This is a genomic window from Actinoplanes sp. NPDC051405, assembly GCF_055586185.1.
The window spans coordinates 56691-172033 of the sequence record NZ_JBVJIR010000023.1 but is presented as its reverse complement, the minus strand read 5'-3'; the positions used below and the strand labels follow the sequence as shown (position 1 = coordinate 172033).

Annotated in this window: 98 protein-coding genes and 1 pseudogene (2 of these 99 cut by a window edge); 41 read left to right on the top strand and 58 right to left on the bottom strand. The window is 71.2% G+C overall.

The genetic code is table 11. The features are described 5' to 3' along the window. The 7 genes and pseudogenes from ACZ6S4_RS38495 to eno all read right to left on the bottom strand — a co-directional run. Nucleotides 1-714, bottom strand: partial view of an HAAS signaling domain-containing protein gene (locus tag ACZ6S4_RS38495; RefSeq protein ID WP_465479618.1) — the 5' portion only. Its footprint begins 315 nt before the window's first position; 714 of the gene's 1029 nt are visible here — the first part of the coding sequence; it begins with the start codon at nt 712-714; the stop codon falls past the left edge of the window. Then, nucleotides 711-1040 carry a PadR family transcriptional regulator gene (locus ACZ6S4_RS38490; protein WP_212986653.1) on the bottom strand — a complete coding sequence of 110 codons (330 nt, stop codon included), beginning with the start codon at nt 1038-1040 and terminating at the stop codon, nt 711-713. The genes ACZ6S4_RS38495 and ACZ6S4_RS38490 overlap by 4 nt, the downstream gene beginning before the upstream one ends. A 243-nt stretch (nt 1041-1283) precedes the next feature. Continuing rightward, nucleotides 1284-2180, bottom strand: a pseudogene (locus ACZ6S4_RS38485) (Ppx/GppA phosphatase family protein); the annotation flags it as partial. Nucleotides 2181-2189: 9 nt separating this feature from the next. Beyond that, on the bottom strand, nt 2190-2693 hold the full coding sequence (locus tag ACZ6S4_RS38480) for an amino-acid N-acetyltransferase (RefSeq protein WP_465479617.1): 504 nt from the start codon (nt 2691-2693) through the stop codon (nt 2190-2192). Between the two features lie 10 nt (nt 2694-2703). Then, entirely contained in the window at nt 2704-3204 is a 501-nt protein-coding gene (locus ACZ6S4_RS38475; protein WP_465479616.1) for a DUF501 domain-containing protein, read from the bottom strand. Then, nucleotides 3205-3828 carry an FtsB family cell division protein gene (locus ACZ6S4_RS38470; protein ID WP_465479615.1) on the bottom strand — a complete coding sequence of 208 codons (624 nt, stop codon included), beginning with the start codon at nt 3826-3828 and terminating at the stop codon, nt 3205-3207. A gap of 110 nt (nt 3829-3938) precedes the next feature. Then, nucleotides 3939-5222, bottom strand: coding sequence for a phosphopyruvate hydratase (eno, locus tag ACZ6S4_RS38465; protein ID WP_465479614.1), 1284 nt, complete (start codon nt 5220-5222; stop codon nt 3939-3941). A gap of 169 nt (nt 5223-5391) precedes the next feature. Between eno and ACZ6S4_RS38460 the strand changes: the two genes are divergently transcribed. Both ACZ6S4_RS38460 and ACZ6S4_RS38455 read left to right on the top strand, forming a co-directional pair. Beyond that, the gene (locus tag ACZ6S4_RS38460; RefSeq protein WP_465479613.1) at nt 5392-6009 is read left to right on the top strand and encodes a hypothetical protein; all 618 of its coding nucleotides are present in this window, start codon (nt 5392-5394) and stop codon (nt 6007-6009) included. Between the two features lie 45 nt (nt 6010-6054). Continuing rightward, on the top strand, nt 6055-6744 hold the full coding sequence (locus ACZ6S4_RS38455; RefSeq protein ID WP_465479612.1) for a hypothetical protein: 690 nt from the start codon (nt 6055-6057) through the stop codon (nt 6742-6744). Between the two features lie 1104 nt (nt 6745-7848). On the opposite strand, the gene ACZ6S4_RS38450 is transcribed toward ACZ6S4_RS38455, so the two are convergent. The 4 genes from ACZ6S4_RS38450 to mfd all read right to left on the bottom strand — a co-directional run bounded on the left by ACZ6S4_RS38450 (nt 7849) and on the right by mfd (nt 15021). After that, nucleotides 7849-9465: a DUF885 domain-containing protein gene (locus ACZ6S4_RS38450; RefSeq protein ID WP_465479611.1), complete on the bottom strand. Its 1617-nt coding sequence runs from the start codon at nt 9463-9465 to the stop codon at nt 7849-7851. 155 nt (nt 9466-9620) lie between these two features. Beyond that, on the bottom strand, nt 9621-10571 hold the full coding sequence (locus tag ACZ6S4_RS38445; protein ID WP_465479610.1) for a nucleoside triphosphate pyrophosphohydrolase: 951 nt from the start codon (nt 10569-10571) through the stop codon (nt 9621-9623). Further along, the gene (locus tag ACZ6S4_RS38440; RefSeq protein WP_465479609.1) at nt 10571-11341 is read right to left on the bottom strand and encodes a hypothetical protein; all 771 of its coding nucleotides are present in this window, start codon (nt 11339-11341) and stop codon (nt 10571-10573) included. Before ACZ6S4_RS38440 ends, ACZ6S4_RS38445 begins: the two co-directional genes overlap by 1 nt. 56 nt (nt 11342-11397) lie before the next feature. Further along, entirely contained in the window at nt 11398-15021 is a 3624-nt protein-coding gene (gene mfd, locus ACZ6S4_RS38435) for a transcription-repair coupling factor (protein WP_465479608.1), read from the bottom strand. Nucleotides 15022-15246: 225 nt separating this feature from the next. Between mfd and ACZ6S4_RS38430 the strand changes: the two genes are divergently transcribed. The 4 genes from ACZ6S4_RS38430 to ACZ6S4_RS38415 all read left to right on the top strand — a co-directional run bounded on the left by ACZ6S4_RS38430 (nt 15247) and on the right by ACZ6S4_RS38415 (nt 21971). Further along, nucleotides 15247-17040: a hydrogenase maturation protein gene (locus tag ACZ6S4_RS38430; protein WP_465479607.1), complete on the top strand. Its 1794-nt coding sequence runs from the start codon at nt 15247-15249 to the stop codon at nt 17038-17040. 84 nt (nt 17041-17124) lie between these two features. Beyond that, complete coding sequence (locus ACZ6S4_RS38425; protein WP_465479606.1) at nt 17125-18954, top strand: glycosyltransferase family 2 protein; 1830 nt, start codon at nt 17125-17127, stop codon at nt 18952-18954. After that, nucleotides 18951-20900, top strand: coding sequence for a radical copper oxidase GlxA (gene glxA, locus ACZ6S4_RS38420; protein WP_465479605.1), 1950 nt, complete (start codon nt 18951-18953; stop codon nt 20898-20900). Before ACZ6S4_RS38425 ends, glxA begins: the two co-directional genes overlap by 4 nt. A gap of 3 nt (nt 20901-20903) precedes the next feature. Next, entirely contained in the window at nt 20904-21971 is a 1068-nt protein-coding gene (locus ACZ6S4_RS38415; protein ID WP_465479604.1) for a glycoside hydrolase family 6 protein, read from the top strand. Nucleotides 21972-22048: 77 nt separating this feature from the next. On the opposite strand, the gene ACZ6S4_RS38410 is transcribed toward ACZ6S4_RS38415, so the two are convergent. Together ACZ6S4_RS38410 and ACZ6S4_RS38405 are read right to left on the bottom strand one after the other, a co-directional pair. Next, on the bottom strand, nt 22049-23623 hold the full coding sequence (locus ACZ6S4_RS38410; protein ID WP_465479603.1) for a lysyl oxidase family protein: 1575 nt from the start codon (nt 23621-23623) through the stop codon (nt 22049-22051). A 159-nt stretch (nt 23624-23782) separates the two neighbouring features. Next, a complete protein-coding gene (locus ACZ6S4_RS38405; RefSeq protein ID WP_465479602.1) occupies nt 23783-25360 on the bottom strand; it encodes a lysyl oxidase family protein in 1578 nt (525 codons plus the stop codon). A 212-nt stretch (nt 25361-25572) separates the two neighbouring features. Between ACZ6S4_RS38405 and ppc the strand changes: the two genes are divergently transcribed. After that, complete coding sequence (ppc, locus tag ACZ6S4_RS38400) at nt 25573-28368, top strand: phosphoenolpyruvate carboxylase (protein ID WP_465479601.1); 2796 nt, start codon at nt 25573-25575, stop codon at nt 28366-28368. A 58-nt stretch (nt 28369-28426) separates the two neighbouring features. On the opposite strand, the gene ACZ6S4_RS38395 is transcribed toward ppc, so the two are convergent. Continuing rightward, a complete protein-coding gene (locus tag ACZ6S4_RS38395; protein WP_465479600.1) occupies nt 28427-29119 on the bottom strand; it encodes an SDR family oxidoreductase in 693 nt (230 codons plus the stop codon). Nucleotides 29120-29195: 76 nt separating this feature from the next. Here ACZ6S4_RS38395 and ACZ6S4_RS38390 point away from each other — a divergent pair, with 76 nt between their 5' ends. Genes ACZ6S4_RS38390 through ACZ6S4_RS38380 form a run of 3 tightly spaced genes read left to right on the top strand, consistent with a single transcriptional unit; the run spans nt 29196 to nt 30651 of the window. After that, a complete protein-coding gene (locus ACZ6S4_RS38390) occupies nt 29196-29567 on the top strand; it encodes a MerR family transcriptional regulator (protein ID WP_465479599.1) in 372 nt (123 codons plus the stop codon). Between the two features lie 5 nt (nt 29568-29572). Beyond that, a complete protein-coding gene (locus tag ACZ6S4_RS38385; protein ID WP_465479598.1) occupies nt 29573-30016 on the top strand; it encodes a MarR family winged helix-turn-helix transcriptional regulator in 444 nt (147 codons plus the stop codon). Next, the gene (locus tag ACZ6S4_RS38380; RefSeq protein WP_465479597.1) at nt 30013-30651 is read left to right on the top strand and encodes a maleylpyruvate isomerase family mycothiol-dependent enzyme; all 639 of its coding nucleotides are present in this window, start codon (nt 30013-30015) and stop codon (nt 30649-30651) included. The genes ACZ6S4_RS38385 and ACZ6S4_RS38380 overlap by 4 nt, the downstream gene beginning before the upstream one ends. Here ACZ6S4_RS38380 and ACZ6S4_RS38375 read toward each other — a convergent pair. The 4 genes from ACZ6S4_RS38375 to ACZ6S4_RS38360 all read right to left on the bottom strand — a co-directional run bounded on the left by ACZ6S4_RS38375 (nt 30648) and on the right by ACZ6S4_RS38360 (nt 32030). Then, nucleotides 30648-30836, bottom strand: coding sequence for a hypothetical protein (locus tag ACZ6S4_RS38375; protein WP_465479596.1), 189 nt, complete (start codon nt 30834-30836; stop codon nt 30648-30650). The genes ACZ6S4_RS38380 and ACZ6S4_RS38375 overlap by 4 nt on opposite strands. A gap of 25 nt (nt 30837-30861) precedes the next feature. Further along, a complete protein-coding gene (locus ACZ6S4_RS38370; protein WP_465479595.1) occupies nt 30862-31389 on the bottom strand; it encodes a peptidase inhibitor family I36 protein in 528 nt (175 codons plus the stop codon). Between the two features lie 112 nt (nt 31390-31501). After that, nucleotides 31502-31675, bottom strand: a complete 174-nt coding sequence (locus tag ACZ6S4_RS38365) for a hypothetical protein (protein WP_465479594.1) — start codon at nt 31673-31675, stop codon at nt 31502-31504. Between the two features lie 25 nt (nt 31676-31700). After that, nucleotides 31701-32030, bottom strand: coding sequence for a TetR-like C-terminal domain-containing protein (locus ACZ6S4_RS38360; RefSeq protein ID WP_465479636.1), 330 nt, complete (start codon nt 32028-32030; stop codon nt 31701-31703). A 194-nt stretch (nt 32031-32224) separates the two neighbouring features. On the opposite strand from ACZ6S4_RS38360, the gene ACZ6S4_RS38355 reads away from it, so the two are divergent. The 3 genes from ACZ6S4_RS38355 to ACZ6S4_RS38345 are packed head-to-tail and all read left to right on the top strand — an operon-like array spanning nt 32225 to nt 34406. Further along, the gene (locus ACZ6S4_RS38355; RefSeq protein ID WP_465479593.1) at nt 32225-33034 is read left to right on the top strand and encodes a hypothetical protein; all 810 of its coding nucleotides are present in this window, start codon (nt 32225-32227) and stop codon (nt 33032-33034) included. A gap of 31 nt (nt 33035-33065) precedes the next feature. Then, on the top strand, nt 33066-33971 hold the full coding sequence (locus ACZ6S4_RS38350; protein WP_465479592.1) for an endonuclease/exonuclease/phosphatase family protein: 906 nt from the start codon (nt 33066-33068) through the stop codon (nt 33969-33971). Nucleotides 33972-33983: 12 nt separating this feature from the next. Further along, on the top strand, nt 33984-34406 hold the full coding sequence (locus ACZ6S4_RS38345) for a hypothetical protein (protein WP_465479591.1): 423 nt from the start codon (nt 33984-33986) through the stop codon (nt 34404-34406). Here the strand turns inward: ACZ6S4_RS38345 and ACZ6S4_RS38340 are convergent. Genes ACZ6S4_RS38340 through ACZ6S4_RS38320 form a run of 5 tightly spaced genes read right to left on the bottom strand, consistent with a single transcriptional unit; the run spans nt 34399 to nt 38541 of the window. Beyond that, a complete protein-coding gene (locus ACZ6S4_RS38340; protein ID WP_465479590.1) occupies nt 34399-35130 on the bottom strand; it encodes a class I SAM-dependent methyltransferase in 732 nt (243 codons plus the stop codon). The two genes, ACZ6S4_RS38345 and ACZ6S4_RS38340, sit on opposite strands and share 8 nt — an antisense overlap. Nucleotides 35131-35150: 20 nt before the next feature. Then, nucleotides 35151-35861 carry an ABC transporter permease gene (locus ACZ6S4_RS38335; protein ID WP_465479589.1) on the bottom strand — a complete coding sequence of 237 codons (711 nt, stop codon included), beginning with the start codon at nt 35859-35861 and terminating at the stop codon, nt 35151-35153. Between the two features lies 1 nt (nt 35862). Beyond that, complete coding sequence (locus ACZ6S4_RS38330) at nt 35863-36774, bottom strand: ABC transporter ATP-binding protein (RefSeq protein WP_433725063.1); 912 nt, start codon at nt 36772-36774, stop codon at nt 35863-35865. Next, entirely contained in the window at nt 36771-37634 is an 864-nt protein-coding gene (locus ACZ6S4_RS38325) for an ABC transporter permease (RefSeq protein WP_465479588.1), read from the bottom strand. The genes ACZ6S4_RS38330 and ACZ6S4_RS38325 overlap by 4 nt, the downstream gene beginning before the upstream one ends. Then, complete coding sequence (locus ACZ6S4_RS38320; RefSeq protein ID WP_433725059.1) at nt 37627-38541, bottom strand: ABC transporter ATP-binding protein; 915 nt, start codon at nt 38539-38541, stop codon at nt 37627-37629. Before ACZ6S4_RS38320 ends, ACZ6S4_RS38325 begins: the two co-directional genes overlap by 8 nt. Nucleotides 38542-38687: 146 nt before the next feature. Here ACZ6S4_RS38320 and ACZ6S4_RS38315 point away from each other — a divergent pair, with 146 nt between their 5' ends. Further along, the gene (locus tag ACZ6S4_RS38315) at nt 38688-42698 is read left to right on the top strand and encodes a hypothetical protein (RefSeq protein WP_465479587.1); all 4011 of its coding nucleotides are present in this window, start codon (nt 38688-38690) and stop codon (nt 42696-42698) included. A gap of 16 nt (nt 42699-42714) precedes the next feature. Here the strand turns inward: ACZ6S4_RS38315 and ACZ6S4_RS38310 are convergent, their stop codons facing one another. Continuing rightward, nucleotides 42715-44034 (bottom strand): glycosyl hydrolase, encoded by a 1320-nt coding sequence (locus ACZ6S4_RS38310; protein ID WP_465479586.1) that lies wholly within the window; start codon nt 44032-44034, stop codon nt 42715-42717. A 156-nt stretch (nt 44035-44190) separates the two neighbouring features. Between ACZ6S4_RS38310 and cysC the strand changes: the two genes are divergently transcribed. The 8 genes from cysC (at nt 44191) to ACZ6S4_RS38270 (ending at nt 54475) form a co-directional block, all read left to right on the top strand. Further along, the gene (gene cysC, locus ACZ6S4_RS38305; protein WP_465479585.1) at nt 44191-45714 is read left to right on the top strand and encodes an adenylyl-sulfate kinase; all 1524 of its coding nucleotides are present in this window, start codon (nt 44191-44193) and stop codon (nt 45712-45714) included. A gap of 129 nt (nt 45715-45843) precedes the next feature. Further along, complete coding sequence (locus tag ACZ6S4_RS38300) at nt 45844-47643, top strand: Wzz/FepE/Etk N-terminal domain-containing protein (protein WP_465479584.1); 1800 nt, start codon at nt 45844-45846, stop codon at nt 47641-47643. Next, complete coding sequence (locus tag ACZ6S4_RS38295; protein WP_465479583.1) at nt 47640-49055, top strand: O-antigen ligase family protein; 1416 nt, start codon at nt 47640-47642, stop codon at nt 49053-49055. The genes ACZ6S4_RS38300 and ACZ6S4_RS38295 overlap by 4 nt, the downstream gene beginning before the upstream one ends. After that, nucleotides 49042-50271 carry a hypothetical protein gene (locus ACZ6S4_RS38290; RefSeq protein WP_465479582.1) on the top strand — a complete coding sequence of 410 codons (1230 nt, stop codon included), beginning with the start codon at nt 49042-49044 and terminating at the stop codon, nt 50269-50271. The genes ACZ6S4_RS38295 and ACZ6S4_RS38290 overlap by 14 nt, the downstream gene beginning before the upstream one ends. 34 nt (nt 50272-50305) lie before the next feature. Continuing rightward, nucleotides 50306-51184, top strand: a complete 879-nt coding sequence (locus tag ACZ6S4_RS38285; RefSeq protein WP_465479581.1) for a sulfotransferase family protein — start codon at nt 50306-50308, stop codon at nt 51182-51184. After that, nucleotides 51181-52743, top strand: coding sequence for a lipopolysaccharide biosynthesis protein (locus ACZ6S4_RS38280; RefSeq protein WP_465479580.1), 1563 nt, complete (start codon nt 51181-51183; stop codon nt 52741-52743). The genes ACZ6S4_RS38285 and ACZ6S4_RS38280 overlap by 4 nt, the downstream gene beginning before the upstream one ends. Continuing rightward, entirely contained in the window at nt 52740-53468 is a 729-nt protein-coding gene (locus ACZ6S4_RS38275) for a methyltransferase domain-containing protein (RefSeq protein WP_465479579.1), read from the top strand. The genes ACZ6S4_RS38280 and ACZ6S4_RS38275 overlap by 4 nt, the downstream gene beginning before the upstream one ends. 8 nt (nt 53469-53476) lie before the next feature. Continuing rightward, on the top strand, nt 53477-54475 hold the full coding sequence (locus ACZ6S4_RS38270; RefSeq protein ID WP_465479578.1) for a glycosyl hydrolase: 999 nt from the start codon (nt 53477-53479) through the stop codon (nt 54473-54475). 54 nt (nt 54476-54529) lie between these two features. Here the strand turns inward: ACZ6S4_RS38270 and ACZ6S4_RS38265 are convergent, their stop codons facing one another. Next, on the bottom strand, nt 54530-55312 hold the full coding sequence (locus ACZ6S4_RS38265) for a WecB/TagA/CpsF family glycosyltransferase (RefSeq protein ID WP_465479577.1): 783 nt from the start codon (nt 55310-55312) through the stop codon (nt 54530-54532). Nucleotides 55313-55374: 62 nt separating this feature from the next. On the opposite strand from ACZ6S4_RS38265, the gene ACZ6S4_RS38260 reads away from it, so the two are divergent. From ACZ6S4_RS38260 to galT, 4 genes are all read left to right on the top strand, one after another. Further along, nucleotides 55375-56325 (top strand): sulfotransferase, encoded by a 951-nt coding sequence (locus tag ACZ6S4_RS38260; protein WP_465479576.1) that lies wholly within the window; start codon nt 55375-55377, stop codon nt 56323-56325. Further along, nucleotides 56325-57239 (top strand): glycosyltransferase family 2 protein, encoded by a 915-nt coding sequence (locus ACZ6S4_RS38255; RefSeq protein ID WP_433725035.1) that lies wholly within the window; start codon nt 56325-56327, stop codon nt 57237-57239. Before ACZ6S4_RS38260 ends, ACZ6S4_RS38255 begins: the two co-directional genes overlap by 1 nt. A 92-nt stretch (nt 57240-57331) precedes the next feature. Next, entirely contained in the window at nt 57332-58108 is a 777-nt protein-coding gene (locus ACZ6S4_RS38250; protein ID WP_465479575.1) for a DeoR/GlpR family DNA-binding transcription regulator, read from the top strand. Continuing rightward, nucleotides 58105-59196, top strand: a complete 1092-nt coding sequence (gene galT / locus ACZ6S4_RS38245; RefSeq protein WP_465479574.1) for a galactose-1-phosphate uridylyltransferase — start codon at nt 58105-58107, stop codon at nt 59194-59196. Before ACZ6S4_RS38250 ends, galT begins: the two co-directional genes overlap by 4 nt. A gap of 3 nt (nt 59197-59199) precedes the next feature. On the opposite strand, the gene ACZ6S4_RS38240 is transcribed toward galT, so the two are convergent. Beyond that, nucleotides 59200-59709, bottom strand: coding sequence for a MarR family winged helix-turn-helix transcriptional regulator (locus ACZ6S4_RS38240; RefSeq protein ID WP_465479573.1), 510 nt, complete (start codon nt 59707-59709; stop codon nt 59200-59202). Nucleotides 59710-59833: 124 nt separating this feature from the next. Here ACZ6S4_RS38240 and ACZ6S4_RS38235 point away from each other — a divergent pair, with 124 nt between their 5' ends. Beyond that, a complete protein-coding gene (locus ACZ6S4_RS38235; protein ID WP_465479572.1) occupies nt 59834-60472 on the top strand; it encodes an FMN-dependent NADH-azoreductase in 639 nt (212 codons plus the stop codon). A 557-nt stretch (nt 60473-61029) separates the two neighbouring features. Here the strand turns inward: ACZ6S4_RS38235 and ACZ6S4_RS38230 are convergent. After that, nucleotides 61030-62244 (bottom strand): NADP-dependent isocitrate dehydrogenase, encoded by a 1215-nt coding sequence (locus ACZ6S4_RS38230; protein WP_360817900.1) that lies wholly within the window; start codon nt 62242-62244, stop codon nt 61030-61032. A gap of 128 nt (nt 62245-62372) precedes the next feature. Between ACZ6S4_RS38230 and ACZ6S4_RS38225 the strand changes: the two genes are divergently transcribed. Further along, nucleotides 62373-63170 (top strand): MBL fold metallo-hydrolase, encoded by a 798-nt coding sequence (locus ACZ6S4_RS38225; RefSeq protein ID WP_465479571.1) that lies wholly within the window; start codon nt 62373-62375, stop codon nt 63168-63170. A 68-nt stretch (nt 63171-63238) separates the two neighbouring features. Beyond that, entirely contained in the window at nt 63239-63808 is a 570-nt protein-coding gene (locus ACZ6S4_RS38220) for a Uma2 family endonuclease (protein WP_465479570.1), read from the top strand. Nucleotides 63809-63854: 46 nt separating this feature from the next. Here the strand turns inward: ACZ6S4_RS38220 and mdh are convergent, their stop codons facing one another. The 4 genes from mdh to purN all read right to left on the bottom strand — a co-directional run bounded on the left by mdh (nt 63855) and on the right by purN (nt 67672). Further along, nucleotides 63855-64805 (bottom strand): malate dehydrogenase, encoded by a 951-nt coding sequence (gene mdh / locus ACZ6S4_RS38215; RefSeq protein ID WP_360817909.1) that lies wholly within the window; start codon nt 64803-64805, stop codon nt 63855-63857. A 100-nt stretch (nt 64806-64905) separates the two neighbouring features. Continuing rightward, entirely contained in the window at nt 64906-65499 is a 594-nt protein-coding gene (locus tag ACZ6S4_RS38210; protein ID WP_433725019.1) for a pentapeptide repeat-containing protein, read from the bottom strand. After that, complete coding sequence (purH, locus tag ACZ6S4_RS38205) at nt 65499-67058, bottom strand: bifunctional phosphoribosylaminoimidazolecarboxamide formyltransferase/IMP cyclohydrolase (protein WP_465479569.1); 1560 nt, start codon at nt 67056-67058, stop codon at nt 65499-65501. The genes ACZ6S4_RS38210 and purH overlap by 1 nt, the downstream gene beginning before the upstream one ends. Further along, a complete protein-coding gene (gene purN / locus ACZ6S4_RS38200) occupies nt 67055-67672 on the bottom strand; it encodes a phosphoribosylglycinamide formyltransferase (protein ID WP_465479568.1) in 618 nt (205 codons plus the stop codon). Before purN ends, purH begins: the two co-directional genes overlap by 4 nt. Before the next feature lie 164 nt (nt 67673-67836). Between purN and ACZ6S4_RS38195 the strand changes: the two genes are divergently transcribed. Then, nucleotides 67837-68109, top strand: coding sequence for a DUF4190 domain-containing protein (locus ACZ6S4_RS38195; protein WP_433725015.1), 273 nt, complete (start codon nt 67837-67839; stop codon nt 68107-68109). Between the two features lie 318 nt (nt 68110-68427). On the opposite strand, the gene ACZ6S4_RS38190 is transcribed toward ACZ6S4_RS38195, so the two are convergent. From ACZ6S4_RS38190 to ACZ6S4_RS38170, 5 genes are all read right to left on the bottom strand, one after another. Beyond that, nucleotides 68428-69867: a cell division protein PerM gene (locus ACZ6S4_RS38190; RefSeq protein ID WP_465479567.1), complete on the bottom strand. Its 1440-nt coding sequence runs from the start codon at nt 69865-69867 to the stop codon at nt 68428-68430. A gap of 311 nt (nt 69868-70178) precedes the next feature. Beyond that, nucleotides 70179-71060 (bottom strand): succinate--CoA ligase subunit alpha, encoded by an 882-nt coding sequence (sucD, locus tag ACZ6S4_RS38185; protein ID WP_360556004.1) that lies wholly within the window; start codon nt 71058-71060, stop codon nt 70179-70181. A gap of 4 nt (nt 71061-71064) precedes the next feature. Further along, nucleotides 71065-72243: an ADP-forming succinate--CoA ligase subunit beta gene (gene sucC / locus ACZ6S4_RS38180; protein WP_465479566.1), complete on the bottom strand. Its 1179-nt coding sequence runs from the start codon at nt 72241-72243 to the stop codon at nt 71065-71067. A 196-nt stretch (nt 72244-72439) separates the two neighbouring features. Then, nucleotides 72440-73003 (bottom strand): hypothetical protein, encoded by a 564-nt coding sequence (locus ACZ6S4_RS38175; protein ID WP_465479565.1) that lies wholly within the window; start codon nt 73001-73003, stop codon nt 72440-72442. A gap of 226 nt (nt 73004-73229) precedes the next feature. Beyond that, on the bottom strand, nt 73230-73634 hold the full coding sequence (locus tag ACZ6S4_RS38170; RefSeq protein ID WP_451914831.1) for a cobalamin B12-binding domain-containing protein: 405 nt from the start codon (nt 73632-73634) through the stop codon (nt 73230-73232). Nucleotides 73635-74071: 437 nt separating this feature from the next. Here ACZ6S4_RS38170 and ACZ6S4_RS38165 point away from each other — a divergent pair, with 437 nt between their 5' ends. Beyond that, on the top strand, nt 74072-74803 hold the full coding sequence (locus tag ACZ6S4_RS38165; protein WP_465479564.1) for a M23 family metallopeptidase: 732 nt from the start codon (nt 74072-74074) through the stop codon (nt 74801-74803). 161 nt (nt 74804-74964) lie between these two features. Beyond that, a complete protein-coding gene (locus tag ACZ6S4_RS38160; protein ID WP_465479563.1) occupies nt 74965-75768 on the top strand; it encodes a M23 family metallopeptidase in 804 nt (267 codons plus the stop codon). On the opposite strand, the gene pcrA is transcribed toward ACZ6S4_RS38160, so the two are convergent. After that, a complete protein-coding gene (gene pcrA, locus ACZ6S4_RS38155; RefSeq protein ID WP_465479562.1) occupies nt 75765-78161 on the bottom strand; it encodes a DNA helicase PcrA in 2397 nt (798 codons plus the stop codon). The two genes, ACZ6S4_RS38160 and pcrA, sit on opposite strands and share 4 nt — an antisense overlap. Before the next feature lie 201 nt (nt 78162-78362). On the opposite strand from pcrA, the gene ACZ6S4_RS38150 reads away from it, so the two are divergent. Then, the gene (locus tag ACZ6S4_RS38150) at nt 78363-80225 is read left to right on the top strand and encodes a bifunctional metallophosphatase/5'-nucleotidase (protein WP_465479561.1); all 1863 of its coding nucleotides are present in this window, start codon (nt 78363-78365) and stop codon (nt 80223-80225) included. Nucleotides 80226-80453: 228 nt separating this feature from the next. Next, nucleotides 80454-80744, top strand: a complete 291-nt coding sequence (locus ACZ6S4_RS38145; protein WP_203773738.1) for a chorismate mutase — start codon at nt 80454-80456, stop codon at nt 80742-80744. A gap of 99 nt (nt 80745-80843) precedes the next feature. Here the strand turns inward: ACZ6S4_RS38145 and ACZ6S4_RS38140 are convergent, their stop codons facing one another. The 8 genes from ACZ6S4_RS38140 to ACZ6S4_RS38105 form a co-directional block, all read right to left on the bottom strand. Next, nucleotides 80844-81866 (bottom strand): ABC transporter ATP-binding protein, encoded by a 1023-nt coding sequence (locus tag ACZ6S4_RS38140; RefSeq protein WP_465479560.1) that lies wholly within the window; start codon nt 81864-81866, stop codon nt 80844-80846. Further along, the gene (locus ACZ6S4_RS38135) at nt 81859-82893 is read right to left on the bottom strand and encodes an ABC transporter ATP-binding protein (RefSeq protein WP_465479559.1); all 1035 of its coding nucleotides are present in this window, start codon (nt 82891-82893) and stop codon (nt 81859-81861) included. Before ACZ6S4_RS38135 ends, ACZ6S4_RS38140 begins: the two co-directional genes overlap by 8 nt. Nucleotides 82894-82901: 8 nt before the next feature. After that, nucleotides 82902-83870 carry an ABC transporter permease gene (locus ACZ6S4_RS38130; protein WP_465479635.1) on the bottom strand — a complete coding sequence of 323 codons (969 nt, stop codon included), beginning with the start codon at nt 83868-83870 and terminating at the stop codon, nt 82902-82904. Nucleotides 83871-83877: 7 nt separating this feature from the next. Beyond that, on the bottom strand, nt 83878-84804 hold the full coding sequence (locus ACZ6S4_RS38125; protein ID WP_465479558.1) for an ABC transporter permease: 927 nt from the start codon (nt 84802-84804) through the stop codon (nt 83878-83880). A 155-nt stretch (nt 84805-84959) separates the two neighbouring features. Next, on the bottom strand, nt 84960-86573 hold the full coding sequence (locus ACZ6S4_RS38120; RefSeq protein WP_465479557.1) for a peptide ABC transporter substrate-binding protein: 1614 nt from the start codon (nt 86571-86573) through the stop codon (nt 84960-84962). A 446-nt stretch (nt 86574-87019) separates the two neighbouring features. Further along, nucleotides 87020-88654: a peptide ABC transporter substrate-binding protein gene (locus ACZ6S4_RS38115; protein WP_465479556.1), complete on the bottom strand. Its 1635-nt coding sequence runs from the start codon at nt 88652-88654 to the stop codon at nt 87020-87022. A gap of 14 nt (nt 88655-88668) precedes the next feature. Continuing rightward, nucleotides 88669-89334, bottom strand: coding sequence for a response regulator (locus ACZ6S4_RS38110; protein WP_465479555.1), 666 nt, complete (start codon nt 89332-89334; stop codon nt 88669-88671). Further along, the gene (locus ACZ6S4_RS38105; protein ID WP_465479634.1) at nt 89331-90560 is read right to left on the bottom strand and encodes an ATP-binding protein; all 1230 of its coding nucleotides are present in this window, start codon (nt 90558-90560) and stop codon (nt 89331-89333) included. Before ACZ6S4_RS38105 ends, ACZ6S4_RS38110 begins: the two co-directional genes overlap by 4 nt. Before the next feature lie 522 nt (nt 90561-91082). Between ACZ6S4_RS38105 and ACZ6S4_RS38100 the strand changes: the two genes are divergently transcribed. The 3 genes from ACZ6S4_RS38100 to ACZ6S4_RS38090 all read left to right on the top strand — a co-directional run bounded on the left by ACZ6S4_RS38100 (nt 91083) and on the right by ACZ6S4_RS38090 (nt 94555). Beyond that, nucleotides 91083-92519 (top strand): PspC domain-containing protein, encoded by a 1437-nt coding sequence (locus ACZ6S4_RS38100; RefSeq protein WP_465479554.1) that lies wholly within the window; start codon nt 91083-91085, stop codon nt 92517-92519. Further along, nucleotides 92516-93205, top strand: a complete 690-nt coding sequence (locus ACZ6S4_RS38095) for a hypothetical protein (RefSeq protein WP_465479553.1) — start codon at nt 92516-92518, stop codon at nt 93203-93205. Before ACZ6S4_RS38100 ends, ACZ6S4_RS38095 begins: the two co-directional genes overlap by 4 nt. A 105-nt stretch (nt 93206-93310) precedes the next feature. Beyond that, nucleotides 93311-94555: a phosphatidylserine decarboxylase gene (locus ACZ6S4_RS38090; protein ID WP_465479552.1), complete on the top strand. Its 1245-nt coding sequence runs from the start codon at nt 93311-93313 to the stop codon at nt 94553-94555. A 57-nt stretch (nt 94556-94612) separates the two neighbouring features. Here ACZ6S4_RS38090 and ACZ6S4_RS38085 read toward each other — a convergent pair whose 3' ends face one another. The 3 genes from ACZ6S4_RS38085 to ACZ6S4_RS38075 all read right to left on the bottom strand — a co-directional run bounded on the left by ACZ6S4_RS38085 (nt 94613) and on the right by ACZ6S4_RS38075 (nt 97709). Further along, the gene (locus ACZ6S4_RS38085; RefSeq protein ID WP_465479551.1) at nt 94613-95593 is read right to left on the bottom strand and encodes a CDP-alcohol phosphatidyltransferase family protein; all 981 of its coding nucleotides are present in this window, start codon (nt 95591-95593) and stop codon (nt 94613-94615) included. A 257-nt stretch (nt 95594-95850) separates the two neighbouring features. Beyond that, a complete protein-coding gene (locus tag ACZ6S4_RS38080) occupies nt 95851-96756 on the bottom strand; it encodes an NUDIX domain-containing protein (RefSeq protein WP_465479550.1) in 906 nt (301 codons plus the stop codon). Between the two features lie 5 nt (nt 96757-96761). Continuing rightward, nucleotides 96762-97709: an NUDIX hydrolase gene (locus ACZ6S4_RS38075; RefSeq protein WP_465479549.1), complete on the bottom strand. Its 948-nt coding sequence runs from the start codon at nt 97707-97709 to the stop codon at nt 96762-96764. A gap of 228 nt (nt 97710-97937) precedes the next feature. On the opposite strand from ACZ6S4_RS38075, the gene ACZ6S4_RS38070 reads away from it, so the two are divergent. Continuing rightward, nucleotides 97938-98213 (top strand): PspC domain-containing protein, encoded by a 276-nt coding sequence (locus ACZ6S4_RS38070; protein ID WP_360820781.1) that lies wholly within the window; start codon nt 97938-97940, stop codon nt 98211-98213. Between the two features lies 1 nt (nt 98214). Here ACZ6S4_RS38070 and guaA read toward each other — a convergent pair whose 3' ends face one another. The 3 genes from guaA to ACZ6S4_RS38055 all read right to left on the bottom strand — a co-directional run bounded on the left by guaA (nt 98215) and on the right by ACZ6S4_RS38055 (nt 103370). Further along, complete coding sequence (gene guaA, locus ACZ6S4_RS38065) at nt 98215-99768, bottom strand: glutamine-hydrolyzing GMP synthase (protein WP_465479548.1); 1554 nt, start codon at nt 99766-99768, stop codon at nt 98215-98217. A gap of 20 nt (nt 99769-99788) precedes the next feature. After that, a complete protein-coding gene (locus tag ACZ6S4_RS38060) occupies nt 99789-101492 on the bottom strand; it encodes a S8 family serine peptidase (RefSeq protein WP_465479547.1) in 1704 nt (567 codons plus the stop codon). A gap of 111 nt (nt 101493-101603) precedes the next feature. Beyond that, complete coding sequence (locus tag ACZ6S4_RS38055) at nt 101604-103370, bottom strand: S8 family serine peptidase (RefSeq protein ID WP_465479546.1); 1767 nt, start codon at nt 103368-103370, stop codon at nt 101604-101606. A gap of 147 nt (nt 103371-103517) precedes the next feature. Here ACZ6S4_RS38055 and ACZ6S4_RS38050 point away from each other — a divergent pair, with 147 nt between their 5' ends. Further along, nucleotides 103518-104609: an LCP family protein gene (locus tag ACZ6S4_RS38050; protein ID WP_465479545.1), complete on the top strand. Its 1092-nt coding sequence runs from the start codon at nt 103518-103520 to the stop codon at nt 104607-104609. Here ACZ6S4_RS38050 and ACZ6S4_RS38045 read toward each other — a convergent pair whose 3' ends face one another. The 3 genes from ACZ6S4_RS38045 to guaB all read right to left on the bottom strand — a co-directional run bounded on the left by ACZ6S4_RS38045 (nt 104610) and on the right by guaB (nt 108748). Beyond that, nucleotides 104610-106046 (bottom strand): M1 family metallopeptidase, encoded by a 1437-nt coding sequence (locus ACZ6S4_RS38045; RefSeq protein ID WP_465479633.1) that lies wholly within the window; start codon nt 106044-106046, stop codon nt 104610-104612. 68 nt (nt 106047-106114) lie between these two features. Continuing rightward, nucleotides 106115-107233, bottom strand: a complete 1119-nt coding sequence (locus tag ACZ6S4_RS38040; protein WP_451915956.1) for a GuaB3 family IMP dehydrogenase-related protein — start codon at nt 107231-107233, stop codon at nt 106115-106117. 27 nt (nt 107234-107260) lie between these two features. After that, nucleotides 107261-108748, bottom strand: a complete 1488-nt coding sequence (guaB, locus tag ACZ6S4_RS38035) for an IMP dehydrogenase (RefSeq protein WP_465479544.1) — start codon at nt 108746-108748, stop codon at nt 107261-107263. 119 nt (nt 108749-108867) lie between these two features. On the opposite strand from guaB, the gene ACZ6S4_RS38030 reads away from it, so the two are divergent. Then, on the top strand, nt 108868-109269 hold the full coding sequence (locus ACZ6S4_RS38030) for a DUF5319 domain-containing protein (protein ID WP_360820516.1): 402 nt from the start codon (nt 108868-108870) through the stop codon (nt 109267-109269). Nucleotides 109270-109948: 679 nt separating this feature from the next. On the opposite strand, the gene ACZ6S4_RS38025 is transcribed toward ACZ6S4_RS38030, so the two are convergent. Further along, complete coding sequence (locus tag ACZ6S4_RS38025; protein ID WP_360556044.1) at nt 109949-110791, bottom strand: response regulator transcription factor; 843 nt, start codon at nt 110789-110791, stop codon at nt 109949-109951. A 230-nt stretch (nt 110792-111021) separates the two neighbouring features. On the opposite strand from ACZ6S4_RS38025, the gene ACZ6S4_RS38020 reads away from it, so the two are divergent. After that, complete coding sequence (locus ACZ6S4_RS38020; RefSeq protein ID WP_203773793.1) at nt 111022-111411, top strand: WhiB family transcriptional regulator; 390 nt, start codon at nt 111022-111024, stop codon at nt 111409-111411. Between the two features lie 169 nt (nt 111412-111580). Here ACZ6S4_RS38020 and ACZ6S4_RS38015 read toward each other — a convergent pair whose 3' ends face one another. The 3 genes from ACZ6S4_RS38015 to groL form a co-directional block, all read right to left on the bottom strand. Next, on the bottom strand, nt 111581-113182 hold the full coding sequence (locus tag ACZ6S4_RS38015) for a molybdopterin-dependent oxidoreductase (RefSeq protein ID WP_465479632.1): 1602 nt from the start codon (nt 113180-113182) through the stop codon (nt 111581-111583). 160 nt (nt 113183-113342) lie between these two features. Next, nucleotides 113343-113966, bottom strand: a complete 624-nt coding sequence (locus tag ACZ6S4_RS38010; RefSeq protein ID WP_465479543.1) for a hypothetical protein — start codon at nt 113964-113966, stop codon at nt 113343-113345. A gap of 95 nt (nt 113967-114061) precedes the next feature. After that, a protein-coding gene (gene groL / locus ACZ6S4_RS38005; protein WP_465479542.1) for a chaperonin GroEL crosses the window boundary here: on the bottom strand, nt 114062-115343 show its 3' portion. The gene runs 371 nt beyond the window's last position; 1282 of the gene's 1653 nt are visible here — the last part of the coding sequence; its start codon lies beyond the right edge, outside the window; its stop codon occupies nt 114062-114064.

The window sequence follows — 115343 nt, the reverse complement described above, 5'->3', positions numbered from 1 at the left end:
GCCCTGCTCGTCGTACACGAAGAGGTCCTCGATGTTGCCGTACGGGTTCGAGTTTTCGTAGTTGACGTCCGCGTAGGGGGCGCCGCGGCTGCTGCTGTCGGCGCTGAGGAAGCCGCCCAGCGCGACGAGCACCAGCACCACCGAGCCCGCGTAGAGCGCCAGCTGCGGCCAGTGGGTCAGGCGCACCGAGCGGCGGCCGAGCCAGATCGAGCCGAGGATGCCGGCCGCGAGCAGCAGCAGGGCTACGGCCTCGCTGCCACCGATGCGCGGCAGCAGACCGATCGGCTGGCCGCTGTCGTCGAGCATCCAGGCGAGCACCATGGCCGCCAGGTAGCCGCGCAGCACCCACCACGCCGGGCGCAACTGCACGAGGAAGTCGCTGGCCCGCTCGGCGCCGAACAGCGGGCCGAGCCGCACGTCGGCGACGCGCAGCCGGGCCAGGGCCACGTCGCGCATCTCCTTGAACTGGTCGGTGCGCCCGGGTGGATCGGGGAAGCCGCCGACGAAGCCGGCGCTCATCCGCAGATCCGCGGCGTACGCCTCGGGGCTGCCCAGGCGGTCGGTCAGCGAACCCTCGCCGTCGGCCGCCACCTCGGCGAGGTGCTCGGGCAGATCCTCGAGCAGTTCGTCACGCAGCGACTCGGGCAGGTCACCGAGGGCCGCGCGGACCGCGAACACGTACAGATTGATCTCGTCCTGAGCTGTGGTGATCACGCCGTCTCCCGCTCGCGAAGCAGATCGTCCATCGTGGATGCGAAACCGTGCCAGACCTTGCCGGAGCGCTGCAACTCGGCCCGGCCGGCGGGGTTGAGCGCGTAGTACTTGCGGTGCGGACCCTCGTCGCTGGGCACGACGTAGGTGGTGAGCAGGCCGGCGTTGAAGAGCCGGCGCAGGGTGCCGTAGACGGAGGCGTCGCCGACCTCGGTCAGCCCGGCCGTCCGGAGACGGCGCAGGATGTCGTAGCCGTAGCCGTCCTCGTCGCGCAGGGCGGCTAGGCAGGCCAGGTCCAGCACGCCCTTGAGGAGCTGGGTGGTATCCACGCGGTGCACACTACTTCGCGATGCGAAGTAGTGTCAAAGGCACGGTACCGCCGCCGACGGATCGATCGCCGTTACCGGCCTGCCGGACCACTTTCGCACCGCCGGTCAAGGCGGCCGGGCGGCTCAGTCGCGGTGCGTCGCGGCCCGCAGGGTGGAGAAGAACTTCTTGAGGGTGGGGTGGTCGACCTTGCGCGCGGGATGGGCGGCGGGCACCGCGTCCTCCTCGGCGGCCGGATCCACCTGGGAGAAGGCGATGCCGTCGAGGATGTCGTGCTCGCTGGCGATCACCGAGGTCTTGCCGGCGCGTTCCATGATGATGCGCAGGATCAGGGCCCCGGCGCCGATCACGTCCGCGCGCCCCGGATGCATCACCGGCAGGTCCCGGCGGTCGGCCACCGTCGAGCCGAGCAGGTCCTGGGTCACCTTCGCCACGTCGTCGTACGGGACCCGCGCGTGGTGGATCCGCTCCGCGTCGTACCGGGGCAGGTGCAGAGCCAGGGCGGCCACCGTGGTGACCGAACCGGCCAGCCCGACCAGCGTCGCCGTGCCGTGGCCGGACACCGTCCGCAGGGCGGTGTCGACGGCCTTGGTGATGTCCTGCTCCGCCGCCGCGACCTCCGCCGCAGTCGGCGGGTCGCTGCGCAGGTGCCGCTCGGTCATCCGGACACAGCCGATGTCCATCGAGATCGCGTGCTTGACCTCGTCGCCGCCCACCACGAACTCGGTGGAACCACCGCCGATGTCGACCACCAGGTACGGCTGCTCGGCCGTCAGCCCGGTGACCGCCCCGGCGAAGGACAGCCGGGCCTCCTCGTCGCCGCTGATCACCTCGGGGTCCACGCCCAGGGTGGCGCGGACCATCGCGGTGAAGTCGGCGGCGTTCGCCGCGTCCCGCGACGCCGAGGTCGCGCACATCCGGACCCGGCTCACCCCCAGCTCGGCGATCTCGGTCGCGTACCCGAGCAGGGCCTTGCGGGTGCGCTCGATCGCCTCCGGCGCGAGCCGGCCGGTGCGGTCGACGCCCTCCCCGAGCCGGACGATCTCCATCCGCCGGGCCACGTCGGTGAGGCGGCCGCCGGCGATGTCCGCGATGAGCAGCCGGATGGAGTTGGTCCCGCAGTCGATCGCCGCGACTCTCACGCTGTTCTCCTAGAGATGGAGGAGCATCCTCGTGTTACCGAGGGTATTCGGCTTCACCCGTTCCAGGTCGAGGAACTCGGCGACACCTTCGTCGTACGAGCGCAGCAGCTGCTCGTAGACGCTGTGCGGGACGGGCGCGCCGTCGATCTCGGTGAAGCCGAACGAGCCGAAGAACCGGGTCTCGAAGGTCAGGCAGAACACCCGCGCGACGCCCAGCTGCCGGGCGACGTCGAGCAGCTCCGCGACCAGCCGGTGGCCGATCTTGAGACCGCGGTACGCCGGATCCACCGCGACCGTGCGGATCTCGGCCAGGTCCTCCCACATCACGTGCAGCGCGCCGCAGCCCACGACCTGGTCGGTGGCCGCGTCCACGGCCACCCAGAACTCCTGGACGGCCTCGTAGAGCGTGACGGTGGCCTTGCTCAACAGCCGGCGGTCCGACGTGTACGTGTCCACCAGGTTCCGGATGGCCCGGACGTCGGACGTGCGCGCGCGGCGGATCTCGACCTGCATGCGGCCGAGTTTATTCAGCCGGCGGCGGCACGCACGGACTGCCTGTCCACCACGGCTCGACCGCCGCGCGGACCTCGTCACCGAACGGGTTTACGCCGGGCCCCGCCGCCAGGGCGTGCCCGAGGTGCACGTGCAGGCACTTGACCCGGTCGGGCATGCCGCCGGCGGAGACGTTCTCGATCTCCTCGACGTGCTCGACGGCCTCCCGGCGCTGCAGATAGTCCTCGTGCGCCTTCTCGTACTGCGCGGCGAGCGCCGGGTCGGTGGCGAGCCGGTCCTGCATCTCCCGCATGACGCCGGCGGACTCCAGCCGGCTGCACGCGGCCGTGGCCCGTGGGCAGGTCAGGTAGAACAGCGTCGGGAACGGGGTGCCGTCGTCGAGGCGCGGGGAGGTCTCCACCACGTCCGGGTTACCGCAGGGGCACCGGTGCGCGATCGCCCGGGTGCCGCGGGGGCGGCGGCCGAGCTGCTGGGTGACTGCCTGCAGATCCGTCTCGGAGGGTGTCGTCATCTACTTCCGGGTTTCTGAGTTGGCAGCGGCGACGCTGCCCCAGAGGGTGTCGTACCAGCGGTTCTGAGTCTGCGCCGCAGCGCTCTTACCGGCGTCCCGGGCGGCACCGGCCGGGTCGTTCAGCACCAGCAGCGGCACTTCACCGGGGCGCACGTAGAAGAGGCGGTCGCGGGCCTGGCTGCGGACGTACTCGGGGTCCTTCCACTTCTCCACCTCCTCGGTCAGCCCCTTGATCTTGGCCTGCTGCAACGCCTGGTCGGCCTGCATCTGGGCGATCTGGGACTCCTGCGCGAGATAGACGCGGACCGGATAGGTGTAGGCCAGCGCGAGGGCCACCAGCACGACGATCAGCACGGTGGCCCGGCCGGTGAAAGCTTTGGGGCGGGTGGCGACGGTGCGCTTGGTCGCCCCGGTCGCGGGCGCGCGGCGCGCGGCCGCCGGCCGGCTGCCGGACCGGATGCCGCTGGTGGTGCGGGGGGCCGGCGTCCGGCGGGGCTCGATCCGGGTGGCGGCGGTGTCGCGGCTACGGGCCGGACGAGCGGCCGTACGGCTGCCCGGGCGTCCCGCATGACCGGTGGGACGACGGGCCGGGCCCTGACCACTCGGTGTGCGGCGCTGCGTCATCCCTGCCCCTCCCCCGGAGCTCGCCCAAGACCATGGAGTTGCGGCACCTGCCACTGGACACTATGCCCAGGCGACGCGGAGCCACAACTCCATGATCTGTCGACGCAGCGTTACGCGGTGCGGTAACGCGGGAACGCGCCCGCACCGGCGTACCGGGCGGCGCTGCCGAGCTCTTCCTCGATGCGCAGCAGCTGGTTGTACTTGGCGACGCGGTCCGAACGGGCCGGCGCACCGGTCTTGATCTGGCCGCTACCCACAGCCACGGCCAGGTCCGAGATGGTGGTGTCCTCGGTCTCGCCGGAGCGGTGGCTCATCATCGTCTTGAAGCCGGCCCGGTGCGCCATGTCCACGGCGTCCAGGGTCTCGGTCAGCGAGCCGATCTGGTTGACCTTGACGAGGACCGCGTTGGCGGCGCCCTCGGCGATGCCCCGGCCGATGCGGGTCGGGTTGGTGACGAACAGGTCGTCGCCGACGATCTGGACCTTGCCGCCGATCTGGGCGGTGAGCGCGGTCCAGCCGGCCCAGTCCTCCTCGTCGAGCGGGTCCTCGATGGAGACGATCGGGTACGTCTCGGCGAGCTTGGCGTAGTAGTTGATCATCTCGTCGGTCGACTTCGGCGAGCCCTCGAAGACGTACGCGCCGTCCTTGTGGAACTCGGTCGCCGCGACGTCCATGGCCAGCACGATGTCGGTGCCCAGGCTGAAGCCGGCGGCCTGCACGGCCTCGGCGATCAGGTCCAGCGCGGCCGCGTTGGTCGGCAGGCTCGGCGCGAAGCCGCCCTCGTCGCCCAGCCCGGTCGACAGGCCCTTCTTCTTCAGCACCGACTTGAGCGCGTGGTAGACCTCCGCGCCGGTGCGCAGCGCCTCGCGGAACGACGGCGCGCCGATCGGGGCGATCATGAATTCCTGCACGTCGACGTTCGAGTCGGCGTGCGCGCCACCGTTGAGGATGTTCATCATCGGCACGGGCAGCACGTGCGCGTTCGGTCCGCCGACGTAGCGGAACAGCGGCAGCTCGGCGGAGAGCGCGGCGGCCTTGGCGACGGCGAGCGACACGCCGAGGATGGCGTTGGCGCCCAGCTCGGACTTGTCGGCGGTGCCGTCGATGTCGAGCATCTTCTCGTCGATCAGGCGCTGCTCGCTGGCCTCGTAGCCGAGCAGCTCGTCGGCGATCTTGTCCTCGACGTTGCTGACCGCCTTCTCGACGCCCTTGCCGAGGTAGCGGCCCTTGTCACCGTCCCGCAGCTCGATCGCCTCGAAGGCGCCCGTGGAGGCGCCGGACGGCACCGCGGCGCGTCCGACCGTGCCGTCGTCCAGGCCCACCTCGACCTCGACGGTGGGGTTGCCCCGCGAGTCGAGAATCTCCCGGGCGACGATCGCTTCAATGGTGGCCATCTGTCGTGTCGCTCCTCATGCTCGTATGGATAGATTCCAGACCGCGACCCTGCGGCCCACCACGGGCTAGAGCGTATCGACCCGGGGTGTCGCCCGTGGCGGCGGCCGGTGAACTTACGCCGCCACATGCCTCAGGCGGGGCCGGAAAATGCCGATCTCGGGTATCGCCATGACTACTACCGTGCTCCTTCCCGATGCCGGCTCGTACGTCGAGATGACCGCCTCCGACGAGCAGGCCTCCCGTGTCCGTGTCGTGCACGCGGAGGGCAAAGGTCTGACACTGTCGGCCCCGCTGGTCGCCGTCCCCGTCGTGGGCGCGGACGTGACCCTGCGCTGGTCGGCGGCCCCCCGCGGCCGGTACGCGCTGACCTGCGCGGTGCTGGAGGTGGCCGAGAACCGGCTGCAGGTGGAGGCCCGCGGTGAACCGCTGGTCGAACAGCAGCGCCACTTCGTCCGCGGCGGTGGCGGCGAGCAGGTGATCATGTACCGGGCCGGCTTCCCGGACGCGAACGGCTGGATCCGCGACATCAGCGAACACAGCATGCGGGCCCACTTCGAGGACACGAACGTCCGCGACGGTGAGGACCTGCAGCTGCGGATCGAACTGGGCAGCGAGATCATCGACGTGGGCGCGACGGCGTCGAAGGTCGAACGACTGGCCCAGCAGGTGCCGCCGGGGCCGATGTCGGTGGAGCTGGTGGCCATCTTCGACGTGACGGAGGCGCAGGCCCGGGTGATCCGCCGGTACGTCATGCGCCAGCAGCTACTGAGCCGCACCCGGGCCTGATAACCGGTTTGCGCGCGGTTGCACGCATCGGCCAAGGTGGGTCACGTGCCCGTTCTCAGACGACGCCTCGCCACGGCCGTACTCATGCTGTGCGTCGCGACGGCGGGCTGCTCGGAGCTGGACGAGTCGGGCCAGGGCCTGACCCGCAACGACCTCGTGGCGGACCTGGCGGCGCAGATGACGTCGGCGGCCGACCTGACGTACGAGGCGAACTACCAGCTGCCGGGCGGAGAGAAGGCGACGGTCGCGCAGACCCGGAAACCGGCCCGGACGGCGTACGTGTACCCCGGCGGCAAGGTGACGGTGACGGCGGACGCGACCACGGAATGCCGTACGGAAAAAACAACGACCTGCACCCTGACGGCGCCGGCGACGGCAGCGACCCCGGCCCCGGCAACGGTCTTCGAAGGCGCGGGCGAAAGCGGCCTGGTCCCCCCGGCGACGGTGCTGGCCCTGCTGAACGCGGCAGTGCTGGACAACGACGTGGAAGTCGACCAGCACGACACGACAATCGCGGGCCGGCACGCGACCTGCGTCCAGCTCCGCGGCGTCGACGACGCGGCGGCCCGCGACTTCACCACGTGCATCACCAACGAGGGCGTGCTGGGCAGCTTCGACGGCATCCTGAACTCTGCCCGGGTGGAAGTAGCGATGACCCACTACTCGGAGGAGGTCGAGGAAGCGATGTTCGACCTGCCCAAGTCGGCCAAACTGGTGGACCGGCGAGGCCGGTAGCTACGGCTCGGGGTTGCTGCTGAGCCGGCGGCTCAGCTGGATCGGCCCGGGGCGGGATTGGCCAGCTCACCGTGGCGCCGGCCTGACCCGCGGTGGCCTCACCGCCGACGACTGCTGGACAGACCGCCTGTGGCGTCGCCCAACGCGGCCTGGCGCTGCCCAACACGAGGCTGTTACGGGCTGCACCGCCATGTCCGGAGCGGGGCAGCTTGATGGGCCGGCGGCGTGGCAGATCTTGGTGGCCGATGGCCCCTATGGCGGCCAATAATTACCAAGATCTAAATGCGAACCAGCCCCAGCTCCGCCCGACACAGCTGCGACGCAGCCCGGCGCGGCCGGGCGTGGTGCGACGCAGCCCGGCACGGCCAGGCGCGGGCAGCCCGGCGCGGCTGGGCGCGGCAGCCCGGCGCGGCTGGGCGCGAACGCGACGCAGCCCGGCGCGGCCAGGCGCGGCAGCCCGGCGCGGCTGGGCGCGAACGCGACGCAGCCCGGCGCGGCCAGGCGCGGCAGCCCGGTGCGGCTGGGCGCGGCAGCCCGGTGCGGCTGGGCGCGGCAGCCCGGCGCGGCTGGGCGCGGCAGCACGGCGCGGCTGGGCGCGGCAGCCCGGTGCGGCTGGGCGCGGCAGCCCGGTGCGGCTGGGCGCGGCAGCCCGGCGCGGCCAGGCGGCAGCCCGGCGCGGCCAGGCGGCAGCCCGGCGCTGCCAGGCGCGATTGCGACGCAGCCCCGCGCGGCCAGGCGCAAATGCGACAGCCCGGCCCGGCCAGGCGCGAATGCGACGCAGCCCGGCACGGCTGGGCCATATGTCGCAAAGCGCGACAACTCCCGATCGCCCAGGCCGGCACGGCCAGGCAAGGCATGGCCGGACGCACCGCGACGGCGCCCGACGCAGTCTGCCTGTCCCAGCCCGGCCGAAACCAGGCCGAGACAGCATCACCTGGCGCGCCGCAGCAGCCTCCAGGCCACAGCCCAGCCCGACACCACCACGCCCACCCGGCCCCCGGCCCCCGGCCCCCGGCCCCCGGCCCCCGGCCCCCGGCCCCCGGCCCCCGGCCCCCGGCCCCCGGCCCCCGGCCGATGATGGCCGCGCCAAGCCGCGGAGGAGCCTCAAACCCCCAGCAACGTGCGCAAGTGCCGAGGCGGCGGCGACCCGTGCGCCAGCATCGCGTCGTGCCAGGCCTTGGGGGTGGCGCCGAACGGGCGGGCCGCTGCGATTGCTGACATTTCTGTGTAGCCCACGAAGTACGTTGAGAGCTGGGTCGAGGTCAGCAGCGCCCGCTTCCACTTGCCGGCGGCTTCGCCTTCTTCCTGGAAGCCTCGGCCGGTCATCATGGCCATCGCTTCCTGCTCGGTCAGGTCCTCGCAGTGCACCAGCTGGTCCAGGACCGCGTTGAGGCTCATGCGGAGCTGCATCTTGAGCTGTTGCAGGCGGACCGGCAGGCCGCCGAAGCCCAGCCCGGCCATCAGCTCCTCCGCGTAGACCGCCCAGCCCTCCACGAACGGGCCCGAGAAGCCCAGCGCGCGGACCCGGGTGTCGGCGCGGAACCGGCGGGAGTGCGCCAGCTGCAGGAAGTGGCCGGGCATCGCCTCGTGGACCGTCAGGTTGCGCAGCATGTGGTCGTTGTACTCACGGTAGAACGACTCCACGCGGTCCTTGGGCCAGTCCGACGGCGCCGGGGCGATGCAGTAGAACGTCGGGACGTCCGCGGTTTCCAGCGGGCCGGGCGGGTCGCAGTAGGCCACCGCCACGCCGCGGGCGAACTCCGGCATCTCCTCGATCACGCACGGGTCCTCGATCAGGGTCATCAGGGCGTGCTCGCGGACGAACTCCGTCGCCTCGCCCATTGTCACCTTGGCCAGGTCGACGATGGTGCTGTCGTCGGGGTGCTGCGCGGCCAGGGTGTCCAGGGCGCGGCGGACGGTTTCGTCGGTGGGCGGGCCGCCGGTGAGCTCGGCGGCGGCTGCGCGGAGTTGCTCGCCGACCTCGGTCAGGTTGCGTTCGGCACGGGACAGGATGTCCGCGGCCGGCAGTTCGGTGTCGAGGGTGTGCCACAGCCGGGCCTCCCACAGCGGGCGGCCCAGGCGGGGGTCGCGGCCGGGCTCGCCGCTCTCCAGCCGGGCCTTGAGCCAGCCGTCGAACTCGGCCAGGGCGGCCAGGGCGGTGGCCGCGGCCGGCTCGATCACGGAACGCAGGCCCGGCGCCTCGGCGAGCAGGCCGGGCACCTGGTCGCGGATCAGGGTCGCCGCGCCGGCGAACTGGCCGACTGCGACCTCGGTGTGCAGCCGGGGCACGTCGCGCAGGACCGCGCGGGCGGTGGCGAGGGCGTCGGGGACGGCCGCCAGCCGGCCGCCGAGGCTGGTGAGGCGTTCCTCCGCGGGGGCGAACGGGCGGGCCAGCAGGGTGTGCAGCATCGGGCCGGGGTTGTGGACGAGGGGATTCCACTCGTGCTCACGGACGTCGCTGAGCTCGAACATGCCGCGCTCGACGATGGCGGACAGGATCGCGTGGTCGACCTTTTCCTGGTCGTCGAAGTCGTCCGGGTCCGTGCCGGACAGGGCGTCGGCGGCGTCCCGCAGCATGGTCACCCGGTCGGCCACCGCACCGGGCGACAGATCGGGCAGGCGATCGTCGAAGCGGTGGTCACCGGCGTACGACGCCAGGGCGGGGTCGGTCTCCAGGATGGCGTCGACGATGCTCTCCGCGAGCGGCACGAACTCCGGCATGGAGCGAAATCTACTCGTCGGGTACGACATTCACGCGCCGGCGAGACCGAAGCGGCAGGCAGATCAGAACGGCCGGCGCGATCGGTACGGCAGGCGGATCAGAACGGCAGGCGGAATCGGTGCGGCAGGAGGATCAGAGGGAGTGGGACGGGACGTCACCCCTCGGCCTTGCGGATCTCGGCCGCCAGGTCCAGGGCCGCCTGCCGCAACGCCGCTTCCGCATCGAGCCCCTGCGACCGCGCATCCGCGACCAGCCGCAGCAACGTCGGACCCAGGCCCGCCCCGGACGGCAGCGGCACGCCCACCCCGGCCCGCTCGGCGCGCTGGAGGATCTTCGCTGCCAGGGACAGGGCCGGCTGGCTCAGCGCGATTCCTTCCAGCACCGAGTCGCGGGCCTTTTCCGCCTTCTTGATGCGTTCCCAGTTGTCGATGATGTCCTCGACGCCGCCGACCTCCTCGCCCGCGAAGACGTGCGGGTTGCGGCGGACCATTTTCTCCACCAGGCCGCCGGCCACGTCGTCGATGCTCCAGCGTTCGTCCTCCGGGAGGTTCTCCGCGAGCCGGGAGTGCAGGACCACCTGGAGCAGCACGTCGCCGAGCTCCTCGCGCAGCGCGTCGAGGTCGGACGCCGCGATCGCGTCGTACGCCTCGTAGCTCTCCTCCAGCAGGTACGGCGCCAGGCTCTCGTGGGTCTGCTGCAGTTTCCACGGGTCCCCGCCCGGCGAGGCGAGCCGGTCCATCACCGCCACCGCGTCCAGCAGCCGGGCGCCCGGCGGGTCCCACGAGCCGTAGCAGAGCTCCAGCTCGGCCAGGGCGGGCTCGCGGGCCAGGCGCAGGCCGAGGCGCCGGGCGAAGTCCTCGTCGCCGGCCGCCCCGGCCAGCCAGATCACCGTCGGGTGGGTGGGCAGCGCCGCGATCAGGGTCTCCGGGTCGGGCTCGATCACCGTCACCGTCACCCCGGAGGAGCGCAGCGCGTCCACCTGGTCGCTCTCGCCCGGGGTGTAGACCGGGTGGGCGCGGAGCAGGTCCCAGGCCTCGGCCGTGAGCAGACCGGCCGGCAGCCGCGGGGACGTGACCAGCAGGACGATGCGTCCGGCTGGGGCCATCAGGAGACGTCGGTGACGAACGGGGCCTCGGAGGCGTCGGCGCCCGCGAGCGACAGCTCGACCAGGGCCACGTCCGCGTTGCCCGCCTGCGCCGACAGCAGGACGAGCTGCTGGTTGCCGTAGCGGGGGTTCAGCTTGACGTCGCCGTCGGCCACGATCTTGGCGAGCTCGTTGCGCAGGCCGATGCTCTGCTGCAGGGCCTGCTTGTTCTCCGCCGAGAGCTGGGTCTTGAACTGCTCGAACGGCGTCGCGCCGGCCTCGCTGCCGGACAGCAGCTTGTCGTAGACCGGGCGCAGGTCGGCGTCGGTCAGCGGCGCCGGGGCCACCTTGGGCAGCAGGGCCGCCCGCAGCTGGAAGGTACGCGTGTAGAGCTTTGTGTACTCCCAGTTGGCGGAGTAGTTCGAGCCCTGCGCGACCTGCTCGACCGTGGGCTCAGCGGCGGCCTGCACGCCGTGCGCGCTCGCCGCCTGCTCCAGCAGCTGGATGGTGAGCAGGGCGTTCAGCACGTCCTTCTGCTTGAACGGGACCTGCACCGGCGGGACGGGCTGGGCCGAGGCGCCGGCGTTGCCCTGCTGCTGCTGGACCTGCTCGCGGGCCTTGGTGAGCTCGTCGCGGGCCTCGTCGTAGACACCCTCGACCCGGGCCTCGGTGATCGTCCTGCCGTCACCCAGGTACGCGGCCACGTCGGGCTCCGCGCGGCAGGCGGACAGGCCGCTCACCGCGAGGGCGGCGACGACGGCGGTGGATGCGAGTCGGCGGGCACGCTGCATGGTTAGCACTCTCTCACGGCTGATGTGACGTACACCGCCCACCCCCTGATATCGGATCATGCCGACACCGGGGCCGGAACCTCGCCGAGCACGTCCTTGAGCAGCTGCGCGCACCACTGCAGCAGGGCCTGGTCGCGCAGCGGTTCGCCGCCCACCCGCCGGGTCGTCGGCCGGGGCACGCTGACCTGGTCGTTGGTGGTCTTGTAGACGGCGTCCGGGTGGTAGCGCTTGAGCCGCATCTGCTTGGAGTCGGGCAGCGGCAGCGGCGAGAACCGCAGGTGCTTGCCCTGCACCGAGACGTCGGTGAGGCCGTACGCCCGGGCGAGGAGCCGGAACCGGGCCACCGCGATCAGGTTCTTCACCTGCTCGGGCGGCTCGCCGTAGCGGTCGGTCATCTCGGCCACGACCTCGTCCAGGCGGGCGTTGTCGCGGGCCTCGGCGAGCTTGCGGTACATCTCCAGGCGCAACCGCTCCACCGCGATGTAGTCGGTCGGCAGGTGCGCGTCGATCGGCAGGTCCACCTTGACCTCGGGCTCCTCCTCGGGCCGTTCGCCCTTGAAGGCGCTGACCGCCTCGCCGACCATCCGCACGTACAGGTCGAAGCCGACGCCTTCGATGTGGCCGGACTGCTCGCCGCCGAGCAGGTTGCCGGCGCCGCGGATCTCGAGGTCCTTCATGGCCACGTACATGCCCGCGCCGAGCTCGGTGTGCTGCGCGATGGTGGCGAGCCGCTCGTGGGCGGTCTCGGTGAGCGGCTTCTCCCGCGGGTAGAGGAAGTACGCGTACGCGCGCTCGCGGCCGCGGCCGACCCGGCCGCGGATCTGGTGCAGCTGGGACAGGCCGAGCAGGTCGGCGCGCTCGACGATCAGCGTGTTGGCGTTCGGGATGTCGATGCCGGACTCGACGATGGTCGTGCAGACCAGCACGTCGAAGTCCTTCTCCCAGAAGCCGACCATCACCTTCTCCAGGGCTTCCTCGCCCATCTGGCCGTGCGCGACGGCGACCCGCGCCTCGGGCACCAGCTCGCGCAGCCGGCGGGCCGCCTTGTCGATCGACTCGACCCGGTTGTGCAGGTAGAAGACCTGGCCGTCGCGCAGCAGCTCGCGGTGGATCGCCGCGGCCACCTGCTTGTCGTCGTGCGCGCCGACGAAGGTCAGCACCGGGTGCCGTTCCTCGGGCGGGGTGGCGATGGTCGACATCTCCCGGATGCCGGTGATCGCCATCTCCAGGGTGCGCGGGATCGGCGTGGCCGACATGGTGAGCACGTCCACCGAGGCGCGCAGGGTCTTGAGCTGCTCCTTGTGCTCGACGCCGAAGCGCTGCTCCTCGTCGACGATGACCATGCCCAGGTTTTTGAAGCGGGTCGCCGCGGCCAGCAGCCGGTGGGTGCCGATGACGATGTCGGCGGTGCCGTTGGCCGCCTCCTCCAGCGTCTGGGTGGCCTCCTTGGGCGTCTGGAACCGGGAGAGCTGCTTGATCGTCACCGGGAACTGGCTCATCCGCTCGGCGAACGTGTTGTAGTGCTGCTGGGCGAGCAGCGTGGTGGGCACCAGGATGGCGACCTGCTTGCCGTCCTGAACCGCCTTGAACGCCGCCCGGACCGCGATCTCGGTCTTGCCGTAGCCGACGTCGCCGCAGATCAGCCGGTCCATCGGGACGGCCAGCTCCATGTCCTGCTTGACCTCGATGATCGCCGCCATCTGGTCGGGGGTCTCCGTGTACGGGAAGGCGTCCTCGAGCTCACGCTGCCACGGGGTGTCCGGGCCGAACGCGTGGCCCTTGGACGCCTGCCGGGCCGCGTACAACTGGATCAGCTGGGCCGCGATCTCCCGGACCGCCTTGCGGGCCCGGGCCTTGCTCTTCTGCCACTCGGAGCCGCCCATCTTGTGCAGGGTGGGGGACTCGCCGCCGACGTAGCGGGAGAGCTGGTCGAGCTGGTCGGTGGGGACGAACAGCCGGTCGCCGGGCTGGCCGCGCTTGCTGGCCGCGTACTCGATGACCATGTACTCGCGCTCGGCGCCGTTGACCGTTCGCTGCACCAGCTCGACGTACTTGCCGATGCCGTGCTGCTCGTGCACGACGTGGTCGCCGGGCTTGAGCTCGAGCGGGTCGATGGTGTTGCGCCGCCGGCTGGGCATCTTGCGCATGTCCTTGGTGGACGCGCCGCGGCCGCCGGTGATGTCGTTGCCGGTGATGACCGCGAGCCGGGAGCTCTCGTCGACGAAGCCGTGGTTGAGCCCGCCGCAGGTGACCAGGAGCTGGCCCGGCTCGATCGCGGTGGGGATGGCATCGACCGGGGTGACCCCGAGGCCGGCGTCACGCAGCAGCTCGGTGGCGCGCTGGGCGGTGCCGTGGCCCTCGAAGACCAGCGCGATCGCCCACTGCTCGCCGGCCCACTGCCGCAGGTCGGCGGCGAGCTTGGCGGTGTCGCCGTGGTAGAGCGGCACGGGCTGGGCGTGCAGGCTGATCGCGTCGCCGAGGTCGGGTGAGACCTCGACGGCGGGCGTCTCCAGCCACGGGGTGTCGGTGGCGGCGGGCTCCTGTGTCGGGTCCAGGCCGAACGGCGAGATGGTCCACCACGGCTGGTGCAGGACCGCGGCGTGGGCGCGTACGTCCGCGAGGGTCTTGAACGCGGCGGCGCCGACGTCGATCGGGGCCTGGCCGCCGACGGCGCCCGCGGCCCAGCTGGCCTCCAGGAACTCGTCGGAGGTACGGGTCAGGTCGTGCGCCCGGGTGCGGATCCTCTCGGGGTCGCAGAGCAGCACGTGCGTGCCCCGCGGCATGCAGTCGATCAGCAGCTCCATGGAGTCGGTGCCGTCCATGAGCGCGGGGGCGAGCGACTCCATGCCCTCGACCGGGATGCCGTCGGCCAGCTTGTCCAGGATCTCGCCGATCTCGGGGTGCTGCTCGGCCAGCTCGGCGGCGCGGGCGCGCACCTGCGGGGTGAGCAGCAGCTCGCGGCAGGGTGGCGCCCAGAGTCGCTGGACCTCGGAGATCGTGCGCTGGTCGGCGACGGCGAAGGTGCGGATCTCCTCCACCTCGTCGCCCCAGAACTCGACCCGGGACGGGTGCTCGTCGGTGGGCGGGAAGACGTCGAGGATGCCGCCGCGGACCGCGTACTCCCCGCGCTTGGTGACCAGGTCGACGCGGGCGTACGCCATGTCGGTGAGCCGGCGGGCGACGGTCTCCAGCTCGGCGGTGCCCCCGGTGGCCAGCTCCACCGGCTCGAGGTCGCCGAGGCCCTTGAGCTGAGGCTGGAGGAGGCTGCGGACCGGCGCGACGACGACCTGAACCGGCTCGCCGCCGGTGGCGCCGGGGTGGGCCAGGCGGCGCAGCACGGCCAGCCGGCGCCCGACAGTGTCGGAGCGGGGCGAGAGGCGCTCGTGCGGCAAGGTCTCCCAGGACGGGAAGACGGCGACCCGGTCGGGCGAGATGAGGCAGCCCAGCGCGTCGGCCAGGTCGTCGGCCTCGCGGCTGGTCGCGGTCACGGCCAGCACCGGGCGGCCGGCGCCACCGTGCTCGGCCGGACCGGCGACGGCGGCCACGACGAAGGGTCGCAGCGCGGCGGGTGCGGTCAGGTCGAGCGCGTCGGAGTCGGCGCCGCCCTTGCGGGCCAGGTCACGGGCCCGGGCCAGCCCGCGGTCCCGCAGGGCGGCCGGGATCAGGCCACTCAGCTGCATGGGAGGAACTTCCGCGAAGATCCATCAGGTCGCATGGAAAAGACTCCCGTAAGGCACATCGAAAAACCCCGACGCCAGTTGGACGGGGGGTATGCCCCAAAGCTTAGTCCGCCGCCCGGCACCATCGGGACCGTGGACCGCTATCGGACAGCATGTCCGACATAACGACAAAGAGGTGGCAAAGACTGCCCGCGGGTCGTTGGGGGAATTGTCTGGGGAGGCAATGTGCGGGTTCTGCTGCTCGTGTCGGCGTTCAACGGTCTGAGTCAGCGGGCCTGGTGCACGCTGCGGGAGGCGGGCCACGACGTCGGGGTGCTGCTCGCCACGGGCGCGCAGGACATCATCGACGGCGTCGCCGCGGCCGAGCCCGAGCTGATCCTGTGCCCGTACCTCAAGGACCGGGTCCCCGCCCAGGTCTGGCGCAAGTACCGCACGGTGATCATCCATCCCGGGCCGGTCGGCGACCGGGGGCCGTCGTCGCTGGACTGGGCGATCACCGAGGGCGTGACCACCTGGGGGGTCACCGCACTGCAGGCCGTGCAGGAGATGGACTCGGGGCCGATCTGGGCCACCCGTACGTTCCCGATGCCCCTCGGCGCCCCCCGCAAGTCTTCGCTCTACCAGGGACCGGTGGCCGACGCGGCGATGGAGTGCCTCTCCGAGGTCCTGGCCAAGGCGGCCGATCCGGCGTTCCGCCCGGTGCCGGCCACGGAGATGACCATCGAGGTCCCGGGCACCCGGGCCCGCCCGGCGATGAAGCAGGCCGACCGGGCGTTCGACTGGTCGCTGTCCAGCGAGCAGATCCTGCGGCGGATCCGCGCGGCCGACGGCGCTCCCGGCGTACGGACCACGGTCAGCGGGCTGGAGGTGTTCGCGTACGACGCGCATCCCGGTCTGGCCCGCGGCGCCCGTCCCGGCACGGTGCTGAGCCGCCGCCAGGGTGCTGTGCTGGTGGCCACCGGCGACGGCAGCCTGTGGCTGGGTCAGCTGCGTGACGCGACCCGCCCGGGACAGGTGAAGCTGCCCGCCACCACGCTGCTCGGCAAGCGGCTGCACGACGTACCCGACTCGCCGCTGCCCCCGGGCACGGAACCGGAGGGGCCGTCGTACCGGCAGGTGCGCTACCGGCGGACCGGGCCGGTCGGCTGGCTGGCCTTCGACTTCTACAACGGCGCGATGTCGACCGGGCACTGCCGCCGGCTGCTGGCCGCGCTGCGGCACGCCGCGGCCCAGGACACCCGGGTGCTGGTGCTGCGCAGCGGCACCGACGCCTTCAGCAACGGCATCCACCTCACGGCGATCGACGCCGCCGCCGATCCGGCCGCCGCGGCCTGGGCGAACATCAAGGCCATCAACGCGGTGTGCCGCGAGATCATCTCGTGCACCCGGCAGGTCGTGGTGGCCGCGTACGCGGGCAGCGCCGGCGCCGGTGGCGTGATGCTCGGCCTGGGCGCGGACATCGTGGCGGCCCGGCGCGGCATCGTGCTGAACCCCTACTACGACATCGGCCTGTACGGCTCCGAGCTGCACACGTACACGCTCCCCCGGCGCGTCGGGCCGGACACCGCGCAGCGGCTCATCGACGCCAAGCTGCCGGTCGGCGCCGAGCAGGCGGCGTCGCTGGGCCTGGTCGACGAGGTCGGCCCGCGCCATCCCGAGGCGTACACCGAGTGGCTCACCGCACTTGCCGGCCGGCACGCTGATGCACGGGACGCCCGCCGCCGGCAGTCCGCCAAGGCCAAGCGGCTCGCCGCCGAACGCGTGCCGCTGGACGTCTACGAGGCGCGTGAGCTGGCCGAGATGAGTAGCGACATGTTCGGTGACCGGTCCGGTTTCGCCGCCGCCCGCAAGGCTTTCGTCGGCAAGCTGCGGCCGGCCTCGACGCCGGCCCACCTGCTGCTGGGTCCGCGCCCGGAGCCCGCAGCCCGTCCCCGCCAGCTCAACCGGCCGCGGGTCAGCGGCGGGAGTACGGCCGACACCCAGGTGCGGGTGCGCTCAGCCGTGCCGCTGTCCGCCTGACGCTGCCCGCTCAGCTCCGGCGAGCGCCTCCGGGCGTTTCTCGCCGACACCGCCATGCCCGGGTCCGATTGTGAGAGGACGCCGATGAGCGACCCCGTTCCGCCACCGCAGACCATCCCCGCGCCCCGAGCGGCTGTGGACCCCGCCCTCGTACGCGCTCTGAACAACCCCACCGTCCTGCTGCCCGGCAAGTACGAGTACAGCGGCTACAGCGTGCTCGCCGGCCCCGCGGAGGTCCCCGCCCCCGGCCCGGCCCGGGTCAAGATGCGCCCGCTGGCCCGGCGCCGGCCGCTGACCACCGTGCTGATCACGCTGTTCGCCTTCACCTTCGAGACCACGTTCTTCGCGTGGCTGTTGTCCTCGATGGAGATTCCGGATGCGGGGATGCAGACGTGGCTCTACGTCGCCACCGCCCTGATGATCGCGTCGACCGGGCTCATTGAGCTGTTCCGGCTGGTCAACGTCTTCACGCTGTGCCTGGCCACGCTCTGGGCCCGTGATCCGGTGCCGATGGTGCCGGACCGGACGCTGCGGGTCGCGTTCCTCACCACCATCGTGCCGGGCAAGGAGCCCGTCGAGATGGTCGAGCGGACCCTGCGCGCGGCCCGGGCCATCCGTCACCCCGGCCGCTACGACGTGTGGCTGCTCGACGAGGGTGACGACGACGAGGTCAAGGCCATGTGCGCGCGGACCGGCGTGCACCACTTCAGCCGTCGTGGCCGGGCCGAGTTCAACACCCCGGCCGGAGCGTTCAAGGCGAAGACCAAGCACGGCAACTACAACTCGTGGGTCAGCGATCACGGCGACGACTACGACGTCTTCGTCTCGGTCGACCCGGACCACGTGCCGATGCCCAACTTCTGCGAGCGGCTGCTCGGCTACTTCCGCGATCCCGACGTGGCGTTCGTGGTCGGCCCGCAGATCTACGGCAACTACGACAACGTGGTGACCCGCTGGGCCGAGTCCCAGCAGTACCTGTTCCATTCGCTGCTGCAGCGGGCCGGCAACCGGCTCGGAGTCTCCATGCTGGTCGGCACGAACAACGCGGTGCGCATCTCGGCGCTGCGCAGCATCGGCGGCCTGCAGGACTCCATCACCGAGGACATGGCCACCAGCCTGGTGCTGCACAGCAGCCGCAACCCGCACTCCGGCAAGCGCTGGCGTTCGGTCTACACCCCGGACGTGCTCGCGGTCGGCGAGGGACCGTCGTCGTGGACCGACTACTTCACCCAGCAGCACCGGTGGTCGCGGGGCACGGACGAGGTCGTCGTCACGTCGTTCCGCAAGGTGATGTGGCGGCTCGGGTTCCGGCGGGCGCTGCACTATGCGCTGCTGATGTCGTACTACCCGCTGACCGCGCTGGCCTGGCTGCTCGGTGCCCTCAACGCCGTCTGCTATCTGGTGCTGGGCGCCAAGGGCGTCCAGGTGCCGCAGGAAGTCTGGCTGATGCTCTATGTGGACGCCGCGCTGTTCCAGCTGGGCCTGTACGTGTGGAACCGCCGGCACAACACCAGCCCGCACGAGGAGGCCGGCTCCTCGGGGCTCACCGGCATGCTGATGTCCACCTTGTCCACCCCGGTGTACGTCTCGTCGTACCTGAGTTCGCTGTTGCGCCGGCAGACCGGTTTCGTGGTCACACCCAAGGGCGACTCGGCCAGCCCGGACCGGTTGCTGACGTTCGGGCCGGGCCTGCGCTGGGCCGCGTTCTACCTGGTGCTGCTCGTCTGCGCGCCGATCGGCGGCCACGTCGACGGGACCATGTGGCTCTGGCCGGCCCTCAATCTCGTGATCTGCCTGCTGCCGCCCGCGATCTGGGCCGGCCAGGAGTACCAGCGCCGCCGGGCCGCCCCGCCCCCGTCCGGCGGCACCCCGCAGAAGAAATCCGCCGTTGAACCCGTGGAGACCTACGTATGAAGCCCCGCCCCCGCCCGTCGCTGCTGCGCCGCCTGCTGAGCGGACTGATCGGCCTCGTCGTCCTGGGCCTGGTCGTCTTCGTCAACCGGCCCGTGGTGGCGTTCGGCTCGAACGCGTTGCACGACTTCACCATCAACCGCCAGTCCTACAAGGAGAAGTACGGCCACTGGGCGCAGCTGCCCGTACCAGCCGCCCGCCGGGTCAACGCCATCCACGCGGCGCTGCTGAGCACCGGCAAGGTGCTGATCGTCGCGGGCAGCGGTAACAACCGGGACAACTTCGAGGCCGGCACGTTCCGCACGGTGCTCTACGACCCCGCGCGCGACAAGTTCAGTGAGGTGCCCACGCCGACCGACGTGTTCTGCGCCGGGCACACGTTCCTGCCCAACGGCAATCTGCTGATCGCCGGCGGGACGAAGTCGTACGAGGTGCTGGAGAAGAACATCACCCACGCCGCCGGCGTCATGAAGATCAAGAACGAGTCGCCGGCCGGCGGTCCCCGGACCTTCCCCAAGGGCACCCGGCTGACCGGCGCTGACGGCAAGGTCTATCTGACCCGTACGGAGGTGACCGTGCCGGCCGCGACCGCGATGAAGCACGGCGACAAGGTGATGACCCACGCCGGTGAGGTCGAGGTGTGGGTCGACGCCGAGGCCGAGGGCGACGCCGCGGTGGTGGACCACCCGGCGCAGTACGCGGTCGCCGGCCTCAAGGGCCTGGACCGGCGCAACATCTACGGCGTCTCTGACAAGATCACCCGCGAGAAGCAGGAGTACGGCGGCGACAAGACCTCCTACGAGTTCGACCCGCGGACCGAGCGGTACGTGCGCACCGGCGACATGGTCAAGAGCCGCTGGTACCCGACGCTGGCCGAGCTGCCCAACGGTGACGTGCTCGCGGTGTCCGGGCTGGACGAGTTCGGCCGGATGCTGCCCGGCGACAACGAGCGGTACGTCCGGGACCAGCAGCGCTGGGTCGACGCGCCGAAGCTCAAGCGGGTCTTCCCCACCTATCCCGCACTGCACCTGATGGGCGACGGCCGGCTGTTCTTCTCCGGCTCCAACTCCGGCTACGGCTCGGACACCGTCGGCCGTACGCCCGGGCTGTGGGACCTGGAGAAGAACAAGTTCCAGGTGGTGCCCGGGCTGCGGGACCCGCGGATGACCGAGACGAGCTCGTCGGTGCTGCTGCCGCCGGCCCAGGACCAGCGGGTGATGATCTTCGGCGGCGGCGAGGTGGGTGAGTCGGCCGTGTCCACGCGGCGGACGGCCATCGCGGACCTGGACGCGAAGGCGCCCGCGTACGAGCCCGGCCCGGATCTGCCGCAGCCGGCCCGCTACCTGAGCACTGTGCTGCTGCCCGACGACACCGTGCTGACCACCGGCGGTTCCTCCGGATACCGCGGCGGCGAGTACCGCGGCAAGACCCGCAGCGACCTGTTCAACGTGCAGATCTACCGGCCGGCGGCCAACCGGTTCGAGACCGCCGCGGAGTCGACCATCGGCCGCAACTACCACTCCGAGGCGCTGCTGCTGCCCGACGGCCGGGTCATCACCATGGGCAGCGACCCGCTCTACGACCCCGCCGGCAGGAACCCGGGGACCTTCGAGCAGCGCATCGAGGTGTACTCACCGCCGTACCTGTTCAAGGGCAGCCGGCCGGTCGTCGGCGCCGGACCGTCCTCGGTGCAGCGCGGCACGACCGTCGACTTCGCCACGCCGGACGCCGGCCGCGTGCGCGCGGCCCGGCTGCTGCGGCCCAGCGCGGTCACCCACGTCACCGACGTCGACCAGCGTTCGGTCGCGCTCGACGTGACTCCGTCGGCGAACGGTGTGGCCCTGTCCATCCCGAAGGCCAGGGGGCTCGTGCCCTCGGGCTGGTACATGTTGTTCCTGGTGGACGACAAGGGTGTGCCGTCGGCGGGCCGCTGGGTGCGGGTGCGCTGAGGGATGCCGAAACACGCCACCCCGACGCGGGGCCGCTGGGCGCTGCCCGTGGCCGGACTGGCCCTCGTGCTGGTCATAGCGGCCATCGTGGTGCTCGCGCGGCGCGGCGCGGACTCCCCCGTGGTGCTCGGCCCGGCGGCCGTGCGGTCGAGTGCCGCGGCCGAGTCCGGCGGGCGGCTCAGCGACCGCCAGCTGTACGTGGATCCGAACGGTGCGGCGGTGAACCAGCTCGCGGCGTGGCAGGGCACCGGGCGTACCACTGACATCGCCGCCATCCGGCGGATTGCCGACCAGCCCACCGCAACCTGGTTCGCCGACGCGGCGCCGGGCTACGCCGAACGGGCCCGGACGCTGGTCACGGCCGCCACCGCGGCCGGCCGGCTGCCGGTGCTCACCCTCTACAACATCCCGGAGCGGGACTGCTCCGGGCAGTCGGCCGGCGGCGCGGCCGACGCCGCGGACTACCGGGCCTGGGTACGCACATTGGCCGAATCCCTGCGCGGTCACCAGGCGCTGATCGTGCTCGAACCCGACGCCCTCCCGCAGGCGGTGCAGGGCTGCCTGGACGAGGACGCCACGGACGAGCGCTACGACCTGCTCGCCGACGCCGTGGACACGTTGCGGGCCGTCCCGGGTGTGCTGGTCTACCTGGACGCGGGCAATCCGACCTGGATCACGCAGCCGTCCCGGCTGACCGCCGCCCTGCGCCGGGCCGGCATCGACCGGGCGTCCGGCTTCTCGCTCAACGTGGCCAACTTCGAGACCACGGCGGACAACCTGGCCTACGGCAGCCGGCTGTCCGCGCTGCTCAGCGGCGCGCATTTCGTCGTGGACACCAGCCGTAACGGCAACGGACCGGCCCAGAAGGGTGGCGGCGACCGGCACTGGTGCAACCCGCCCGGACGGGCGCTCGGCGAGGCGCCGACCACCCGGACCGGCGTGCCGCTGGCCGACGCGTACCTGTGGATCAAACGCCCGGGTGAGTCCGACGGCGCCTGCGGCAACGGCGCGCCGCCGGCCGGCGAGTGGTGGGCGGAGTACGCGCTGGACCTGGCGGGCTCCCGATCCTGACGAGGACCCCCCTGACGAAGACCCGCGGGCACCGGCTCCCACGCTGGAGCCGGTGCCCGCGGGCCGTTCGGTGTGGGTCAGCCCTCGATGCCGTTGACCGGCGGCACCTCGAGGGTGCGCTCGGCCGGCGTGCCGCCCAGGATGATCTTGCGCAGTGAGGTGTTGTTGGTGGTGCTCAGCTCGGTGAGCTTGTTCACCGGGTTGGCCTTGACCTCGATGTAGTACGTGCCGTTGGGCAGGTCGGTGACCTCGAACGACTGGCCCGGCAGCGACTGGGTGTAGGTGTCGCCGTTGCCGATGTCGAGCACCTCACGCACCGCCACGGCGGTGTTCTGGCCGCAGGAGCTGGACAGGTCGGTGTTGCTCGGGCGCCACTTGGCGTTCGGGATCGTGTAGTCGACCGCGTCCGTGTTCACCAGGCAGAACGCCTCCTTGCCGCTGCGCAGAGTCTGCTTCTGGTCCGCGCTCAGCAGGTTGTACTGGGCGAAGTCGGTGAAGTGCCAGTGCCGGTGGCCGTCGCGCGGGTCCCACTCCATGGTGCCGGCCGCGACCGAGCCGACCTCCTTGCCCTTGGCGTCGAAGAAGTACTGGTACGCGTCCATCAGGTCGGTGCCGGTCTGCCGGAATCCGTCGACCAGCAGCGGCGAGGTGCCGCCGTTCCAGACGGTGGCGCCGAAGCTCACGTACGCCTTGCCGTCGCCCTGCTCCAGCGCGATGCCCCAGGCGGGCAGCGAGCGCAGGTCGGGGCGCGGGCCCTTCGGGATGGCCGCCGCCTTGACCGCCTTCGGCTTCTTGGCCGGCGGGCGGAACTCCGGCTTGTAGGCCGAGATCTGCGAGTTCGGGTCACCCTGGGCGGCGTGCTCGTCGTGCTCGGCGAGGGCCGCGGCCTGGGCGGTGTCCGCGCCGGCGCGCGCGGCCTTGACCTTGGCCTTGACAGCCTCGCCGGCGCTCTTGCCCTCGTCGACGGTCTGCACCTTGACGTTCGCGGTGAGCGAGGCGCCGCTCGCCGCGATCTTGAAGTAGTCCTGGTACGTCTTGTTCAGCGTGACGGTTGCCGTGTAGTCGCCGTCCGCCAGGTCGAAGTCGCCGGTCGACGGCAGGCTGTCGGTGACCGCGTTCCAGCCGGCCTGGATGCCCCAGACCGAGCCGAGAGTGAACGGGTTGTAGGAACAGCCCTGCGGGTACGGGTTGTCGGCCGGTGCGTCCCGCCGGGTCCGCGTCGAGGAGTAGTCGTTCGGGCAGAAGTCGGTCTTGTAGTTCGCGACCTCGGTGCCCGCGGCGTCCTTGATGCTGACCGTGGTGAAGTCCTTGAGGCCGTTCCAGCCGGTGACCATCCCGGCCGGCAGCGTCACCTCGGTCTTCTTGCCGTTCTTGAGCACGATCTGCTTGGCCACGATCGGGTCCGCGTACGACTTGCGGCTGGCCCGGATCTCGAACGGGTCCTTGCCCGCGATCACGTTGACGCCCAGATCGAAGAACAGGTAGGTCTCGTCCTCCCAGACGTAACGCTCGGCGACCACGTTCGGCGTCGCCTGCGTCAGCGCCAGCGGCGGCAGATCGGCGGCCGCGTTCGCCACGCCCATCCCGCCGGCGGCGATGCCGACAGCGGTGGCGACGGCGCCGGCCACCAGAATGCGGGTCCTTCTTGTCATGCTTTTCCTCCCCGGAGGCGGGTATCACGCACAGGTAAACTTCAATGGCGTGAAGCGGACGTAAGGGCTTGAGAGACTCACCTCGAAGCACGCAGGTGGGGACACAGAAGAAGGCGCCGGCCCCCGAGGGAACCGGCGCCTCGTATCGGCGTCCGACGATCAGTCGAGCCCGTTGACCGAGGGCACCTTGAGAGTGCGCTCGGCCGCGGTGCCACCCAGCACGATCTTGCGCAGGGCAGTGTTGTTCTTCGTGCTCAGCTCGGCGAGCTTGTTCGAGGGGTTGGCCTTGACCTCGATGTAGTACGTGCCGTTGGGCAGGCCGGTGAGGTCGAAGGACTGGCCGGGCCGGTCCTGCGTGTACGTGTCACCGTTGCCGACGTCGAGCACCTCACGCACCGCCACGGCCGTGTTCTGACCGCACGAGCTGGACAGGTCGGTGTTGTCCGGGCGCCACTTGGCGCTCGGGATCGTGTAGTCGACCGCGTCCGTGTTGGCCAGGCAGAAGGCTTCCTTGCCACTGCGCACGGCGACCTTCTTGTCCGCCTTGAGCAGGCTGTACTGCGCGAAGTCGGTGAAGTGCCAGTGCCGGTGCCCCTCGCGGGCGTCCCACTCCATCGTGCCGGCCGCGACCGAGCCGACCTCCTTACCCTTGGCGTCGAAGAAGTACTGGTACGCGTCCATCCGCTCGGTGCCGGTCTGCCGGAAACCGTCGACCAGCAACGGCGACGTGCCCGCGTTCCAGACGGTGGCGCCGAAGTTCACGTACCACTTCTTGTCCTCCTCCTGCGACAGCGAGATGCCCGAGGCGGGCAGCGAACGCAGGTCCGGGCGCGGTCCCTTGGCGAGGGCGGAGGCCTTGACCGCCCGCGGCCGCTTCGCCGGCGGCCGGAACTCCGGCTTGTACGCGGAGATCTGCAGATCCTCCTCGCCCTGACCGGCGTGCTCACCGTGCTCGGCGAGAGCAACAGCCTCGGCGGGGTCGTCGCCCGCGCGGGCCGCCTGGACCCGGGCCTTGGCCGCGGCCGCCGCGTCGTCACCCCGGTCGATGGTCTTGACCGTGACGGTGAGCTTCAGCGTCGCGCTCTTCGCCGCGATCTTGAAGTAGTCCCGGTACTTCTTGTTGACGCTGACCGTCGCGGCGTAAACGCCGTCCGGCAGGTCGAACTCGCCGGTGCGCGGCATGCTCGCGACGGGCGCGTTCCAGCCGGCCTGGATGCCCCACACCGCGCCCAGGTTGAACGGACCCTCGGAGCAGCCCCGCGGATAGGGGTTCTGCGCGGGCGCGTCCCGCCGGGTTCGGGCGGATTGGTAGGCGTTCGGACAGAAATCTGTCTGGTAGCCGGCGACCTGCTTGCCCGCCGCGTTCTTGAAGGTGATCGTGGTGAAGTCCGTGAGGCCGCCCCACCCGGTGACCATCCCGGCCGGCAGCTTCACAGCCTTCTTCTTGCCGTTCCTGACCACGATCTGGTCGGCGGTGATCGGCTTGGCGTAGGAGGAGCGCTTCGCCCGGATCTCCAGCGGGTCCTTGCCGGCGATGACGTTCACGCCCAAGTCGAGGTCGAGGTAGCCCTGTTCGCCGTCGTACACGTACCGCTCGGCCAGCACGTTCGCCGTGGCCATGGTGAAGGCCAGCGGCGGTGGGGCCGCCGCGGCGTCCGCCACACCCATGCCGGCCACAGCCAGGCCAACAGCGGTGGCGACGGCACCGGCCACCACGATTCGGGTCCTTCTTGGCATTTCTTGTCCTCCCCGGACGTCTGTGGTGCACAGGTAATCGGGAAAGGCGTGAAGCGGCCGTAAGCGCCTATGAGACTTACCTCAAATCACGCCGGCCGGGCGGGGCACCGATACGATCAGCGAAGTCGGGACAGCGCTGTCCTTCCGCACGCGATGCCGATCCCGTCCGCGGCGGAAAACCCCTGCAAGTTCTTCACCCGAGGAGCGCTCCGATGACAGACCAGCTCGGCCAACTCGACCCCGAAGGCCCTGATGCGGCATTGCGCGCCGACATCCGGCGCATCGGCACGCTGCTCGGCCAGACGCTCGCCCGGCAGGAGGGCAAGCCGCTGCTCGACCTGGTCGAGGAGGTCCGCGCGCTGGTCCGGGCGGACGCCCCGGCCGCCGCCGAGCGCCTCTCCGCCCTGGACGTCACCACCGGCACCAAGCTGGCCCGGGCGTTCTCCACCTACTTCCACCTGGCCAACATCACCGAGCAGGTGCACCGCGCCCGCGACCTGCAGCGCCGCCGCGCCCGTGACGGCGGCTGGCTGGACCAGGCGGCCAAGCGCATCGCCGAGCAGGGCGTGCCGGCCGACGAGATCGCCGCGGCCGCCCGCCGGCTGGCCGTCCGGCCGGTCTTCACCGCGCACCCGACCGAGGCCGCCCGCCGCTCGATCCTGTCGAAGCTGCGCCAGCTCGCCGACTCGCTGGACGGCGAGGCCAGTGCCGCGATCCTGTACGGCGCGACCGACACGACCGCCTCCACCCGTCGCTTCGCCGAGCTGATCGACCTGCTCTGGCAGACCGACGAGCTGCGCCTGGACCGGCCCGACCCGACCGACGAGGCCCGCAACGCGGTCTACTACCTCAAGGACCTGTACGCCGACGCCGCCCCGCAGGTGCTCGACGACCTCGCCGAGACGCTGCGCCAGCTCGGCGTGGAGACCTCGCCGACGTCGCGCCCGCTGACCTTCGGCACGTGGATCGGCGGCGACCGCGACGGCAACCCGTTCGTCACCCCGGCCGTCACCCGCGACGTGCTGATCATCCAGCACGAGCACGGCATCCAGGCCACCGAGGCGGCGATGGACGCGCTGATCGACGAGCTGTCGGTGTCCCGGCGGCTGCGCGGCGTGTCCCTGGACCTGTCGGCCAGCCTGGCCAAGGACCTCGACGCGCTGCCCGAGGTGGCGCCCCGCTTCCGCCGCACCAACGCCGAGGAGCCGTACCGGCTGAAGGTCCGCTGTATCAAGGCCAAGCTGGCCAACACCCGCGAGCGGCTGCGGCGCGGCACCGCCCACGTGCCCGGCCGCGACTACCTGGGCACCGGCGAGCTGGTCGGCGACCTGGAGCTGATGCGGGCCTCGCTGGCCCGCAACTCCGGGCAGCTCACCGCGGTCGGCACGGTCGCGTCGGCGATCCGTACGGTGTCCGCCTTCGGCCTGCAGCTGGCCACGCTCGACGTCCGCGAGCACGCCGAGAAGCACCACGAGGTGCTGGCGCAGATGTACACCCAGGTCGGCGAGGTCGACGACTACCTGTCGCTGGACCGGCCCGAGCGCACCAAGCTGCTCGCCACCGAGCTGACCGGCCGGCGGCCGCTGTCGAGCAACGACACCCCGCTGACCGACTCGGCGCGCAAGACCTTCGACGTGTTCAACACGATCCGCGACTCGCAGGACCGGTTCGGCGCGGACGTGATCGAGTCGTACATCATCTCGATGACCCTGGGCGTGGACGACGTGCTCGCCGCGGCGGTGCTGGCCCGCGAGGCCGGCCTGGTCGACATCCACACCGGCCGCGCCCGGATCGGCATCGTGCCGCTGCTGGAGACCCCGGCCGAGCTGGACGCCGGTGGCGAGCTGCTGGACGAAATGCTGTCCCTGCCGGCGTACAGGGAGATCGTGCGGGCCCGCGGCGACCTGCAGGAGGTCATGCTCGGTTACTCCGACAGCAACAAGGAGGCCGGGATCACCACGAGCCAGTGGTCGATCCACAAGGCGCAGCGGGCGCTGCGCGACGTCGCCGCCCGGCACGGCGTACGGCTGCGGCTGTTCCACGGCCGCGGCGGCACGGTCGGTCGCGGCGGTGGCCCCACGCACGAGGCGATCCTGGCCCAGCCGTACGGCACGCTGGACGGCGCGATCAAGGTGACCGAGCAGGGCGAGGTCATCTCCGACAAGTACACGCTGCCGGCCCTGGCCCGGGAAAACCTGGAGCTGACCGTGGCCGCCGTGCTGCAGGCGACGCTGCTGCACACGTCGCCGTCGGTCGACCTCTCCTCGCTGGCCCGCTGGGACGCGGCGATGGACACGGCGTCGGGCGCGGCCTTCAAGGCGTACCGGGCGCTGGTCGAAAATCCGGACCTGCCCGCGTACTTCTGGGCGGCGACCCCGACCGAGCTGCTCGGCGCGCTCAACATCGGCTCCCGGCCGGCGAAGCGGCCGAACGCCGACGCCGGGCTCGGCGGCCTGCGGGCCATCCCGTGGGTGTTCGGCTGGACCCAGACCCGCCAGATCGTGCCGGGCTGGTTCGGGGTGGGCACCGGCCTGACCGCGGTCCGCGAGGCCGGCCAGGCGGACGTGCTCCAGGAGATGTACGCCAACTGGCAGTTCTTCCGCACGTTCGTCTCCAACGTGGAGATGATGCTGGCCAAGACCGACCTGACCATCGCCCGGCGGTACGTCGAGACGCTGGTCCCGGCCGAGCTCAAGCCGATCTTCGGCACGATCGAGCAGGAGTACGCCAGGACGGTCGAGCAGATCCTCGCCATCACCGGCCGCGACGAGCTGCTGTCCAGCCAGCCCGAGCTGTCCCGCACGCTGGGCGTCCGGGACACGTACCTGGAGCCGCTGCACCACCTGCAGGTCGCGCTGCTGCGCCAGTACCGCGAGCTGAACGCCGACGAGCGTCAGGCGCCGACGGCACCGGGCGCGCGCCGCTCGGCGTCGGACTCGACGGCGCTGGAGCGGGCGCTGCTGACCACGGTCAACGGCATCGCGGCCGGCATGCGCAACACGGGCTGACCGCTCGCGTACGTGTCGACGGCCGGGCCCGCGCAGTGCGGGCCCGGCCGTTTCGTGCTCAGACCGCCGCGGGGTACAGCGCCCGTGGGTCGCCGGCCAGGGCGGCCTTGACCTGCGCGGTCCCCTCGTCGGCGATGACCTCCAGCGCGCCGGCCTCGATGCCGTCCAGCGCGGCCCGGGCGATGTCGGCGGGGTCGGCCTTCTCGATGTCGAAACCGGCCATCATGTCGGTGTCCGCGGCGCCGAGTAGCAGCCCGGTGACCAGCGTGCCCTGCTCGGCCAGCTCGACCCGGACGCCGTTGGTGAGACTCCACTCGGCCGCCTTGGCCGCGCTGTACGCGTTCGCGCCGTTGTAGGAGACCCAGGACAGCCGGGACAGCACGTTGAGGATCGCGCCGCCACCGAGCCCCGGCGCGAAGGCCCGGATGACGTTGAGCGTGCCCCAGAAGTGTGTCTCCAGCTCCAGCCGGATCTTGTCCAGGTCGCCGGTGACGAGGTTGGTGTGGGTCGTGATGCCGGCATTGTTGATCAGCAGGTTGACGTCCCCGGCCTGCGCGGCCGCGGCGGCCACCGAAGCCGGATCGGTGATGTCCAGCGCCAGCACCTCGACGCCGGGAATGTCGACGAGCTCGGGATTACGCGCGGTCGCATAAACCTTGGCGGCGCCACGGGCGAGCAGCTCGAGGACGAACTGGCGGCCGATACCGCGGTTGGCGCCGGTGACCAGCGCGACAGAACCAGAAATCTTCATGACGGCTACGCTAAAACCTGACGTTGACGTCAGAGGCAAGTGTGGTGACCGGCCTCACGAGTACAGGGAGACGACCATGCGGATCGGCGAGCTGGCCGGCACGGCGGGCGTGAGCGTACGGGCGCTGCGCTACTACGAGGAGCAGGGGCTGCTGGCCTCGCAACGGACGCCGCGCGGGCAACGGACGTACCCGCCGGCGGCGCTGGACCGGGTGCAGCTCATCCAGCAGCTCTACGCCGCGGGCCTGTCCAGCCAGACGATCCTGGAGCTGCTGCCGTGCGTGGACCGGGGCGTGAGCACCCCGGAGTCGCAGGCCCGGCTGGCGACGGAGCGCGACCGCATCGACCAGCAGATCACCGGCCTGCTCGCCACCCGGGACCGCCTCGACGCGGTGATCGCCGCCGCCGCCGACCCGACCCACCCGAGCTGCACGCGTATGACATCATAGTTGTCATGTTGGCGCGTGGAGCTGCCCTGTACGACGTTCTGCGGCACGTACGGCCACTGGTCCTGAACTCCGCCCGGGTGGTCGAGGCGGCCCTGCGGCCGGAAGGCCTGAGCGTGGGCACCCGGGCAGTCCTGGAAGTCCTCGCCGAGCACGGCCCGGCGACCGTCCCGGCCATCGGTGACCGGCTCGACCTGGCCCGGCAAGGCGTCCAGCGCCACGTCAACGACCTGCTGAAGCTGGGCTACGTGGAGTCCCGGCCGAATCCGGCCCACCGGCGATCGGTGCTGATCGTGCTGACCGGCAGCGGAACCCAGGTGATCGGCCGGATCCGCGGCGACGAACTGCGGCAGCTGGCCACGCTGGCCCCGGACTGCACCGAGCAGGAGATCGCAACGGCGGCCAAGGTCCTGGCTGCCCTGAGCCGCGACGTGCGGAGGCGGGCCGCATGATCACCGACGCCGAGATCTACGCCCGGACGACCAGCAACCGTCTGCTGATCGCCGACTTCCTCGAAACCCTCGACGACACCCAGTGGCAGGCGGAAACACTGTGCGCGGGTTGGACCGTGGATCATCTGGCCGCCCACTTCGTCCAGCCGATGCTGGTGGGCTTCGGCCGGTTCTTCGTGGTGGCCCTGCGCTACCGCGGCGACACGGACCGGACGGTGGACCACTTCACCCGGCGTCTGGCTCAGAAGCCTCGGGCTGAGCTGATTACCCTGCTGCGCGACCACGCTGCCGACCGGGTGAACCCGCCCCGGGTCGGGCCGCTCGGCCCGTTCGCCGACACGTGCGTGCACCTGCGGGACATCGCCCGGCCTTTGGGGCTGGCTGCGGACGTACCGGTGGAGCATTGGCGCATCCTGCTCGACTATCTGGTCTCGCCGGCGGTCGCGCCGGCGCTGGTGCCGCCGGGGCGGCTCGCCGGCCTGGAGCTCGCCGCCACCGACACGGAGTGGCGTGGCGGGAGCGGCGAGCTGGTGACCGGCACGGCGGAAGCGCTCGGCATGGCGGCCTGCGGACGAGCAGCAGCGGTCGCCGACCTGCAAGGCCCGGGCCGCACCACCCTCCGCAGCCGTCTCTAAGACCGTGGTAAATAAGGGGTTCGTTGGGCGGCCCGGTCGACGAGCTTGCCGGCGTCGTAGCCGCGGCTCGCGCGTGCGACGGTCCCGGCGCCGCGCAGTGACTGGGAGTCGATCAGCGCGGCGGCGGGATGCGCGTTACGGTCCTCGATCTGCTGGCGGACTTGTTCGCGCAGGTGGTTGTGCATGCTCAGCACTACGGGCCGGACGTCGTCAACAAGGTGATCCGGGAGTCGTGAAGCGGCCGCAGGCGTAGAGGCTCGTCACGCGGTCGCACCAGTCGCTGCTCTGGCAGGTGGCGTAGCCGCTTGCCGCGACCGTGCGGTTCCAGCCGCTGGCGTTGCAGTTCACCCAGTCGTACACCCGTACGTCGGTGTTGGTGTCGTTCCACCAGCTCTCGCCGTCGTCCCTCGCCGCGTTGCCCAGGTTCCAGCAGTGTCCGGGAGCCCCGGCGATCCCGTTGAGGCTGTACCGGTGGAACTCGCCGTCGTAGTTGGTGCTGTCCCACTGGCAGAAGTAGGTCCAGCTGCACTGCCCGAGGCTGCGCCGCGAGACGAGAGCGACGCTCTCCACCTCGTTCACCTGCCGGAAGGTCAGGACCTCGCCGGTGCTCACGCGCTCCTGGTAGGTGCTGCCGATCTTGTGTGCGGCCCCGGGTGGCAACACGGTGGCCGCCTCCGCGGGCTCGGCGGCGAGCAACACCAGCGCAGCGGCGAGCACTGCCATGAGCTTTCTGATCATCCCCGTGCCTCTCCCGTGAAAGGTCCAGCCTGCGGCGCGGCACCTACGCGAAGTGAGGGCCCGGCGACTGTGCGTCCACAATAGAAGGAAGTTGAGGTTCAGCGGAAGGGTCTCAGCCGCAGAGAGCCGCCAGGATCTCCGCGACGAATTCCGGCTTGTGGCGCAGCGCGGCCCGGCCCACCGTCAACTCGCAGCGCACCACGGCCGGATCGCCGGTCGCCGCGGCGCTCAGCCATACCCACAGCCTGGTCTCCTCGGCGAGGCGCTTCGGGTTGGCGCGGTACACACCTGAACCCCTTAGTTACCAGGGCCTAAGGGCCGCGGTGCCGGACCAGCGGGAGGTAGACCTCGTCGACGATCTCGGTGAGGACCTCGTCCGGGGCTGACGGCACTCCCCTGGTCACGAACTCGTTGCGCAGCAACACGATTGCCACCGTCGCCACCCGGGGGTGCAGCGACTCCGGGGCCGCCTCGCCGCGGGCCACCGCCCGGCCCAGGACCGTCAGCCACATCGCGGTCATCGCGTCGGTGGACTGCTCCGGCAGTTGCGCCACCAGCTTCTGGGCGCTGCCCGCTGCTGCCAGCAGGTCGCGCAGGACCGCGCCCAGGGGCGAGCTCCAGTGCCGGTTCGCCCGGCGCAGCAGTTCCAGGGCGTCGCCGCGGAGTGTGCCCGTGTCCGGTGGCTGGATCGCCGTGGCCAGGTGGCGGTAGGCGGCGATGCCCAGCGCGAGGCGGTCCGGCCAGCGGCGGTAGATCGCGTTCTTGTTGGTGCCCGCCCGCTGGGCGACCCGAGCGGGAGCTCGCGATCATCCGGAACGACCTGCACTGCACCGCCGTGCGGGTCACCGGCGGCGATCCCGAGCGGATCGAGTCCGCCGCTTCCGTCGCGGCCGGGCTCGGGCTGGAGGTCTGGTTCTCGCCGTACCCGCTGGAGCTGGGCACCGACGAGATGCTGGCGCTGTTCGCCGACTGCGCCGGGCGGGCGGAGCGGCTGCGGGTGCGCGGCTGCGAGGTCGTGTTCGTCACCGGCGCGGAGCTGAGCATCATGGCCCCGGGGTTCCTGCCCGGCGACAGCCTCGAGGAACGGCTGGCGCTGCTGAGCGAGCCGGACCGCGTCCGAGCGGTGATCGCCGAGGTCGGCGACCGGGTCAACGACTTCCTCGGCAAAGCGGTGGCCGTCGTGCGGGAGCGCTTCGGCGGCCGGGTCACCTACGCCTCCGTGCCCCAGGGCATGCGCAGCCCGGCCCTGCGGGGCAAACCCGTCGCGATCACCGAGTTCGGCTCGGCCACGTACCGCGGCGCCGGCGACCGCGGTGCGCAGGGCCTGGAGATCGTCGAGTACGGCGACAGCGGCCCGTTGCGGCTGACCGGCGACCACACCCGCGACGAGGAAGGCCAGGCCACCTACCTCCGCGAGCTGTTGGCGGTCTTCGACGCGGCCGGCGTCGACGCCACCTTCGTCTTCATCTTCGCGCTCCACGACCACCCGCACCGCCCCGGCGGCGATCCCCGCGACGACCTCGACCTGGCCAGCTACGGCATCGTCAAGGTGTACGAGGACCGCCACGGCGAGACTTACCCCGACCTGCCGTGGGAGCCGAAGGCCGCGTTCACCGCACTCGCCGAGGTCTACGGGAGAGCCTGACGACCTTGCGGGGCCCTGCCAGCATCGCGGGGTGCGCAGCCTCGCCGTGTCAGCCGTGATCCTCGCCTGCGTGCTGCTCTTTCATCGGGCTGTACCCAACACCGTCGGAAATCTCGGCAGTCTCGTGGAGACGTTCCTGCCCTGGCTCGGCCTGACCATCCCGGTGCTGTTCGCCCTGGCGTGGTGGCGCCGTTCCCGGATCTCCGCCCTGGCCGCGCTGCTGCCGCTCGCCGCCTGGCTCGGCCTTTTCGGTGGCCACCTGCTGCCGGACGGCGACTCCCCCTACGACCTCACCGCCGTGCAGCACAACGTCAGCGACGAGAACGCCGACCCGGCCGGCACGGTCGGTGAGCTGGTCAAGGTACGGCCCGACCTGATCGCCCTGGAGGAGGTGACGCCGGCCGCCCTGCCCGCCTACCTCGCGGCGATGCCGGCGGAGTACGCGCACCACACCGTGCAGGGAACGGTCGGGCTGTGGTCGCGGTATCCGCTCACCGAGGCGGCACCGGTCGACATCCGGCCGAGCGGGGTCGGCACCGACTGGAACCGGGGGCTGCGAGCTGTCGCCGAGTTGCCTGGCGGGGACGTCGCCGTCTACGTCGCCCACCTGCCCTCGGTGCGGATCGGGGCGGGCGGGCTCAGCTCGTCGCGGCGGGACGAGAGCGCCGCCCGGCTCGGCCGGATGATCGCCGCCGAGCCGCTCGGCAAGGTGCTGCTGCTCGGCGACCTGAACTACACCGTGGACGACCGTGCGCTGGCGCCGCTCAGCGCGGAGCTGCGTACGGCCCGGTCGACGTTCGCCTTCAGCTGGCCGGCCCGGGCCCCGGTGGCGCGGATCGACCAGATCATGGGACGGAGGGTGACCGTCACCGAGCTCTGGTCCCTTCCGGCGACCGGCAGTGACCACCTGCCCGTCGCGGCCCGGGTCCGGCTCTGATGGGATACCCGGATGAGCAGCATCATCAGATTCTTCGTCGCCGCCGATGACGAGGCCGCCGAGGCCCAGGTCGACGGCGGTCCGGACGCCGGCCACGAGTCGGTCACCTACGGCAACTTCGACGCCGACCTGGCCCTGCTGGAGTGGGACAGCCTGCTGACCGGCCGCAGCTTCGACGACGCGCTGGCCGCGTCCGCCTCGGCGGTCATCGCCGACGAGGACGACGGCGCCCAGGTCGTCGCCGCGTCCCTGGAGCTCCAGCAGGCACTGAGCCGCGCGAGCGCAACCGAGCTGGACCGGGTCGCGAGGCAGTGGGCCGCCGACCGGGCCGCCGAGGGCGAACCCATCGACCCGGAGCTGGCGACCGAGATCCTCGGCGCGGTCGGCCGGCTGGCCCGCACCGAGGAGCAGCGGCTGTACTGCTGGATCAGCTAGCCGCGTAGCCGATGACGCTCTTCAGACCGGGCGGCAGCGGATGCTCGTCGTCGGCGAAGGAGTCGCCCACGGTCGCCGTCACCCCGTGGGCGCGCAGCAGAGCCGGGACCGTGGTGGTGTCGATCAGCACGTTGCCGTGGTGCTCGTCGTCGCGGCGGTAGGTGCCGTCCGGGAGCCGGACGAAGGTGGTCAGCTCACGGTCGAAGCGGTCCGGCGCCGGCCGGCTGAACCGGGTCACGATCGCCCAGTCGGCGCCGGCCCGGCCCTGCCCCACCGCGTCCGCCCAGGCCGTGCCCCACTCCAGGTTGCACAGGTCCAGGGCGAGCACGCCGCCCGGCAGCAACGCGTCGGCCAGCGCGGCCAGCCCGCGCTGGACCGCCGCGGTGTCCGGCAGATAGTTCAGGGCGTGCCCGACCCCGATGATCGCGTCGGCCCGGGGCACCGGCTCGTCCGGCAGGACCAGGGTCCGGATGTCCGCAGCGCCCGGCACGGCGGCGCGCGCGAGTTCGAGCATCGCCGGTGCGGCATCCGTGGCGACCACCCGGTGACCGGCCTGCACCAGAAATCTGGTCAGCAGGCCGGTCCCGCAGCCGATCTCCAGGACCAGGCCGCCACGCTCCCGCACCGGTTCCAGCAGGGCCAGAATCCCGGGCGCACAGGCGGCGGCGTGGAATCCGTACCCCTGGTCGGTGACATAGGCGAGGTCCGAGCGAAAGGAAGACATCCGTTCATCCTCGCCCACGGTCAGCTCGTCTCGCCGGCCATGCTGAAGCTGCGCAGCCGGTCCACCGCCGCCAGGGTGCAGCCCAGGACGAAGATCACCGCCATCACCACGGACACCGTGAGGGAGACCTTGGACTCCAGGATGGCGGTCGGGGCGATCTTGTCGGCGATCGTGATCACGTACTGCTCGATGGACAGCACCCGGGTGCCGCTGACGAAGCGGCCCAGCAGCCCCTCCCAGACCAGGATGTAGACCAGGCCGAGCAGTACCGGCCGGCGGGTCAGCAGGCTCAGCAGCAGGAAGAACGCCGAGTACGCGCACGCACCGACCACCGCGGCCGCCGCCAGGCCCAGGCCCAGGCGGGCCGAGTCGGCCAGCGCGCCCGCCACGAACAGCGGCACCGCCGACGTCACCGCGCTGACCCCGATCGCGACGCCCAGCTTGGCCAGGATGATGTCGCGGCGCGGCAGCGGCTTGGTCAGGATGTGCACGATCGTGCCGTCGTCCACTTCGGAGCCGAGCACACCGGTGCCCACGATCAGGCTGATCACCGGCAGCACCACGGCCAGGCCCAGGCCGACCAGCACCGGGGTGCCCCAGTCGGCCGGGTTGACGTCGTAGGAGCGGCACAGCACGGCCAGGCCGACCAGCAGCAGCGGCAGGGGCAGCAGCAGGAGCACCCGGCGCCGGCCGAACAGTCCGCGGGCAGTGATCCACGCAACGGTCGACACGTCAGGCCTCCAGCAGGTAGGAGAAGACACTCTCCAGGGATTCGTCGGAGGGCAGCAGCTTGCGCAGCCGGATGCCCTCACCGATGGCGATGCGCGGCAGCGCGCGGGTGAAGCTGCCGTAGTCGGACGCGCGTACGGTCAGCCCGGCGTTGTCGATCTCCACGCCGCTGACCGACTTCTCGCCGATCAGCGCCACCGCCAGCCGGCGGTCGTCGGACGACTGCACGGCGAAGACGTGCGGGCGGTTGGTCATGAGCCGACGGATCCGGCGGTAGTCGCCGGAGGCGGCGAGCCGGCCCGCCACGATCACCTGGACCGTGCCCGAGACCTGCTCCACCTCCTCCAGGATGTGCGAGCTGAACAGGATCGTGTGGCCCCGGTCGCCCAGCTCGTGCAGCAGGCCCATCATGTGCATCCGCTGCCGCGGGTCCATGCCGTTGAACGGCTCGTCCAGCAGCAGCACCTGCGGGTCGTGCACCAGGGCCGCGGCGACCCGGGTGCGCTGGCGCATGCCCTTGGAGTACGTCTCGATCCGGCGGTCGGCGGCGTCGGTCATCTCGACCAGGTGCAGCGCCCGCTCGGCCGCGGCCTTCGGGTCGGGCAGCTTCTGCATCTTGGCGCTGGCCTGGACGAACTCGCGGGCGGTGAGGAAGCCGTGCACCGCCTCGCGCTCGGCGACCAGGCCGAGCCGGCGGTAGATCTCCGGGTTGCGCCAGGTCGGCGCGCCGTCGACGGTCACCGTGCCGCGCGAGGGCGACAGGAAGCCCGCCATCATGTGCAGCACGGTGGTCTTGCCGGCGCCGTTCGGGCCGAGCAGGCCGGTGACGCCCGGCTCCAGCGTCATGCTGATGTCGTTGACCGCCACCACGTTGCCGTACCAGCGGGACACGTTCTCGAGCTCGACTGTGGTCACAGCGAGGCCACCCTCCGGTAGCGGGCCAGTAGCAGCAGCAGGCAGGTGGCGATCAGGGTGGCCGCCTCGATGGCGTACACCGGGCCGAACTCGCCGATGTTCAGGCCGGTGTTGGCCCCGCTGATCAGCCACTGCCCGACGCCGCTGACCACGGTCATCGGGCTGGCCAGACCGGCCAGGTCCTGCGCGGTGGACGACGGCAGGATGGACAGCACGCCGACCACCGGGGTGGTCATCAGGAAGACGGCGACGATGCCGCCGGCGGCGAACGCCCGCTTGCCGGTCAGGGAGGCGATCAGCAGGCCGATCGCGGTGAAGAGCAGCGCCCAGATCAGGCTGTAGCCCCAGGCCGGGAGCAGGTCCTCGATCTCGTTCCAGACCCCGGACATCCCGGTCTTGGTGGTGAACGCGCCGCCCAGGAAGATGATGAACTGGGGGCCGGCCAGCAGGATCCACACCGCGGTCACCATCGCGGCGACCTTGGCCCCGATGTAGTCGGCGGCACGCAACGGCCGGCTGAAGTAGAGCGGCAGCACCCCCGAGCGCAGGTCGCGGGAGACCAGCTCCGGGGCCACGATCGCGACGAAGAAGATGATCAGCCAGCTCATCGCGTCGGCGAACTGGATGTAGTTGAGCGGCAGGGTGCCGAGCTGGGCGCGTACCGCCGCGAGGATCACCGCGACCAGGGCGACGATCCCGAAGACCAGCCACGGGAAGATCTTGGCCTTGGCCGACCGGCCGAAGCCGTAGGCCGCGCGCAGGCCGTGCACGTAGATGGCGGCGAACACGGCGCCGCGGCCCAGCCGCGGGCCGGTGTAGCGCTGGTATCCGATGTCGTGGATGACGCTCGACTCAGGCATCCGCGGTCTCCCTCGTGGCGAAGAGCTCGGCCACCCGGTGGCGTCGCTGGTCCAGGCGGTGCAGCGGCAGATCGAGATCGGCCACCACCTGAAGGACGTGGTCGTAGGTGGCCTCCTGGGTCAGCGGCACGAGCAGCATCCGGCCGTCCCGGGTGACCGGCAGCTCCAGCGCCTCCAGCGCCGCTGCCAGTTCGTCCGTACCCTCGCTGACCTCGACCGCGAGCACCTCGCTGGCCTCGGTCATGGCCGAGATGCGGTCGGCGCGCAGCAGCCGGCCGCCCTCGATCGCGACCAGCGAGTCGCAGATCCGCTCGACCTCGCCGAGCAGGTGCGAGCAGACCACCACCGAGATGCCGAACTCGTTGCCGATGCGCTGGATCAGCGCCAGCATGGCGTCGCGCCCGGCCGGGTCCAGACCGTTGGTCGGCTCGTCGAGCAGCAGCAGGTCGGGATCGTGCACCAGGGCCTGGGCGAGCTTGACCCGCTGCTTCATGCCGGTCGAGTAGCCGCCGATCTGCCGGTAGCGCTCCTCGTAGAGCCCGACGTGGCGCAGCGCCTCGGAGGCCCGTTCGCGGGCGGCGGTGCGCGGCAGCCCGCTGATCCGGCCCAGGTGGGTGACGAACTCGGCGGCGGAGACGTCCGGGGGCAGCGCGTCGTGCTCCGGCATGTAGCCGACCTTGGCGCGGACCCGGTCGGGGTCGACGGTGGGATCGATGTCGAAGACCCGCACCTGCCCGCCGGTCGGCGCGATCAAGCCCAGCATGATCTTGATGAAGGTCGACTTGCCGGCGCCGTTGGCGCCGACCAGTCCGATGATCCCGGGCTCGACAGCGACGGTGAGGTCATGCAGGGCGGTCACCTGCGTGCCGTACGTCTTGGTCAACCCTTGGGTAACGATGAGGCTCACAGCCGACAGCCTAGGAACCCCTGTCACCGAAGCGGATCAGGTAAACCCCCGAGTACCCCCTGAGGACGGGACACACGGCGAGTGGATCACATGCAAAGATGCCGCTGGATTTCATCGGACATCGAAGCAACACGGGGGTACGGCGCATGGCACCACGCCTGACGAAGCGCGCACGGTACGGCAGACATCGGATCACTCAGGCGCTCGCAGGCATCGCTGTCGCCGCCGCGCTGCTCACCGCCCCGCAGCCCGCCGCCGCCGCGACCGAGGAGCCCGTACCGTCCGCCTCGGCGTCGGCTCCCGCTCAGCCGGCACCGCCGGTCACGCCGAGTCCGTCGGCCGATGAGACCACCCCCACGGCGACCCCTGATCCGTCCGTGCCGCCCAGCCCGAGCAAAGCGCCGCAGCCGGCGGCCAAGCCCAAGCCGAAGCCGAGCAAGGCTGACGCGGCCGCCGCCGAGCCCTGCGGGGGTGTGATCAAGCTCGGCGAGGCAGTGGACTGCGCCGAGATCAAGGACGAGCAGAAGCACGTCTACACGCTCACCACCACGGCGGACGGCGAGCGGCTGATCCTCGTGCTGCGCGCCCAGGTCGAGGGCGGTGACAGCCTGAGCGGCATGCTCACCAGCGCCGACGGTGAGACCAGCTGCTACCTGGGGACCTACCCGAGCGACTGTGTCCTCGGGGCCGCGGGCACCTACACCATCACGGTGAGCCTCTACTTCGGATCGGGCAGCAACGCCTATGCGCTCGGCGTCGACTCGCGGTCGCACCCGTCGGCGTGCACCGCGGTGCCGAACGAATCCCTGGCCTTCCCGGTCACGACCACGCAGGGCACGCTGGCGGCCGGCTCGGCCGGGCGGTGCTACCGCATCGACCAGGCCGAGGGCACGCTCGTCCGGATCTCGGTGGGCGGCGTCGGCGGTTCCGACGTGCGCGGCCAGCTGGAGAACGCGGCCGGCGAGGGCATCTGCTACCTGCAGGACGCCCGCGAGTGCACGCTGACCGGCGCCGGGCCGTACAGCTTCTTCGTGACCGAGCAGTACGGCGCCGCGACGGCTCACCGGGTCGCCGTGACCCGGCTGTCCGACCCGGCCGGCTGCGACGACGTGCCGGTGGCGTCGTTCGGCGACCCGGGCGACCGCTCCGGTTCGGCGACGATCGGCGGCGACAACGTCACCTGCCAGACCTTCACCGCGGCTGCCGGGCTGCACCTGCTGTCCTTCGACAACGCCCAGTACCTGAACTGGCGGGTGACCGACCGCACCGGTGCCGTCCTCTGCACCAAGTGGGGTGAGCAGCGCGAGCTGTGCCCGCTGCCCGCCGCGGGCACGTACACGCTGTTCGGCGAGAGCAGCGACTCGTGGGTCGACCCCCACACCGTCACCGTCGCTGTCTTCCCGCTCGCCTCGACGACGGGTTGCGGCCCGACCGTCGGCACCGCCTGGGACACCCCGGCCGTACGGGTGCGGGTGACCTCGCCCCTGCAGGTCGAGTGCAACCCGCTCGACGCGCAGCCGGGCGACCGGATCGACCTGCGCTCCGGCGGCTGGATCACCGGCACCACCGGCGAGCGGATCTGCGACGCGGTCCGCGAGGACGACGAGAAGGGCTGCGTGCTACCCGGGAACGGGCCGTACCGGATCATCTCGGAGCCGTCCTGGTCCGAGGACCCCGACGACCGGTGGGCCGAAATCGAGGCGCGCCGGCTGAACGACCCGCAGGGATGCGCGACCGTCCCGGTCGGCCGTTACGGCGCTGCCCCGGCCGGTGAGCCCACCGCGGCCGAGTGCCGCACGCTGACCGTGCCGGCCGCGGGCCGGTACCGCGTCGAGGTCGTCGACGACGAGAACTACCACGGCTACGGCACGATCTTCGACCAGGCCGGCAAGCGCGTGTGCGGGGTCGGCACCTGCACCTTCCCGGCGCCGGGGTCGTACACGCTGGTGACCGAGGGCAACACCTACGCCACCGTGCTGCTGCCCGCCGCCGATGCCGCGAGCGGCTGTGTGACGACGTCCGACCAGCCCACCGCCGCCCCGGCCAAGGGTGAGTTCAAGGCCGCCGGTCAGTACGACTGCCTGCTGCTGCCCACCCCGACGGGCGCCGGCCTGGCTCTGCTCAAGCCGCAGGACGCCACCGGCACGGGCCGCCCGGAGATGACGGTGTACGACGCCACCGGCAACTACGAGTGCGACATCTACCAGCTCCGGGACTACTCCTGCGTGCTGGAGGGCACCGCGCCCTTCCACGTGGTGCTGCACCTCGACGAGGACACCGGCTCTGTCACCGGGCCGTACGCGCTGACCTTCGCCCGTACCAGCGGCGGGCCGGCCTGTCCGACGCTGGCGAGCGGCGCCACGCCGTCGCTGACGCTGGGCGGCGACAAGTACGTCGGCTGTTTCACCCTGCCGGCCGGTCAGCACTCGGCGAGCGAGGTGCTGTCGTTCCGGCGTACCGCGGGGACCGGCAAGGCCCGGCTGTCCGTCTTCGGTCCGACCGGCTCGCGGCGCTGCTACACGCAGGCCTCCGACGCGAACTTCACGGTCTGCCAGCTGGAGGCGGGCGCCGCCACGGTCCTGGTCGAGGGCAGCACGGCGACGGGCACGTTCTCGTTCTCGCGCAGGGATGTCACCGCAGCCGCCACGGGTTGCACCCCGATCACGTCCACAGTGATCGGATCGCCGTCGCTGACCGGCACGCTGTCCTCCCGCGGGGACCTGCGCTGCTACCAGGTGTCGGCGAACGCGGCCGACCGGGTGCTCATCGACAGCCGCGACACCGACAACGTGTCGCGCACGATCGTGCTGGACCCGGACGGTGAGACCACCAGCTGCGCCGGTTACGTCAGCGCCTGCGCGGTCACCGGTGAGAGCAGGTACCAGGTGCTGGTGTGGAGCCTGGGCACCGGCAGCACGGCGTACCAGCTCGACGTGTGGAAGGTGTGGGCCAACGGTCAGCCGCCCGCCGAGTGCGCCAAGGTGCCGTCGGCCGCGTACGGCTTCGGCCCGTACACCGGCGCGCTGAGCAGCACGAAGCCCGCGCTGTGCGTGGTCGCCCCGGCCACCTACTACGACGACCTCACCATCGACGTCAACAACCCGGACGACCCGGACGACGGCTTCTTCTGGGACACCGGCATGTACGTCGTCACCGGCAGCAGCGGCATGCAGAGCTGTGCGATCGGCGAGGGCGGGTTCCACTGCTGGCACGGCCGGCAGCCGGTCGAGCCGACCGTGTACCTGCTGACCAACGGCAACCGCGCGAGCGAGCACCCGTACCGGCTCGAGGCGACCTGTCACACTCCGCTGTGCGGCGGGGAGCGGTTCACCGCGACGGCGGCCGCGCCGGCCTCGGTGGCCAACGGCGCCAAGCGCACCATCACCGTCACCGGCACGTCCCTGCACCTGCGGGACACGGTCCTGGTCACCCCGTCGGGCAGCCCGGCGTTGCCCGCGACCGTCAAGTCGGTGTCGGCGGATCGCCGGACGCTGACCGCCGAGGTCGATCTGACCACCGCACCGGCCGGCCCGGCCGCGCTGAGCATCGACTCGTTCGGTGCCGACGCGGAGCCGGTCGTGCTGGCCAACGCGTTCACCGTCACGCTGACGGCGTTGCAGGCCACCAAGGCGCCGGCGATCACCGGCACCGTGGCGGTCGGCTCGACGGTCAAGGTCTCGGCCGGCAGCTGGACGCCCGCGGCGACGTCGTACACCTATCAGTGGCGGGCCAACGGGTCCGCGATCCGGGGTGCGAGCGGGTCGTCGTACCCGGTCGGCGCCGCGGTGCTCGGCAAGCGGCTCACCGTGACCGTCACCGCGATCCGGTCGGGCCACCAGGCCGGGTCGACGACCTCCGCGGCGTCGGTCGCGGTCGCCAAGGGCAAGGCGCCGGCGGCCACCAAGAAGCCGGCGATCACCGGTACGGCCAAGGTCGGCCGCACGGTCAAGGTGTCCGCCGGCACCTGGTCGCCGAAGGCCGACTCGTACCGCTACGAGTGGCGGCTGGGCGGCAAGCTCATCCGCGGCGCCACCAAGTCGTCGCTGAAGCTGACGTCCTCGATGCGCAACAAGAAGGTCACCGTCACGGTGATCGCCCGCAAGACCGGCCACACCGACGGCAAGGCCACCAGCAAGGCCGTCACCGTCCGCCGCTGAGCTGCGCCAATCCGGCCTACGGCAGGCTGGGCGCGACGTCGACCTGGAAGATCGGCATCTTGCCCAGCTTGCGGTAGGCCATCAGGGCCTCCGGGGTCGCGTCCACCGACGAGTCGCGACCGTCCTGGTTGTGCGGGGTGTCGAAGTGCACCAGCGCCCGGATCTTCGGGAAGTTACGGATCTGCCGGCCCACCTCGCGGTAGAACTCGGCCTTGTGCCCGGGGTTCCTCTTCGAGGACCAGACGCCCCACTCGGCCACCATCAGCGGCTTGTCCGGGTGCTTGTTCGCGGCCCAGTTGTAGAAGCCGGGCCAGTTCGGGCGGGCCGAGCTCTGCCGGTTCAGCAGTTCGGCGAAGTCACCGTGGCCGTAGCCGGGGTCGCTGTAGGCGTACGTGTCGAAGCCGATCCAGTCGACCACGTCGTTGCCCGGGTACATGTCGTCGAACCACTTCTTGCTGGTGTGCGGCACGTACGCCATGTGCACCAGCACGGTGACCAGGTTGTCGACCCCGTGCCCGCGCAGCCGCTTCACCACGTACCGGTACATGTCCGAGTAGTCCTCGGCGGTGTAGCCGGAGCCCTTCTTCTCCTTGACGTTGTCCTCGGCCTCGTGGTGCACCGTGAAGAAGAACTGCTCCGGGTAGTCCTGGTTGATGTGCCGGGCCAGCCGGTCGAGGAACGCGTCGGTGGCCTTGTCGCCCTTCGCGATGGCGGCCCAGGAGGCACCGGCCGGCTTCCAGTTGAGGAAGAGGATGCGTTCGCGGCCGGGCTCGCGCGCGATCTTCCGCTCCGCCTCGGTCGGGAAGAGCTGCCGGTTGCCCTTGTGGTAGGCGTGGTAGACGGCCTGGTGCCGGTCGGTCTTGCGTTCGAAGTCGGCCAGCGCGCGCCGGCCGCGGTCGTCGGTGAACGCGCCGGGGGCCACGCCCCAGAGCACGCCGCAGGACGGGACGAGCTTGCGCCCGGTGCGGCAGCGCTGCCCGTTGCGGTCGCGCATCGCCGGCTGGGGTGCGGCCAGCGCGGTCTGTCCCGGGCCGGGCCGGCCGGCCGAGGCACTCGGGGCAGCCGAGCCGGACGGTACGGGCACTCCCGAGGCGCCGGGTCCGGCCGTCGGAGCGCCGGGGATCGCCGGGACGCCGGGTTCCGCCGGCGGCCGGGCGCCGGGCAACGGGGGCAGCGGCCCGCCGGGCCGGGTGACCACGGGATCGGTGCCGGGCAGTCCGAGCTGATCGACGCCGCCGGTCCAGGCCCACGACAGGGTGGCCACCACGGAGAGGGCAAAGATCGCCGTCATGGCGATGAGGTGCAGAAGCCTGGTCCGGCGCGGTCGACGTCTCACGATCGCCCACTATGCGACCTAAAGTCCGTTTTGTCGACTACCACGGCCGGTTCGCCGCGTGGCGACGGTCTAGATCAGACAGAGTGCCGACCCCGCTCGACCGCACGGAGTGCGGCTGCGAAACTGTCCCTCAAGCCGCTGCAAGGGGAGTCTTAGGTGAACGACGGTTCTGTGCTGCCCGAGGACGTGCTGCGTGACGCGCCGTCGTACACGCCGCGCGCACACGAACTCGCCGACCTGGAGTTGCTGCTCTCCGGGGCGTACGCGCCGCTGACCGGCTTCCTCGGGCGGGCCGACCTGACGGCCCTGCGCCGCCGCGGCCGGCTCGCCGACGGGACCCCGTGGCCGGTCGGGGTCACCTGCGAGATCCCCGCCGAGATGGGCGCGGCCCTGAACCTCGACGATCCGCTGCGCCGCACGGTGGTGCTCACCGACCCCGAGGGCGCGCCGGTCGCCGCGGTGGAGGTCAGCGACGCCTGGCCGACCAGCGAGCAGATGTACGCGATCGGCGGCACGGTGCGCCGGATGGGCGACGGCGGGCACGGGCCGTTCCAGCGGCTGCGGCGTACCCCGGAGGAGGTGAAGGCCCTGCTCCCGCCGGGCCGGGTCCTCGGGGTCATCGCCGACCGGCCGCTGCACCGCCCGCAACTGGCCCAGATCGCGCACGCCGCCCGCACCCTCGCGGCACACCTGCTGATCATCATCCCGGTCACCGGCCCCGGCCCGGACGGGCTGCCGCCGGAGGCGCTGGTCCGCGCGATCTTCGCGGCCCGCGACCGGATGCCGCCGGCCACGATCGTCGCGGTGCCGCTGATGCCGCGCAACGACGAGATGCGTGACGCGCTGCTGCGGGCCCGGGTGGCGACCGCGTACGGCGTCACCCACGTCCTGTCCACCGGCGACATGCTCTCCGGCGGCGGCCTGCGGGTGCTGGTCCCCCGCGAGCTCGCCTACGACAACCGCGACGGTCAGTGGCGCTGGCGCGACGACATCCCGCCCCGCAACCGCCGGCTGGCGATGACCCCGGCCGAGGTGGAGGACCTGCTCGACCGCGGCTTCCCGCTGCCCGAGTGGCACACCCCGCCGGCCGTGGCCAAGGAGCTGTCCCGGGTCCGTCCACCGCGCCGGCACCGCGGCCTGGTCGTCTTCTTCACCGGCTTCTCCGGCTCCGGCAAGTCCACGATCGCCCGCGGCCTGGCCGACTCGCTGCGGGAGAGCGGCGAACGCACGATCACCTTCCTCGACGGCGACGTGGTGCGCCGCGAGCTCTCGGCCGGGCTCGGCTTCAGCCGGGCCGACCGCGACCGCAACGTGCGGCGGATCGGCTGGGTGGCGGCCGAGGTGGCCCGGCACCGCGGCATGTCGATCGCCTGCCCGATCGCCCCGTACGCCGACGCCCGGGCCGCCGTGCGCGCGATGGCCACCGAGGCCGGGGCCGGGTTCGTGCTGGTCCACGTGGCGACCCCGCTGGAGGTCTGCGAGCGCCGCGACCGCAAGGGCCTGTACGCCCGCGCCCGGGCCGGACAGCTGCGCGGGATGACCGGCATCGACGACCCGTACGAGGTGCCGGCGGACGCCGAGCTGACGCTGGACACCACGGACATGACCGTGGTCGAGGCCATCGACGTGGTGCTGGCGTACCTGGTGGAGAGCGGCTGGGTGGAACCGAACATGAAGTAACCGGTGGCGGCGGAGTAGTTACGCATCGGCGCACGGGCCGTTTACCCCCTACGGGGGCGAAACGCCCATTGCCGTCAACTCACTCCACACCCCGAAAGGGCCGCCGAACCGATGGAAGATCCGCGCCCGGTGTCCGCCGACCTCTCGCATTACCTGGGCGTCTTCCGCCGGCACTGGTGGGTCGTGCTCGCCGCCGCGGGGGCCGGGCTCGGGCTCGGCGCCCTGGTCACCCAGGTCGTGCCCAAGGTCTACGAGTCGTCGACCTCGGTGCTGGTGCAGCCCGTGTCCGGCGACACCAACGCCTCCGGCGGCCGGACCAAGGGCCCCATCAACCTGGACACCGAGGCCCAGCTGGTCGGCTCGGGCGCGGTCGCGGTCAAGGCCGCGGCCCTGCTGCGCTCGCCGATCTCGCCGATCGAGCTGGCCCACGACGTCGCCGTCGAGGTGCCGGCCAACACCACCGTGCTGGTGATCCGCTTCCAGGCGGACAAGCCGGAGGCCGCGCAGGCCGGGTCGCACGCGTTCGCCGAGGCGTACCTGCGCAACCGGGAGGAGACCGCCCGGGCTGAGCTGGATCAGAAGATCAAGACCCTCAACCTCAAGGCCAAGCAGCTCACCACCAACCTGACCAGCATCAACAACCGGCTGGCCAAGGCGCCGGACGGCAGCTTCGAGCGCGGCAACCTGGAGAGTCTGCGGAACAACTCGCAGAACCAGCTCAACAGCATCACCGGCCGGCTCAACGAGCTGACCACCGCCACCGTCAGCGCCGGCAGCATCATCAGCGACGCCCGCGTGCCGGACTCGCCGATCAGCCCGAACGCGATGCTCAACATCGCCACCGGCGGGATGGTCGGGCTGCTGGCCGGGCTGGCGCTGGCCTTTATCCGGGAACGGTTCGACCGGCGCCTGCGCAGCGCGGCCGACGTGCGCGACCGGGGCCGGATCCCGGTGCTCGCGGCGCTGGACGAGCGGACCACCCCGCACTTCGACGACGTGCTGCAGCCGTACGGGCCGGGCGGGCGGGTCTTCAACCGGCTGCGCAACGAGATCCTGGCCAGTCTGAACAGCGGGGACCAGATCATCGTGGTGACCGGGGCCAGCCGGGGCTCCGCGACCACGCTGGTGGCGGCGAACCTGGCTGCCGCGCTGGCGCGTACCGGAAGTGATGTCGTGCTGATCGGCGCGCACCTGCCGGACAGCGTCGTGGACGCGGCCCCGCTGGCCCGGATGCTCGGCGTCGCGCCGATGCCGGGCCTGTCCGACCTGCTGGCCGGCCGGATCGGCCTGCACAAGGCGATGCAGCGGACCCCGCGCATCCCGTCGCTGCGGGTCATCACAACCGGCGGCGCGGCGACCGCGGCCGGGCTCATGCAGTCCCAGCGGCTACGTGACACGCTGGAGGCGCTGCGCCGGCAGACCGGTTACGTGGTCATCGAGGCGCCGTCGACCAGCAGCAGCGCCGACGCGCAGAGCCTGGCCAGCCTGGCCGACGCGGCCATCCTCGCGGTCGAGCTGCGCCGGGCCAAGCGCCCGGCCCTGCTGGACGCGGCCGAGCAGCTCAGCCGGGTGGGCACGCCACTGCTGGGTGCCGTGGTGCTGCCCCGGCTCAACGCGATGCGGGCCGACGAGCAGAACCTGCCGGTGGTCACCCTGCCGGCCGAGCGCCGGCCCGAACCGCGGCCCACGCAGCGCCCCGAGCAGCAGCAGAGCGAGGAACGGCCGGAGCCGCGCCCGGACGAGACCGCGGTGCTGGACACCGAGCGCACCCAGCAGATGCGGCGGGTGCCGGCCGGTCCGGCCCAGGGCGGCCCGGTCCGCCCGCGCCCCAGCGAGCTGGACGAGGTCACCGCGATCATCGACCTGGGCTCGGCGGGCACCCAGACCAAGACGGCCGAGAAGACCGGCGAGCAGCCGGACGAGAAGTGACGCTGGTCGTCCCGGGCGGCCCTGGCACCACCAGCACCCGGGCCGCCGGGCCCGCGCACAGCGCCCCGGCGAAGCGGACGACCGCCCTGCCGGCCTGGCCGCTGGCGAGCATGCTGGCCTTCTATCCCCTGTGGTGGGCGCTCGGCCTGGGCGTGCTGATCTTCCCGCTGATGGCGGTGCCGATGCTGGTGCTGCTGCTGCGCCGGCGGGCCGCCGGCCGGCCCGTGCTGCTGCCGCCCGGCTTCGCCTGGTGGCTGCTGTTCCTGGCCGCGGTCGTGGTGAGCATCGCGGCGCTGGGCGCCGACCCGAGCGGGACGGTGGCCGAGCCGGCGAGCGGCCGCCTGATCGCGGTCGTCTACCGGCTGTCCCTGTACGCGTCCCTGACCGTCCTGCTGGTGTACGCGGGCAACCTCACCGAGCTGGAGCTCTCCCGCCGGCGCCTGGTCAAGCTGCTCGGCTGGCTGTTCGTCGTCACCGTGCTCGGCGGGCTGCTCGGCATGGTCGCCGGGCGTTTCGAGTTCACCTCGCCGGTCGAGCTGCTGCTGCCCCCGGGCCTGCGCAGCAAGGGTTTCGTGCAGTCGATGGTGCACCCGTACGCCGCGCAGATCATGGACCTGGTCGGCGGGGAGAAGCCCCGTCCGGCCGCGCCGTGGGGTTACACCAACACCTGGGGCAACAACTTCTGCCTGCTGATGGTCTGGCTGGTGGTCGCGGCCGGGGCTACCCGGCGCGGCGGCGTCAAGCTGCTGGCGGCGCTCTGCCTGGGCGTCTCGATCGTCCCGGCGGTCGTCTCGCTCAACCGCGGCCTGTGGATCGGCATCGGCGTGGTCGTGCTCTACGTCGCCGTCCGGTACGTGCTCATGGGCCGGCTGTGGGTCATCGCGGCGGTCCTGTTCGCCGTGGCCGGCCTGGTCCTCGCCCTGGTCGCCACCCCGCTCGGCGACACGGTCAACGCCCGCATCGACAACGGCAAGTCCAACGGGGTGCGCTCGTTCCTGATCGAGCGCGCGGTCGACGGTTTCGCCGAGTCCCCGGTGATCGGCTTCGGCTCGACCCGCAACACGATCGGCGGCCGCAACTCGATCACCGTCGGCGAGAGTTCCGAGTGCGAGCGCTGCGGCAACTTCACCGTCGGCGGCAACGGCCAGTTCTGGCAGCTGGTGTACGCCCACGGCGCCGCCGGCACCATCGCCTACCTGGCCTTCTTCGGCTACGGGCTGTGGCGTTTCCGGCGCGACCGGACCCCGATCGGGATCGCCGGCAGCGCCGCCATCGTCAGCTCCTTCTCGGCGATGCTCTGGTACAACTCGCTGGCCACCCCCCTGGTCTTCATGTTCCTGGCGTACGCGCTGCTCTGGCGCAACGAACAAGAGGCGAACAGATCCGGAGGGCCAGCCCATGAGTCCCGTTAAGACCGCGCCCGCCGCCCTGACGGCGGGCGACTCGGCACTGCGCACGCAGTACCTCGCGGAGGTGCTGGAGCTGCTCTACCCGGCACCGTGCGACACCACCGGCGGCCCCGGCGAGCCGATCACCGAATACCTGGTCGTGCCGGACGCGCGCCGGCCCCGGCTGCTGGTGCCGAACACCTCCCGCCGGGTCGCCGCCGCCGCGGTACGCCGTTACGCCGAACCGCAGTCCCGCAGCGCCCGCCTCAAGCGGGACGCCGTGGTGGCGGCCCTGCGCACCGGCGCCTCCGGGGTGCTGCTGCGCGACCGGATCAAGGTCACCGGCCCGGCCGGGGAGAGCGTCGACGGGCACCTGCGCCAGGCCCTGGGCCGTGAGCTGTCGGTCAGCATCCACATCGGACCCGCCCGGGCCAACCGCAAGCCGGTGCTGCAGCTCATCAGCCCCGAGGGTGAGACCTTCGGCTTCGGCAAGCTCGGCACCGGCCCGCTGACCCAGCGGCTGGTCAAGGCCGAGACGTCAGCGCTGACCGCGCTCGGCACCGTCGGGCTGACCAAGCTGTCCGTGCCGACCGTGCTGCACGCCGGGCAGTGGCGCGGCCTGCAGGTGCTGATCCAGTCGGCGCTGCCGGTCTGGCTGCCCCGGGCCCCGCTGACCCAGCGCCGGCTGATCGCCGCCATGCTCGACATCGCCGGGTGCTGCGGCTATCACAGCGGCACGCTGGTCGGCAGCGCGTACTGGGCCGAGCTGCGCGGGCGGCTGGCCGCGCTCGGCGACCGGCCCGAGGGGGTCGCACTGACCTCGGCCGCGGAGCTGCTCGCCACCCACGCCGGCCAGCACACCCTGCGGTACGGCGCCTGGCACGGCGACTGGGCCCCGTGGAACATGGCCAACCTCGCGGACGCGCTGCTGGTCTGGGACTGGGAACGGTTCGCCACCGGGGTGCCGGTCGGCTTCGACGCCGTACACCACGAGTTGCAGAAGCGGATCCAGTCCACCGGCGATGCCGCCGCCGCGGTCGAGGCAACCGTGCGCCGGGCCGGGGAGCTGCTCGCGCCGTTCGGGGTCGCCGACGACGTCCGGGAGCTGACCGCCCTGCTCTACCTGATCGACCTGGCCGCGCGGTACCTCGCCGACCGGCAGGCCGAGGCCGGCGCCCGGCTGGGTGTGCTCGGCACCTGGCTGCTGCCGGTCCTGATCCGCCGGGTCGAAGAGCTGTGACCCGCCACCACACCATCGGAAGGCCGCAGTAGCCATGGACGTCTCCAAAGTTCCGACACCCGTCAAGCGGGTCGTGCACCTGGGCACGCGCTCGTACGGCCGGCTCACCGCCCCGGCCCGGATGACCCCGTCGTTCCTGATCTGCGGCGGTCAGCGCTGCGGCACGACCTCGCTCTACCGCGCGCTCGCCGCGCACCCGGTGGTGCTCAAAGCGGTGCTGCACAAGGGCGTGCACTACTTCGACGTGTCCTACGACCGGGGCATGGGCTGGTACAAGGGCCACTTCCCGATGCAGCGCAGCGCCGAGAAGATCCGTACCCGCTACGGCGTGGACGCGCAGACCTTCGAGTCGAGCCCGTACTACATGTATCACCCGCAGGCGGCTGCCCGGATCGCCGCGGACCTGCCTGGGGCGAAGCTCGTGGTGCTGGTCCGGGACCCGGTCGAGCGGGCCTACTCGCAGCACCACCACGAGGTGGCCCGGGGCTTCGAGCAGGAACGCGACTTCGGCAACGCGCTCGCCCTCGAAGCCGCCCGGCTGCACCGCCAGGAGCACAAGCTGGCGACCGACCCGACCTACTACTCCTTCGGCCACCAGCACCACGCCTACCGGGCCCGCGGCGAGTACGCCCGCTACCTGAGCGTGATGGCCCAGCACGTCGGCCGGGAACGCATCCACGTGGTGGAGAGCGAGCGGTTCTTCGCCGAGCCCGAGCAGACCTACGACGAGGTGTGCCGGTTCCTGGGACTGCCGACCGACCTCGGGCACCCGCCGTTCGAACGGCACAACGCCCGGCCCCGGCAGTCCGACATGGACCCGGCGCTGCGCCAGGACCTGACCGAGCACTTCGCGCCGCACGACGACGCCCTGATCACGTGGCTGGGCCGGGTGCCCATCTGGCGCCAGGCATGACCGTCACCGACGTCGCGGCGCCGGACCGCAGCGGCACCCGGGGCGTCGCCCGCGGCGGGCTGGCCAACATGGTCGGCTCGGCGCTGGCCGGCGGCACCGGCGTCGTGGTCACCTGGATCGTCGCCCGTAGCCTCGGCGCCGAGCAGGCCGGCGCGTTCTTCGCCGCCACGGCGGCCTTCGTGCTGACCGGCGGGCTGGCCAAGCTGGGTACGCAGACGGGCCTGGTCTACTGGCCGGCCCGGCTGCGCGCCACCGGCCGCGACCACCTGCTCGGCGCCTGCCTGCGGATCGCGCTGACCCCGGTCGTCGTGCTCGCGCTGGTGCTGGCGGTCGCGATGTGGTTCGGCGCCCCGGCGATCGCGCACCTCACCGCCGAGGACTCGCCGCACGTCATGGCCGCGCACATCACCGCCCTGCGGGTGCTGGCCGTCTTCCTGCCGTTGCAGGCGCTCACTGACGCGCTGCTCACCGCCACCCGCGGCTACAAGGCCATGCGGCCGACCGTCACCCTGGACCGCGTCCTGCGCAGCACGCTGCAGTTGCTGTGCGTCGGCGCGGTCGGGGTGGCGACGCTGTGGGGCACGGCGACGTTGCCCGCGTTCGCGTTCGCCTGGGCGGTGCCGTACCTGCCGGTGGTGATCCTGGCGGCGGTCGCGTTGCGGCGCACGTACCTGGCCGCCCGGCCCGACGGCCCGCGCACCCGCCGCCGCGACCGCCGGCAGCTGCGTCGCGACTTCTGGCGGTTCACCGGGCCCCGGGCCCTGGCCAGCGTCGCGCAGCTGGCCCTGCAGCGCATCGACGTGCTGCTGGTGGCGGCCCTCGGCGGGCTGGCCCCGGCCGCGATCTACGCGGTCGCCGGCCGGTTCGTGGTGCTCATCCAGTTCGCCAACCAGGGCATCTCCCAGTCGGTGCAGCCGCGGCTGGCCGAGGCGCTGGCCGTCGGCGACCGGGACACCGCCAACCACCTCTACCAGACGGCCACCGGCTGGCTGGTGCTCGTCACCTGGCCCATCACCTTCCTGGTCATCCTGTTCGCGCCGGTCTACCTCGGACTGTTCGGCAGCGGCTACCGCAGCGGCGCCGACGTGGTGGTCGTGCTGGGCTGCGCGATGCTCGTCGCCACCGGCTGCGGCATGGTCGACATGGTGCTGGCCATGGCCGGGCGCACCTCCTGGAACCTGATCAACGTCCTGGTCGCGCTGGGCGTCACCGTCGGCCTGGACGTGCTGCTGATCCCCCGGTACGGCGCTCTCGGCGCCGCGATCGGGCTGGCCTGCGCGATGGTCGCCAACAACGTGCTGCCGCTGATCCAGGTGGGCCGGGCCGCCCGGCTGCACCCGTTCGGCCCCGGGACGCTGGCCGCCGCCGGGCTCTCCGTCGCCTGTTTCGGTGTCCTGCCCCGGCTCGTGACCGTCGTGGCGGGCGCCGGACCGGGCGGCATGTCGCTGGCTGTCGCGCTGGCCGTGCCCGCCTTCGCCGCGGGCGCGTGGCTGCTGCGCAAACGCCTCGGCCTCAACGCCTTCAAGCCCCGCAAGCTCACCCAGAGGAGGACCGGTTGACCACCGAATACACCAAGGTGTTCCAGGACGCGGAAGCCGTCGACAAGTACGAGCACGTCACGTACGCGCCGGACAGCTACGCGTCGCGGATCAACGAGCGGCAGCAGGCGTACCTGCGCAAGCTCGTCGCCCGGGAGTTCGACACCGCGCCGGTGCAGCACGACTTCGCCTGTGGCACCGGGCGCGCCATCCGTACGCTGCACGGCCTGGTCCGCGAGGCGCACGGCTACGACACGTCCGCCGAGATGATGGCCAAGGCCGCCGAGGTGGGCTCGCAGGCGCACTGGCACCAGGTGCCGATGGACGGCCCGGTGCCGGAGCCGGTGCGGGCCGGATACCCGGCGATCGTGACGATGTTCCGGCTGCTGCTCAACGTAGACACCGACGTACGGGACCGGGCCATCGCGTTCGCCGCCAGGGCCCTGCCGGACGCGGCCTCCGGGCTGCTCGTGGTGGAGAACCACGGCAACGCCGGATCGCTGCGGCACCTGCGGGCCCGGCGGCACTCGGGTGAGCGCTGGTTCGCCGAGCTGTCCCACGAGGAGGTCGGCGAACTGCTCGACCGGCACGGCTTCGAGGTGATCGAGCGGCGCGGCTTCTCCATGCTGACCGAGTCGCTGGACCACAAGCTGCTGGCCCGCGCCGCTGACGCGGCGGCCCGCAAGCTGCCGGGCACCGACAGCTTCGCGGTCAACGTCCTCTACACCGCCCGGCGGAAGAAGTAGCCACTGTCATGCGCCGTGTTCTCGCCCTGCTGGGCCTGCTCGTCCTCGTGCTCGCCGGCTGCACCTCGCACCGGCGGGCCGAGCCCGAGCCCACGCCGTCCCCCGACCTGACCAGTGCGCCGGTGGCCGTGGCCGTGAACCCGGGCCCGTTCCAGTCCGGCCCGTTCTCCGCGCCGGAGACCGGTGCGTACCTGGGCGCCTGGATCAAGCCGGACGCCCTGACCCATGCCGGCCGGGTCGAGGCCGTCGACGGGCTCGAGAAGGACCTCGGGCGACCGCTCGACATCGTCAACACGTACCGGCGCTTCGACCAGATGGTCGGCACCGCGTCCGACGAGGAGTTCCTGGACACCGACGCCACGCTGATGGTCAGCTGGGCCACCGGGGACAACCGCTCGATCCTGGCCGGCGAGCACGACCGGCTGATCCGCCGGCAGGCCAAGGCGATCCGCAAGGTCAAGGAGCCGGTGCTGCTGCGGATCCGGTGGGAGATGGACCGGCCCAACCTGCGCGCCACGATGTGGTCCGGGGAGGACTACATCGCCGCGTACAAGCACATCCGGCAGATCTTCGCCGAGCAGCGGGTCAAGAACGTGTCATGGGTCTGGTGCCCCACCGCGGAGGGCTTCATCCGCGGCGACGCGCCGGCCTTCTACCCGGGCGACGACCAGGTGGACTGGACCTGCGTGGACGTCTACGCGGGGAACCTGTTCCAGCCGATCGGGCAGCTCATGGGCCCGTTCCTGCAGTGGGCGGCGCAACGGCCCAAGCCGATCATCATCGGTGAGTTCGGCGTGGCCAAGGCGTGGGGCTCGGCCGGCCGGGCGGCCTGGCTGGCCGACGCCGAGCGCACCTTCAAGGCCAACAAGCAGATCAAGGCCGTCGTCTACTTCGAGTCCGATCCCGAGGGCAACGGGCCGAAGCAGCAGTTCCAACTGGCCGGGGACAAACCCGCGTTCCAGCAGTTCGCCCGGCTGACGCGGGATCCGTACTTCAATCCCGAATAGGCCGCCCGCGGCCGCCGGGCGCCCACCCGCCCGGCGGCCGCGGGTGTGTCCGGGTCATCGGCGTGCGGCGGCGCCGGCCAGCAGCCGCATCGCGTACGGGGCATCGTGCTTGAGGTAGCGCCCGGCCAGCCGCCCCGGGTCGGTCCCCAGGCGGTGGGCCCACTCCAGGCCGGTCTTCTGCATCCAGCGCGGCGCCCGCTCGACGTCACCGGCCACGAAGTTGACCGCCGCGCCGCAGCCGATGAACCAGGCCCGCGGCAGCTCGGCCCGCAGCCGGGTGATCACGCCCTCCTGTTTCGGGAAGCCCAGCCCGACGAAGACCAGGTCCGGTTCCGCCCCGGCCACCTTGCGGCAGAGGTCGGCGTAGGACTCCTCGTCGCGCTCGAAGCCGTACGGCGGGCACAGCGTTCCGGCGATCCGCAGCCCCGGGCACTCACCCGCCAGGCGGTCGGCGGCCCGGGTGGCACCGTCCTTGGTCCCGTCGGCCGCCGGCGTGCCACCGACGACGAAGATCGATCGGCGGTCGTGGGCCAGGCCGCGCGACAGCGACCAGATAAGGCTGCTGCCGGCGACGCGTTCCGGCAGCGGGGTGCCGCTCAGCTTGCTGGCCCAGACCAGGGGCATGCCGTCGGCGACCACCAGGTCGGCGTCGTCGAGGTAACCACGGACCTCGCTGTCCACCTGGGCCTGGCGCAGGATGTCGACGTTCGGGGTCAGGATCCGGCCGCCCCGGCCCGCATCGATGGCCTCGCGGACGACGGCCACCACCTCCTCCTCGGTGATCCGGTCGAATCCCGTGCCGTCCAGATGCACCCGGTCGAATGCCTCGATTGTCATGCGACGCCTCCTTCACCCTTGTTCGCTCGTTATAGGAGCGAAACGAGCGAAGGTGGGCCAAAGTGGCACGGGTTCTTTATTTGGGTGGATTAGGACGAAGCGGAACGACGCTCGTCGAGCGCCTCCTCGGCGAGCTGCCCTCCGTGTGCTCGCTCGGCGAGATCGTCCACCTCTGGCAACGCGACATCCGCGACGACGAGCGCTGCGGCTGCGGCGCCCGCTTCTCGGCCTGCACGTTCTGGAAGCGCGTCGGCGAACGCGCCTTCGGCCATTGGGGCAATGTGGACGTCGAACGGGTGCACGCGCTGCGCGACGCGGTCGAGCGCACCCGGCACATCCCCCGCCTGGCCGGCGCCCAGTTGCCGCCGGCCCAGCGCGCCGACGTCCGCGAGTACGCGAGCTTCTACGCCCGGGTCTACTCGGCGGCCGCGGCGGTCTCGGGGGCCCAGGTGGTCGTCGACTCCTCCAAGCACAGTGCGTTGGCGCACGTGCTGCGCTGGGCCGACGACGTCGACCTGCGGGTCGTGCACGTGGTGCGGGACGCGCGCGGGGTCGCGTACTCGTGGACCAAGACCGTCACCCGGCCGGAGACGGACGGCAGCGAGGAGATGACGCGCTACTCCCCCGGCCGTTCGGCCCTGCTGTGGAACGCGCACAACGCGGCCTTCGGCCTGCTCTCGCGCCGCGGCGTGCCGGTCCGCCGGATTCGTTACGAGCAGTTCCTCACCGACCCGCGGGCCGCGCTGCGCGAACTCGCCGAGTACGCCGGCGTCCCGGTCACCGACGCCGACCTCGGCTTCCTCGGCGACGGCTACGCCGACCTGCGGGTCGGCCACAGCGCGGCCGGCAACCCGATGCGCTTCAGCGTCGGCCGGCTGCCGCTGCGCCGCGACGACGCCTGGGTACGCGCACTGCCCAGCGGCCAGCGCCGGCTGGTCGGCGCGGTGTGCGCCCCGATGCTGCGCGCGTACGGCTACCCGCTCAACCCCGCAGAAGTTCCCCAGGAGGCGTGATGAACTGGCCGTCCGTCGGTGTCGTGATCCCCACCCGCAACCGTCCCGAACTGCTCCGTAAGGCGATCGCCGGGGTACGCGCCCAGCGTTACCCGGGTGAGCTGAAGATCGTGGTGGTCTACGACCAGACCGAGCCCGACTACCTGCTCGCCTCCACCGACGGCGTCCAGGTGCTGGTCCTGACGAACTGGCGCACCTCCGGGCTGGCCGGCGCCCGCAACACCGGCATCCTGGCGCTGGACAGCGAGTTCGTGGCCTTCTGCGACGACGACGACCAGTGGGCGCCGGACAAGCTGCGCCGCCAGGTGGCCGCCCTGGTGGCCGAGCCCGACTCGGAGATGGCAACCTGCGCGATCGAGGTCGAGTACGAGGGCCGGACCACCCCGCGGCTGGCCGGGCGCAGCCGGGTGACGGTCGACGAGCTGGCCCGTTCCCGGATGGCGATGCTGCACTCGTCGTCGTTCCTGATCCGCCGGGACGCGCTCGCCGAGTCCGCGATCGGGCTGGTCGCCGAGGACGCGCCGGGCAGCCAGAACGAGGACTGGGACATGCTGCTGCGGGCGGCCCGCCGCGCGCCGATCGTGCACCTGGACGAGCCGCTGGTCCGGGTCCTGTGGGGCCGCACCTCGCACTACGCCTACGAGTACGCCACCAAGATCTCGTCGCTGCGCTGGATGATGCAACGCCACCCGGAGATCAGCGGCTGCGGCCCGGGCGCGGCCCGCGTCTACGGTCAGCTCGCGTGCTGGTCGGCCGCGACCGGCAACCGCAGTCAGGCGTGGCAGTTCAGCAAGGAGGCGGTCCGCGCCAACTGGAAGGAGCCGCGGACGGCGATCGCCCTCGCGGCCATGACCGGCGCGGTGAAGGTGGAGAACGTGCTGTCGGCGCTGCACAAGCGGGGCCGAGGTATCTGACACACCACCTTTTGCGCACACCCGCTCAGCGGGTAGTGTTCGCACGTGTTCGAATTCGTGCGGTTATCCCGTCGTAGCGACGGTGAGTGCTGATGCTCGCGCAGCAGCGCCAGGCGGCGATCCTGGACCGGGTCCGGGCCGCCGGCGGCGTCCGCGTCAGCGAACTGGCCAGCGAGTACGGCGTCTCCGACATGACGATCCGCCGCGACCTGGAGACCCTGGCCGACCGCGGCCTCTTGGCGAAGGTACACGGCGGCGCGACCACGGTGAGCCCCGGTTCGGCCCACGAGCCGGGCTTCGCGGCGAAGTCGGTGCGCCAGCGCGCCGAGAAGGCGGCGATGGCCATGCGCGCCGCCGCCCTGGTCTCCCCCGGTGACGCCATCGCGCTGTCCGCCGGCACCACGACCGCGGGCCTGGCCCAGCGGCTCGTCGACGTGCCGGCGCTCACCGTGGTGACCAACTCCATCCCGGTCGCCGACGTCTTCTACCGCGCCGGGCGCCCGGACCAGACCGTGGTGCTGACCGGCGGCACCCGTACGCCCTCGGACGCGCTGGTCGGGCCGGTGGCGGTCGCCGCGATCGGCACCCTGCACCTGGACATGCTGTTCCTGGGCGTGCACGGGATGAGCGAGCGGGCCGGCTACACGACGCCGAACCTCATGGAGGCCGACGTCAACCGGGCGCTGGTGGAGGCGGCTGAGCGGCTCGTGGTGCTGGCCGACCACACCAAGTGGGGCACCGTGGGCATCTCCTCGATCGTGCCGCTGGACCGCGCCGACGTGGTGATCACGGATGACCAACTGGACGAGGCCGCACGTGCGGTCCTGGTGGAAATGGTTGACGAGCTGATGGTGGTAAGCGCCCAATGATCTCCCAGAGGACTGCGATCCGGCTCTCCGACGGCCGCGAGCTCATCTACTTCGACGAGACCCCGGACGCCGACCGCGCCAAGTGGCCGGACACCCGGCACCTGCCGCCCCCGCCGCCGACCTCCCAGCTGCGGTACGACCCGCTGGTCGACGAGTGGGTGGCGGTCGCGGCGCACCGGCAGACCCGCACCTTCCTGCCGCCGAGCGACAAGTGCCCGCTGTGCCCGTCGACGCCGGAGTTCGCCAGCGAGATCCCCGCGCCGGACTACGACGTGGTGGTGTTCGAGAACCAGTTCCCGTCCTTCAGCGACCGGGTCAAGCCGGACGAGATCACCGCGCTGACCGACATGGTCCCGGTCCAGCCGGGCATCGGGCGCACCGAGGTCGTCTGTTTCACCAGCGACCACAACAGCTCCTTCGGCACGCTGCCGCCGGCCCGGGTCCGCACGGTGCTCGACGCGCTGGCCGACCGGACCACCGAGATGTCGGCGCTGCCGGGCATCGCCCAGGTGTTCCCGTTCGAGAACCGCGGCATCGAGATCGGCGTGACGCTGAGCCACCCGCACGGGCAGATCTACGCGTACCCGACGGTGCCGCCGCGCACCGAGGCCATGCTGCGGGCGGCGCGCAAGCACGCCGAGCACACCGGCGGCCGCACCCTGTACGCCGACGTGCTGGCCGCGGAGCAGAAGGCCCAGGTCCGCGTGGTGGCGTCCAACGAGCACTGGACGGCGTACGTCCCGGCGGCGGCCCGCTGGCCGTACGAGGTGCAGCTGGCCCCGCACCGGCAGGTCGCCGACATCCCGGCCCTGAGCGACGCGGAACGTGACGCCTTCGGGCCGCTGTACCTGGACGTGCTGCGCCGCTTCGACGCGCTCTTCGGCAAGCCGATGCCCTACATCTCGGCCTGGCACCAGGCGGTGGTCGGCGAGGGCCGCGAGCTGGGTTACCTGCACCTGCAGCTGTTCAGCATCCGCCGGGCGGCGGACAAGCTGAAATACCTGGCCGGCTCGGAGTCGGCGATGGGTGCGTTCGTCAACGACATCGTCCCGGAAGCGGCCGCCCAGCGTCTCCGCGAGGCGCTCTAAGTTTCAGTCGGCCACGACGTTTCTCGGGGCGCTCGGCGGCCAGCCGTGGTCGGGGGCGACCTGCCGGGCCACCTGGCGGCCGATGTCGCGCAGCTCGGCCACCTGCTCGGGGCGCAGCACGTCGAAGACGTAGCGCCGGACCGCCGCGACGTGGCCGGGCGCGGCCTCCACGACCATGTCCCAGCCGGTGTCGGTGAGCACCGCCTCGACGAACCGGCCGTTCTCGGCGCTGGGCTCACGGAAGACCCAGCCCCGCTGCTCCAGGCGCTTGACCACGTTGGACAGCCGGGAGAGCGAGCCGTTCACGAACTGTGCCAGCACGCTCATCCGCAGCCGCCGGCCGGGCGACATGGACAGGCCGGCCAGCACCAGGTATTCGAAGAACGAGATGCCGTTGTCCCGCTGGAGCTGGGCGTCGAACGCGCTCGGCAGCCGGAACATGAGCCAGGACAGGGCAAGCCAGGCGTCGTTCTCGTCGGGCGACAGCCATTGGGGTTCGTTCCGGCCTTCCACAGGATGCAGCCTACCGGCCGTGATCAGCCAACTTGACGTACGTCACTTCACGGTTGACTTCACGCTTGAAGCGCGTCATCGTTGACTTCAAGCGTGAAGTCATAATCTACAAAGGGGACGAACTATGACGTTGTTCCGGCTGGACGCCAGCATCCGGGTCGAGGGCTCGGCGAGCCGCGAGATCGCCGACCTCGTCGAGCAGGAGTGGCTGGCCGCACACCCGGGCGACCAGGTCGAGCGTCGGCACATCGGCGTCGACGTGCTGCCCGCCGACGCGTGGGGACATGCGGTGGGCGCCGGCTTCGTCCCGCCCGAGCAGCACACCGCCGAGCAGGCGAACGCGGTGAAGCTGGCCACCACCCTCACCGACGAACTGGTCAACGCGGACGCCGTGCTGCTGGCCGTGCCGCTCTACAACTGGGGCGTGTCCCAGCACTTCAAGGCCTGGTTCGACCTGATCATGACCGACCCCCGCGTACGCGCCCCCGAAGGCCTGATCCCGGGCAAGCCGGTCGTGCTGGCCACCGTTCGCGGCGGCGCCTACGGCCCGGGCACCCCCAAACACGGCTGGGACTACTCAACCCCGTACCTCCACCGCATGCTCACCGAGCAGTGGGGCGCCAACCTGACGGTCGTAGAACGCGAACTCACCCTGGCCGGCGTCAACCCAGCCCTCGACTCCCTCCGCGACCTGGCCACCCAACTCCACCAGCAGGCCCTGAGCGCAGCCGTCGAAGCAGGCCGCGCCTTCGGCGTGAAGTAACCGCAACCAAACCCGCACTTCGCCCGTCGGTGTCGAGGGCGCCAAAACAGGCTAGGCGCTTTTTGCCGTGGCCTGTTTTGGTGTCCTCGGCGCCGACCGCCCTGGGGCGAAGTGCCAGCCGAGCGGAGCGAGGCCATTTAGCAGAGAGGGCGCCAAAACAGGCTAGGCGCCCTTTGCCGTGGCCTGTTTTGGTGTCCTCGGCGCCGACCGCTCTTGGGGCGAAGTGCCAGCCGAGCGGAGCGAGGCCATTTAGCAGAGAGGGCGCGGGGGGCCTGGGACGAGGCCCCCCGCGGGGAAGGGACGGCGGGCGTTCGCCCACTGATCGCGCGCTGCTTCCAGAACCGGTCGGCGCCCGGGACAAGGCGGCCGGACCGGCGGGCGACCAGAAGCGCGACGCGACCGTCATCCGTTCTATCCAGGAAAACGACCGGCCCACGCAGGGGTTACGCGCCATACCCCGCAAAACCCGCCCTAAACATCCGTTTTGCGAGCTTCAAGCCGCGCAAAAAGGCCGCCGGCAAGTGCGCGGCGGCCTTCGTGCTTTATCGGGTACGAGCTCAGGCGAGCTTGCGCGCCAGGTTCTCGTCCAGGGCGTTCATGAACTCGTCCGTGGTGAGCCAGGGGGCGTCCCGCGAGATGAGCAGCGCGAGGTCCTTGGTCATCTGACCGCCCTCGACCGTCTCCACGCAGACCTTCTCCAGCGTCTCGGCGAACTCGGTGACCGCCGGGGTGCTGTCCAGCAGACCGCGGTGCTTGAGGCCGCCGGTCCAGGCGAAGATCGAGGCGATCGGGTTGGTCGAGGTCTTCTCGCCCTTCTGCCACTGCCGGTAGTGCCGGGTGACCGTGCCGTGCGCGGCTTCGGCCTCGACGGTCTTGCCGTCCGGGGTCATCAGCACGGAGGTCATCAGGCCGAGCGAGCCGAAGCCCTGGGCCACGGTGTCGGACTGCACGTCACCGTCGTAGTTCTTGCAGGCCCAGACGTAGCCGCCCTCCCACTTCATGGCGGCGGCCACCATGTCGTCGATCAGGCGGTGCTCGTAGGTGAGGCCGGCCGCCTTGAACTGGTCGGCGAACTCGGTCTCGAAGATCTCGGCGAACAGGTCCTTGAACCGGCCGTCGTACGCCTTGAGGATCGTGTTCTTCGTCGACAGGTAGACCGGGTAGTTGCGGGCCAGGCCGTACCGGAACGAGGCGCGCGCGAAGTCGCGGATCGAGTCGTCGTAGTTGTACATCGCCATCGCGACGCCGCCGCCCGGGTAGTCCGCGACGTGGAACTCCATCGGCGCGGAGCCGTCCTCGGGCGTGAACGTGACGGTCAGCTTGCCGGGGCCGGGGGTCACGAAGTCGGTGGCCTTGTACTGGTCGCCGTGGGCGTGCCGGCCGATGATGATCGGCTTGGTCCAGCCCGGCACCAGCCGCGGGACGTTGGACATGATGATCGGCTCACGGAAGACGACGCCGCCGAGGATGTTGCGGATCGTGCCGTTGGGCGAGCGCCACATCTTCTTGAGGCCGAACTCCTCGACGCGGGCCTCGTCCGGGGTGATCGTCGCGCACTTGACGCCGACGCCGTGCCGCTTGATCGCGTTGGCCGCGTCGATGGTCACCTGGTCGTCGGTCTCGTCGCGGTACTGGATCGACAGGTCGTAGTACTCGAGGTTGACGTCGAGGTACGGCAGCACCAGCTGCTCGCGGATCTGCTTCCAGATGATCCGGGTCATCTCGTCGCCGTCGAGCTCCACGACCGGGTTGTTGACCTTGATCTTCGCCATCGACCGGCGCTCCTCTCCGGGACACGTGCTTCTAGCAGTACGAGCGTACTGCAGGTCGGTGGAAGATCGCCTCCCGGCCTCGCCCTAACCCTCTCGCACGAGCCGGCCCACGCCGCCAGAATGGCGGGATGTCTGCCATCCGGAAGATCGGCCCGCTCACCGTCGTCGCGTTGCAGGACGCCGAGGGGCCGCATTTCGACCGGCGCGAGGACGCGCTGCCGGACGCCACGGCCGAGCAGTGGGCCGCCGCCGACGAGCGCGATCCGGGTGCGCGGACCGCGGACGGCCGCTGGTGGTTGCGCTTCCGGAGCTTCGCGATCCGGTACGGCGACAGCGGCCCGGTCACCCTCGTCGACGCAGGGATCGGGCCGGCCCACTCACTCGCCGCCGACTGGGCTCCCGTACCCGGGCACCTGCCGGACGAACTGGCGGCGGCCGGGATCGAGGCCGCGGACGTCGAGGCGATCGTGCTGACCCACCTCCACACCGATCACATCGGCTGGGCCGTCCCGGCGGATTCACCGTTCACCAACGCCCGGGTCATCGTGCAGCGCGCGGAGGTCGACGCCTTCACCGCCGCACGCCAGCAGGACGCGCTGCTGCGGCCGCTGCGGGACCAGGGGCGGCTGCAGGTGGTCGAGGGTGACGCCGAGCTGGGCGCGGGCGTACGGATCATCTCCACGCCCGGGCACACCCCCGGACACCAGTCGGTGCTGGTCTCCGGCGGCGGCGAGTCGGTGCTGGTGACCGGGGACCTGCTGGTGCACGCGGTGCAGCTGGTGGATCCGGCCCTGGCCTACGGGCATGACATGGACGCGCAGCTCGCCCGCAAGAGCCGGGAGGCGGCGCTCACCGCGGCCACCACCCGTGGCTCGTGGCTGGCGGTGTCGCACCTGGGTCAGCCGTACTGCCGTACCTGGGAATGACGGTCTGGCCCCTCCCTCAGCTCACGTATGATGCGACTGAAGTCGCGCCTGAAGTGGAGGGGGTTCCCATGACCGCCGCGCTCAGCGGGCTGCCGCCCGTGGACGGCTGGACCGTCGACGACCTCCATGCCCTGCCCGATGACGGCGTCCGCCGCGAGCTCATCGATGGAGCCCTGCACGTGTCCCCCTCGCCGACCAGCGTCCACCAGGTCATCGCCATGCGTCTCGGTGTCGCGCTCGAGCAGACCTGCCCGGACGACCTCTTCGTGAGCCAGGCCAACGACGTGGAACTCAGTTCGCGCCGGATGTTCATCCCGGATGTGCAGGTCACCACGTTCGAGGCGGCCCGCCGACAGTCCGGCAGCTTCACGGCGGACGAGGTCGTGCTGGCGGTGGAGATCGTCTCGCCGGGTTCGCAGAGCGTGGACCGGGTACTCAAGCCGGCCCTGTACGCGAAGGCCGGCATCGCCAACTTCTGGCTGGTCGAGACCGATGGCGGGATCTCCGTGCAGACGTACCGGCTCAACCGCGAAGCGGAGGCGTACGAGCCGTCGGGCACCTTCACCGACGTGATCAGCGTCGAAAGCCCGTGGCAGCTGGAAATTACCGTCGCCAAGCTGCGCCCCCGCAACTTCTGACCATGCGAAAGGCCGGGACCAACGGCCCCGGCCTTCCTGACGATCATCAGAGCGAAGCGACGTCCGCCTGCTTGGCGCGGACGGCCTCGGCGGCCTCCTTGAGGCCGGCCAGCTCGCTCTCGGTGAGGTCGGTCTCGACGACCCGCTTCACACCCTCCGCGCCGATCTCGGCCTCGACGCCGAGGTAGACGCCGGAGATGCCGTACTCGCCGTCGACCCACGCGCAGACCGGCATGACCGCGCCGGAGTCCTCGGCGACGGCGCGGGCCATCCGGGCCGCGGCCGCCGACGGGGCGTAGTACGCCGAGCCGGTCTTGAGCAGCGCCACGACCTCGGCGCCGCCGTTGCGGGTGCGGGTGACCAGCTCCTCGACCTTGTCGGCCGGGAGCAGCTCGGCGACCGGCTTGCCGTTGACCGTGGACTTCGACGGCACCGGCACCATGGTGTCGCCGTGCGAGCCCAGCGTCAGCGTCTTGACGCTGCTCACCGGGACCTTCAGTTCCTCGGCCACGTTGTTGGTGAAGCGGGCCGAGTCGAGCATGCCGGCCTGGCCGAGCACCCGGTTCTTGGGGAACTGGGTGGCGATCTGGGCCAGCGCGGTCATCTCGTCCAGCGGGTTCGACACCACGATGACGACGGCGTTGGGGGCGTACTTGGCGACGTTCTCGGCCACCTGGCGGACGATCTTGGCGTTGACGCCGAGCAGGTCCATCCGGCTCATGCCCGGCTTGCGGGGCAGGCCGGCGGTGATCACGACGACGTCGGAACCCTCGATGGCCTCGTAGCCTTCGCCGTTGGGGCCGGTGGTGGCGCCGACGACCTTGGTCTCGAAGCCCTCGATCGGGCGGGACTGGTTCAGGTCGAGCGCGAGGCCCTCGGGCTTGCCCTCGACGATGTCGGTGAGCACCACGGTCTCGAAGATGTCGTACTCGGCCAGACGCTGTGCGGTCGTGGACCCGTAGAAACCGGCGCCTACGACGGTGACCTTCTTGCCCATGTCTCTCACTCCCAGTCGGCGGGACGCTTTTTCCGGACCGTATCAGTCGGTTAACGGCGCATTACCGGGCAGGGCCGCCCGGGGCGAGGTAAACCACTGTTCAGGCGCTGACCTTGGCGCCGTACGCGGTCGCGAACTGCACCGCCTGGGCCATGTCGATCTTGGTGCCGTCCAGTCGGAGGCCGTGCAGCGCGACCCCGTCGAGGTCGGCGCCGCGCAGGTCGGTGCCCTTCAGAACGGCGTCCTTGAGCCGGGCGTGCGACAGGTCGGCGCCGCGCAGGTCGGCCCGGGTCAGGTCGGCGCCGGTGAGGTCGGCCTCCCGCAGCCGCAGCCCGCCGAGCTTGGCGGCGGTGAGGTTCTGCCCGCGCAGCGAGACGAAACCCCAGTCGCCGCCGTCGATGGTCAGCGGCCGTAGTCCACAGTCGAGGAACTGCGAGCCGGTGAGTTTGCAACCGGTCACGGTGGCGTCGAAGAACGAGCAGCGCCGCAGCACCGACTGGGTGATCGCGCAGGCGTTCAGCTCGGCGGCGTTGAAGCGCACGTTGCCGAATTCGCAGTGCGTGAACGTGCACCCGGTCAGCTTCGCCTCGGACCAGTCGACGTCGTGGAACGCGCAGTCCTCGTAGTGTGCGCGTTCCACTTCGGCGAGGGCCCAGTCCTGGCCCGCGAACGTCTCGTTCCGGACGACGTCCATCAGTGGTAGAAGTGCCGCGTACCGGTCAGGTAGACGGTCATCCCGGCCTTCGCGGCCGCCTCGATGACCACGTTGTCGCGGATGGAGCCGCCCGGCTGCACGACCGCCTTGACGCCCGCGGCGATCAGCACCTCGAGGCCGTCCGGGAACGGGAAGAACGCGTCGGACGCGGCCACGCTGCCCTTGGCCCGGTCCGCGCCGGCCCGGTTCACCGCGAGGTGCGCCGAGTCGACCCGGTTGACCTGGCCCATGCCCACGCCGACGGTCGCGCCGTCGTGCGCGAGCAGGATCGCGTTGCTCTTCACCGAGCGGATCGCCCGCCAGGCGAAGGCCAGATCCGCGAGCTCCTCGGCGGTGGCCGCCTCGCCGGTGGCCAGCGTCCAGCCCGCCGGGTCGTCGCCCTCGGCGTCGATGCGGTCTGACATCTGCACCAGCACGCCCCCGCCGATCTGCTTGATCTCCGCGGGCGGCGGGTTCCAGGCCGGCGCCACGAGCACGCGCAGGTTCTTCTTCTCGCGGAAGACCGCGAGCGCCTCCTCGGTGAACGACGGCGCGACGATGACCTCGGTGAAGATGCCGTCGAGCTGCTGGGCCAGCTCCACGGTCACCTGCCGGTTGACCGCGATGACCCCGCCGAACGCCGACACCGGGTCACAGGCGTGCGCCTTGCGGTGCGCCTCGGCGACGTCAGCGCCGACCGCGATGCCGCACGGGTTGGCGTGCTTGATGATGGCCACGCAGGGCTCGGTGAAGTCGTTGGCCGAGCGCCAGGCGGCGTCCGCGTCGACATAGTTGTTGTAGGACATCTCCTTGCCGTGCAGCTGCACGGCCTGGGCCAGCCCGGCGGGCGCGTTCGGGTCGAGGTAGAGCGCGGCCTGCTGGTGCGGATTCTCGCCGTAGCGCAGCGCGCTCTCGCGCTTGAGCGCGAGCCCGGCGAACTCCGGCCACTCCGAGGGCGCCAGCGTCGTCGCGCACCAGTTCGCCACCGCCACGTCGTACTCGGCGATGTCGGCGAAGGCGCGAGCGGCGAGCAGCTTGCGCTGCGTCAGCGTGAAACCGCCGTCGCGCAGGGCGTCCAAAATCAACGGGTACGCCGCCACGGCCGTCACCACCGCCACGGACGGATGGTTCTTGGCCGCCGCACGGACCATCGCCGGCCCGCCGATGTCGATCTGCTCGACGCACTGGTCCACGGTCGCGCCGGACGCCACGGTCTCGGTGAACGGGTACAGATTGCTGACCAGCAGGTCGAAGGGCTCGATGGCCAGCTCGGACAGCTGCGCGGCGTGGGTCTCCAGCCGCAGGTCGGCGAGCAGGCCGGCGTGCACCTTGGGGTGCAGCGTCTTGACCCGGCCGTCCAGCGTCTCCGGGAAACCGGTCAGCTCCTCGACCCGGGTCACCGGAACCCCGGCGGCCTCGACGGTCGACGCGGTGGAGCCGGTGGAGACCACCTGCACCCCGGCGGCGTGCAGGGCCTGCGCGAGCTCGACCAGGCCGGTCTTGTCGTACACGCTCAGCAGGGCCCGCTTGATCGGCCGGCGGCCGTCCTCGACGGTCATGGGATGGAGACCTTCCTGTCCGTGATGGTCCAGCCTTCGCGCACCAGCCGGCCGACGTACTCGACCAGCTGCCGGCGCTCGGCTTCCTTGATCCGCTCGGTCAGCGTCTCTTCCGTGTCGTCGTCGAGCACGGGCACGCTGACCTGGGCGATGATCGGGCCGGTGTCGACACCGGCGTCGACGAAGAACAGCGTCGCCCCGGCGATCTTCACGCCGTAGGCGAGGGCGTCGCGCGGGCCGTGGATGCCCGGGAACGACGGCAGCAGCGCGTTGTGGGTGTTGACGTAGCGGTCCCCGAAGGCGGCCAGGAAGTCCTGGCCGACCAGCTTGAGGAAGCCGGCCGAGATGACCAGGTCGGGCTTGTGCTCGGCCACGTGGGCGGTCAGGGCGGCGTCCCAGTCGTCGCGGGTCGGATAGGCCTTGACGGAGTCGACGAACGTCGGCACACCGGCGGCGGCCGCACGGTCGAGCCCGGCGATGCCGTCCCGGTCGGCGCCGACGGCCACGACCTTCGCGCCGTACGCGGGATCCGCGGCGGCGTCGAGGAGGGCCTGCAGGTTGCTGCCGGAGCCGGAGACGAGGACGACCAGGCGGGCGGGCGCGGGGTCTGTCACCCGAGCACCCTATCGCCGTGGCCGCTGACGACGGCAAACGGGTCGTTTCGAGGACAGCGGAAACCGCTGATCATCGGTTAGGCTGCGGGCCGCTCACGTGATGGTCCACGTGCGCCCGGTTTGCACATCACCGCATTGCGCGGATTTATCTGGAGGATTCGCCCGTGACGCCACCGCCCTACTACGGTCAGCAGCCGCCCGCAGCGCCGGGCAACGACAAGGTGACGCTCTGGGGCGTCCTCGGCATCGTCTTCGCCTTCTGCTGCTGGCCCCTCGGCATCGTCTTCGGCGTGCTGAGCCTGCTCGAGGCCCGCAAGGTCGGCAAGAAGCCCACGCTCGCCTACGTGACCTTCGGTGTCATCGTGCTGGCGCTGATCATCAACATCATCCTGGCCGCCACCGGCGCGCTGGGCGACCTCATGTCGTCGAACTCCTGACGATCTGAGCGGCACCACCGCAAGGGCGTCCCGGCACCGGCCGGGGCGCCCTTCGCGCATCCGGCGGGTCTTGGGCCGGGGTCGGCGCAGCGCCGGGCCGGGCGCCCTCCGCGGGTTTGGCCGGGAGCCGGCGCAGCGCCGGGCGCCCTCCGCGGGTTTGGCCGGGGTCGGCGCAGCGCCGGGCGCCCTCCGCGGGTTTTTGGCCGGGGTCGGCGCAGCGCCGGACCGGGCGCCCTCCGCGCGTCCCGGCGGGCTGCCGCCGGAAGCCGGCTCAGCTGCGGGCCGGGGCGCGGAAGGCGCGGCCCGCCGGAAGCCGGCTCAGCTGCGGGCCGGTGCGCGGAACGCGCGGCCCGCCGCCGCGCCGATGCAGGCCGAGACCGTGACCACCATCGTCGCGATCAGGGCGACGTGCCACGGGACCGGGCCGATCTCGGAGAGCCGGCCGTCGCCCAGCGACCCGCCCGACATCCACGACAGCAGGCCCAGCACCAGACCCGCCACCGGGCCGGACAGGGCCGCCGCGCCGAGCACCAGCGACCAGCTCGGCTCGACCGGCGCCGGGTCGCCCGGAGTGCGCCCGTGCACCAGGTGCCCGTCGACCACGTGATGCAGGTTCACCAGCCGGCGGGTCAGCAGCCAGCCGGCCGCCATCGCCGCCAGCACGGGCACCGCCAGCAGTGCCGCGCCACTCGCGCCCATCGGGCCGTCCGGCAGGCCGGCCAGCAGCGGCACGGTCGGCAGCGGGCCGAGGGTCACCTCGGTCACCCGTACGGCGGAGTCGGCGCCCAGCAGGAAACCGGGCCCCAGCAGGTACGCCGCCGACCAGATCACGCCGTTGGCCCCGTACGCCAGGCTGACCAGGGTGATCCCGGCCTGCCCGGCCACCCCGGTCCGGTACGCCGAGATCATGTCCGCCGCCTGTCCCCCGCCGACCGCCACGGACAGGCCCGCGAAGGCAGCCCCGGCCGCCAGCACCAGCAGCGCCGCCACGACGCCCGTGCGCAGGCCGTGGCGCAGCGCCGGTGGGATGCGGCGGGCCGTCACGACCAGTGCGTCGGTGCTGCGCAGCGTGCCGATCAGGGAGAACACCAGTCCGGCGAGGAAGAAGTGGAATGCCGCCCGGCTCGCGGACACTTCGGTGCCCTTGCCGTTGACGAGCACCGCGGCCAGGGCGCCCAGCAGCGCGTACCAGATGCCGATCATGCCCGCGACCAGCAGGGCGACCCGGGGTGAGCCGCTGCGGCGGGCGCCGATGGCGCGGATGACGTGCAGGCCGGCGCGGTTGAGGCGCCAGCCGGCCAGCAGGGTGAGCAGCAGCGGCGCCAGGGCGAGCGGGCCGATCGAGGTGCCGATCGGGACGCCGTGGCCGAGCAGCCAGCCGGCCAGCCCGGCGTGCGCGGCACCGCCCAGGCCACCCTGACCCTCGAGCGTGCGGGCCATGCCGATGACCGCGGCCACCGGCACGTACGACACCAGGGCGGCCCAGCAGGTCGCGAAGGCGGCCGCCACCGGCAGCGGGGCGCGGCCCGGGCCGGGCGGCGGGCGGCGCTGGCCGGGGAGCTTGACCGTCTGGTGGTTGCCCGGACCGATCCGCACGGTGGCGCGGTCGCCCGGGTCGACCCGGACCGTGGGGCGCTCGGGTGCCGACGGGCGCACCGTGACCGTCTCGCGGGCGGCAAGGTGAACGGCCTCGGCGGCCTCGAACTGGTCCTCCGAGCCGGCGGGTCGACCGTCGCGACGGTCGGGGGTGGTCGGCATCGCGGCCTACTTTTCCACGCCGGACGGCCTGCGGCGACGCAGAAACGGCGACGCGCCGCACATCGACCGCCGGAAAGCCCCGCAACCGAACGCCTGTGCGGACCAAGCCGACGGCAAACCACCCGAAACGACCGCTCCCGGGGCCGCAATCCGGCCCGTAAGGGACGCATCGCGACCCGTACGCGGGAAGCGGCCCGCCGCCGAGGACGGTCTCGGTGGCCGGGCGCGGCGGAAAGTCGCCGGACGCGGCAACGCGCCGCGGTCCGGACGTGAACCGTCCGTGCCGCGGCGCGCCTGTGGCCGTACCAATGTCAGCTCATGACCTCGCGCATGAGCCGCGCGGTCTCGCTCGGGGTCTTGCCGACCTTGACGCCGGCGGCCTCGAGGGCCTCCTTCTTGGCGTCGGCGGTGCCGGCCGAGCCGGAGATGATCGCGCCGGCGTGGCCCATGGTCTTGCCGACCGGGGCGGTGAAGCCGGCGATGTAGCCGACGACCGGCTTGGTCACATTCGCCTTGATGAACTCGGCCGCGCGCTCCTCGGCGTCGCCGCCGATCTCACCGATCATCACGATCGCGTCGGTCTCCGGGTCCTCCTGGAAGGCCTTGAGCGCGTCGATGTGGGTGGTGCCGATGATCGGGTCGCCGCCGATGCCGACCGCGGTGGAGAAGCCGATGTCGCGCAGCTCGTACATGAGCTGGTAGGTCAGCGTGCCGCTCTTGCTGACCAGGCCGATGCGGCCGCCGGGGGTGATGTCGGCCGGGATGATGCCGGCGTTGGAGGCGCCCGGCGAGGCGATGCCGGGGCAGTTCGGGCCGATGATCCGGGTCTTCTGACCCTGGGCGATGTTGTGCGCCCAGAACGCGGCCGAGTCCTGCACCGGCACGCCCTCGGTGATCACGACGGCCAGCGGGATCTCGGCGTCGATCGCCTCGAGCACCGCACCCTTGGTGAACGCCGGCGGGACGAAGATGACCGACACGTCGGCGCCGGTCTCCTTCATCGCCTCGCCGACCGACGCGAAGACCGGCAGCGAGGTGCCGTCGAAGTCCACGGTCGTGCCGGCCTTGCGCGGGTTGACACCGCCGACCACGTTGGTGCCCGCGGCGAGCATCCGGCGGGTGTGCTTGGAGCCCTCCGCGCCGGTCATGCCCTGGACGATGACCTTGGAGTCCTTGGTGAGCCAGATAGCCATGTCGTCACTTCCCCGCAGCTGCGAGCTCGGCGGCGCGCTCGGCCGCACCGTCCATCGTGTCCACCCGCTGCACCAGCGGGTTGTTCGCCTGGTCCAGGATCGCGCGCCCGGCCTCGGCGTTGTTGCCGTCGAGGCGGACCACGAGCGGCTTGGTGACGGCCTCGCCGCGCTCACCGAGCAGGGCGAGGGCCTTAATGATGCCGTTGGCCACCTCGTCGCAGGCGGTGATGCCACCGAAGACGTTCACGAAGACCGACTTGACCGCCGGGTCGCCCAGCACGATCTCCAGGCCGTTGGCCATGACCTGGGCGCTGGCGCCGCCGCCGATGTCGAGGAAGTTGGCCGGCTTGACGCCGCCGTGCCCCTCGCCCGCGTACGCGACCACGTCGAGCGTCGACATGACCAGGCCGGCGCCGTTGCCGATGATCCCGACCTCGCCGTCGAGCTTGACGTAGTTGAGGTTCTTGGCCTTGGCCGCCTGCTCCAGCGGGTCGACCGCGGACTGGTCGATCAGCGCCTCGTGGTCCGGGTGCCGGAAGCCGGCGTTCTCGTCGAGGGTGATCTTCGCGTCCAGCAGCAGCACCCGGCCGTCGCCGACCTTGGCGAGCGGGTTGACCTCGACCAGGGTCGCGTCCTCGGCCACGAAGGCCTTCCAGAGCTTCACCGCGATGTCGACGATCTGCTCGGCGACCTCGGCCGGGAACTTGGCGGCGGTGACGATCTCGCGCGCCTTGGCCTCGGTGACACCCTCGTTGGCGTCGATCGCGATCTTGGCGACCCGCTCCGGGTCCTCCTCGGCGACCGTCTCGATCTCCATGCCGCCGGCCACGGAGGCGATGCAGAGGAAGGTGCGGTTGGCCCGGTCGAGCAGGTAGGAGAAGTAGTACTCCTCCTTGATGTCCGCGGTCTCCGCGAGCATCACCTTGTGCACGGTGTGGCTCTTGATGTCCATCCCGAGGATGTCCGTCGCGCGGGCCTCGGCCTCGTCCGCGCCGTCGGCGAGCTTGACGCCGCCGGCCTTGCCGCGGCCGCCGACCTTCACCTGCGCCTTGACCACGACCTTGCCGCCGAGTCGCTCGGCGATCGCGCGGGCCTCCTGCGGGGTCTCGGCGACGCCGCCGCCCAGCACGGGCAGCCCGTGCCGTTCGAACAGGTCGCGCCCCTGATACTCGAACAGGTCCACGTGTCTCCTTTCGCTCGCGACGCTTGCCCCGGCAAGCCGCGTACCCGCGTCCCGACCTGATGTCCGCGGCGCGTCGTTGCGTCGCCGCCAGCGTGAGAGAAATGTCGGCCCTGAGGCCTCATTTCGCAGCCTAGCCACCTCACCACCGGGTGCGCCGCCGCGGGTGCACGGTGTGCAAGACCACACAGCCGCCGGGTTACGTCAACGGCACGCGTCCCGCGGCGAAATAGGCGACGGCCTGCAGGATCTCCTGCTCGCTCTTGTCGGCGAAGTTGAGTGTCGCGGTGAAGCCGGTGCCGAACGCGGCCTGGGTGACCATGGAGTCGAAGGCGGTGAACGCGCCCAGCTTCTGCTCGGCCCGGGGGTCGCGGGGAGCCACGCAGAGCATCTTCTCCATGCTCCAGCGCCGCCGGGAGATCATGCCGATCGCCTCCCAGGGCAGCCAGATGGCCTGGCCCCGGCTCGGCCGGGTCTTGATCCACAGGCCGGCCGGCCCGACCGCGAGCACCGGGCCACCGCCGGCGAGCAGCCAGATCTGCAGGCCGAACAGGCCCACGAAGACAACGGTGATGACGAGGAAGAGCACCAGCAGGGCCGGGCCGTTGTCGGAGCCGATCGCCCCGAGGCCGAGCACACAGCCGAGGAAGGCCATCAGGGCCAGGACGAAGCCGCCGAAGACCAGGACGCGCTTACGGACGCTGGGCCGGACGATGAAGGGCTGGTCGGAGGGGATGCGCGGGACCACGGGGTAGGGCTGCACGGTGCGAGAGGCTACGCGGACCGCGCGAAAAAGTCGTCCCGGGTCGCGTAACCCCGGTTCGGGGGCGTCGTTGAGTGTGATGTCGGAGCGCTGAGCGATGACGAGAGCGGCCGATGCCCTGTCGGTCGAGGGGTGGCGGCGGGGCATCGTGCATAGAGAGGCCGGACGTGTGAGGGGTGCGTCCGGCCTCTCCCTTACTTCTTATTGACTCTTTGCGGTTGTCTGGTCACGCCACCGGCGTGGCCACATTGGCGCGTACCCATTCGATGATGGATGCGGTCGTCGCGCCCGGCGTGAAGATATGGGCCACGCCCATCTTCTCCAGCTCGGTTATGTCGTCGGCCGGAATGATGCCGCCGCCGAATACCACGATGTCGGCCGCATCACGTTCCGCGAGCAGTTCCAGCACCCGCCGGAACAGCGTCATGTGCGCCCCGGAGAGCACCGACAGCCCGATGGCGTCCGCGTCCTCCTGGATGGCGGTCTCGACGATCTGCTCGGGCGTCTGGTGCAGGCCCGTGTAGACGACCTCCATACCGGCGTCCCGCAGCGCGCGGGCCACCACCTTCGCGCCCCTGTCGTGGCCGTCCAGCCCTGGTTTGGCGACGACGACCCTGATCCGTGCTTGCATCTGCGACCCCTTCGGCGCTCACCGGCTGCACTGCCGGCCGAGAAGGAAACTGCCACCTGAACGAACGGTAACCCGGCACGGTTGAACCGAGGAAGCCGCCGCTCCGTACTACCCGCCGGCACCAAGACCATCAGGACACCGCGCGCAAGCACCAATTAACGTATTCCACGTCACATGACTTTGCGTTAGAAGCGTAGTTACGGAGAGCCAACACTCTTTCACCTCAGAATTGCCACCAACTCGGACATTCGCGTCCTAATGCCGACAGCTAACTGTCAGGGAATTGGCGCTGCGACTTGTGACCGGCGTTGCGTTTCGTTACCGTGGCCCACGGCTGTCAACCGGTTAACGCCGGACCGACCGCTCGGCAAACCACCGTTCAGCATCTGTTCCCCGCCCGGTGGCTGCCGCTCTTTGCCACCGACGGAGGGTTGTTCGTGCGTCAGCGCTTGTCGTCTGAGCCCGACCGCTATCGCGGCCGTCGCCGCGTTCCTACCCCTCCGCGCAGCCGCTATGCCGTCGTCGTCACGTCGGCATTCGTCGGCGCCGGGGTGGTCGCCCTGGGAGCCGCCTCGCAGCTCCCGGACGCCAAGGCCGTCAACCCCACGGTCCTGCAGAATCTGGAAGCGGCCTCGTCCGCCGACAACGCCCTGGCCGAGCGCACCGCCGAGGGCGAGCGCGCCTCCCGTGGCGAGGACCGCGAGACCAGCGCCAAGATCTCCGAGGAGCAGGCCGAGGCCGAGGCCTGGCTGCTCCCGCTGAACGACTACCAGTTCACCTCCGCGTACGGCGTCCGTTTCGGCAAGCTGCACGCCGGCATCGACCTGGCGGCGCCCGAGGGCACTCCGTACATGGCCGTGCACGCCGGTGAGGTGACCTCTGCGGGCTACCAGGGCGGCTACGGGTACGCGATCACCATCAAGCACTCCGACGGCACAGAGATGATCTACGCCCACTCCCGGCGGCTGCTGGTGAAGAGCGGCGACAAGGTCAAGGCCGGCCAGGTCATCGGTGAGGTCGGCAACACGGGCTACTCGTACGGCACCCACCTGCACCTCGAGGTGCACGTCAAGGGGGCACCGACCGACCCGATCGTCTTCCTGCGCGAGCACGGCGTCGACATCAAGCTCCGCATCGAGTCGGTGTACGGAGACCTCGCCGCCTCCTGATCCCGCTCCGCCCACCGCCGGACCGCTGTTGGTCCGGCGGTTTTCATGTCCGCAACCGTCCCGCAACCGGGCCGGTTGCACCGGGCGCGCTCCCCTCAAGATCCGCAGGACGGTGCCGACAGGCAGGTGTCGGACACCGAGACCTGGAGGATCACCCCGCCGTGCAGCATCGAGCCAACCGGAACGTCCGCGGCCGCCACCGCAGAACGACGCCGCTGCACAGCCACCGCGCTCCGAGCACCCCGGTCACCGAGAAGGGCCGTTACGCCGTGGCTGCCGCTCTGGTGGCCGGCGTGGGCGTGGCAGGTCTGACGACGGCGACCGACGGCGCGTCGTCCTCCCCGGCGACTACCAAGACCCGCCAGGCCGCCGCGCAGGCAGCCCTGGCCCCCAGCACGCCCGCCCCGACGCCCACGCCCTCGCCGTCCCCCACGGCTACGCCCACCCCGGTCGCCTCGTCCCCGTCCGCCACCGCAGCCGGCGTCCAGCTCGTCGACGAGGGCGTGCCGTTCGTCCCGCAGGCCCGCAAGGAGAAGCCGCTGCCGCTGTGGGTGAACCCGATGCCGGAAGGCGCGACCACCTCCTGCTTCGGCCCGCGCTGGGGCCGCCTGCACGCCGGGGTCGACCTGGCCGCGCCGGACGGCACCCCGATCCGGGCCGCGGGCGCGGGCGTCATCGTGGCCGCCGGACCCGCCGAGGGCTACGGCAACGCCGTGCTGATCGACCACGGCAACGACTACCTCACCCACTACGGGCACATGTCGGTGATCACCACGACCGTCGGGCAGCACGTCGCGGCCGGCGACCAGATCGGCCGCGAGGGCTCGACCGGTCACTCGACCGGCCCGCACCTGCACTTCGAGGTGCACCAGGGCAGCTACAAGAACCCGATCGAGCCGACCGCCTGGATGCGCGAGCACGGCGTCGACATCACCGGCTGCGCCACCCCGGCCGAGGCCGGCTAGATCTTCTCGATCGGGGCGTGCCGCAGGACCAGCCACATGACCTGGTCGCCGAAGTCGATCTGCGCGCGGGCACCGGGACCGTGGCCGTCCACGGTCACCACCCGGCCCAGGCCGTACCGCTGGTGGTTGACCCGGTCGCCGGCCGCCACCTTGGGCGCCTGCTTCATCTCGCTCGCGGTGGTCAGCCTGCTCGCGTCCACGCCGAGGCGCTGGGCGAGCTGCTGCGCCTTCGGGGTGCCGCCGGAGAAGCCGCCGCCACGCCCGCGGTCACCGCCACCACGGCCGCCGACACCGCCGCCGGTGCCCGACCACGACGTGTACGACCCCGCCGTACGCTCCCAGCGCACCAGCTCGCTCGGCAGCTCGTCGGTGAACCGTGAGGGCGGGTTGTACTGGGGCTGACCCCACGCCGACCGGGTCACCGCGCGGGACAGGTAGAGCCGCTGGCGGGCGCGGGTGATGCCGACGTACGCCAGCCGCCGCTCCTCCTCCAGCTCGGTGTTGTCCCCCAGGGCCCGCATGTGCGGGAAGACACCGTCCTCGAGACCGGTGAGGAACACCACCGGGAACTCCAGGCCCTTGGCGGTGTGCAGCGTCATCAGAGTGACCACGCCCTGGTGCTCGGGATCGTCGCTGGGGATCTGGTCGGCGTCGGCGACCAGCGCCACCTGCTCGAGGAAGCCGGCCAGCGTCGCGGCCGGCGCGTCCTCGTCCTCGGCCGCCTGGGCCTCCACCCGCTCGGTGTATTCCCGGGCGACGCTGACGAGCTCCTGGAGGTTCTCCACCCGGCCCTGGTCCTGCGGGTCGAGGCTCTCCTCCAGCTCGGTCAGCAGGCCGGAACGCTGCAACGCGGCCTCCAGCACCTCCTCCGGCGGCGCGGTCAGGGACATCTCCCGCAGGTCGTCGAGGAGCTGGACGAAGTCGGCGATGCTGTTGGCCGCGCGGGTCGAGATGCCGGGGGCGTTCTTCGCACCGCGCAGGGCCTGGCCGAACGAGATCCGGTCGCGGGTGGACAGTGCCTCCACGCACGCCTCGGCCCGGTCACCGATGCCACGGCGGGGGGTGTTGAGCACGCGGCGGATGCTGACCGTGTCGTCGTCGTTGACCACCGCGCGCAGGTAGGCCAGCGCGTCGCGGACCTCCTTGCGCTCGTAGAAGCGCACCCCGCCGACGACCTTGTACGGCAGGCCGACGCGGATGAACACCTCCTCGAAGACGCGGGACTGCGCGTTGGTGCGGTAGAAGACCGCCACGTCACCGGGGCGGACCTCGTGGTTGTCGGTGAGCCGGTCGATCTCGCGGGCCACCCAGTCGGCCTCGGCGTGCTCGGTGTCGGCGACGTACCCGACGATCTGCTCGCCGGCGCCCTGGTCGCTCCAGAGCCGCTTGGGCTTGCGGGAGGTGTTGCGGTCGATGACCGCGTTGGCCGCGGACAGGATGGTCTGAGTGGAGCGGTAGTTCTGCTCCAGCAGGATCGTGCGGGCGTTCGGGTAGTCGCGCTCGAACTCCAGGATGTTGCGGATGGTGGCGCCGCGGAACGCGTAGATCGACTGGTCGGCGTCGCCCACCACGCACAGCTCGGCCGGCTCGATCTCGCCCTCGGCCGGCCCGACCAGCTCCTTGACCAGCATGTACTGGGCGTGGTTGGTGTCCTGGTACTCGTCGACCATCACGTGCCGGAAGCGGCGGCGGTAGGCCTCCGCGACGTGCGGGTGCGACTGCAGCAGGTGCACGGTCGCCATGATGATGTCGTCGAAGTCGAGGGCGTGCGCCTCCTTGAGGCGGCGCTGATACAGCACGTACGCCTCGGCGACGGCCCGCTCGTTGGGGCCCTTCGCCCGGTCCTTGAACTCCTCGGGCTCGACCAGCTCGTTCTTCAGGTTGGAGACCTGGGCGGCCAGGCCGCGGGCCGTGTATCGCTTCGGGTCCAGGTCGAGCTCGCGGGCGACGAGCTGCATCAGCCGCCGCGAGTCGTCCGCGTCGTAGATGGAGAAGGTGCTCTTCAGCCCGGCGTGCTCGTGCTCGGCCCGCAGGATGCGCACGCAGGCGGAGTGGAAGGTCGACACCCACATCAGCCGGGCCCGGGGACCGACGAGGGCGGCGACCCGCTCCTTCATCTCCCCGGCGGCCTTGTTGGTGAAGGTGATCGCGATGATCTGGCCGGGATGCACGTCCCGCGCGGCCAGCAGGTAGGCGATCCGGTGGGTCAGCACCCGGGTCTTGCCCGAACCCGCACCGGCGACGATCAGCAACGGTGACCCGGCGTGGGTCACCGCGTCGCGCTGCGGCCCGTTGAGCCCGTCGAGCAGCGTCTCCGGATCCGTCCGCCGGGCCGGCTGTCGCCTGGGCGGGGCCTGCTGACCAGGGGTTTTCCCCTCCTGGACAGGCGGCATCGTAAACAGGGGCTGGGAGTTTTCCGGAAGGGCTCGCATCGCCGGACAAGTCTATGCCGCACCCCCGACAATCTTTCGAGGCAGTCCACAGCCCCGCGCCGCAACCAAGCTGTCATCCCCAGCCCGTAGCGCTGACCAGCGTCGATGCAGCAGGCTGTCAGGCGTTGGTTGCTCCGTTACCCGACCGGGAGACCGAATACTATGGACCACCCCCGCCGCCGCGGCTGGGCCGTGCTGCGTCATCTCGCCGTACCGGCCCTCGCTCTGGCCGTCGTCGCCACCCTGCCGACGACGAAGCCCGACGCAGCACCGGCCACCACGCCCGTCGCCCAGTACCTGCCGGGCATGGCCCCGGCCAGCGTGTCCTACGGACTGTCCGGCAAGACGGTCAAGGGCCAGTTCCTCAGCTACAACGACTTCCACGGCGCCATCGACCCGCCCGCCGGCAGCGGCGCGGTCGTCAACGGCACACCGGCCGGCGGCGTCGAATACCTCGCGACCTACCTGCGCAAGCTGCGCGCCGACGCCGCCGCCGAGGGCCGCAAGACCCTCACCGTCGGCGCCGGCGACCTGATCGGCGCGACGCCGCTGGTCAGCGCCGCCTTCCACGACGAGCCGACGATCGAGCTGATGAACGAGGTCGGCCTGCAGGTCAGCTCCGTGGGCAACCACGAGTTCGACGAGGGCGTCGACGAGCTGATCCGGATGCAGCGCGGTGGCTGTCACCCCAAGGACGGCTGCCAGGACGGCGACGGCTTCGGCGGCGCCGACTTCACCTACCTCGCGGCGAACACCATCAACAAGAGGACCGGCCTGCCGATCCTCCCGCCGATCGACATCAAGTTCGTCAACGGCGTGCCGGTCGGCTTCGTCGGGCTCACTCTGGAGGGCACCGCCGGCATCGTGAACCCGGCCGGCATCCAGAACGTGCGCTTCGCGAACGAGGTCGAGACGGCCAACAAGTGGGGTGACCTGCTCAAGCTGTTCGGCGTCAAGGCGCAGGTGCTGCTCGTGCACCAGGGCGGCCAGCAGAACGTCTCCGAGCAGGTCCCGGTCCCCGGCGTCTCGGACTGCAACGCCTTCTCCGGGCCCATCGTGCCGATCGTCGCGGGCCTCAACCCCGAGTTCCGGCTGGTGGTCTCCGGCCACACCCACCGCTTCTACACCTGCACACTGCCGAACTCCGCCGGCACCTCGGTGGTGACCAGCGCCGGCACCAACGGCCAGCTGATCACCGACATCGACTACGCGATCGACCGGCGCAGCGGCCGGTTCGCCGACATCACCGCCAAGAACGTGGTGGTGGAGAACGGCGTCTCCGACGGCAAGGGCGGCTGGCTCAAGGACGCCGCCGGCGTCTTCCTGAAGAACCCGGACACGGTCGACCCGAACGCCAAGAAGGTCGCGGACAAGTACCGCACCGCGGTGGCCCCGATCGCCAACCGGGTCGTCGGCACCATCACCGGCGACATCACCCGTACGGCCGGCGCCAACGGCGAGTCGGCCCTCGGTGACGTGATCGCGGACGCCCAGCTGGCCTGGACCAGGACCAACGCCAACGCGCAGATCGCGCTGATGAACCCGGGCGGCATCCGGGCCGACTTCGACGCCGAGGCGTCGGCCGGCGGCGAGGCCATCGGCCAGGTGACCTACGGCGAGGCGTTCACCGTCCAGCCGTTCAACAACCTGGTGGTCACCCAGACCCTCACCGGCGCGCAGCTCAAGAACGTGCTGGAGCAGCAGTTCGTCGGCTTCGGCGGGCAGACCACCCAGCGCATCCTGCAGGTGTCGGCGGGCTTCTCCTACTCGTGGGACAGCACCGCCCCGGCGGGCTCGAAGGTGAGCGCGCTGGCCCTCAACGGCACCCCGATCGACCCGGCCGCCAACTACCAGGTCACCACGAACGACTTCCTGGCCAACGGCGGTGACGGCTTCACCAATCTGACGCTGGGCACGGGCCGCACCACGGCACCGGGCTTCGACGTCGACGCCCTGATCGGCTACCTCGGCGCGGGCACCCCGGTCGCGCCCGGCCCGGCCAACCGGATCACCAAGATCGGCTGATCGGGCGCGTCCCACGGTTCGGGCCGTTTCCTTGCGGAGCGGCCCGAGCCGGGTACATACTCGCTTCGTGATCCAGCAGACGCGATTTTTTTACTACGGACCCGGAGCTCCGGCGACCGTAGGACGCGTCTGAACGACAGACCTACATCAAGCCCCGGGCTCCCGAGCCCGGGGCTTGATGCTGCCCGGGCCGGGCCGACCGGGACGTCAGCACCCGAGGAGCACGACATGAGCGCAGACCTGATGGACCAGCAGACCGGCGCCGGCGCCGAACCCGCCGCGGAGGAGATCAAGGCGATCCGCGAGCGGATCGACGAGATCGACCAGGCGCTGATCGACCTGTGGCTGGAACGTTCCCGCCTGTCCCAGCACGTCGGCCGCACCCGGATGGCCTCGGGCGGCACCCGGCTGGTCCTGTCCCGCGAGCGGGAGATCGTCGAGCGCTTCCGCGAGGCGCTCGGCCCGGACGGCACCCAGGTGGCGTTGCTGCTGCTGCGGGCGGGCCGCGGACCGCTCTGACGGAAGCGGGCGTCCCCCACAACGAAGCGCGCCGCCGTAGCCCTCGGCAGAGGACCACGGCGGCGCGGCTGGGTTGGTTCGTCGGTGGGCTGAGCCGGGTCAGAGCGTCCCGGCCTCGTGGGTCACCACGATCTCGCGCTCCTCGGCGAAGTGGCAGGCACTCGGGTGATCCGTGCCCGGCCGCTCCACCAGCTCCGGAACCTGCTCGGCGCAGATGTCCTGCGCCTTCCAGCACCGCGTGCGGAACCGGCATCCCGACGGCGGATTCGCCGGGCTCGGCACGTCGCCGGTGAGCCGGATGATCGCCTTCGTGCTGCGGCTGTTCGGGTCCGGCACCGGCACCGCGGACAGCAGAGCCTGCGTGTACGGGTGCGTCGGCCGCTCGTAGATCTCGTCCTCGGTGCCGATCTCGACGATCTTGCCGAGGTACATCACCGCGACGCGGTCGGACAAGTGCCGCACCACCGACAGGTCGTGGGCGATGAAGATGTACGCCAGGCCCAGCTCCTTCTGGAGGCTGTCCAGCAGGTTCATCACCTGGGCCTGGATCGACACGTCCAGCGCGCTGACCGGCTCGTCGCAGACGATGATCTCCGGCCGCAGCGCGAGCGCCCGGGCGATGCCGATGCGCTGGCGCTGACCACCGGAGAACTGGTGCGGGTAACGGTTGATGTGCTCGGGATTGAGCCCGACCACCTCCAGCAGCTCCTGCACCTTCTTGCGACGACTGCCCTTGGGCGCGACGTCGGTGTGGATCTCGAACGGCTCCCCGATCAGGTCACCGACCGTCATCCGGGGGTTGAGCGAGGTGTACGGGTCCTGCATGACGAGCTGGATCTGCCGCCGCAGCTTGCGCATCTCGCCACCGCCCATCGTGAACATGTCACGACCGCGGTACTCGACCGAGCCGGCGGTGGGCCGTTCGAGATTCATCAGCACCCGGGCGAGCGTCGACTTGCCGCAGCCCGACTCGCCCACGATGCCCAGCGTCTCGCCCTGCTTGAGGCTGAACGACACGCCGTCCACGGCCTGGACCTGGCCGATGGTCTTGCGGAAAACCACGCCCCGGGTGACCGGATAGTGCTTGACGACGTTCTTGGCCTCGAGAATGGTCTCACTCACCGCGCAGAACCTCCTCGGCGAAGTGGCAGGCACTGCCCCGCGCCGGTGCGACCACGCGCAGTGGGGGCACCTTCTCGACGCAGACGGGCTGCGCCTTGGGGCAGCGGGGGTGGAACGGACAGCCCGGCGGGATCCGCATCAGGTTCGGCGGCAGCCCCTTGATGGTGCGGAGCTCCTGGCCCTTCTCGTCGATCCGGGGGATCGAGTTGAGCAGACCCACGGTGTACGGGTGCGCCGGCCGCGCGTACAGGTCGTGCACGTTGGCTTCCTCGACGATGCGGCCGGCGTACATGACCGCGATGCGGTCGGCCACGTCGGCCACGACGCCCAGGTCGTGCGTGATCAGGATGAGCCCCATCTGCCGCTCACGCTGCAGGTCGGCCAGCAGGTCCATGATCTGGGCCTGCACGGTCACGTCCAGCGCGGTGGTCGGCTCGTCGGCGATGAGCACCTCGGGGTCGAGGGCCAGCGACATCGCGATCATGACGCGCTGGCGCATGCCACCGGAGAACTGGTGCGGGAACTCGGTGACCCGCTGCTTCGCGTTGGGGATCTTGACCTGGTCCAGCAGCTCGATCGCCCGCTTCTTGGCATCGGCGCGGCTCATCCCCTTGCGGATGCGGAACTGCTCGCCGATCTGGAAGCCCACGGTGAAGACCGGATTGAGAGCCGACAGCGCGTCCTGGAACACCATGGCGATGCCATGGCCGCGGATCTTGCGCCGGCCCTCCTCCGACATGCTCAGCATGTCCTTGCCGTGGAAGCGGATCTGACCGCCGGAGACGTGCCCCGGCGGCTGGTCCAGGATGCCCATGATGGTCTGGGCGGTCACGCTCTTGCCGGAACCCGACTCGCCGAGCACCGCCAGCGTCTCGCCGGCGTCGACGTGGAACGAGACGCCGTTGATGGCCTTGGCGATGCCGTCGCGGGTGCGGAACTCGACGTGCAGATCCTCGACCTCGAGGAGCCGGCCGCTGGGACGGCCGGTCTTCGAGAACTCGGGATCAGTGATGACAACTTCGGACACGGTGGCTCCTACCGCATTTTCGGGTCGAGGGCCTCGCGCACGGCCTCGCCCAGCATCACGAAGCTGAGCACGGCGGTCACGAGGAAGGCGGCGGGGAACAGCAGCAGATACAGCGAGACGCGGATGTAGTTCTGGGACTCGTTGATCATGACGCCCCAGGACACCACCGGCGACTGCAGACCCACGCCGAGGAACGACAGCGTCGCCTCCGCACCGATGAAGGAACCCACCAGGATCGTGGAGTAGACCAGGAGCGGGGCCAGGCAGTTCGGGATCAGGTGCTTGAACACGATCCGCAGGTTGCTGGCGCCCAGGGCCCGGGCCGCCACGATGTAGTCCGCCTCCTTGGTGGCCAGCACCGAGGACCGCATGATCCGCATCGACACCGGCCAGCTCAGCAGGACCAGCGACACGACCACCAGCATGATGATCTCGAACTCGCCGCGGTTGGCCCCCGGCGGGTTGAACGTGAACAGGATGACGATCGCGCCGAGCACGAACGGCAGACCGAAGAAGATGTCCGCGACCCGGGACAGGATCGTGTCGAACCAGCCGCCGCGGAAGCCGGCGATCACACCGACCAGGCCGCCGATCAGCACGGTGCCGAGGGTCGACAGCACCGCCACGAGGATCGACGCGCGGGCGCCGTAGATGACCCGGGCATACACGTCCTGGCCCTGCACGTCGTAGCCGAACCACGCGTCGGCAGACGGGCCGACGCGGCTGCGGGACAGAGTGCCGTAGCTGGGATCGGCCGACGTGAACAGGGACGGGAAGGCCGCCATCACCAGGAAGAGCGCGATGAAGAACGCGGAGATCCAGAACAGCGGCTTGCGGCGCAGGTCGCGCCACGCGTCGCCGAGAAGGCCGCGGGGCTTGTCGGCCCGCTGATTTTCCGGCAGTCCCGCGTCCGTGGGGGCGGTGGCCCCCGGCGCAGTGGGTTGCTCGGCTCGTGGCGTGGTGACCATCGAGCTCATGGTCGGATCACTCATAGCGGATCCTCGGGTCCAGGAGGGCGTACAGCATGTCGACCAGCAGGTTCATCACCAGGTAGACGAGCACCAGGATGACGACGATGGAGACCACCGTAGCGCCTTCCTTGGTCACGATGGCCCGGTAGACTTCCCGGCCGATTCCGTTGATGCCGAAGATGCCCTCGGTGACGATGGCGCCACCCATCAGGGCACCGAGGTCGGTGCCGAGATACGTGACGACCGGGATCAACGAGTTGCGCAGCAGGTGCACCCCGACCACCCGCCGCATCGGCAGGCCCTTCGCGATGGCAGTCCGCACGTAGTCGGCACTCCGGTTCTCCGCGATGCTCGTGCGCGCCAGGCGCGCGATGTACGCCATCGACACGCTGCCCAGCACGAAGCCGGGGATGAGCAGCTCGGTGAACGATGGCGGGTTGGAGACCGTGGGCTTGATGACGCCCCATTGGACGCCGAACAGGTACTGCAGCACGAAGCCGGTGACGAACGTCGGCAGCGCGATGAGGAACAGCGTGGAGACCAGGACCAGGTTGTCCAGGAAGCCGTTGCGCCGGAGACCGGTCAGCACACCGGCGGTGAGGCCGATGATCGCCTCCACCGCCAGGGCGACGATGGCCAGCTTGATGGTGTTCGGGTACGCCGCGGCGATGAGGTCGTTGATCGAGCGACCGCCGAACGTCTCGCCGAAGTCGCCCTGCAGGAGGTTCTGCATGTACGTGAAGTACTGCACGTACAGCGGCTTGTCGAGGTTGAACTTCTCCGTCATGACCTGGATGTAGTTCGCAGGACACGGACGGTCGCCACACTTGCCCGCAAAGGGATCGCCAGGGACGGACCAGACGAGCCAGTAGATGAGAAAGGTGGTTCCGATGAAAACGGGGACTAGCTGTAGTAGCCGTCTGACGACGTAACGGCCCATAGGTCCTCCCAGAGACGGGCGCTTGTGGCGCCCCGTGCGGATGTGGGCGCTCGTGTTGCCCAGTGTGTACCAGCAGGCGTCATGACGCCTCTCACAGACCGACTCAGGTCCGGCTCCCTGAGTGCGGAGCCGGACCTGAGACTGGAAAGCTGCGCCTACGCCATCTCGACCGAAGAGAGGTCGATCTCGCCGACGTTGGTGGTGTCGACGTTCTTCACCTTGTCGGAGGTGCCCGACTGCTGGTTCGAGAAGTAGATCGGCATGGTCGGCACGTCCTGGTCGATCAGCTTCACCGCCTCCGCGAACTTGGCGTGCGCCGCTTCGACGTCGGCCGCCGCGGTGCCCTCCTTGTAGAGCGCGTCCACCTTCGGGTTGCTGTAGCTACCGTCGTTCGACGAGCCGCCGGTCACGTACAGCGGACCGATCCAGTTCTCGACGTCCGGGTAGTCCTGCTGCCAACCGGCGCGGTACGGGCCCTTCATCTGCTTGGCGTTGATGCCCTGGCGGAAGACGGCGAAGGTCGGGATGCCCTCGGCGCGGACATTGATGCCCAGCACGTTCTTGATGCTCTGCGCGACGGCCTCCATCCACTCCTTGTGGCTGGCGTCCGCGTTGTAGTACAGCACCATCTCACCGGTGAAGCCGCCGGCCTTGGCCAGGTCGGCCTTGGCGCCCTCGGGGTCGAACTTGCACGCGGTGCAGTTGCCGGCCTGGTTGCCCGGGGTCAGCGGGTTGGCCCAGCTGTCCGCGGGGGTCCGGGAGTTGAAGAAGATCTTCTCGGTGATCTCCTGGCGGTTGATCGCCTTGGAGATCGCCCGGCGCAGGTCCACGTTCTGGAAGCGCTTGTCGTAGAACGGGAAGGCGATGATGCCCGTGACCGGGGTGGGCACGTTGAGCGCGCGGTCACCGAGGTCGGACTTCCACTTGTCACCGGCGAGCGCCGAGACCGGGATCTGCTGCTGGAAGTCGAGGTTGCCCGACTGGAGGTCGGCGTACGCGGCCGTGTCCTCCTGGTACATCTTGACCGTGACGTCCTTGATCTTGACCTTGTCGTCGAGCGTGTAGTCGTCGAACCGGGTCAGCTTGATCTCGACGTTGTCGGTCCAGGAGACGAACTTCACCGGGCCGTTGCCGATCGGCTTCTTGCCGAACTCCTCGGCCTTCTGGGTGAAGAAGACGTCCGGCAGCGGCATGAAGGCGCTGTAGCCGAGCTTCGTCGGGAAGATCGAGAAGGGCGTGGCCAGCGTGACGGTGAAGTTGTAGTCGTCGACAACCTTCAGGCCGGACATGGTCTTGGCCTTGGGCTCCGGCGCCTTCTTCGGGCCGTCGTCATCCGGGTCGGCCGTGTTGACGTCCGTGAAGCCCGCGATGTCGCTGAAGAAGCTGGAGTTCTGCGCACCGTTGGGCGAGTACGCCGCCCAGTTCCAGGCGTCGACGAAGTTCTTCGCCTTGACCTCGGTGCCGTCGTGGAACTTGGTGCCCTGCTTCAGGGTGATGGTGTAGACCTTGGAGTCGGTCGTCTTGATCGACTGGGCCACGGCGTTGACCGGGGCGCTGCCGTCGTTGGGGTAGCTGACCAGACCGGTCCACATGAAGTCGATGATCTTGCCGCCACCGGTTTCGGTGGTGCTGGCCGGGATCAGGCCGACCTCTGGCTGGGTGCCGTCGATGGTGATGGCACCGTTCGCTGTATCGCCGCCGGCATTGTCGGTGTCGCTGTCGTCGCCACCGCTGCATCCGGCCGCCACGAGCGCAACGGCCGCGGTCATAGCGACCAGCCTCGCCCGCTTCGAGACTCTCATGGTTGGGGGCCTCCTCTTGTGCATATCTGGTGATCACGTCTGGATCACCCGCCTGCTCGCAGCCCCCGATCGGCGGTCGCCGATCTGGTGCGGCAGGAAGTCGGAACTTCTGACACCTCGATACATCGCCTGTCAACCACGACGGCCGAACGACGACAGCCCCGGAGCCCGCGCACAGTGCACCGCCGTCGACAGCGTTCTACTTGAGCTCCCGGCGGCTCACCACAGGCGCGTGAGGCCGAAGCAACTCTGACACCTGCTGACCCAGCACCGAAAGACGTGTTATCAATCCGATACGGGCCCAGGATATGTGCAAATGCGCAGCGCAGAGGCGATTACCGCACAAATGATCCAGCACAAACCGGGCGGTTCGGCACCCTTCACCGCGGGCACCGCGGCACGGCCGGACAGCTTCAGCCGACCAGCTCGACGCCCAGCACATCGATACGCTGCGCGGAGTCGATCGACACGTTCCTGACCCGTTCGGAGTGCCCGAAGAGGTTCTGCCCGAAACGCAGCGGGATGACAGGCATGTCCTGAGCCAGGAGGTCTTCCGCTTCCTGCCACTTCTTGACCGCCTGGGCCGGCTTCGGCGCTTTGGAGCCCTCACCCAGCAGGCTGTCGAAGGCCGGGTTGCTGTAGCCGTAGAGATTCGACGAGCCGTTGGTCGCGTACAGCGGGGAGAGATAACTCTCCAGCAGCGGATAATCCATGGTCCAGCTCAGCCGGATCAGGCCGACGGGCTGCCGCTTCTCGACCTTGCCCAGCAGCGCGGCGAGATCGTCCTCCCCGGCTCCGGTGCACTTGATGCCCAGCGCCGCGGTGATCTGCCGGCACAGGACGTCGACCCAGCTCCGCGGGCCGCTGTCCCGGCTGTACGAGACCGTGACGGCGGCGGGACCGCCGGCCGCCCGGTACATCTCCTTGGCCCGCGCGGGGTCGTACCGGCAGTACTCCGCGCAGGAGTCGGCCCGGTAGCCCGGTACCACCGGCGACACGAACGCGGTCGCGGCGGTCTCGGTCCCGTGGAAGACCTCGTCGACCATCGCCTGGCGGTCGATCGCCAGGGAGAGCGCCCGGCGCACCTCCGGCTCGGCGAAGTCCGGCTGGAAGATCGGGAAGCCGAGGAAGGTGAAGGTGGAGTTCGGACTCTTCTGCAGGCGTCCCCCGAGGTCCTCGGTGGCCTTGTCGATCAGCTCGAGCGGAATGCGGGTCTGCACGTCGATGTCGCCGTCGACCAGATCGGCGTACTCGTCACCGGCGTCGTCATAGATCTTCCACAGCAGGCCGTCCACTTTGGGAGCGGGCCCCGGGAAACCGGGCGCCTTCTCCATCAGGATCCGGCTGCCGCGCTCCCAGCCGCCCTTCATCTTGAAAGGTCCGTTGCCGACGACCGCGTTCTCGAAAGCGCCGGCGACGACCCCCGGCGCGTAGAAAGCGGCCTTGGGCAACGGATAGAAGGCCACGTCGTTCAGCAGCGCGGCGAAGCCCGCGAACGGCGCCGACAGGGTCACGGTGAACGAGGTGTCACTGACCTTCTTCAGGCCCCGCAAGGTTTTCGCCCGCGGATCCGCGGGCGACTGCGGGCCGGAGTCGCCGTCGGGGTCGCGCACCTGCAGATCCGCGTACCCGTCGATGCGGTCGTAGTAGGAAGTCGCGCTCTGGTGGTTCGGGCCGTACGCGCCGTAGTTCCAGGCGTCGAGATAGCTGTCCGCGGTGACCGGCTCGCCGTTGCTGAAAGTGAGCCCCGGCTTCAGCTTGACGGTCCAGATCCGGGCCGTCGGGTCAGCCTTGACCGACTCCGCGGCGGCCGGGACCGGAGTGCTGCGCGCGTCGAAGGTGACCAGCGGCTGGAACAGCGCGGACAGCACCTGCTTGCCGCTCACGTCCACGGTGTTGCTGGGGATCAGATGCCCCGGCTCGGAAATGCCGATGACCACCGTCCGGTCGGGCACATCCTCGTCCGGGCCATGGTCCGTGCAGCCGTACGCCGACAGCACGAGGGCGACTGCCGCAGCCGCCACCAGCCGTGGGGCCTTGCGGACCATGGTGCGGAACTCCTTCAGACGAGCCGGCGGTCAGCCGCCCAGCGTGACAACTCGTACCGGTTCGACATCTGCAGCTTGCGCAGAACGTTCGACACGTGAGTTTCCACAGTCTTGATGGAGATGTACAGCTCCTTTGCGATCTCTTTGTAGGCGTACCCCCGCGCCAGCAGCCGCAGCACCTCGCGCTCGCGGTTGGTCAGCTGATCGAGCTCGGGATCCGCCACCGGGACGTCCGGGCGCGACGCGAACGCGTCCAGCACGAAGCCGGCCAGCCGAGGGCTGAACACCGCGTCGCCGTCGGCCACCCGCCGGATCGCCGCGGCCAGCTCGTCGGGCGAGATCGTCTTGGTCACGTACCCGCGGGCGCCGGCCCGGATCAGGCCGATCACGTCCTCGGCCGCGTCGGAGACCGACAGGGCGAGAAACTTCACCTGCGGATGGGTACGCCGCATGGCGTCCAGCACCGCCCGGCCCCCGCCGTCGGGCATGTGCACGTCGAGCAGCACCACGTCCGGAGTCGTCGCGGCGATCCGGACCACGGCCTCGGCCACCGTGCTCGCCTCGCCCACCACCTCGACGTGGGCACCGAGCTCGGCGCGGACGCCGGCGCGGAACATGGCGTGGTCGTCCACCAGGAAAACGGTCAGCCGCCGGTTCTCCTCGGCTACAGGCTCGGTCATCGTGCTGTCTCCTTTCCGGCGGTGACGCTCTCCCGGGAAACCGGCAGCGTCAGGCGTACCTCGGTGCCGTCCCCAGGGGCGCTGCGGATCTCGGCCTTGCCGCCGTGCCGCCGCATCCGCCCGATGATCGAACCGCGTACCCCGTGTCTCGTATCCTCCACCGCCGTCAACTCGAAGCCGGCCCCGCGGTCGCGGACGAACACGCTCAGCTCCTCGGCCTCCACCTCCGCATAGAGCGAGACGGTCTGCACGCCGGCGTGCCGGGCCGCGTTGACCAGGGCCTCACGCGCGGCGGCGACCAGCGCGGCAACCGACTCGTCGCACGGGGTGTCACCGACCACCACGGTCTCGACCGAGATCGCGTACGTGTCCTCCACCTCGGCGGCCGCCTGCTCGAGCGCCGCGGCGAACCGCTCGGTGGGCGAGGCGCTCGGCTTGTAGAGCCAGTTGCGCAGGCTGCGCTCCTGGCCCCGGGCCAGCCGCTGCACCTCCTTGATGTCCGCGGAGTTGCGCTGGATCAGCGCCAGGGTGTGCAGCACCTGGTCGTGGATCATGGCCGCGACCTCGGCGCGCTCCTGCTCCCGGATGCGGCCCTCGCGCTCGGAGCGGAGCTGGCTGAACGTGCGCCAGAGCAGCGGGGCGACCACCACGCCGACCCCCAGCAGGCCGACCAGCGCGAAGATCACCCCGTTGAAGACGGCGCTGAGGTTGCCGGCCGGGGCGTACACGGCGAGGATGCCGATCACGCCGGTCGCGACCAGGACCCCGCCGCCGATGAAGCGGAAGATGAACGAGCGGCGGTCGCTCTCGGCGACCACGGCGGCGAGCCAGGGTGCCTGCGGGCTCGCGTCGGCCCACTGGCCGCGGCGGGTCGGGTCGGACTGGTGCCAGATCACGCCCGCGCCGACCGCGGTGACCGCGATGAGCCAGCCCGCCGTACCGGCCACGCCGTTGTCCCCGAAGAGCAGGCCCTGCAGCAGGATGACGCCCAGGCCGATGGCGCCGAACGGGAGCAGCAGCGCGAGGTCGCGGCGGGTACGGCCGGCGCCGGTGGACAGCTGCTGCGGCAGGACGGCCCAGAAGACCGCGTAGAGCAGCAAACCGAGGCCGTTGAAGCTGAGCAGGACGACCAGGGCGATACGGACCGCGGTCACCGGGATGCCCAGATGACGCGCCAGACCGGACGCGACACCGGCGATGACCCGGTGATCGCGCGGCCGGTACAGCCGGCGCGGTGTCGGGGTTACTGCGGTGGCGGTGATCGCTCCTCCTCCAGTCAGGGCGCGGCGTGCGCTGCGGCCTGTTCGATCGTCACACGGCCGGGGGGTCGCGGGCCACGGGGAAACTCCCCCATCACCGGGCCCCCCGGATCTCAGGGTGGTGTCAGGGTCGCCGCCTGAGGCGGTTCGGGTCGCCGGACCGCCAGTATCGAAGCCATGACCGACGAAGCTGCCCAGTCCCGCGAAGCTACCGGGTCGTCGCAGGACGCTCCGGCACCTTCGGCTGTCCCGCCTCCGGCGCCGGCTCCCGCTGCGGCCGCGTCCGACCTGCCACCGGCCTACGAGCCTCCGGCACCGGGCGCCCCGCCGGCGGCCGACCCTCCTCCGCCTCCTTCCGGAGCTGTCCCGCCTCCCGGCGCTGTCCCGCCTCCCGGCGCTGTCCCGCCTCCCGGCGCCGTGCCGCCGCCCGGAGCTACGCCTCCGCCCGGTGGGACGCCGCCTCCGGGTGGGCAGCCGCCGCCCGGTGCGATGCCGCCGCCGTGGTTCGGTGCGCCCGACAGCGGGCCCACATTCGCCCGGGAGAAGCTGATCCGGCCCACTCGCGGCCGCTACGTCGCCGGGGTCTCCGGTGCGATCGCCAACGCCACCAACACCGACCCGGTGCTCTGGCGGGTGCTGCTGGCCGTACTGGGCTTCTTCGGCGGGGTCGGCGTGCTGATCTACCTGGTCGGCTGGCTGCTGATCCCGGCCGAGGGCGACACCGCCTCCCCGATCGAGTCCCTGCTGGGCCGCGGCCGTTCGGCCACCGCCCCGCTGTCGATCGTGCTCCTGGGCGGGGCGGCCGCGCTGACCTTCGCGTTCATCGTCCGCGACGGCTTCCGCGCCACGCTGCTCGCGGCGGCGGTGCTGGTCTGCGGCGGGCTGCTGCTCAGGCGCAACTCCCGGGCGAACGCCACCGCCCCGACGCCCGGAGCCGCCCCCACGCCGGGACCCTGGCCTGGTGCCCCGTCGGCTGGTCCCGCCCCGTTTCCCCCGGCCACGCCGGCCGCGGCCACGCCGCCCGCTCCCACGCCTCCGCCGGCTCCGGCCGCTCCGGACGAGCCCCGCACGACCCCGTTCCCGGCCGCGGCCGCACCGGCCCGCGAACCGGTGACCGCTCCGTTGCCACCCACCCCGCCCAACTACACCCAGGGGGCTTACGTGCCACCGAGCACCGCCTACGCGCCGCCCCGGCCGCCCGAGTTCGGGCCGCCGCCCGGTGGCTACCGTCCGCCGTTCGCCCCGCACGGGCCGTGGGCCCAGGGCGGTAACCGCACGATGACGCCGCCGGCCCCGCCCCGGCCCCCGCGCCCGCCGAAGCAGCGCCGCGAGCGTTCCAAGCTCGGTCGGATCACGTTCTTCATGATCGTGGTGGTCATGGGCGTGCTGGCCCTGATCGACCTCTCCGGCGTCGACGTCTCCGTCTCGGCCTACTTCGCCGCCGCGCTGACCACGATCGGCCTGGGCCTGGTCGTCGGCGCCTGGTTCGGCCGGGCCCGCGGCCTCATCGCCCTCGCGCTGCTGGCCTGCCTCGGCCTCGGCATCTCCAGCGGCGCCGAGACCTGGGGCGGCGAGCTGGGCAACAGCACCTACCGGCCCAAGACCATCACCGCGGTCGCGGACCGCTACGACTTCACCATCGGTACGGCGACCCTGGACCTGCGCGCCGTCGACTTCACCGGCAAGGAGCAGGCCACCACCGTCGCTATGAAGGTCGGCCAGATGAAGATCCTGCTGCCGGACAACGTCGACACCACCACCTCGGTGCGGATGGACGGCGGCCGGGCCCGGATCTTCGGCCGCGAATGGGACGGCAAGGAACTCGGCTCGCAGGAGGTCACCGACCTGGGCTCGGACGGCGCCGGCGGCGGCACGCTGCGCCTGACCATCGAACTGAACACCGGTGACCTGGAGGTGATCCGATGAGGCCGCACCGTACCGACGGCATCTCGCTGAGTTTCGGTCTGCTCTTCCTGCTCGTCGCGGTCTGGTGGGCGATCGCGCAGGTCGTGACCGTCCGGCTGCCCGCCGCGGGCTGGCTGGTGGCCGGCGCCCTGATCCTGTTCGGCGCGATCGGGCTGCTCGGCGCGATCCGCTCCGGCCGGCGCACCGAGGTGCCCGCCCCGGTGCAGGCCGAGGCGCAGGTGGAGACGCCGGGCGACCTGCCGCCGGAGATGCACGCGGACATCGTCCGGGAACTGCTGGACAACCCGGCCGACCGGGTCGACCTGCACCCGGCGTACCTGAAGCACCCGGTCCCGGACCCGGCGACGGCCACCCGCCCGGCCTCGGCACCGCCTGCGGCCCCCACGTCCGCGGCGCCTTCATCCGCGCCACCCGCGGCGCCCACCTTTGCACCGCCCGCGGCCTCCGTGTCGGCGCCGCCCGCCGTGCCTGCTTCCGCGCCGCCGGCGCCCGCAGATGCGGATCCGGCCGGGGATGAGCCGACCGGGGTCATCGACGAGCCGACGGCTCCGCTCCCGCCCGCCGGCAGTGCCGCCGGGGCCGGGGACGAGCCGACGACCGAGGTCACCCGGGTGGATCCAGGCCCGGGGGCGGGCCGCGATGTGCAGTCCGGCGAGGATCAGGACGGCGCGCCCCGGCGCGGCTGACGCGGCGCGCCGGTCGCGGGTCACACCAACGGGTGGGGCCCGCGACCGGCGCAATATGCTCTCCGAGCAGAGGAAATCCCGACAGCGCGAGGAGCCCGCACCGCCATGACGCCGTTTCCCGCCGTGTCCACCGCACCCGTGACCGGCGTCGGGCCGCGTGCCGCACGCGCCCTCACCGCCGAGTTCGCCCGTCACAACGCCGCTACGACCGCCCTGGTCATCGGGGCCGATCACGCCTCGACCGTGGTGGCCGCCGCCGTCGAGGCGTTGCTGCCCGGCGACACCCTGACCCTGGTCGCCGGCGAGCGCAGCACCGCTGAGCTGCTGCGGGACCACATCACCGGGCTGGGCAGCTGGATCGCCGACCGGGTCCGGATCGTCGACTCACTGACCGAGGCCGACCCGGCCGACGTGGTCGTCCTGGGCGAGCCGCTCACCGGCACCGCCGAGGAGGCCCGGGCGGTCCTGGAGAGCCTGTCCAAGTACCTCACCGAGGGCGCTGTGGTCTCCGTGGCGACCCCGGCGGTCCCGGGACGCACCGGAGGCGCCGCCGCCGAACTTTTCCGGCAGAGCGCCCTGTTCGGGGTCGGCACCGACCTGGTGACCCGCAACCAGCCGCCGCTGCGCGTGCACAAGCTGCGCTTCAGCCAGGCCGACACCAAGGTGGCCGCGACGCTGGCGCCGGCGTACCGGCCGTCGAGCGTGCCGGTAACCCGGTCCATGCACATCGACTCCAACGGGGTCGCGGCCGCCGGCATCGCGCTGGGCCTGGCCGGGCTGGCCCGTACGCTGCGGCCGAAGTCGAAGTTGTGGCTGCTCCCGGCGCTGGCGGCGGCTCCGGTCGCGGCGTTCTTCCGGGACCCCGAGCGGGATGTGCCCACCGAGGCGAACGCCGTCGTGGCCGCCAGTGACGGCCGGGTGCTCTCCGTGGAGCGGCTCACCGACGAGCGCCTGGGCACGGGCGAGTTCCTGCGCATCGCCGTGTTCCTGTCGGTGCTGGACGTGCACGTCAACCGGGTGCCGGTGGCCGGCCGGGTGACGGACTACTTCGTGATCGACGGCGGTTACGCCAATGCCATGACCGCGGCCGCCGAGCACAACGTGGCGGCGTACACGGTGCTGGACACCGGCCACGGCACCGTCGTGGTGGCCCAGCGCACCGGCCTGATCGCCCGGCGGATCGTGCAGCGCACCCCGGTCGGCACCCTGGTGGCCAAGGGTGAGCGGATGGGCCTGATCCGCTTCGGTTCCCGCACGGACGTCTACCTGCCGGCGGACCGCGCCGAGGCGGTCGTCGCCGTGGGTGACAAGGTCATCGGCGCGAGCTCGGTCATCGCCCGCTGGAAGTAGTGATCCGACGCAAAAGGGCCGGCCCTCACGGGCCGGCCCTTTTCACGTCCTACGAGATCAAACCCGCTTGGCGCGCATCCACATCAGCGGGCCGCTGAGCACGTACGCCCCCACGAGCAGCACGAACGTCAGTCGCGGGTCCACCAGCGCGCCCACGATCGGCAGCAGCCAGAGCCACGGCGGCAGCTTCACGAGCCGGGCCAGCTTCGCGTACGGGAAGCTGGACACCATCGCGAACGCCAGCAGCGCCACGCCGCCCAGCACCGCGATGCCCGGCAGCGGCAGCTCGATCAGCACGGTCAGCGCCAGCACCGCCGCCACCAGGGTGGTCGGCACGCCGGAGAAGAACTTGCCGTCCTTGGGCGAGACGTTGAAGCGGGCCAGCCGGATCGCGGCGCAGCCGGCCACCAGCATGCAGGCGACGGCCGCGAAGGCGGTCGGCACGGTGTGCGACAGCGCGGCGTAGACCACGACCGGCGCGGCGAGGCCGAACGAACACATGTCGGCCAGCGAGTCCATCTGCGCGCCGAACGGGCTGGAGACGCCCAGCCGCCGGGCCAGGGCGCCGTCGAGCCCGTCGAAGCCGACGCAGGCCACCAGGCAGGCGGCCGCGATCCGGGGGTCGCCCTGCATGGCCAGGAAGATCGCCAGCAGGCCCAGGCCCAGGCTGGCCAGGGTGCACGCGTTGACGAGCGCGAAGCTGATCCGGCGGCGCAGGGTGTGCGCGCCGGGCAGCAGGGAGGCGGAGTCGGCCTCGACCACGACCGGCTGGGCCATGACCGCGGGGCCGTGGCTGCCGGAGGTGGCGACCGTGCGACCGCGGCCGTACGGGGACGGAACGAGCTCAGTGCCGGTGTAGATCACCTCGGCCCGGGTGGCTGTGGCGGCCCGCCCGGCGTCGCCGGACCTGCGCCCCACGCGCACCAACAGGGCCTGCCGGGCGAGGGTTCCGCCACGGCGCAGCCGGCCTGCCCAACGACGTCCGGCGGGACGGGGACTATCCGTCGTACGACGCCGGCGCCAAGGGGTTCTCGGCACGTGCTCCTCCATCTTGGGGTCGGGTGCCCGCCGGCTTGAGCCGTCACGGGGTGCTGCCCTGCGCCCGTACGTCTACGGACAGTCATTTGGGCGGGTTACACAATCGCATAGCCGAGCGGTCTTGGCGATAGACCTCACAGACCTCATCGACCGCCATGTGCAACGACGTCCTCTGGAGTTTTCATCCTCCGACGGGCGAGGGAGGCACGTTCACTGCCTGGCCCTGTGACGAGTCTAACCGAGGCTCACCAGAGCGATCACCGATGAGCCGTTTCGGCGGCGAGCCGGGCGACCATCTCCCGGGTGACCTCGGTCAGCGGTAGATCACGCAGCGTGCCCGGATCGAACCAGCCCGCCTCGGCGGTGGACCCGCCCGCGGCCTCGACGACCTCCGGTTCCGTCGGCTCGTCCACCTGCACCCGGAACAGGACCCGGACGACGTGCCAGTCGACCGGCACCCCTTCCGGGCCGAGCGCGGCCGGGTCGTACCGGTGCGAAGTCCCCAGCAGCCCGGTCACCCGTCCGTGTTGTCCGGTCTCCTCCCGGATCTCCCGGGCCAGCGCGGCCTCGGGCACCTCGCCGTGGTCGGTGCCACCGCCGGGCAGGTGCCAGAGCCCCGCGCCCGGGTAGCCCTTGGCGATCCGAGTCAGCAGGATTCGCCCCGCCGGGTCAGTGACCAGCCCGTACGCGCCGAAACGCTGGCCCTTGCCGGGCGTCCGGGCGACCGCTTCGTCCGGATCATCCGGTACGTCGGAAGGAGTCCCCGCCCGCCCGAGCACCACCGCGGTGAACGGCATCAGCGGCAGGCCGGCCGGATCGACCCAGTCGACCAGTTCGGTGGTGCCCTCGGCCTCGTTGCGCAGGCTGCCACCGACCGGCTCCACGTCGTAGATGATCCGGTCGGTGTGTTCCCACGTATCTGTCATCGGCAGCCGGAACACGTCGGCCGTCACGGAACGGAGGCCCGTCACGCGTACGGTCAGGCCCGTCTCCTCGGCGAACTCCCGGACGACCGTGTCGTCGGGGTGTTCGCCCTGCTCGACGCCACCCCCGGGCAGGGTCCAGAGCCCGGGGAACGCCGACAGCTGGGAGTTGCGGGCGAGCAGGACCCGGCCGGCGTCGTCCCGGCACAGGCCGTACGCGCCGATTCGTCTGACCTTCACACCCCTCAGGCTAGCCGCGCCGCCCGCAATGCCTCGGCCGTCACCTCGGTCAGCTGGTCCGCCGGCAGCTCGGCGACCTCCTTGAGCGCCATCCAGCAGGCCTCGGACGTGGATCCGCCGACGTCGGTGACGATGACCTCGGTGGGCGCGTCGACGAAGACCCGGTAGAAGGCGCGGACGCCGTGCCAGTCGATCGGGTAGCCCTCAGGGCCCAGCGAGGCCGCGTCGCGGTGGCTCGCCACCCCGAGCAGCTCGATCAAGCGGCCCTCCTGGCCGGTCTCCTCGACCAGTTCGCGGATCAGCGCGGTGCCCGGCTGCTCGCCGTAGTCGGTGCCGCCGCCGGGCAGGTGCCAGCAGCCGGCGCCGGGGTAGCCGGGGGCGATCCGGGTGAGCAGCAGCCGGTCGTGCGGGTCGGTGGCGATCGCGTACGCCGCGAAGCGCTGCGCGCGGTGCAGCCCGTCCGGGCCGGCGACGGCGTAGAAGGACGGGAAGTCCGGCACCTCCTCGGGCCGCAGGTCGGCCGAAGCGGCGGACAGGCCCAGGGCAGCGGCCGTGAAGGGCCGCAGGCGCAACTTCTCGGCCTCGGCCAGGGTGTGCCAGCGGGCGAGGTCGGTGGGCTGGCCGACGCGGTCGTAGAGGTTGCCGCCGCGGACGGTCACCTCGTAGATCAGGCGGTCGGTGTGGATGGTGACGCCGCGGTGCGGCAGGGACCGCATGTCGGCGAGCACGTCGCGCAGGCCGCTCACAGCGACGGACAGGCCCGTCTCCGCGGCGGTCTCCCGTACGACAGTGTGGTTGGGGTCCTCGCCGTGATCGACGGCACCGCCGGGCAGGGACCAGACGCCGGGGGTGCCCGAGCGGGTCGAGGCGCGGACGAGTAGGACGCGGCCTTGGGGATCGGTCGCGACGGCGTATGCCGCGATCCTGCGGAGCGGCTCCAGTGCGGGGGTCACGGGCGGCATCTTGCCCGGTTTATGTTACCTACGAGGAACAACTGTCGGATTCCTGACAGGACGATAGCCCACAGTAATCGCTGATCAGGGCGGTTCTCCGCACGGAGCGCAGGCGGGCAGTAACAGCCAGCAATGCCTGCGAATCACCCATCCCGGGGACCCGAATCAGGGTCGGTATCGGGGCAGTCACCGAGGCGGCGAGGCACCCCCGAGGCCCACTCTTGGAGCATGACTACACCGACCGTCGCCCCTTACAAGCAGCTCCGCCGCCCGCTCGACGACCGCATCGTGGCGGGCGTCTGCAGCGGCCTCGGCCGTTACCTGGCCGTCGACCCGGTGCTGATCCGGGTCGGCTTCGTCGTGCTCGCCGCCCTCACCTGGGGCACCGCGCTGCTGGCGTACCCGATCGCCTGGTTCCTGATGCCCGAGGAGCCCGCACCGGCCGAGCCGGTGTGGCGCGACCCGGCCGACCCCACCTGGGGTCAGCCGCCGACCGCGCCGTGACTCACTCCCACTCGATGGTGCCCGGGGGCTTGCTGGTGACGTCCAGGACGACCCGGTTGACCTCCGGCACCTCGTTGGTGATGCGGGTGGAGATCTTGGCGATCACCTCGTAGGGCAGGCGCGACCAGTCCGCCGTCATGGCGTCCTCGCTGGAGACCGGGCGCAGCACCACCGGGTGCCCGTAGGTGCGCCCGTCGCCCTGCACGCCCACGCTGCGCACGTCGGCCAGCAGCACCACCGGGAACTGCCACACGTCGCGGTCCAGGCCGGCCGCGGTCAGCTCCTCGCGGGCGATCAGGTCGGCCGCGCGCAGCACGTCGAGCCGGTGCCGGTCGACCGCGCCGATGATCCGGATCGCCAGGCCGGGCCCCGGGAACGGGTGCCGCTGCACCATCTCCTCGGGCAGGCCCAGCTCGGCGCCGAGCGCCCGCACCTCGTCCTTGAACAGCGTGCGCAGCGGCTCGATCAGCGCGAACTGGAGATCGTCGGGCAGGCCACCGACGTTGTGGTGGGACTTGATGTTGGCGGTGCCGGTGCCGCCGCCGGACTCCACCACGTCCGGGTAGAGGGTGCCCTGGACCAGGAACTCGATGTGCCGTTCGGCGTCGAGCTCGCGGGCGGCCGCCTCGAACGTCCGGATGAACTCCCGGCCGATGATCTTGCGCTTCTGCTCCGGGTCGGTGACGCCCGCCAGGTGCCCGAGGAACTGGTCGGCCGCCTCCACCACCTTGAGCCGGATGCCCGTCGCCGCCACGTAGTCCTTCTCGACCTGCTCGGCCTCGCCGGCCCGCAGCAGGCCGTGGTCGACGAAGATGCAGGTGAGCTGGTCCCCGATCGCCTTGTGCACCAGCGCCGCGGCAACCGCCGAGTCGACGCCGCCGGACAGCCCGCAGATGACCTGCTTGTCGCCGACCTGCGCACGGATCGCGGCGACCTGGTCCTCGATGATGTTGGACGACGTCCAGGTCGGCTCGAGGCCGGCGATGTCGTAGAGGAAACGCTGGAGCATCTCCTGGCCCTGCTCGGTGTGCGCCACCTCGGGGTGGAACTGCACGCCGGCCCGGCGGGTGACCAGATCCTCGAACGCGGCCACCGGCGCGCCCGCGGACGAGGCGGTCACCGAGAAGCCCGCGGGGGCCGCGGTGACCGAGTCGCCGTGCGACATCCAGACCGGCAGATCGGCCGGGAGCTCCCGGAGCAGGGTGCCGGCCGCGGAGTCCGGGGTGAGCAGGGTACGGCCGTACTCGCGCGAACCGGTGTGCGCGACCGTGCCGCCCAGCGCCTGGGCCATGGCCTGGAAGCCGTAGCAGATGCCGAAGACCGGGACGTCGTTGTCGAACAGGGTGGCGTCCAGCACCGGGGCGCCCGGCTCGTACACCGAGGACGGTCCGCCGGACAGGATGATCGCCGCGGGGTTCTTGGCGAGCATCTCGGCGACCGGCATCGAGTGCGGCACGATCTCCGAATAGACCCGCGCCTCACGGACCCGCCGGGCGATCAGCTGGGCGTACTGGGCACCGAAGTCGACGACGAGAACCGGGCGGGGTGTACTCATGGCTGGCGAGTTTACCGGCGTCAGCGGTACCACTTCCGGGCCGGGGCGTACCGCGCGTTGCCGGCCTTGTCGTAGGCGCGTACCCGCACGGTCATGACCGCGCCGTGCTTCCAGGTCTGCACCGCGAACTTGTGGGTGCTGCCCGCGTACCGCTGGGTGACCTTGCCGTTGACCAGCAGTTCCAGCCGGCTCACGCCGTTGCTGTCGGAGGCCGTGGCGGTCACGTACTTCGTCTTGCGCACGTGCCGGGTGCCGCCGGCCGGGCCGCTGGTGATCTGCACCGACGGACCCCAGTTGTCGACCGTGACCCGGCGGGTGGCACTGGTCACGTTGCCGCCGCGGTCGTACGCCCGCAGCCCGAGCGTGACGGCCTTGCGGCGCACACCGGTCTTCCACGAGAAGCTGTACGGCGCCACCCGATCGGTGCCCACCACGACACCGTCGGCGAGCAGCTGCACCTTGGCGATGCCGATGGCGTCGGTCGCCTTCGCCGCCACGGTGACCGTGCCGTGCACCAGAGCGTTGCCGCCGGGCGTCAGGAAGGACGTGGCCGGCGGGACCGAGTCGTCGGTGACCGGCAGCGAAGCCAGGGCAGCCGCCGCGTCGACCCGGCCGGAGGACGTCGGGATCCAGGTGCCGGCGATGCCGCGGGCCGAGGTGGTCAGCGCCGTCCGGATGGCCGCCGCGGTCGGGGTGGGCGAGGTCGAGGCGAGCAGAGCGGCGACACCCGAGATGAACGGGGTGGCCGACGACGTACCGCAGAAGTTGCCGACGACGCCGTTGCGCGCCTGCGCCGGGTTGCAGCCCGGCGCCGCGATGTCGACCCAGCTCTTGCCGTAGTTGGACCACGAGTAGCGGCTGTCGGAGGAGGTGGAGGCGCCCACGGCCAGCGCGGCCGGGATGGCGGCCGGGTAGTGCGGGGCCGGGCTGCCGTCGTTGCCGGCGGCGGCGATCACCAGCGCCCCCTTGCCGGTCGCGTAGGCCACCGCGTCGCGCAGCAGCCGGCTGTCGGCGGCACCGCCGAGCGAGAGGTTGATGATGTCGGCGCCCTGGTCGGCCGACCAGCGCACCCCCTGCGCGATGTCGCTGTACGAGCCGGAGCCCTTGGCGCCGAGCACCTTCACCGGCAGGATCTGGCAGGTCCAGCAGATCCCGGCGATCCCGGTGCGGTTGTCCCCGCGGGCCGCGATCACGCCCGCGGTCATCGTGCCGTGGCCCTGGTCGTCGGTGGCGTTGCTGTCGTTGTTGACGAAGTCGCGACCGGGCAGCACCCGGCCGGCGAGGTCGGGCAGCACCTTCACGCCCGTGTCCACGACCGCGACGATGATCGCGGCGGAACCCCGGGTGGTCTCCCACGCGATGTCGACGTGCGTCTTCTTGATGCCCCACTGGTTGCCGAACGCGGGATCGTCCGGGCGCACCGCGGCGACCCGGGCGACCTGATCACGTTCCACGTAGGCGACGGCCGGGTCGGCGCGCAACGCGTCGGCGGCCTCGCCCACCTGGTCGGCCGGGACGTCGACGGTGACCGCGCCGGCCAGCGGTTCACTGGCCACCACGTCGACGCTGCGCTCGAGGGTGCCGACCACGTCGGCGTCGGTGCGCAGACCGACGATCAGCGAGACCGGCGCCTCGTCGTCCACCGGCGCCGCCACGGCCGGGCTACCGCCCGCCAGGGCGATGCCACCCACCAGGAGACCGACCGTCAAGGCGCGCAGATTCATGCCCCCACGGTCGGCGCCCGGGCGGCGAAACGTCGGACCGGTCCGGGTGCTTTCCGGGAGCAGAGAAGCCCTCGCCGAGAGCGCCCGGCGAGGGCTTCCGATCAGGGACGGTCAGCGCGTGTACGTGCGCGCCGTGTCGAGCCTGACGTTGCCGGCGTTGTCGGTCGCCCGGATCTGCACCTTCATCGGGTTCGGCTGCTTCGACGCGGTGAACGAGAACGCGTACGGCGAGGAGGTGTCCTGCGACTTCACCTTGCCGTTGATCAGCAGCTCGACCCGGCGTACCCCGTTGGCGTCGGAGGCGGTGGCCTTGATCCGGACCGTGCCCTTGACCTTCGCCTTGTTCTTCGGCGCGCTGGTGATCTTGACCGCCGGCAGCCCGTTGTCCACCACGATCGAGCGGTCGTACCGGGTCTCGTTGCCGGCCTTGTCGTAGACCCGGAGCTGCAGCTTCACCGTGCCGTTGCGCCCGGCGCTGTTGTACTTCAGCGTGTACGGCGCGGTGAAGCTCTGGGCCTTGTAGACGCCGTCCGCGTACAGGTTGACCTTGCTGATCCGTGACCCACCGTCCGCGACGCCGTGCGGGGTGACCGTGATCGTGGCCCGGTTGAGGGAGCCGGCCCGCGGGGCCATGCCCGTGATCGCCGGCGGCGTGACGTCGGTGGCGACGGTCAGGGCCTTGGCCGCGTCGAGCATGCCGAACTTGTTCCAGCTGCCGATCGGGCGGGCCGAGGAGAGCAGCGAGAGCTGCAGCGACCAGCCCGTGTACGCCGGGTGCACCGTCTTGATCAGGCCGGCCGCACCGGCGACCATCGGCGCCGCGAAGGAGGTGCCCTCCTGGTCGGTGTGGTAGACGCCGTAGCGGTCCATGCCGGTGATGACGCCCGGGGCGGCCATGTCGACCCAGGAGTCGCCCGACTTGTTGTAGCTGGAGAAACTGGCGCGGGCATCGGAACCCTTGGCGGTGGCGCCGACGGCCACCACGTCGGTCAGCGCGGCCGGGTACATCTTGGTGTTGCGGCTGGAGGTGTTGCCGGCGTTGCCCGCCGCGGCGACGACCAGCACACCCTTGCGGTTCGCGTACGCCACCGCGTCGGAGAGGGCCTTGCTGTAGTCGGAGCCGCCGAGCGACATGTTGATGATCTTCGCGCCCTGGTCGGCGGCGTAGACGATGCCCTTGGCGATGACGCTGTCGTAGCCGTTGCCGTTGCGGTCCAGCACCTTGACCGGCAGGATCACGCAGCTCCAGCAGCCACCGGCCATGCCCACGCCGTTGTCGCCCCGGGCCGCGATGATCGAGGCGACCGTGGTGCCGTGGCCGGCGTCGTCGGTGGTGTTGCTGTTGTTGCTGACGTAGTTCCAGCCACCGGTGACCGCGCCGGCCAGGTCGCCGACCTTGGCCACGCCGGTGTCCAGCACGGCGATCTTGACGGCGTCCCCGGTGGTGGTCTCCCACGCCGCGGGCAGCCGCACCTGGTTGATCTCGCCCTGGTGGCCCTCGGTGTACATCGGGTCGTCCGGGGTCACGTCGGAGACCTTGCGCACGTGGTCGACCTCGACGTACGCCACGGCCGGGTCGCTGCGCAGGGCCGCGATGACCTTCGCGCTGCGCGCCGCGGACACCTCGAGGGTGTGCGCGCGCAGGCTCGCCATCGCCTGCTGGGCCGGGCCGGCGGTGTCCAGGGTCCGCACGCCCATGGTGGAAACGGTGCGCAGCGGGGCCGCGGTGTCCGCGCCCAGCTTGGTGCCGACGATCAACCGCACCGGCAGCTCGGCGGGGGTCTCGGCGGCGAGGGCCCAGGTGGTGACCCCGGCCATCGTCGCGACCACCACGGCCGACAGCGTCCCGACGGTTATCCGCCGTGTGACGTGCTTCATCTAGGACGTGCCTCCCCGTGTCCGACCGCCGCCTCGGCAATCGCGGCGGTCAGCGTACGGCCGATCTTGCCGATGTCCATGCCCCGTTCCACCACGCGAGATCACCGGGGCGTTGAGCACGTGGTGAGCGTCCCCTACTGTTCCACCATGCGGACTAACAGGCTTCTCTGGGCAGCGGCCGGCGTGGTCGTGGTGCTGCTGCTGGCCGGCGTGGGCGTCGTCGTGGCCCTGCGCGGTGGCACAGACGAGCCCGATCCGGTGGCTGCGCCCAGCTCGACGCCGGCACTGGTGCCGCCGACGTCCGCGAGCCCCGCACCACCCCCCGGCGCCGACCTGGAAGGCCCGCTCGACCTGCTGATCCTCGGCGTCGACACCCGCACGACGATCCCGGACTGGCAGCCGCACGCCGACGCCATCATGCTGCTGCACGTCGACGCCGACCTGCGCCGGGGCTACCTCTACTCACTGCCCCGCGACCTGCGGGTCGACGTGCCGGCGTTCGCCAAGAACGGCTACGGCGGCGGACGGCACAAGCTCACCGAGGCGATGAGCGACGGCGCCAAGGTCAAGGGCACCGACAAGGCGAACGTGGCGCAGGGCTACGAACTGCTCGCCCGGACCGTCTCGAAGTACACCGGCATCAAGGAGTTCGACGCCGGCGCGGTGCTGACCTTCGCCGGCCTCAGCAAGCTCACCGACGCGCTCGGCGGCGTCACCCTCAAGATCGACCAGAAGGTCGTCTCCCAGCACCGCCGCCCCGACGGCAGCCTGCGCACGCTGCGCTCCGGCGGTGGCGGCTACGTCGGCCCGCAGGCCACCTACCTGCCCGGCACCCGCAAGCTGGTCGGCTGGCAGGCCATCGACTACGCCCGCCAGCGCTACACCGCCGGCGGCGACTACACCCGGCAGCGCCACCAGCGGCAGCTCGTCAAGGCGCTGCTCACCAAGGCCGAGGACGCCGGCCTGGCGACCGACCAGGCCAAACTGCAGGCGGTGCTGGACGCGCTGGGCGAGACGCTGGTCTTCTCCGGGCAGCGGAGCCCGATCGAGTACGCGTACGCGCTGCGCAACCTCACGCCCAGCAACCTGACCCTGGTGGGCCTGCCCGGTGACGGGGTCTACAGCGGCGGCTACATCGGCGAGCAGCTCACCGCCACCGGACGCGGGTTCCTGCGCGCGGTGGCGGCCGGGGACCCGGCGCCCTACCTGGCCAAGCACCCCGAACTGGTCAACAAGTAGCTACGGCTGCGGCGGCTTCTGCTTGCCGAAGAGCCACGCCTCGAAGAGCTCCCCGAGGTCCTTGCCGGCGGCGGCCCGCTCGGCCGCCGCGATGAACTCCTCGGTGGTGGCGTTGCCGTCGCGGTGCTCGGCCGGCCACGATTTGAGAAGGGCGAAGAAGGCCGGGTCGCCGATCGTGCGGCGCAACGCGTGCACGGTCATCGCGCCGCGCTGGTAGACGGCGTCGCCGAAGAGCCGGTCGGGGCCGGGGTCGCCGGTCGGCACCGACCAGTCGAATCCTGAGTAGATCCGGTCGAACGACTGCTGGGCGGTTCGCTCGCCCTCGTGCTCCTGCCAGAGCCATTCCGCGTACGTGGCGAAGCCCTCGTTGAGCCAGATGTCCTGCCAGCGGGAGAGGGCGACGCTGTCTCCGTACCACTGGTGGGCCAGCTCGTGGACTACCACCGTGGTGTTCGGTTGGCCCACGAAGAACGTGTTGCCGTAGACCGGGCGGGACTGGGTCTCCAGCGCGTACCCGACCCGGTCGTCGTCGAGGACCACCCCGCCGTTGGCGTCGAACGGGTACGGCCCGAACTGGGTGGCGAGGAAGTCCGTGACAGCGCCGGTGCGGGCCAGCGAACGGGCGGCGTTGCTGCTGGCCGGCAGCGACTCGGGCAGCGCGATGACCATCGGCTTGCCGTCGTGGGTGGTGCTCTGCACCCGGTACTGCCCGATCACCACGAACGCGAGGTAGCTGGCCAGCGGCTTGCTCTCCGTCCAGCGCCAGGTCGTCTTGCCGGCGGTGGTGGCCCGCTCGCCGGGCACGCCGTTGCTGAGCACCTCGACGCCGGCGGGCACGGTCATGGCCAGCGCGAAGGTGGCCTTGTCGGAGGGATGGTCGTTGACCGGGAACCAGGTGCTGGCGGACTCGGGCTGCCCCAGCGCGAAGGCGCCGTCCTTGGTCCGCAGCCACCCGCCGACACCGAGCGCCTCGTTCCTGAGCGGCTGCGGCTTGCCGCTGTAGTCGACGACGACGGTGAAGGCCTTGCCCTTGACGATCCCGGCGGCCGGTGTCACGACGAGTTCGTTGCCGTCGGCCTTGCTGGTGGCCGGCTGTCCGTCCACAGTCACCTTCGCGGCCGTCAGACGGGCCAGATCCAGGTGGAACGCCGACAGGTCCTGGGTGGCGGTGGCGATGATGGTCGCCGTGCCGCCGAGCTGTCCGGAGGCGGGGGCGTAGTCGAGTTTGAGGTCGTACCCGGCGACGTCGTAGCCGCCGTTGCCGTACTTGGGGAAGTAGGCGTCGCCGGCCCCCTCGGCGCCGGGCGCGAAACTCGGCGGCACCGACGGCGACTCCGCCGCCCGCGGAGTCTTGTCGTCGGCAGTGCACCCGCCGACGGCCAGCGCCGTCACCACGGCCATAACTGTTGCTGTCCTGCGGGCACGCCCTCGCTGCATCACAGCAACGACGTTACGTGCCCCCGGCGAAAGCGCGGCGAAGCCGCGCTCCCCCGGCGACGCCTGTCTCAGCGGTCGAGGACCAGGCCGACCTTCTGGAATTCCTTGACGTCGTGGTACCCGCACTTGGCCATCGCCCGGCGCAGGCCACCGAAGAGGTTGAGCTGGCCGTCGGGCCGGTCGGCCGGGCCGTACAGCAGCTCCTCGAGGGTGCCGTCGGGCTCGCCGGCGATGCAGAAGCCGCCGCGCGGCAGGCTCGGGTGGCTCGCCGCCGAGTGCCACCACGCGCCGCCGGCCGGGGCGCCCTCGGCCAGCGACAGCGGCTCGCCCAGCATGACCGCGTCCGCGCCGCAGCCGATCGCCTTGGCGATGTCACCGGAGGTCTGGATGCCGCCGTCGGCGATGAGGTGCACGTAGCGGCCGCCGGTCTCGTCCAGGTAGTCACGGCGGGCGGCCGCGGCGTCGGCGATCGCACTGGCCATCGGGACGCGGATGCCGAGCACCGTGTCCGTCGTGGACCACTCGTCCGCGCCGATGCCGACGATGACGCCGGCCGCGCCGGTGCGCATCAGGTGCAGCGCGGTCTTGTAGTCCGTGCAGCCACCGACGATCACCGGCAGGTCGAGGTCGGCGATGAACTCCTTGAGGTTCAGCGGCTCGTCGGTGGTGGAGACGTGCTCGGCGGAGACCAGAGTGCCCTGGATGACGAGCAGGTCAACCCCCGCGTCGAGGATCACCGGGGCCAGCGCGAGGGTGTGCTGCGGCGACACCCGTACGGCCACGGTCACGCCGCCCTCGCGCATGGTGCGCACGCGCTCGGCGATCAGCTCGGGCCGGATCGGCTCGGAGTAGACCTCCTGGAGGCGCTTGGTCGCGTCCGCCTCCTCGTCGAGCCCGGCGAGCTCCTCGAGGATCTTGGTCGGATCCTCGTACCGGGTCCACAGGCCCTCGGCGTTGAGCACGCCCAGGCCGCCGAGGCGGCCCAGGGCGATCGCCGACTGCGGGCTCATCGTGGCGTCCGACGGGTGCGCGACGCAGGGGATCTTGAACGGGTACGCGTCGACCTTCCAGTCCGTGGACACGTCGTCCACGTCCCGGGTCCGCCGGCTCGGGACGATGGCGATGTCGTCCAGGTGGTACCCGCGCTGGGCGGTCTTGCCGAGACCGATCTCCACCACGTCACGCATGTCGGAATACCTTCTTAAGGGAGTGGTTCAGCGGGAGTGGTAGTTGGGAGCCTCGACGGTCATCTGGATGTCGTGCGGGTGGCTCTCCTTGAGACCCGCAGCGGTAATCCTGATGAGCTGGCCCTTGTCCTGCAAGTCCGGGATGGTCTCGGCGCCGACGTAACCCATCGCCGCGCGCAGACCACCGATCAGCTGGTGCGCGACGCGCGAGAGCGGCCCACGGTACGGCACCTGGCCCTCGACGCCTTCCGGCACCAGCTTGTCCTCGTTCACGTCCTGCTGGAAGTAGCGGTCCTTGGAGTAGGACTTGGCCTGGCCGCGGGACTGCATGGCGCCCAGCGAGCCCATCCCCCGGTAGGTCTTGAACTGCTTGCCGTTGATGAAGATCAGGTCGCCGGGGCTCTCCTCGGAGCCGGCCAGCAGACCGCCGAGCATGACGGTGTCGGCGCCGGCCACGATGGCCTTGGCGATGTCACCGGAATACTGGATGCCGCCGTCGGCGATGACCGGGACGCCCGCCGGACGGCAGGCCCGCGAGGCCTCCATCACCGCGGTGATCTGCGGCACGCCGACCCCGGCGACGATCCGGGTGGTGCAGATGGCGCCGGGACCGACGCCCACCTTGACCGCGTCGGCGCCGGCATCGACCAGGGCCTTGGCGCCCGCGTACGTCGCGATGTTGCCGCCCACGATGTCGGTGGTGGTGTCCTTCTTCAGCCGGGCGACCATCTCGAGAACCGCGCGCTGGTGACCGTGCGCGGTGTCCACGATGACGACGTCGACACCGGCGTCGATCAGGGCGCGCGCCCGCTTGTAGGCGTCGTCGCCGACCCCGACCGCGGCGGCCACCCGGAGCCGGCCCTGCGGGTCCTTGGCGGCGTTCGGATACTGCTCGCTCTTGGTGAAGTCCTTGACCGTGATGAGGCCACGAAGCCGGCCGAAGTCGTCGACCAGCGGCAGCTTCTCCACCTTGTGCCGCTGGAGCAGGGCGAGCGCCTCGTCCTTGCTGACCCCGACCGGCGCGGAGATGAGCGGCATCTTGGTCATGACCTCGCGCACCTTGACGCCGTGGTCGGTGACGAACCGCATGTCCCGGTTGGTGACGATGCCGACCAGCACACCCTCGGCGTCGACGACGGGCAGCCCGGAGATCCGGTAACGCCCGCAGAGGGCGTCGACCTCCCGCAGGGTGTCGTCGGGGCTGCAGGTGACCGGATTGGTGATCATGCCGGACTCGGACCGCTTGACCAGATCGACCTGCGAAGCCTGATCGTCGAGGGAAAGGTTGCGGTGCAGCACACCGATGCCGCCCTGCCGGGCCATGGCGATGGCCATCCGCGCCTCGGTGACCGTGTCCATGGCGCTGGAGAGCAGCGGAATGGAGAGCTCGACGTTGCGCGTCATCCGGGTGATCGTGTTGACCCGGCTCGGCACGACATCGGATTCGCCTGGCTGCAGCAGCACGTCGTCGAAGGTGAGACCCAGGGGCACCGTGCGGGCGGACTCGTTATCCACTGATCATCCCTAGCAAGAGGCGGAGTGTTTCATCCTACCCATCCAGGTGAGGGGCTCTGAAGGGCGGACAGCGCGTGCGGGCCAGCACACACCGCCTCTACATGGGTACGGTAGACACCGTGCAAGAAGAGCCGATCGACCCGTTCAACGGCGACCCCGCCGATCCGGCCGCCGGACTCGACGACCTCACGGAGGACGCCGAGAACGACCCGCTGACCGAGGCCGAGCGGCAAGACGTCCTCGAGGACCTCTCCGACCTGGAGATCTACCAGGCCCTGCTGAGCCCGACGGGGATCCGGGGCCTGGTGATCGAGTGCGAGGACTGCCACGAGCCGCACTACTTCGACTGGGACCTGCTGCGGGGAAACCTCCGGCACCTGCTGAGCAGCGGGCGGCCCCGGGTGCACGAGCCGGCCTACGACCCGGACCCGGATCACTACGTGACGTGGGAGTACGCCCGGGGCTACGCGGACGGCGTGCACGACACCTTGACCGAGGGCACGGACGACGAACCCAGCTGATGGCTCTGTTTGATGGCCTCGCTTCGCTCGGCTGGCACTTCGCCCCAAAGGCGGTCGGTGTCGAGTGCACCGAAACAGGCCACGGCAAAGGGCGCCTAGCCTGTTTCGGCACCCTCGACACCGACGGGCGAAGTGCGACTTTGGTTGCGGTTACTACCTGGTGGGGTATTCGACCGCGTTTGACTTGTGGTCCAGCCTGACCATGTCGGCGACCTACCTTCGACCAGCCCGCCCGGCCCAATCGCCGGGCCAGCCCTCGATCATGCAAGTCGCCGGTCTGGCTCCCATCAGCCCGACCGGCCCAGTGGCCGGTCCGGCCCAGCCGGTGAGTAAAGCCCGGCCGACGGGCCAGCTCCGAGCAGCCCGACCGGCCCAGCCGGTAACCCAGCCCGGCCGACAGGCCAGCTCCGAGCAGCCCACCCGGCCCATTCGCCGGTCCAGCCCCGAACAACCCGACCGGCCCAACCGGCGAGTAACCCACCCCGACCGACAGGCCAGCTCCAAGCAGCCCACCCGGCCCAGCCCCGAACAACCCGACCGGCCCAACCGGCGAGCAACCCACCCCGACCGACAGGCCAGCTCCGAGCAGCCCACCCGGCCCATCGCCGGCCCAGCTCCGCCCGGCCCGGCCGCGAGTCGGCGGCCGGGCTCGGGCCGGGCGGGTCGTTTTGCGGCCTGGTCAGGCGACCAGGCCGGCCCGGAAGCCTGCCGCGACCGCGTGGGCCCGGTCGCGGGCACCGAGCTTGCGGAACAGCCGCCGCGCGTGGGTCTTGACTGTGTCTTCCGAGACGAACAGCTCCCGGCCGATCTCCGCGTTGCTCTTCCCGTCGGCCATGCCCCTCAGTACCTGCAGTTCGCGCTCGGTGAGCGTGAGTCGCCGGCCCGTCGGGGCGTCGGTGCGGCCCGTGTCGTTGCCGGGCCAGACCATCGGGCGTCCCGTTGCCGGGTCGATGTCTGATCCGTCGCCGCGCTGGGCCGGGACCATCGGGGAGTTCGGCAGCATCGCCGGGATGCCGGCCGCGTTCGGTGTGCCGGCCATGGCCAGCCCGTCGCGGTGCAGACCGCGGGCGGTGGCCGAGTTGTTGTTGCGGCCCGCCCCGCCGACCGCGGCCGGTTGGGCGTTCGCGCCGTTGATCGGCATGCCCTGCGGGCGTACCGGTAGCAGAAGGAGCAGCAACGCCTTGGCGACCACACTGACCAGGTCGTGTTCGACGCCGCGGATGACGCCGCGGGCGCCGGCGGCTACGGCTGCCGCCGCGACCCGGGGGTCTTCGGCGCCGAAGAGGACGACCTGTGCCTGTGGGGCACGGGCGAGGACACGCCGGGTGAAGCCGACGCTGTCGGGACGGGTCACGGCGGTGTCGGCCAGTACGACCTCGGCCGGCCTTTCAGCCAGTCGGATCATGGCCTCGGTCTCGCTGACCGCCGTCCGCACGACCCCGGTCATGCCGAGCCGGGCCGCTGTGGAGGCGACGGTCTGGGCCGCTAGTGGGGTTCGGACGCACACGAGGACGGTACGCACAGTGATCCTCCTTCTCTCTCAGAGGAGATCACGCAACGGCCGCAGCATTACGCGCTTTAGATGGAAAAAATAGGAAACATCGGTACGGCTTGCCGCACCGATGGGATACGGCCGACGAAGACATCGACAAGTCGTGTGTGACGAAGCCTGCACCGGGGTACACCGGCGGCAGGCCTGAGCTAGGCCCCTCATGACAGCACTCCGCGGTGCCGCGCGGGAGGAGGGTGTTGATGTCGAACGTTCGCAGACTGCCCGGGCCCATCGCCGATCTTTGGGACTGGCAACGACTTGGCCTGTGCAGGGGGCGCGACAGCGCCCAGTTCTTCCACCCGGACGGTGAGCGTGGCTCCTCCCGCAATCGTCGTGAGGCCAAGGCCAAGACGATGTGCGGAGCCTGCCCGGTCCGGGCGGAGTGCGCTGCTCACGCGCTGGCTGTCCGTGAGCCGTACGGCGTCTGGGGAGGTTTCAGCGAAGCGGAGCGGCTGCGGCTGCTCGCGGTCGGCTGGGAAGACCTTGCCGATCGGACTCACGGACGGGTCGACCTGGTTCGGCTCGAGGCCCGCCTGGGCCGGCCCCACAAGTCGACGGTGCCGGCACAACGGCAGGCACCGGCGGCCTGACGCCTGACCGAGCGCGGCATCACCACACAAGTGACGACGCGGTTCCCTGCGGGGAGCCGCGTCGGCGTGTTCTGCGGCGTGTGAGCCGCGTCGGTGGACATACAAGCCACCGTATGAGCGAACTTGACGGTGTCGTCGGACCGGAAGTGCGGCTTTCGCGTGACTACATTCAGCCGACCGTGACCTGCACGGAGTGCCACCCGGTGGCCCCGTCCGGCGCCGGCGGGGCGGGCGTGCTGGTCTGAGTCTGACCATCCTTGTCGGTTGCTTGGACCCGCAGAGTGTGCTTCCCCGCGGTGGCGGGCCACGAGTACGACCACTGCACCCACGTGTCGACCGAGACGACCGGGGCGAGCGTGGCGGCGGCCCAGGGACCGTCGTCGACCTGAACCTCGACCTTGGTGATCCCGCGGTGCTGCGCCCACGCCACCCCGGCCACCGTGACCGGCCCGGCCTCGCGCTTGGCACCGTCACGCGGTGTGTCGATGCGTGACTCGGTCTTGATCGGGCCGAACGCCGACCAGCCCCTCGGCACCCAGTACGCGTCGAAGTCCGAGAACCGGGTCAGTTCGATCTCGGTGATCCACTTGCAGGCGGAGACGTAGCCGTACAGTCCCGGGACGACCATGCGCACCGGGAACCCGTGCCGCACGGGCAGCGGCTCCCCGTTCATGCCGACCGCGAGCAGGGCGTCGCGTCCGTCCCGCAGCACGGCCGTCGGAGTGCCACAGGTCCAGCCGTCGCTCGAACGCTGCACCACCTGGTCGGCGTCGGGCAGCGGTTGAGCCTCGTCCAGCAGGTCTTTGATCGGGGTGCCCAGCCAGAGCGCGTTTCCGATGAGGTCGCCACCGACCTCGTTGGAGACGCAGGCGAGCGTCACGTAGCGCTGCACCATCGGCCGCTTCAGCAGCTGCTCCCAGGTGATGGTGATCGGGTTGCGCACCATGCCGTGGATGCGCAGCTCCCAGGTGGAGGGGTCGATCTGCGGCGGGTACAGCGCGGTGTCGATCCGGTAGAAGTCATCGTTCGAGGTCACGTACGCGGTCGCGCCGTCGACCTGGGCACCGGCCGGGACCGGTCCGGCGGCCGACGCGGCGGGCAGCACGACCGCGTTGCGGGCGGAGGTCACCGCGCGGCGGGAGGTGAGCAGCCTGCCACCCACACCACCGACCGCGGCGATGCCGGCAGCGGTGCCGAGGCCGATGAGGAAGCGCCGGCGGCCGTCCTCCCGGTAGGCACTCGGCGACACCGGCGGACGCGCAAGCCGGTCAGCGTCAGCCGAGGCGGTGGCAAGCGCACCCGGTCGACCGCCGCCGGCGCCCCCGGAACCGGGCGGCACGGAACCAGCGGATCCGGGCCCCGCACCAGCAAGCCCTGAGCCAGACGGCGCGGAAGCGGCGGCCAAAGAATCCGAAGCTGCACCACCTGTCGGGGTAGCGCCCACCGCATCAGGCTCCGCCTCGACCGCCGCCCCCAACAGGTAGCGAAAAGCGAAATACGCTGCCACCGCCCCGACCAGCGTCGCCAGCGCAGCGGAAATCCCAGCATCGTTGCGGGTCAGCGCGGCCACAACCCCGATCACCGCGAACAACGCGATCCCCACCACCGCGACCACCCGCCGGCGCAGAGCCAGCACGCCCAGCAGAGCGGCATAGACCCCCAGCAGGATCGCCGTGCCGGTGATCAGCGCGGTCTTGTCGTGCGTGCCGAAGACAGCGATCCCCGCGTCCTTGACCGGCGCGGGCACGTTGTTGACCACCACGCCGCCCACCGCGAACAGCGGTGACGACAGCGGACCGGTGAAGACGGCGACCAGCTCGGCGACGCCGAGGGCCACACCGGCCGCCGCGACCCCGGCCAGCGCGGCCCGCGAGGAGAGTTTCACGTCTCCATCCTCCACCCGGCGGCCCCGCGCACCCGGGCCACAGGTCTTACGTTTCGATGACGGCCGCCGGCCGCAGTGGTGGCAGCGCGGCCACCAGCTCATCGAGCAGGGTCGCCGCGCACCGCTCGGCGCGCGGCTCCGGCAGCTTCGGCACGCCTTCGGCCGGCAGTTCCCAGATCACCCGGCCCGGATCGAGGCGCTCCAGGGCCGCGTACCACTGCTGCAGCGGCTCCCGCAGCTGGACGTGCGCCGCGAAATTGCGCCGCCGCCGGGTCTCGTCGGTGTCCCGCCGGCGTTGCAGCGTCTCGACCTCAGGCAGCCCGACCAGCACCGCGTCGGCGAAGCCGAGCCGGCCGGCCCGGAACGCCTCGCGGGTCACCGTGAGTTCCCGGTCGAACTGTGCGCGCGGGGCCAGGCCGAGGGCCGCCATCCCCCAGGCGTAGTGCAGCTTGACCGGGTCGGTGTCGCAGAACGCCACCCCGTCGGCGCGTTCCAGGTCGACGGCCTCGGCCCAGCGCCGCATGCTGACCCGGGCCCAGTGCCGGGCCAGCGCCACCGCGTCGGTGGGCTCCCGGCCGGTCGCGGCGTACTCGGCGACGTACCGGCCGACGTACCGCCGGCACCACGACGTCTTGCCCGCCGCGGTCGGCCCCTCCACCACCACGATCATCCGCGCCTCTTTCCCCGAATCCCGCATCACACACGACAAAGGGCGCGCCGCTGAAACGCGACGCGCCCTTTTGCTCTGACGAATCAGAAATCGGATCAGAAACCCGGGCCGTGCTGGTGTCCGTGCCCGCCGTGGCTGTGGCCGTGGCCACCACCCGCGGCGGCCGGCTCCGGCTCGGCCGGCTTCTCGACCACGAGGCTCTCCGTGGTGAGCAGCAGCGCCGCGATCGACACGGCGTTGGAGACCGCGTTGCGGGTCACCTTGACCGGGTCGATGATGCCGGCCGCGACCAGGTCGACGTATTCGTCGGTGGCCGCGTTGAGGCCGTGGCCCCAGCCGAGCTCGGCGGACTTGCCCACCACGACGTAGCCGTCGTGGCCGGCGTTCTGCGCGATCCAGCGCAGCGGCTCCTTCAGCGACTTGCGGACGATCTGCACACCGATCGCCTCCTCGCCGGTGAGGCCGAGGTTGTCGTCGAGCACCGAGGCGATCTGCGCCAGGGCGGCGCCGCCGCCGGGGACGGTGCCCTCCTCGACCGCAGCCTTGGTCGCCGCGATGGCGTCCTCGATGCGGTGCTTGCGCTCCTTCATCTCGACCTCGGTCGCGGCGCCGACCTTGATGACGGCGATGCCGCCGGAGAGCTTGGCCAGCCGCTCCGAGAGCTTCTCGCGGTCCCAGTCGGAGTCCGAGGCCTCGATCTCCTTGCGGATCTGCGCGACCCGGTCGTCGATCTCGGCCTTGCGGCCGCCACCGTCGACGATGGTCGTGTTCTCCTTGTCGACCACGACGCGCCGTGCGGTGCCCAGCATGTCGAGGGTGACCTGGTCGAGCTTGTAGCCGAGCTCGGGGGCGATGAGCTCGCCACCGGTCGCGATGGCCAGGTCCTGCAGCATCGCCTTGCGGCGGTCCCCGAAGCCGGGCGCCTTCACGGCGGCGACCTTGAAGGTCTTGCGCAGGGCGTTCACCACGAGGGTGCTCAGCGCCTGGCCGTCGACGTCCTCGGCCACGATGAGCAGCGGCTTGCCGCCCTGCAGGACCTTCTCCAGCAGCGGCAGCATCTCCTCGACGCTGGAGATCTTCTGGGTGGTGATGAGCAGGTACGCGTCCTCGAGGACGGCCTCCTGCGACTCGGCGTCGGTCACGAAGTTAGGGGAGATGAAGCCCTTGTCGAACTGCAGACCTTCGGTGACGTCGAGCTCGGTGCTCAGCGCGGAGCCCTCCTCGACGGTGATGACACCGTCGCGGCCGACCCGGTCCATCGCCTCGGCGATGAGCTCGCCGATGGTGGCGTCCTGGGCCGAGATGGTGGCGACGTTGGCGATCGCCTTGTGGTCGCCGACCTCGACCGCCTTCTCCAGCAGGGCCTTGGAGACGGCC

Bases quoted from the DNA above. Each gene is read 5' to 3' on its own strand.
- ACZ6S4_RS38480 (WP_465479617.1), bottom strand. From the start codon at position 2,693: ATGCAGGTCGAGATCCGCCGCGCGCGCACGTCCGACGTCCGGGCCATC.
- ACZ6S4_RS38475 (WP_465479616.1), bottom strand. From the start codon at position 3,204: ATGACGACACCCTCCGAGACGGATCTGCAGGCAGTCACCCAGCAGCTC.
- ACZ6S4_RS38470 (WP_465479615.1), bottom strand. From the start codon at position 3,828: ATGACGCAGCGCCGCACACCGAGTGGTCAGGGCCCGGCCCGTCGTCCC.
- eno (WP_465479614.1), bottom strand. From the start codon at position 5,222: ATGGCCACCATTGAAGCGATCGTCGCCCGGGAGATTCTCGACTCGCGG.
- ACZ6S4_RS38460 (WP_465479613.1), top strand. From the start codon at position 5,392: ATGACTACTACCGTGCTCCTTCCCGATGCCGGCTCGTACGTCGAGATG.
- ACZ6S4_RS38450 (WP_465479611.1), bottom strand. From the start codon at position 9,465: ATGCCGGAGTTCGTGCCGCTCGCGGAGAGCATCGTCGACGCCATCCTG.
- ACZ6S4_RS38445 (WP_465479610.1), bottom strand. From the start codon at position 10,571: ATGGCCCCAGCCGGACGCATCGTCCTGCTGGTCACGTCCCCGCGGCTG.
- ACZ6S4_RS38440 (WP_465479609.1), bottom strand. From the start codon at position 11,341: ATGCAGCGTGCCCGCCGACTCGCATCCACCGCCGTCGTCGCCGCCCTC.
- mfd (WP_465479608.1), bottom strand. From the start codon at position 15,021: ATGCAGCTGAGTGGCCTGATCCCGGCCGCCCTGCGGGACCGCGGGCTG.
- ACZ6S4_RS38425 (WP_465479606.1), top strand. From the start codon at position 17,125: ATGAGCGACCCCGTTCCGCCACCGCAGACCATCCCCGCGCCCCGAGCG.
- glxA (WP_465479605.1), top strand. From the start codon at position 18,951: ATGAAGCCCCGCCCCCGCCCGTCGCTGCTGCGCCGCCTGCTGAGCGGA.
- ACZ6S4_RS38415 (WP_465479604.1), top strand. From the start codon at position 20,904: ATGCCGAAACACGCCACCCCGACGCGGGGCCGCTGGGCGCTGCCCGTG.
- ACZ6S4_RS38410 (WP_465479603.1), bottom strand. From the start codon at position 23,623: ATGACAAGAAGGACCCGCATTCTGGTGGCCGGCGCCGTCGCCACCGCT.
- ACZ6S4_RS38405 (WP_465479602.1), bottom strand. From the start codon at position 25,360: ATGCCAAGAAGGACCCGAATCGTGGTGGCCGGTGCCGTCGCCACCGCT.
- ppc (WP_465479601.1), top strand. From the start codon at position 25,573: ATGACAGACCAGCTCGGCCAACTCGACCCCGAAGGCCCTGATGCGGCA.
- ACZ6S4_RS38395 (WP_465479600.1), bottom strand. From the start codon at position 29,119: ATGAAGATTTCTGGTTCTGTCGCGCTGGTCACCGGCGCCAACCGCGGT.
- ACZ6S4_RS38390 (WP_465479599.1), top strand. From the start codon at position 29,196: ATGCGGATCGGCGAGCTGGCCGGCACGGCGGGCGTGAGCGTACGGGCG.
- ACZ6S4_RS38385 (WP_465479598.1), top strand. From the start codon at position 29,573: ATGTTGGCGCGTGGAGCTGCCCTGTACGACGTTCTGCGGCACGTACGG.
- ACZ6S4_RS38380 (WP_465479597.1), top strand. From the start codon at position 30,013: ATGATCACCGACGCCGAGATCTACGCCCGGACGACCAGCAACCGTCTG.
- ACZ6S4_RS38375 (WP_465479596.1), bottom strand. From the start codon at position 30,836: ATGCACAACCACCTGCGCGAACAAGTCCGCCAGCAGATCGAGGACCGT.
- ACZ6S4_RS38370 (WP_465479595.1), bottom strand. From the start codon at position 31,389: ATGATCAGAAAGCTCATGGCAGTGCTCGCCGCTGCGCTGGTGTTGCTC.
- ACZ6S4_RS38345 (WP_465479591.1), top strand. From the start codon at position 33,984: ATGAGCAGCATCATCAGATTCTTCGTCGCCGCCGATGACGAGGCCGCC.
- ACZ6S4_RS38340 (WP_465479590.1), bottom strand. From the start codon at position 35,130: ATGTCTTCCTTTCGCTCGGACCTCGCCTATGTCACCGACCAGGGGTAC.
- ACZ6S4_RS38325 (WP_465479588.1), bottom strand. From the start codon at position 37,634: ATGCCTGAGTCGAGCGTCATCCACGACATCGGATACCAGCGCTACACC.
- ACZ6S4_RS38315 (WP_465479587.1), top strand. From the start codon at position 38,688: ATGGCACCACGCCTGACGAAGCGCGCACGGTACGGCAGACATCGGATC.
- ACZ6S4_RS38290 (WP_465479582.1), top strand. From the start codon at position 49,042: ATGAGTCCCGTTAAGACCGCGCCCGCCGCCCTGACGGCGGGCGACTCG.
- ACZ6S4_RS38285 (WP_465479581.1), top strand. From the start codon at position 50,306: ATGGACGTCTCCAAAGTTCCGACACCCGTCAAGCGGGTCGTGCACCTG.
- ACZ6S4_RS38280 (WP_465479580.1), top strand. From the start codon at position 51,181: ATGACCGTCACCGACGTCGCGGCGCCGGACCGCAGCGGCACCCGGGGC.
- ACZ6S4_RS38270 (WP_465479578.1), top strand. From the start codon at position 53,477: ATGCGCCGTGTTCTCGCCCTGCTGGGCCTGCTCGTCCTCGTGCTCGCC.
- ACZ6S4_RS38265 (WP_465479577.1), bottom strand. From the start codon at position 55,312: ATGACAATCGAGGCATTCGACCGGGTGCATCTGGACGGCACGGGATTC.
- ACZ6S4_RS38255 (WP_433725035.1), top strand. From the start codon at position 56,325: ATGAACTGGCCGTCCGTCGGTGTCGTGATCCCCACCCGCAACCGTCCC.
- ACZ6S4_RS38250 (WP_465479575.1), top strand. From the start codon at position 57,332: ATGCTCGCGCAGCAGCGCCAGGCGGCGATCCTGGACCGGGTCCGGGCC.
- galT (WP_465479574.1), top strand. From the start codon at position 58,105: ATGATCTCCCAGAGGACTGCGATCCGGCTCTCCGACGGCCGCGAGCTC.
- ACZ6S4_RS38235 (WP_465479572.1), top strand. From the start codon at position 59,834: ATGACGTTGTTCCGGCTGGACGCCAGCATCCGGGTCGAGGGCTCGGCG.
- ACZ6S4_RS38230 (WP_360817900.1), bottom strand. From the start codon at position 62,244: ATGGCGAAGATCAAGGTCAACAACCCGGTCGTGGAGCTCGACGGCGAC.
- ACZ6S4_RS38225 (WP_465479571.1), top strand. From the start codon at position 62,373: ATGTCTGCCATCCGGAAGATCGGCCCGCTCACCGTCGTCGCGTTGCAG.
- ACZ6S4_RS38220 (WP_465479570.1), top strand. From the start codon at position 63,239: ATGACCGCCGCGCTCAGCGGGCTGCCGCCCGTGGACGGCTGGACCGTC.
- mdh (WP_360817909.1), bottom strand. From the start codon at position 64,805: ATGGGCAAGAAGGTCACCGTCGTAGGCGCCGGTTTCTACGGGTCCACG.
- ACZ6S4_RS38210 (WP_433725019.1), bottom strand. From the start codon at position 65,499: ATGGACGTCGTCCGGAACGAGACGTTCGCGGGCCAGGACTGGGCCCTC.
- purH (WP_465479569.1), bottom strand. From the start codon at position 67,058: ATGACCGTCGAGGACGGCCGCCGGCCGATCAAGCGGGCCCTGCTGAGC.
- ACZ6S4_RS38190 (WP_465479567.1), bottom strand. From the start codon at position 69,867: ATGCCGACCACCCCCGACCGTCGCGACGGTCGACCCGCCGGCTCGGAG.
- sucD (WP_360556004.1), bottom strand. From the start codon at position 71,060: ATGGCTATCTGGCTCACCAAGGACTCCAAGGTCATCGTCCAGGGCATG.
- ACZ6S4_RS38170 (WP_451914831.1), bottom strand. From the start codon at position 73,634: ATGCAAGCACGGATCAGGGTCGTCGTCGCCAAACCAGGGCTGGACGGC.
- pcrA (WP_465479562.1), bottom strand. From the start codon at position 78,161: ATGCCGCCTGTCCAGGAGGGGAAAACCCCTGGTCAGCAGGCCCCGCCC.
- ACZ6S4_RS38150 (WP_465479561.1), top strand. From the start codon at position 78,363: ATGGACCACCCCCGCCGCCGCGGCTGGGCCGTGCTGCGTCATCTCGCC.
- ACZ6S4_RS38145 (WP_203773738.1), top strand. From the start codon at position 80,454: ATGAGCGCAGACCTGATGGACCAGCAGACCGGCGCCGGCGCCGAACCC.
- ACZ6S4_RS38130 (WP_465479635.1), bottom strand. From the start codon at position 83,870: ATGAGCTCGATGGTCACCACGCCACGAGCCGAGCAACCCACTGCGCCG.
- ACZ6S4_RS38125 (WP_465479558.1), bottom strand. From the start codon at position 84,804: ATGGGCCGTTACGTCGTCAGACGGCTACTACAGCTAGTCCCCGTTTTC.
- ACZ6S4_RS38120 (WP_465479557.1), bottom strand. From the start codon at position 86,573: ATGACCGCGGCCGTTGCGCTCGTGGCGGCCGGATGCAGCGGTGGCGAC.
- ACZ6S4_RS38115 (WP_465479556.1), bottom strand. From the start codon at position 88,654: ATGGTCCGCAAGGCCCCACGGCTGGTGGCGGCTGCGGCAGTCGCCCTC.
- ACZ6S4_RS38110 (WP_465479555.1), bottom strand. From the start codon at position 89,334: ATGACCGAGCCTGTAGCCGAGGAGAACCGGCGGCTGACCGTTTTCCTG.
- ACZ6S4_RS38100 (WP_465479554.1), top strand. From the start codon at position 91,083: ATGCCGCCGCCGTGGTTCGGTGCGCCCGACAGCGGGCCCACATTCGCC.
- ACZ6S4_RS38095 (WP_465479553.1), top strand. From the start codon at position 92,516: ATGAGGCCGCACCGTACCGACGGCATCTCGCTGAGTTTCGGTCTGCTC.
- ACZ6S4_RS38090 (WP_465479552.1), top strand. From the start codon at position 93,311: ATGACGCCGTTTCCCGCCGTGTCCACCGCACCCGTGACCGGCGTCGGG.
- ACZ6S4_RS38070 (WP_360820781.1), top strand. From the start codon at position 97,938: ATGACTACACCGACCGTCGCCCCTTACAAGCAGCTCCGCCGCCCGCTC.
- guaA (WP_465479548.1), bottom strand. From the start codon at position 99,768: ATGAGTACACCCCGCCCGGTTCTCGTCGTCGACTTCGGTGCCCAGTAC.
- ACZ6S4_RS38060 (WP_465479547.1), bottom strand. From the start codon at position 101,492: ATGAATCTGCGCGCCTTGACGGTCGGTCTCCTGGTGGGTGGCATCGCC.
- ACZ6S4_RS38055 (WP_465479546.1), bottom strand. From the start codon at position 103,370: ATGAAGCACGTCACACGGCGGATAACCGTCGGGACGCTGTCGGCCGTG.
- ACZ6S4_RS38050 (WP_465479545.1), top strand. From the start codon at position 103,518: ATGCGGACTAACAGGCTTCTCTGGGCAGCGGCCGGCGTGGTCGTGGTG.
- ACZ6S4_RS38045 (WP_465479633.1), bottom strand. From the start codon at position 106,046: ATGCAGCGAGGGCGTGCCCGCAGGACAGCAACAGTTATGGCCGTGGTG.
- ACZ6S4_RS38040 (WP_451915956.1), bottom strand. From the start codon at position 107,233: ATGCGTGACGTGGTGGAGATCGGTCTCGGCAAGACCGCCCAGCGCGGG.
- ACZ6S4_RS38020 (WP_203773793.1), top strand. From the start codon at position 111,022: ATGTCGAACGTTCGCAGACTGCCCGGGCCCATCGCCGATCTTTGGGAC.
- ACZ6S4_RS38010 (WP_465479543.1), bottom strand. From the start codon at position 113,966: ATGATCGTGGTGGTGGAGGGGCCGACCGCGGCGGGCAAGACGTCGTGG.